The organism is Herpetosiphon llansteffanensis, assembly GCF_003205875.1.
Lineage (GTDB): Bacteria > Chloroflexota > Chloroflexia > Chloroflexales > Herpetosiphonaceae > Herpetosiphon > Herpetosiphon llansteffanensis.
On record NZ_PUBZ01000084.1, the window covers coordinates 1 to 86,324 of the forward strand.

Annotated in this window: 75 protein-coding genes, 1 tRNA gene and 1 pseudogene; 47 read left to right on the forward strand and 30 right to left on the reverse strand. The window is 51.2% G+C overall.

Annotated features, from left to right (window positions below):
• Positions 1 to 38: 38 nt before the first annotated feature.
• Positions 39 to 1,544, forward strand: coding sequence for an L-arabinose isomerase (gene araA, locus C5S61_RS27750; RefSeq protein WP_110514728.1), 1,506 nt, complete (start codon positions 39 to 41; stop codon positions 1,542 to 1,544).
• 162 nt (positions 1,545 to 1,706) lie between these two features.
• A complete protein-coding gene (locus C5S61_RS09010) occupies positions 1,707 to 2,738 on the forward strand; it encodes a LacI family DNA-binding transcriptional regulator (protein ID WP_110514729.1) in 1,032 nt (343 codons plus the stop codon).
• Here C5S61_RS09010 and C5S61_RS09015 read toward each other — a convergent pair.
• The 3 genes from C5S61_RS09015 to C5S61_RS09025 form a co-directional block, all read right to left on the reverse strand.
• The gene (locus C5S61_RS09015) at positions 2,735 to 3,250 is read right to left on the reverse strand and encodes a hypothetical protein (RefSeq protein ID WP_110514730.1); all 516 of its coding nucleotides are present in this window, start codon (positions 3,248 to 3,250) and stop codon (positions 2,735 to 2,737) included. The genes C5S61_RS09010 and C5S61_RS09015 overlap by 4 nt on opposite strands.
• An 80-nt stretch (positions 3,251 to 3,330) precedes the next feature.
• Positions 3,331 to 3,846 carry a TFIIB-type zinc ribbon-containing protein gene (locus C5S61_RS09020; protein WP_110514731.1) on the reverse strand — a complete coding sequence of 172 codons (516 nt, stop codon included), beginning with the start codon at positions 3,844 to 3,846 and terminating at the stop codon, positions 3,331 to 3,333.
• Between the two features lie 45 nt (positions 3,847 to 3,891).
• Entirely contained in the window at positions 3,892 to 5,745 is a 1,854-nt protein-coding gene (locus tag C5S61_RS09025; RefSeq protein ID WP_110514732.1) for a bifunctional homocysteine S-methyltransferase/methylenetetrahydrofolate reductase, read from the reverse strand.
• Positions 5,746 to 6,330: 585 nt separating this feature from the next.
• Here C5S61_RS09025 and C5S61_RS09030 point away from each other — a divergent pair.
• The gene (locus C5S61_RS09030) at positions 6,331 to 9,702 is read left to right on the forward strand and encodes an ATP-binding protein (protein ID WP_164689303.1); all 3,372 of its coding nucleotides are present in this window, start codon (positions 6,331 to 6,333) and stop codon (positions 9,700 to 9,702) included.
• Positions 9,703 to 9,841: 139 nt separating this feature from the next.
• On the opposite strand, the gene C5S61_RS09035 is transcribed toward C5S61_RS09030, so the two are convergent.
• Entirely contained in the window at positions 9,842 to 11,665 is a 1,824-nt protein-coding gene (locus C5S61_RS09035; protein ID WP_110514734.1) for a S8 family peptidase, read from the reverse strand.
• A gap of 239 nt (positions 11,666 to 11,904) precedes the next feature.
• On the opposite strand from C5S61_RS09035, the gene C5S61_RS09040 reads away from it, so the two are divergent.
• Positions 11,905 to 12,870: a metallophosphoesterase gene (locus C5S61_RS09040; protein ID WP_110514735.1), complete on the forward strand. Its 966-nt coding sequence runs from the start codon at positions 11,905 to 11,907 to the stop codon at positions 12,868 to 12,870.
• On the opposite strand, the gene C5S61_RS09045 is transcribed toward C5S61_RS09040, so the two are convergent.
• The 5 genes from C5S61_RS09045 to C5S61_RS09065 all read right to left on the reverse strand — a co-directional run bounded on the left by C5S61_RS09045 (position 12,867) and on the right by C5S61_RS09065 (position 18,360).
• Positions 12,867 to 13,808, reverse strand: coding sequence for a PrsW family intramembrane metalloprotease (locus C5S61_RS09045; RefSeq protein ID WP_110514736.1), 942 nt, complete (start codon positions 13,806 to 13,808; stop codon positions 12,867 to 12,869). The genes C5S61_RS09040 and C5S61_RS09045 overlap by 4 nt on opposite strands.
• A 55-nt stretch (positions 13,809 to 13,863) precedes the next feature.
• Entirely contained in the window at positions 13,864 to 15,669 is a 1,806-nt protein-coding gene (locus C5S61_RS09050; protein ID WP_110514737.1) for an aldehyde ferredoxin oxidoreductase family protein, read from the reverse strand.
• A 117-nt stretch (positions 15,670 to 15,786) separates the two neighbouring features.
• Positions 15,787 to 16,845: a dipeptide epimerase gene (locus tag C5S61_RS09055; RefSeq protein WP_110514738.1), complete on the reverse strand. Its 1,059-nt coding sequence runs from the start codon at positions 16,843 to 16,845 to the stop codon at positions 15,787 to 15,789.
• Between the two features lie 2 nt (positions 16,846 to 16,847).
• Positions 16,848 to 17,882, reverse strand: a complete 1,035-nt coding sequence (locus tag C5S61_RS09060) for a C40 family peptidase (protein ID WP_110514739.1) — start codon at positions 17,880 to 17,882, stop codon at positions 16,848 to 16,850.
• Positions 17,857 to 18,360, reverse strand: coding sequence for a GNAT family N-acetyltransferase (locus tag C5S61_RS09065; protein WP_110514740.1), 504 nt, complete (start codon positions 18,358 to 18,360; stop codon positions 17,857 to 17,859). The genes C5S61_RS09060 and C5S61_RS09065 overlap by 26 nt, the downstream gene beginning before the upstream one ends.
• A gap of 443 nt (positions 18,361 to 18,803) precedes the next feature.
• Here C5S61_RS09065 and C5S61_RS09070 point away from each other — a divergent pair, with 443 nt between their 5' ends.
• The 3 genes from C5S61_RS09070 to rsgA all read left to right on the forward strand — a co-directional run bounded on the left by C5S61_RS09070 (position 18,804) and on the right by rsgA (position 20,951).
• Complete coding sequence (locus C5S61_RS09070) at positions 18,804 to 19,019, forward strand: hypothetical protein (RefSeq protein WP_110514741.1); 216 nt, start codon at positions 18,804 to 18,806, stop codon at positions 19,017 to 19,019.
• A gap of 111 nt (positions 19,020 to 19,130) precedes the next feature.
• Positions 19,131 to 20,030, forward strand: coding sequence for an ABC transporter ATP-binding protein (locus C5S61_RS09075; protein ID WP_110514742.1), 900 nt, complete (start codon positions 19,131 to 19,133; stop codon positions 20,028 to 20,030).
• A complete protein-coding gene (gene rsgA, locus C5S61_RS09080; protein ID WP_110514743.1) occupies positions 20,031 to 20,951 on the forward strand; it encodes a ribosome small subunit-dependent GTPase A in 921 nt (306 codons plus the stop codon).
• 140 nt (positions 20,952 to 21,091) lie between these two features.
• Here the strand turns inward: rsgA and C5S61_RS09085 are convergent, their stop codons facing one another.
• A complete protein-coding gene (locus C5S61_RS09085) occupies positions 21,092 to 22,273 on the reverse strand; it encodes an AAA family ATPase (protein WP_054536261.1) in 1,182 nt (393 codons plus the stop codon).
• Between the two features lie 100 nt (positions 22,274 to 22,373).
• Positions 22,374 to 23,600 carry an SH3 domain-containing protein gene (locus tag C5S61_RS09090; RefSeq protein WP_110514744.1) on the reverse strand — a complete coding sequence of 409 codons (1,227 nt, stop codon included), beginning with the start codon at positions 23,598 to 23,600 and terminating at the stop codon, positions 22,374 to 22,376.
• Positions 23,601 to 23,752: 152 nt separating this feature from the next.
• On the opposite strand from C5S61_RS09090, the gene C5S61_RS09095 reads away from it, so the two are divergent.
• Both C5S61_RS09095 and C5S61_RS09100 read left to right on the forward strand, forming a co-directional pair.
• Entirely contained in the window at positions 23,753 to 24,376 is a 624-nt protein-coding gene (locus C5S61_RS09095) for a histidine phosphatase family protein (RefSeq protein ID WP_110514745.1), read from the forward strand.
• Positions 24,377 to 24,552: 176 nt separating this feature from the next.
• Complete coding sequence (locus C5S61_RS09100; protein WP_338066633.1) at positions 24,553 to 25,266, forward strand: peptidylprolyl isomerase; 714 nt, start codon at positions 24,553 to 24,555, stop codon at positions 25,264 to 25,266.
• Between the two features lie 3 nt (positions 25,267 to 25,269).
• Here C5S61_RS09100 and C5S61_RS09105 read toward each other — a convergent pair whose 3' ends face one another.
• The 3 genes from C5S61_RS09105 to C5S61_RS09115 form a co-directional block, all read right to left on the reverse strand.
• On the reverse strand, positions 25,270 to 25,908 hold the full coding sequence (locus tag C5S61_RS09105; RefSeq protein ID WP_110514746.1) for a carbonic anhydrase: 639 nt from the start codon (positions 25,906 to 25,908) through the stop codon (positions 25,270 to 25,272).
• Between the two features lie 117 nt (positions 25,909 to 26,025).
• On the reverse strand, positions 26,026 to 26,742 hold the full coding sequence (locus C5S61_RS09110; RefSeq protein WP_110514747.1) for a carbonic anhydrase: 717 nt from the start codon (positions 26,740 to 26,742) through the stop codon (positions 26,026 to 26,028).
• Between the two features lie 63 nt (positions 26,743 to 26,805).
• A complete protein-coding gene (locus C5S61_RS09115) occupies positions 26,806 to 27,600 on the reverse strand; it encodes an alpha/beta fold hydrolase (protein ID WP_164689304.1) in 795 nt (264 codons plus the stop codon).
• A gap of 73 nt (positions 27,601 to 27,673) precedes the next feature.
• Here C5S61_RS09115 and C5S61_RS09120 point away from each other — a divergent pair, with 73 nt between their 5' ends.
• The 8 genes from C5S61_RS09120 (at position 27,674) to C5S61_RS09155 (ending at position 32,969) form a co-directional block, all read left to right on the forward strand.
• Positions 27,674 to 27,928 (forward strand): glutaredoxin family protein, encoded by a 255-nt coding sequence (locus C5S61_RS09120; RefSeq protein WP_164689305.1) that lies wholly within the window; start codon positions 27,674 to 27,676, stop codon positions 27,926 to 27,928.
• 2 nt (positions 27,929 to 27,930) lie between these two features.
• Entirely contained in the window at positions 27,931 to 28,482 is a 552-nt protein-coding gene (locus tag C5S61_RS09125; protein WP_110514750.1) for a TlpA disulfide reductase family protein, read from the forward strand.
• Between the two features lie 41 nt (positions 28,483 to 28,523).
• Entirely contained in the window at positions 28,524 to 29,417 is an 894-nt protein-coding gene (locus tag C5S61_RS09130) for a DUF2085 domain-containing protein (protein ID WP_110514751.1), read from the forward strand.
• A 23-nt stretch (positions 29,418 to 29,440) separates the two neighbouring features.
• A complete protein-coding gene (locus tag C5S61_RS09135; RefSeq protein ID WP_110514752.1) occupies positions 29,441 to 30,295 on the forward strand; it encodes an alpha/beta fold hydrolase in 855 nt (284 codons plus the stop codon).
• Positions 30,296 to 30,362: 67 nt separating this feature from the next.
• The gene (locus C5S61_RS09140) at positions 30,363 to 31,049 is read left to right on the forward strand and encodes an AzlC family ABC transporter permease (protein ID WP_110514753.1); all 687 of its coding nucleotides are present in this window, start codon (positions 30,363 to 30,365) and stop codon (positions 31,047 to 31,049) included.
• Positions 31,046 to 31,345, forward strand: coding sequence for an AzlD domain-containing protein (locus tag C5S61_RS09145; RefSeq protein WP_110514754.1), 300 nt, complete (start codon positions 31,046 to 31,048; stop codon positions 31,343 to 31,345). The genes C5S61_RS09140 and C5S61_RS09145 overlap by 4 nt, the downstream gene beginning before the upstream one ends.
• A gap of 70 nt (positions 31,346 to 31,415) precedes the next feature.
• Positions 31,416 to 31,655 (forward strand): hypothetical protein, encoded by a 240-nt coding sequence (locus tag C5S61_RS09150; RefSeq protein ID WP_110514755.1) that lies wholly within the window; start codon positions 31,416 to 31,418, stop codon positions 31,653 to 31,655.
• A 78-nt stretch (positions 31,656 to 31,733) separates the two neighbouring features.
• Entirely contained in the window at positions 31,734 to 32,969 is a 1,236-nt protein-coding gene (locus tag C5S61_RS09155) for a HAMP domain-containing protein (RefSeq protein WP_110514756.1), read from the forward strand.
• A 276-nt stretch (positions 32,970 to 33,245) separates the two neighbouring features.
• Here C5S61_RS09155 and C5S61_RS09160 read toward each other — a convergent pair whose 3' ends face one another.
• A complete protein-coding gene (locus tag C5S61_RS09160; RefSeq protein ID WP_110514757.1) occupies positions 33,246 to 34,025 on the reverse strand; it encodes a type III pantothenate kinase in 780 nt (259 codons plus the stop codon).
• Positions 34,026 to 34,181: 156 nt separating this feature from the next.
• On the opposite strand from C5S61_RS09160, the gene C5S61_RS09165 reads away from it, so the two are divergent.
• The 3 genes from C5S61_RS09165 (at position 34,182) to C5S61_RS09175 (ending at position 38,994) form a co-directional block, all read left to right on the forward strand.
• Positions 34,182 to 35,489, forward strand: coding sequence for a nuclease-related domain-containing protein (locus C5S61_RS09165; RefSeq protein ID WP_110514758.1), 1,308 nt, complete (start codon positions 34,182 to 34,184; stop codon positions 35,487 to 35,489).
• A gap of 416 nt (positions 35,490 to 35,905) precedes the next feature.
• Positions 35,906 to 38,071, forward strand: coding sequence for an SF1B family DNA helicase RecD2 (gene recD2 / locus C5S61_RS09170; RefSeq protein ID WP_110514759.1), 2,166 nt, complete (start codon positions 35,906 to 35,908; stop codon positions 38,069 to 38,071).
• 551 nt (positions 38,072 to 38,622) lie between these two features.
• On the forward strand, positions 38,623 to 38,994 hold the full coding sequence (locus C5S61_RS09175) for a DUF983 domain-containing protein (RefSeq protein ID WP_054536244.1): 372 nt from the start codon (positions 38,623 to 38,625) through the stop codon (positions 38,992 to 38,994).
• A 50-nt stretch (positions 38,995 to 39,044) separates the two neighbouring features.
• Here C5S61_RS09175 and C5S61_RS09180 read toward each other — a convergent pair whose 3' ends face one another.
• The 3 genes from C5S61_RS09180 to C5S61_RS09190 are packed head-to-tail and all read right to left on the reverse strand — an operon-like array spanning position 39,045 to position 42,688.
• Complete coding sequence (locus C5S61_RS09180; RefSeq protein ID WP_110514760.1) at positions 39,045 to 39,869, reverse strand: endo alpha-1,4 polygalactosaminidase; 825 nt, start codon at positions 39,867 to 39,869, stop codon at positions 39,045 to 39,047.
• A 2-nt stretch (positions 39,870 to 39,871) separates the two neighbouring features.
• Entirely contained in the window at positions 39,872 to 41,917 is a 2,046-nt protein-coding gene (locus C5S61_RS09185; RefSeq protein ID WP_110514761.1) for a glycosyltransferase family 39 protein, read from the reverse strand.
• Positions 41,918 to 41,950: 33 nt separating this feature from the next.
• Positions 41,951 to 42,688, reverse strand: coding sequence for an alpha/beta hydrolase (locus C5S61_RS09190; protein WP_110514762.1), 738 nt, complete (start codon positions 42,686 to 42,688; stop codon positions 41,951 to 41,953).
• A gap of 480 nt (positions 42,689 to 43,168) precedes the next feature.
• Between C5S61_RS09190 and C5S61_RS26820 the strand changes: the two genes are divergently transcribed.
• Together C5S61_RS26820 and C5S61_RS09195 are read left to right on the forward strand one after the other, a co-directional pair.
• The gene (locus tag C5S61_RS26820) at positions 43,169 to 43,327 is read left to right on the forward strand and encodes a hypothetical protein (protein WP_164689306.1); all 159 of its coding nucleotides are present in this window, start codon (positions 43,169 to 43,171) and stop codon (positions 43,325 to 43,327) included.
• Complete coding sequence (locus tag C5S61_RS09195) at positions 43,324 to 45,204, forward strand: hypothetical protein (RefSeq protein ID WP_110514763.1); 1,881 nt, start codon at positions 43,324 to 43,326, stop codon at positions 45,202 to 45,204. The genes C5S61_RS26820 and C5S61_RS09195 overlap by 4 nt, the downstream gene beginning before the upstream one ends.
• 55 nt (positions 45,205 to 45,259) lie before the next feature.
• Here the strand turns inward: C5S61_RS09195 and C5S61_RS09200 are convergent, their stop codons facing one another.
• The 3 genes from C5S61_RS09200 to C5S61_RS09210 all read right to left on the reverse strand — a co-directional run bounded on the left by C5S61_RS09200 (position 45,260) and on the right by C5S61_RS09210 (position 48,392).
• On the reverse strand, positions 45,260 to 46,669 hold the full coding sequence (locus C5S61_RS09200; RefSeq protein WP_110514764.1) for a hypothetical protein: 1,410 nt from the start codon (positions 46,667 to 46,669) through the stop codon (positions 45,260 to 45,262).
• Between the two features lie 107 nt (positions 46,670 to 46,776).
• The gene (locus C5S61_RS09205; protein WP_110514765.1) at positions 46,777 to 47,787 is read right to left on the reverse strand and encodes a GHMP family kinase ATP-binding protein; all 1,011 of its coding nucleotides are present in this window, start codon (positions 47,785 to 47,787) and stop codon (positions 46,777 to 46,779) included.
• Positions 47,788 to 47,933: 146 nt separating this feature from the next.
• Positions 47,934 to 48,392: a DinB family protein gene (locus C5S61_RS09210; RefSeq protein ID WP_110514766.1), complete on the reverse strand. Its 459-nt coding sequence runs from the start codon at positions 48,390 to 48,392 to the stop codon at positions 47,934 to 47,936.
• 357 nt (positions 48,393 to 48,749) lie between these two features.
• On the opposite strand from C5S61_RS09210, the gene C5S61_RS09215 reads away from it, so the two are divergent.
• On the forward strand, positions 48,750 to 49,574 hold the full coding sequence (locus C5S61_RS09215; protein ID WP_110514767.1) for a hypothetical protein: 825 nt from the start codon (positions 48,750 to 48,752) through the stop codon (positions 49,572 to 49,574).
• 437 nt (positions 49,575 to 50,011) lie between these two features.
• Here C5S61_RS09215 and C5S61_RS09220 read toward each other — a convergent pair whose 3' ends face one another.
• The 3 genes from C5S61_RS09220 to C5S61_RS09230 form a co-directional block, all read right to left on the reverse strand.
• A complete protein-coding gene (locus C5S61_RS09220; protein WP_110514768.1) occupies positions 50,012 to 51,865 on the reverse strand; it encodes an ABC transporter ATP-binding protein in 1,854 nt (617 codons plus the stop codon).
• A 190-nt stretch (positions 51,866 to 52,055) separates the two neighbouring features.
• Positions 52,056 to 53,813, reverse strand: a complete 1,758-nt coding sequence (locus tag C5S61_RS09225) for an ABC transporter ATP-binding protein (protein ID WP_110514769.1) — start codon at positions 53,811 to 53,813, stop codon at positions 52,056 to 52,058.
• Between the two features lie 179 nt (positions 53,814 to 53,992).
• A complete protein-coding gene (locus C5S61_RS09230; RefSeq protein WP_110514770.1) occupies positions 53,993 to 54,562 on the reverse strand; it encodes a DinB family protein in 570 nt (189 codons plus the stop codon).
• A gap of 222 nt (positions 54,563 to 54,784) precedes the next feature.
• Here C5S61_RS09230 and C5S61_RS09235 point away from each other — a divergent pair, with 222 nt between their 5' ends.
• From C5S61_RS09235 to C5S61_RS09275, 9 genes are all read left to right on the forward strand, one after another.
• Positions 54,785 to 55,951 (forward strand): CaiB/BaiF CoA transferase family protein, encoded by a 1,167-nt coding sequence (locus tag C5S61_RS09235; RefSeq protein ID WP_110514771.1) that lies wholly within the window; start codon positions 54,785 to 54,787, stop codon positions 55,949 to 55,951.
• Between the two features lie 525 nt (positions 55,952 to 56,476).
• Positions 56,477 to 57,631 (forward strand): acyltransferase family protein, encoded by a 1,155-nt coding sequence (locus C5S61_RS09240; RefSeq protein WP_110514772.1) that lies wholly within the window; start codon positions 56,477 to 56,479, stop codon positions 57,629 to 57,631.
• 377 nt (positions 57,632 to 58,008) lie between these two features.
• Positions 58,009 to 58,761, forward strand: coding sequence for a hypothetical protein (locus tag C5S61_RS09245; protein WP_110514773.1), 753 nt, complete (start codon positions 58,009 to 58,011; stop codon positions 58,759 to 58,761).
• A 9-nt stretch (positions 58,762 to 58,770) separates the two neighbouring features.
• Positions 58,771 to 59,448, forward strand: a complete 678-nt coding sequence (locus C5S61_RS09250; protein WP_110514774.1) for an acetoacetate decarboxylase family protein — start codon at positions 58,771 to 58,773, stop codon at positions 59,446 to 59,448.
• A gap of 91 nt (positions 59,449 to 59,539) precedes the next feature.
• On the forward strand, positions 59,540 to 61,465 hold the full coding sequence (gene uvrC / locus C5S61_RS09255) for an excinuclease ABC subunit UvrC (RefSeq protein WP_110514775.1): 1,926 nt from the start codon (positions 59,540 to 59,542) through the stop codon (positions 61,463 to 61,465).
• A 465-nt stretch (positions 61,466 to 61,930) separates the two neighbouring features.
• Positions 61,931 to 62,007 (forward strand) — tRNA-Pro (locus tag C5S61_RS09260).
• Positions 62,008 to 62,086: 79 nt separating this feature from the next.
• A complete protein-coding gene (locus C5S61_RS09265; RefSeq protein ID WP_110514776.1) occupies positions 62,087 to 63,712 on the forward strand; it encodes a cellulase family glycosylhydrolase in 1,626 nt (541 codons plus the stop codon).
• On the forward strand, positions 63,709 to 65,235 hold the full coding sequence (locus C5S61_RS09270) for an O-antigen ligase family protein (RefSeq protein WP_110514777.1): 1,527 nt from the start codon (positions 63,709 to 63,711) through the stop codon (positions 65,233 to 65,235). Before C5S61_RS09265 ends, C5S61_RS09270 begins: the two co-directional genes overlap by 4 nt.
• Positions 65,236 to 65,401: 166 nt before the next feature.
• Complete coding sequence (locus C5S61_RS09275) at positions 65,402 to 66,181, forward strand: SAM-dependent methyltransferase (RefSeq protein ID WP_164689307.1); 780 nt, start codon at positions 65,402 to 65,404, stop codon at positions 66,179 to 66,181.
• Between the two features lie 393 nt (positions 66,182 to 66,574).
• Here C5S61_RS09275 and C5S61_RS09280 read toward each other — a convergent pair whose 3' ends face one another.
• Both C5S61_RS09280 and C5S61_RS09285 read right to left on the reverse strand, forming a co-directional pair.
• Positions 66,575 to 66,991 (reverse strand): cupin domain-containing protein, encoded by a 417-nt coding sequence (locus C5S61_RS09280; RefSeq protein ID WP_164689308.1) that lies wholly within the window; start codon positions 66,989 to 66,991, stop codon positions 66,575 to 66,577.
• A 12-nt stretch (positions 66,992 to 67,003) separates the two neighbouring features.
• Positions 67,004 to 68,395, reverse strand: coding sequence for a Mur ligase family protein (locus C5S61_RS09285; protein ID WP_110514780.1), 1,392 nt, complete (start codon positions 68,393 to 68,395; stop codon positions 67,004 to 67,006).
• A gap of 282 nt (positions 68,396 to 68,677) precedes the next feature.
• Here C5S61_RS09285 and C5S61_RS09290 point away from each other — a divergent pair, with 282 nt between their 5' ends.
• From C5S61_RS09290 to C5S61_RS09305, 4 genes are all read left to right on the forward strand, one after another.
• Positions 68,678 to 69,499, forward strand: a complete 822-nt coding sequence (locus tag C5S61_RS09290) for an SAM hydrolase/SAM-dependent halogenase family protein (RefSeq protein ID WP_110514781.1) — start codon at positions 68,678 to 68,680, stop codon at positions 69,497 to 69,499.
• Positions 69,500 to 69,675: 176 nt separating this feature from the next.
• Positions 69,676 to 71,601 carry an ATP-dependent helicase gene (locus tag C5S61_RS09295; RefSeq protein ID WP_110514782.1) on the forward strand — a complete coding sequence of 642 codons (1,926 nt, stop codon included), beginning with the start codon at positions 69,676 to 69,678 and terminating at the stop codon, positions 71,599 to 71,601.
• 75 nt (positions 71,602 to 71,676) lie between these two features.
• Positions 71,677 to 71,889, forward strand: a complete 213-nt coding sequence (locus tag C5S61_RS09300) for a DUF2267 domain-containing protein (RefSeq protein ID WP_110514783.1) — start codon at positions 71,677 to 71,679, stop codon at positions 71,887 to 71,889.
• 117 nt (positions 71,890 to 72,006) lie between these two features.
• Positions 72,007 to 73,092, forward strand: coding sequence for an STAS domain-containing protein (locus tag C5S61_RS09305; protein WP_110514784.1), 1,086 nt, complete (start codon positions 72,007 to 72,009; stop codon positions 73,090 to 73,092).
• On the opposite strand, the gene C5S61_RS09310 is transcribed toward C5S61_RS09305, so the two are convergent.
• The gene (locus tag C5S61_RS09310) at positions 73,089 to 74,261 is read right to left on the reverse strand and encodes a C40 family peptidase (RefSeq protein ID WP_110514785.1); all 1,173 of its coding nucleotides are present in this window, start codon (positions 74,259 to 74,261) and stop codon (positions 73,089 to 73,091) included. The genes C5S61_RS09305 and C5S61_RS09310 overlap by 4 nt on opposite strands.
• 12 nt (positions 74,262 to 74,273) lie before the next feature.
• Positions 74,274 to 74,726, reverse strand: a complete 453-nt coding sequence (locus C5S61_RS09315) for a cupin domain-containing protein (protein ID WP_110514786.1) — start codon at positions 74,724 to 74,726, stop codon at positions 74,274 to 74,276.
• 63 nt (positions 74,727 to 74,789) lie between these two features.
• Here C5S61_RS09315 and C5S61_RS09320 point away from each other — a divergent pair, with 63 nt between their 5' ends.
• From C5S61_RS09320 to C5S61_RS09355, 8 genes and pseudogenes are all read left to right on the forward strand, one after another.
• Positions 74,790 to 75,686, forward strand: coding sequence for a hypothetical protein (locus tag C5S61_RS09320; protein WP_124033413.1), 897 nt, complete (start codon positions 74,790 to 74,792; stop codon positions 75,684 to 75,686).
• 493 nt (positions 75,687 to 76,179) lie between these two features.
• The gene (locus C5S61_RS09325; RefSeq protein WP_110514788.1) at positions 76,180 to 77,502 is read left to right on the forward strand and encodes a pyridoxal phosphate-dependent aminotransferase; all 1,323 of its coding nucleotides are present in this window, start codon (positions 76,180 to 76,182) and stop codon (positions 77,500 to 77,502) included.
• Position 77,503: 1 nt separating this feature from the next.
• Positions 77,504 to 78,127, forward strand: a complete 624-nt coding sequence (locus tag C5S61_RS09330; protein WP_164689309.1) for a histidine phosphatase family protein — start codon at positions 77,504 to 77,506, stop codon at positions 78,125 to 78,127.
• A 67-nt stretch (positions 78,128 to 78,194) separates the two neighbouring features.
• Positions 78,195 to 79,334, forward strand: a complete 1,140-nt coding sequence (locus tag C5S61_RS09335) for an AAA family ATPase (protein WP_164689310.1) — start codon at positions 78,195 to 78,197, stop codon at positions 79,332 to 79,334.
• Positions 79,335 to 79,336: 2 nt separating this feature from the next.
• Positions 79,337 to 79,570 carry a hypothetical protein gene (locus tag C5S61_RS09340; protein ID WP_110514791.1) on the forward strand — a complete coding sequence of 78 codons (234 nt, stop codon included), beginning with the start codon at positions 79,337 to 79,339 and terminating at the stop codon, positions 79,568 to 79,570.
• Between the two features lie 18 nt (positions 79,571 to 79,588).
• Positions 79,589 to 80,125: pseudogene (locus C5S61_RS09345) on the forward strand (DUF3226 domain-containing protein); the annotation flags it as partial.
• 15 nt (positions 80,126 to 80,140) lie between these two features.
• Positions 80,141 to 80,890 carry a metallophosphoesterase family protein gene (locus C5S61_RS09350; protein WP_110514793.1) on the forward strand — a complete coding sequence of 250 codons (750 nt, stop codon included), beginning with the start codon at positions 80,141 to 80,143 and terminating at the stop codon, positions 80,888 to 80,890.
• Positions 80,891 to 80,911: 21 nt separating this feature from the next.
• On the forward strand, positions 80,912 to 81,445 hold the full coding sequence (locus tag C5S61_RS09355) for a hypothetical protein (protein ID WP_110514794.1): 534 nt from the start codon (positions 80,912 to 80,914) through the stop codon (positions 81,443 to 81,445).
• On the opposite strand, the gene C5S61_RS09360 is transcribed toward C5S61_RS09355, so the two are convergent.
• Positions 81,442 to 82,365, reverse strand: coding sequence for a hypothetical protein (locus C5S61_RS09360; RefSeq protein ID WP_110514795.1), 924 nt, complete (start codon positions 82,363 to 82,365; stop codon positions 81,442 to 81,444). The genes C5S61_RS09355 and C5S61_RS09360 overlap by 4 nt on opposite strands.
• Positions 82,355 to 82,942, reverse strand: a complete 588-nt coding sequence (locus C5S61_RS09365) for an RNA polymerase sigma factor (RefSeq protein WP_164689311.1) — start codon at positions 82,940 to 82,942, stop codon at positions 82,355 to 82,357. The genes C5S61_RS09360 and C5S61_RS09365 overlap by 11 nt, the downstream gene beginning before the upstream one ends.
• A gap of 320 nt (positions 82,943 to 83,262) precedes the next feature.
• On the opposite strand from C5S61_RS09365, the gene groES reads away from it, so the two are divergent.
• The 3 genes from groES (at position 83,263) to dapB (ending at position 86,157) form a co-directional block, all read left to right on the forward strand.
• Positions 83,263 to 83,565, forward strand: coding sequence for a co-chaperone GroES (groES, locus tag C5S61_RS09370; RefSeq protein WP_054536209.1), 303 nt, complete (start codon positions 83,263 to 83,265; stop codon positions 83,563 to 83,565).
• Positions 83,566 to 83,603: 38 nt separating this feature from the next.
• Complete coding sequence (gene groL, locus C5S61_RS09375) at positions 83,604 to 85,250, forward strand: chaperonin GroEL (protein ID WP_110514797.1); 1,647 nt, start codon at positions 83,604 to 83,606, stop codon at positions 85,248 to 85,250.
• Positions 85,251 to 85,353: 103 nt separating this feature from the next.
• A complete protein-coding gene (gene dapB / locus C5S61_RS09380) occupies positions 85,354 to 86,157 on the forward strand; it encodes a 4-hydroxy-tetrahydrodipicolinate reductase (RefSeq protein ID WP_110514798.1) in 804 nt (267 codons plus the stop codon).
• The last annotated feature ends 167 nt before the right edge of the window (positions 86,158 to 86,324 follow it).

Here is an 86,324-nt window from a genome sequence, read left to right on the forward strand (position 1 = left end):
CGGGATGTACACTTCTAGCTTCGTCGGCAGCGTCAGAGGTGTATAAGAGACAGCAATATGAAGTGTGGTTTATTACTGGCAGCCAACATCTATATGGCCCCGAAACGTTAGAGCAAGTTGCCAAACACTCGCAAATTATTGCCGCAGGGCTTGATCAAAGTAGTGCAATTCCGGTGCGCGTGGTGTTCAAGCCTGTGCTCAAAACACCCGACGAAATTTACAATTTGGTGCTTGAAGCCAATGCCGCCAAAAACTGTATTGGCTTGGTCGCTTGGATGCATACCTTCTCGCCAGCCAAAATGTGGATTGCAGGCCTGCGCAGTTTGCAAAAACCACTGGCCCACCTGCACACCCAATTTAATAGCGAAATTCCATGGTCGCAAATCGATATGGATTTTATGAACCTCAACCAAGCAGCCCACGGCGACCGCGAATTTGGCTTTATTGTCAGCCGCATGCGCTTGGAACGCAAAGTGATTGTTGGCCATTGGCAAGATAGCGAAGTGCACGATCGAATCGCAGCTTGGACGCGGGCCGCTGCTGCTTGGCACGATGCCCAAGGCGCACGCTTCGCTCGTTTTGGCGACAACATGCGCGAAGTTGCCGTAACCGAAGGCGATAAAGTTAATGCCCAAATGCGGCTTGGCTATAGCGTCAGCGGCTATGGTGTTGGCGATCTGGTGCGCTTTGTCAACGAAATCAGCGATGCAGACATCGATACCACCTTGCAAGAATATACCGAACACTACGAATTAGCAGCAGGCTTGCAAGCTGGCGGCGAACAGCATCAAGCCTTACGTGAAGCTGCCCGCATCGAGCTTGGCTTGCGCTATTTCCTTGAGCATGGCAATTTCAAAGGCTTTACCACCACGTTTGAGGATTTGCATGGATTGGTGCAATTGCCAGGTTTAGGCCCGCAACGCCTGATGGATCGTGGCTATGGCTTTGCTGGAGAGGGCGATTGGAAAACTGCTGCCCTAGTTCGGGCGATGAAAGTGATGAGCGCTGGACTCAGCGGCGGCACCTCGTTTATGGAAGATTACACCTATCACTTTGGCAGCAACGGCATGAAGGTGCTCGGCGCGCACATGCTCGAAATCTGCCCATCAATCGCCGCAACCAAACCACGGCTCGAGGTGCATCCCTTGGGCATTGGTGGCAAGGCCGACCCAGTGCGCATGGTGTTCGATGCCAAAACTGGGCCAGCAGTCAACGCCTCAATCGTTGAAATGGGCAATCGCTTGCGCTTGATCAATAGCGTGGTTGATGCTGTTGAAACCGACGAGCCATTGCCAAACTTGCCAGTTGCCCGCGCCTTGTGGCTTCCTCAGCCAGATCTCAAAACCGCGGCAGCTGCTTGGATCTACGCTGGTGGCGCACATCACACCGGCTTTAGCTTTGATCTGACCAGCGAACATCTTGCTGATTTTGCTGAAATTGCTGGCATGGAATACTTACAAATCGATCGCAACACCAACGTCAGCCAATTTAAGCAAGAGCTGCGCTGGAACGATCTCTACTATCACTTGGCCAAAGGTTTGTAAACCAACGCTCAGCAACCAACGCCGCAACGCTGCGCAACAATGGCACAGAATGGCCTTTTAGCAGCGTTGCAGCGTGGCCGAAGCAACGCAGGAGCAAGATCGGCTATACTAGCAGCTTGCATCCCAGCGATCTGAAATGCAGCGTGCTATTGGGAGTTCGCCATGACCATTCAACGTCAACAAAAAGTCACGATCAAAGATATTGCAAAATTGTGTAATGTTTCGACCCAAACCGTTTCGCGGGTGCTCAACAATCGGCCTGATGTTTCGCCGCAAACTCGTGAGGCGGTCGAAAAAGCCATCGCTGATATGGGCTACCAGCCAAGTGCTTTGGCGCGCAGCTTGGTACAACAACAAAGCTTCACCTTGGGAGTCATTACCGCAGGCTTGCAATATATGGGCGTGTCGCTGACGTTGAATGGCATTGCCGAGGAAAGCGAAGCCTCGAATTATGCCTTGTTGCTCAAGGAATTGCCGCGTTTTGATGTGACCAATATTGTGCCAATTATCGAGGCGCTGATGGCTCGCCATGTCGATGGCATTATCTTTGCGGCGGCGGAACTGAACGAAAATGTTGAGATTGTACAAGCCCAATTGCCAGCAACCTGCCCACCAATTGTCTTTGTCAAAAGCCAACCCAACGAGCGTTTTACCACGATTGGGATTGATAATTATGGTGGCGCGCGCCAAGCGGTCGAGCATTTACTGAGCATCGGCAAGCGCGAAATCGGCATTATCTGTGGGCCAATCGAATGGCTCGAAACCCGCCAACGCCGCAGCGGCTGGTACGATGGCTTGCTGGCGGCAGGCATCACGCCAAATCAACAACAGATTGGTATCGGCAATTGGTCGGCGGCTAGCGGCGAGCAAGCCTGTAGCGAATTGTTCAATCGCTATCCCGAGATTGATGCAGTGTTTGCTTGCAACGATCAAATGGCCTTGGGAGCCTTGCATTACGCCAGCAAACATGGCCTGCGCGTGCCCGAAGATTTGGCAATCGTGGGCTTTGATGATTTAGCCGAATCGGCCTACTTCTCGCCAGCCCTGACCACAATTCGCCAACCATTGCGCGAATTAGGCCGCTTGGCGGTGCAAACATTATTGCAATTAATCAATCCCAGCGCTGAGCATATGCCAGCCGTGATCACAACCCTGCCAACCCAGTTGATTGTACGCGAGAGCACCGTGCGCTAGGCAACTTCGCGCTGCAGCTTGGCTAACTCCCACACATGGTTGTTGCGCGGGCTATAGGTGACAACATAATAATTGCCTTCGCGGGCAACATCGCTATGCTCCATTTTTAGGTGTTGGCTGCCGATAAGCTTAAAATCGCCGTATAAATGGGTTTTGCGCCTGGTACGCACATAGCGCAGTTCGAGCAACTGATCAATCTGCACGTGGGCATTGCCACCAAGCAGATCGCGCACTCGGCTAAGCCAATAGAAGCCGACAACCGCAAGCATTAGGCCAAAAATTGGCCAAATCAAACCAGATACACCCTTGAGCGCAAAATAGAGGATTGTGGCGATACAAACCAGAAACCCAAGCGCAATGCTAAGCACAACAATCTCGCTGCGTAAGGCTTGACGTTGCTGCTTGGATAACGGGATTTGTTGGCTCAACACCAGCGGTTTGAGCTTCCGTTTACATTTAGGACATTGATTGATGGTGAGGTCAACGTTTTGACGACAACGTGGACAGTGCATGGCGATCTCCACAAAACCAACATTCGCGAGCTAAGACGCAGCAGTGGCTGGATTGATTTCCTGCAAGCAGCAAACGTAAATCAAGCACGTTCACGGCTAAGCGGCGCTAATCCCCACACAGTTTTACTTTTTGGGCTATAGGTCACGCTGTAATAATTGCCTTCAATCGCCAAATCAAAGTGCTCTTTGCTCAATTGAAGTTTGCCGAGTGTGCCAAAATCGCCATAATAGTGCTTGCCCGAGCGATCGCTATATTCCCGCAGCAACTCCAATTGAGCAATGTGAACCGTCACAGAACCACTTACCAGATCGCGGATAAGTTTAAGCACATATATACCAGTGATCGCCAGCATTAGGGCAACGCCAAGCCAAGTCCACAATGGCACAGGCTTAATTGCCAAACTCAAACTTGCAAGCAGCACCACAACCAGCAATAAGCCAGCGCTTGGCAGCAAGATTTTATTCAGCAAAGAGTGGCGTTGCGGCGAGGATAAAGGGAGTTTTTGGCTGAATAGCAGCGGCTTAAGTGTTTGTTGGCAGTTGGGGCATTGATTGATATGCAGAGCAACAGTTTGGTGACAACGTGGGCAATGCATGGCGATCTCCACAAAACTAGAATTCGCCATGCATTACGGATAAACCTAGGCGTTGGTTGCTTTGAGGACTTCGAGCACTTCAGCTGCCATTTCGTAGCGCCCAAACGATGGCATGATATATACCCCTTGGATGCGATCGTAGGCAGCGGTCAGAATTTCTTGCGAAACTTGGACCCCAATCGCCCGCCCATTCGAGCCAGCGTGCTTCATACGCTCCAGTACCTCGTTGGGCAGCGTAATGCCTGGCACTTCGTTATGTAAAAATGAGGCATGGCGATAGCTCTGAACTGGCATCAAACCCAGCAGAATTGGAATCGGCAGCGGGCCAAGTTTATCGAGAAAGCGATCAAGTTCTGCTGCATCGTAGGAGATTTGGGTCATGGCGTAGTGCGCGCCAGCAGCCACTTTTTGATGCAAGCGATCAATTTCCCAATCTGGGTCTTCGGCGTTGATATTGAGTGCTACGCCAATTAAGAAGTTGGTTGGCGTGCCAATATCGTTACCAGCGGTATCAACGCCGCTGTTCATGCCAGCAATCACCTTGACCAAGCCAATCGTATCGACATCGAACACGCCTGAGGTGCCAGGATACGCGCCGAACGATGGTGGATCGCCTTTCAAGGCCAAGATGTTGCGTACACCCAAGGCATGAGCGCCAAGCAAATCGCTTTGCAAGCCCATCAATGAGCGATCGCGAGTCGTAAAGTGCAGAATTGTTTCCATGCCCACTTGTTGCTGAATCAAGTTGCACATTGGCAAAGCACTCATACGCACGCGCGCCATCGGGCTATCAGCAACATTAATAAAATTCACGCCTGCAGCCTGCATTTGGCGTGCGCCTTCGAGGCAGCGCCGTGGATTATGACCTTTGGGTGGGTCGATTTCAACGCTGGTAACAAACGCGCCATCGGCCAACATGCGGCCAAGTTGGGTGGTTTCGGCGCTTTTGCTAGGCAATTGCACACTTGGCGCTTCATCATCAACAATTGTAATATTGAGCGTGCTGGCTGGATTCAGATCCTGTAAGGCAGCATGCATGCTGTTAATATGCTGCGGCGTAGTACCACAACAGCCCCCAACAATCTGCACATTTAATTCTTCGACCATGCGCCGCGCGTAATCGGCCATATATTCTGGCGACGAAGGATAAAATACGCGGTTATGGCGCTCGGTTGGCCAGCCAGCGTTTGGTTGGGCCGAAATTGGAATCGTGGCGTTGACGGCGCGCATGCTTTGCACAACCCGAAACACCCGTTGCGGGCCAACCGAACAATTGACCCCAACCACAGCCACGCCTAGCTCGCCAAGTTTGCGCACAACTTCTTCAGGGGTGTTGCCAAGCACCGTGCGACCATCTTCGGCAAAGGTCATTTGGGCCACGATAGGCAAATCGCCAACCTGCTTGGCCGCCTTGACCGCAATCACCATCTCGCGCAAATCGCTAAATGTCTCAAACATCAACAGATCAGCGCCTTGCTCCAACAACGTGCCAATTTGTTCGGCAAACGCTTCGTGGGCTGCTTGTTCGGTTAAGGGGCCGTAGGGTTGTAATAACACGCCTAGCGGGCCAACTGCGCCAGCAATCAAGGTGTTGGTACCAGCAATTTCGCGGGCTTCGCGGGCCAATTTCATACCGCGATGATTAATTTGGCGGACTTTATCAGCAAGGCCAAACGGCTCTAATTTAAAGCGATTTGCGCCATAAGTATTGGTTTCAATAATATCGGCCCCAGCCTCAATATAGCTCTGATGAATTTCACGCACGACATCTGGCTGGGTCAGATTCAAGGCATCGAAGCACTCGTCAAAATCATTGCCGCGATTATACAATTGAGTGCCCATCGCGCCATCACAAAGCAAGGCTCGTTGCCCTAGTTGTTCAAGAAATGGATTCGCCATAGCCTTAGTTCCTTGTCCATTGGTAAAGTTGTTGTCGCACGATCGCCGTTGATCGCCAGTAACTATAGCATATTGCTTAACATTTGCTGGTTTGGAAGTAGGGATCGGGGGCTAGGGATCGGGGATTGGTATCTGTGCACTACCAACCCATTCCATTCCCATCGCTATTCACCTACAGCCGTTATCCTCTATCAATTAAGCTTCCTTCGCGATATTCGCGGTTCCGATCCCCGATCCCCAGCCCCTGACCCCAGCTTTTTTGGCACAAATGCCACGAATTGCACGAATGAGCATGTTTTAGCCACAGATTGGCACAGATTATTATGATTAGGTTCTTGTGTTCCCATAGCCAACAGCCAATAGCCATGGTTCCTCTGCACCGCTGCGTTAAATTTCTGATCCACGAATTGCCCGAACAATGTTCCGATAGCCAATAGCCTAGAGCCTGATCCCTTTTCTGACTTTTGACTTTTGACTTCTGACTTCATCCTATGTTCTATGCTCTTTGCTCGATGTTCTTTTTTCTGCTGGCCGATTTTTTGCTATAGGCTATCTTATCGTTTCGCATGGAGCACCAAGCGGTTTATGACAGTTCAAACAACTACGTGCTGCTCAACCTGCAACTTTGCCGAAAATCCGCCAAGTGCGCGTTTTTGCGGCAATTGTGCCAGCCCTTTGCCGCTGCACTGTTTTAGTTGTGGCGCGGCCAATCCACCAGGTTTTCGCTTTTGCGGCACCTGTGCTACTGCCTTAATCGAATATATTCCTGCCGCCACAACCCGCCGCGTAGTAACAATTTTATTTGCCGATGTGTGTAACTACACCAACCTGACCAATCGCCTGGGCGCTGAGCATATGTATAGTTTGCTCGACCCGTGCTTGCGTCGGTTAGGCGAAACGGTGCGCCGCTTTGAAGGCACCATCGATAAATTTACCGGTGATGGCTTGATGGCGGTTTTTGGCATGCCCGTGGCACTCGAAGCGCACGCCGCCCAAGCAGCCTACGCAGCCTTGGCGATGTTCGAAGAATTGGCGGCCTACAACGAAACGATTGCCCACGCTGGCGTTCAATTTCAAATTCGGGTTGGCTTGGCCAGCGGCGAGGTGATTGCCGGTTTGCTTGGCTCCGACCGTTATAGCGATTTAACCGTCATTGGTGGCCCAGTAAACTTGGCGGCGCGGTTACAACAAGTGACCGATGCTGGCACGATTATGGTTGATGGCGATTTAGCCCAAAATTTGCAACAGAATTTTGTCTTTAGCGAGCAACATACGGTTTCACTCAAAGGCTTTGAGCAACCTATCTCAGCGGCGATGCTTGCAGGCAAGCAATTATCGCAAACAGTGATTGATGGAAGCTTCGCGCTGCCCTTGATTGGCCGCGATGCAGAATTACACAATCTGATCGGGGCGACTGAGCTGTTGCACAACGGTATGGGCGGGGTTATTGGCCTGACTGGCAGGGCTGGCGTAGGCAAAACCCGCCTGACTGGCGAAATTATTCAACATTTGCACAGCCGCGATGTTAAAGTCTTGGTCAACGATTGTAGCAGCGCCACGCGCATTGTGCCCTATAGCGCTTTTTTGGGCTTGATTCGCCAATTATTTCAAATTGATCATGCCGATTCTGCCGCCACCATGCATCATAAAATTCAATTGATGATTCATGAGTTGGGCAACATGCCGCTCGATTTGATGCCCTATATCGAATATTTGCTCTCGCTCGATTTTATCGATCAAAGTTTGGCTGAACGGGTGCAGCACCTTGATGCGGCGCAATTAAAACGCCATGTGTTTTTGGCAATTCGCGAATTATTGGTTGCTTGTACGCGTCAACAATCAATGGCGATTGTGATCGACGATGTGCAATGGGCTGATGATTTGTCACTGGAACTGTTGGAGTTTATTGCCGAAACCTTCGATGCTTCATCGCTCTTGCTGTATATGGTCGCTCGCGACGACGAAACCCCGCAAATTCGCCAAACCTTCAATCGCATTTTGGCTCAGGCCCGTCAGCGTGGCTTGGTGCTTGAGCTTAATTCGCTCAGCCCAGAAGCAGCCGAAGCCTTGATTAAGCAAATTCTGCCCCAAGCCTCAGCAGTGATGATTGACCATTTGGTGCGCCAAGCAGATGGTGTGCCCTTTTACTTGGAAGAATTAGCCCGCCATGCCTTGCACGCTGGCCTCGATATTCAAGCCCAAAGCAGCGATAGCCTACAAACTCCCTCAATGCCGCTTTCATTGCAAGCGTTGATGCGTTCGCGCTATGATCGCTTGCCGAATGATTTAGCGCTGAGCTTGGCGATTGCCTCGGTGATTGGCCGCCGCTTTAGCCAGCAATTACTTAGTCAACTACGGCCAGAACAGCCGATTAGCGAGCATCTCCAGCAATTGCAACAACGTGGGTTTGTGCAGCCAGTCGCCAATCATCACGACGATTGGTCATTTAGCCATTTGCTCTTACAAGAAACGATTTATGCCAGCCTGCTGCAACAGCAACGCTATAGCTTGCATGGCGAAGTAGCGCAAGCGATCGAAACGCAAGCTGACGAGCATCCAGAGTTGTATATCGATGCCTTGGCTTATCACTTTAGCCATTCGCAATTGACCCACAAAGCCTTGGAATATTTGCTGTTGGCTGCCCAACGTGCTGCCAGTCGCTTTGCCAATGATGATGCACTGCGTTTGTATGATCAAGCCTTGCCATTGCTCAGCGCACTTGAGCCACCCATTCCAGAGCATGGCACAAACCTGTTTCACGGACGTGGCGACATTTTAAGCTTTGTTGGGCGCTACGATGAAGCACGGCTGGCCTATCAACAAGCGCTTGGCATGATTCAGCCTGCGCCAGACAATGAAGCAACCCATGCCACAATTTTGCGCCAACTTGCAGCAACCTACGAAAAGCAGGGCAACTACGACGAAGCGATGCAGCATTTGGAGCAAGCCCGCTTGGTCTTGGCCGATGGCGCATTGCTTGATCACGCCCGCATCGATTGTGATGCAGGCTGGATTGCTTTCCATCGTGGCCATTTGGAGCAAGCAGAGCGTTTGCTCAACAATGCCCTAACTATCAGCGAGCTTAATAACCACCACGGCTTGCAAGCCTTAGCAGCCAATCGGCTAGCGGGCATTTTTTGGCAGCGCGGCAATCTCAAAGGCGCGCAAGCCTTGGTCAACCAAAGTTTGGCGGTTAGCCGCTATCTTGGCGATTTGCCAGCCATGAGTCGGGCACTCAATAACCTTGGGGTAATTGCGATGGAACTTGCCGATTGGCATGCAGCCGCCAATTACTACGAGCAAAGCCTCGAAACAACCCAAGCAATTGGCGATTTGAATGGCCAAATTCTGGCAATTAACAACCGTTCGCATTGTATGCTAATGCTTGGCTCGCTCAACGATGCCTTGCGCTTCTCGCAGATGGCCTATCGTTTGGCCCGCCAAATTGGCGCAAAGCTGCACATGGCGACAGCTCTAATTCAACAAGGCACGATTTCGTTTTATGTGCAAGATTATCAACGAGCACGCGGCTATTATTTGCAAGCAGAAAAATTATATTGCGAGCTTCACCACTACGATCCCAAGCGGGTGATTATTGCAGAAATGCTTGGGCGAATTGCCTTTGTCGAGGGTCGGCGCGCCTGCGCCAACCGTATGACCAAGCGCGCAATTCGCTTGGCCAACCAGCTTGATGAGCCGCAATCGCTCTTCCGCAGCCAAGTGTTGCAAATCTATTTGCAAGCCTACAACGGCCAACGTCGCCAAGCCAGCGAGGCAATTGATCAATTGCTGCAACTCTCGATCAACAATAATTATTTGTTGGCGCTAGGTTTGACGATCGGCGCAACCATCAAACGTCTGAATGGCGATTATACGGTGGCGCTGGCGCATCAGGAGCGAGCCGAAATTTTATTTGAGCAGATGAACACCCCAACGATGCTCCGCGAGTATGTTTAAGCCCAACTCAACCGCAAAAACCTATGCTTAAATAGAAAACAGCGCTGGCTTGTAATCACAAACCAGCGCTGCTTATTGCGCTATGCCAAAACGTGGAAGTATTGCTACTCCCACGCTTCCCGCTCGAAATGGTTGAAATTTAGTCGCTAACGAGGCTCCCTGCATTGATGTTCGTATTAATACTGCCTGCATCGGCGTTATTGCCAGCCCAGGTGCTGTAGCTGCCAGCCCAAGTACTGTAACTACCGGCCCAAGTACTGTAACTACCGGCCCAGGTGCTATAACTGCCAGCCCACGTGCTGTAGCTACCGGCCCAGGTGCTATAACTACCGGCCCACGTGAGATAACTGCCAGCCCAGGTGCTATAGCTACCAGCCCAGGTGCTATAGCTCGTGGCAAGGGTTGAGCTATAAGCTGTGGTGCTATCGCTAAATGTATTGCTGGTTGAATCGTATTCGGTCGTACCTTGATAGTGGTTAGTGCTATCGTCAGGATTACTGCTCACAATCAAGTCGGTCGTGAGATCCATGCCTGCATTGGCGCTGCCAGTATTGCTACCATCGACCACGGCGGTTGGAATAACCTTGCCAGCACCTTGTTGCCACATGCTATAGGCTGCTTGACCGTTATCCAAGGTCGCGATTTGAGCAGTGCCAGTCAAGCGCGCTTTGATTTGGTTGTTGGTTAGGGTTGGTTCATCTTGCAACAAGAGCGCTACAATGCCACTGACCTCGGCGGCGGCCATCGATGTACCGCTCAAGGCATAATAATTGAGTTGGTGTGAAGTCTTAATATCGGCCCATTGCAGTTGGGCACGTTCGCTCACCAAGCCAGCAGCACCAGAATTAGCAAGCACACTATCGGCTGGTAATGGAGCAATGACCCGTGAGCCAGCAATCACCACATCGGGCTTAACAAAGCGGCTTTCGGTTGGCCCAGCAGATGAATAGGCTGCAATCGTATCGCTGCTGTTATCGTTATAAATCGCAGGCCGAATTGCCCCAACGCTGACGATATAGGGCACGTTGGCAGGAGCCATAATTGTGGCTGGATTTGAACCGGTGTTGCCTGCTGCTGCAACCACGGTAATCCCTTCGTTCCAAGCATGCATCACTGCTTGATTCATCGGGTCGTACCAGTAGGGCGATACAACCTCTGCTTGCAACGAAAGATTTAATACGCGAATGTTGTATTGGTCAGCATTTTCAATTACCCAATCAATCGCTGCAATAATTGTGCTATACGATGCTTTCCCTTGCGAATCTAAGGCACGGACAACCACATAATTTGCGCCTGGGGCAATCCCAACCTTGGCAGTGCCATAGCCCGCTGGCAAGGCGCGATTATCAGCCAAGGTAGCAAAAACGTGAGTTCCATGGCCATAGGGGTCGCTGCTATTGGTAATTTGGCTACTTGCCAACATATCTTTATACACTAAAAAACGGCTGCCTTGGCTATAGCGGGCGGTCGTGTTATTGATCCGTTGCCAACGCTCAGGCCGTTCGATGCCAGGCAAGCCTGAATCGATTACCGCGACCGTTACGCCACGGCCATCGATGCCACGCCGTTGCAATGCATCGGCACCGGTCACGATTGAAGGGTATTGCAACGCGGGTGGTGTTTTACCCTTAGGGCCAGCCATTACAACTTGTGTTTGCTCAACCGTGGTTTGGGCCGAGGCCTCAACCGTTTGATCGGCAAAAACGCGCAAGCCTTGCGCTTGAAGTTGTTCGATTTGGGTTGTGGATAAATGAGCCACACTAGTTTCAAAACGGCTAAATTGGCGTTGGATTGTGCCACCAACTGCCTGAATTGCGCTGGTTTGTTGGCTGAGCGAGCCACCCTGCACTAACACTTGTTGGGTCGCTGGCGCAGGCTGGGCGATGCCCAGCAAACTGACAACGAGGATTAGGGCTAGCACGAGCCGACCTTGCAATAATCCTCTACGATGTTCTCTATCCATAGCGCCTCCAAATTTGGCATGATTGTGGTGTTTCGAGCGGTTGCTGTTGGTATATCATAGGTTATGCCACTAATTGGATTAACGCATGGCCATTAGTCCTAGGTTAGTCCTACCGCTAGGGTGAGATCGCCAAGCAGTGTAGTAGCTTTCATCGCAGATTAAGCTAGCTGTGCTATATATTCAGCAGCGTGCCACAGCTCTCGCCAATCCACCGACACGCCTACAAGGAAATTTATTTGATGATTGATGATCGTTTTGCGGCATTAGAGGCCGTGCCACGCGGCAGCAAAGATATTGCCAATGTTTCGCATCTGGTTTATTCACGCCGCTGGCAATATCTGGCTGGGGTTTTGGGCATGCTTGGTTTGGGCAGCGCCAGCACACTGCTCACCAATCAACCACCACGCTGGGCCAAACCAATACTTGGCGGCTTGTTGGCCACAGGTGTAGCCGCAGCAGGGCTTGGCGTGGCCAACATTTGGCGCTTGGCCGTCGAACGCCATACGTTGCGCTTGCCGCATTGGCCAAGCACCCTGAATGGCTTCAAAGTTGCCCAACTCAGCGATTTGCACCTCGGGCCGAATTACAGCCAGCGGGTGCTACGCCAAGCGCTAGCCAGCATCAAGCAATGGCAGCCAGATATTTTGTTATTAACTGGCGATTTTGTGAATCGGCCAAGTGATGTTGGCACCTTGGAGCGCATGCTAACTGGCATCAACGTGCCGTTAGGCGTGTATGCCTGCCTTGGCAACCACGATTACTGGGACGATCCGCAGCTGATTGCGCGCACGCTCAACAAGGTTGGAGTCGATGTGCTGCTCAATCAACATCGGGTGGTGCATTGGCGCGAGCACGCGATTGTCATTGCAGGAGTAACCGACCCATGGCAGGCTGACGCAGATTTGGAATTGGCGTTGCAGCATGCACCTGCGGCTCCGATTATCTTGCTCGCGCATGGGCCTGATTTTGCCGACACAGCCGCCCAACACAAGGTTGCCTTGCAACTTTCAGGGCATGCGCACGCTGGCCATATCAATGCACCATGGTTGGGGCCGCTGGTTGTGCCGCGTTGGGGTGAAAAATACCCACACGGTCGCTTTATGATCGACCAGCGTGGGTTGTATGTTAGTCGGGGTTTGGCAGGCTTGCCAATTCGCTTTGGCGCAACGCCTGAAGTTAGCTTATTAACCTTGGTTAGCGCCTAATAATCTTCGTGAACCTCTAAAATACGGCGGCGCAAGGGGTATAAATCGGCTGGTCGGCAATGCACATCGCCAATCCGCAATTGATATTTCAAAAACGCCAATTCGGTCAACAAGTGATGGCGAGTACGCACGAGTTGCAGTGCTCGCCAGCCGCCGCGAAACAAAGCATGCCATTGGCTTTGCACCCGTCGCCTGCTTGAACGCACCGTTTGATAGGTTGCTTGATCGATAAATCCACAATGAATTTCCTCGATCAACTCCAGATCAATCCAATAGCGTTCTTTGCGCCAAGCAATAACCGCCACCAGCACCACAATCAGCACACCACCACTACTAATCAACCACGCAATCAATACGCCAGGAAAGCGATAGCTAATCGTCATGTTGTGCAGTGCGTGAAACACAACTGCCAAAACAAGGCTCAGTGGCTGCATCACAATCACCACCCAACGGCGGCGTTCGTAGCGAATCATGCCCAAAGCCACGCCAATAATGCTGGTGTAGAAGGCATGGTTAAAGCCAAAAAGCACCACACGCAGCCAAAGTAATGAAGTGATCGAGCCGCCACGGCTGGCAAAATAAATCGCATTTTCGGTCATGGCAAAGCCAAAGCCAATTAATGCGCCATAAATAATGCCATCGAGCACGCCATCGAACTCATAGCGAAAGAACATATAGATGCCAAACAGTGCCAAGGCTTTGAGTGGTTCTTCGACCAAGGGTGCATACCAAACCGGTTGGCTCCCACGGTCAAAGCCCAAGGTAGAAGCAGTATTGGGCAATTCTGCCAACAGCGCGAGGGCGACGGCAGGCACCGCACCCCAGACAAACACTGCTAACAACAGCGGCCATGGCTCTTTTTCATAGCGATCAAGCCACCATAAAAAGGTCACGTACAGCAGCGTTGGCAATACCGTCAGAATAATTGCAAGCCACATTGATTTTCTCGTTGATTGATTGCGGCGCTTCGCTTGGCCATCAATACGGTATGACCTATTCCGTCACCCATGGTCGGGTATCGGGTTCGGGAATACTTAGCTCAGCGAGACGGGCATTTGTGGGAATCCCATCACTGTCCCATCCATGAAGAGCATAATATTTCGTTAGCAGTGTGTCAAGAGTGGGAATTTGATTGGCGGCGATTCCGCTGGTTAATGGTTGTTGTTGCCAGCGCGCGCTGAGTTCGTCGTGATGGCCCCATTGCAAGGCCAACAAACGCTCAACCGTAATAATGCGCTCGCCAACTTTGGCCAAATCGGTAGCTGAAACCTGCTTGCCAATATCGGCACTGAGAATCGTCGCTAGTTCTTTGGGGGTCATTTGGTAGGCCAAGCTGGCCAAACGCCGACAAACTCCGGCGCTATCGAGGCCAGCCACAAAGCGTTCATGCCAAATCAAGCGCTCTGGCTTGCCATTGACGACGCTTGGTTGATGGTCGTCGCTGCCTTTGAGCCATTGGGGAATCGTATCAAGCCACTCGTACCAAGGCATCGCGCCCCGGGCATCGCCGCCAATTGGGCTGGTTGCCAAATGCAAAGCCCAGCCTTGAGCCGCGCGTGGGTCGAGCGGGCTAAGCGGCAAATTATTGGCCAACGGGGCAAATTGCTCGCTGCCATAAAAGACTTGGCTCATCTCGTACACGCCCAACGAGAGCAAGCCTCCGATGCCTTGTTTGGTGGCAATCGCATCAATCGCTGCTAAAATAGCTTCCTCATCGCCCCATTGCAAATCGTATTGGCGAGTCAATTCGCGCTGACGACATTCCATCAAAAAGCCAATCGCATTCGCGGTTGCATTCGGATCAAGCCCATAGCGCAAACAACGCTGGTTGGCTTCAATAATTGCGGCGGGAGTTTGCAAGCCACAGCGCGCGCCAAAACTCACAATTGCTTCTAGCTCGGGCCGTGGTTGGTTGGTGGTGGCAAAATCGTGGTAGCACGGCAGCGGGCAGCGTGGGCAGCCACGATCATAAATCTCGCCAGCATAATCGCCAGTTGTTGGCATGACGCTTGGCTCGGGATCTTGGCCGTTGCGCCCAGTAATCGCCCCATGATGCGCCGCTAAATCAATGTAGTAGCTCGAACCATAATCACGAATCGCCGCTGCCAGTGGGTCGCGGCCAATCCGCTCGGTAATTGGCTTAAACGCTGAGAGGAAAGTGGCGGTATCAGCAGGCTTGACCATACGCGTGCCACGCACCACAATTGCCTTAAGCCGTTTGAGCGCCATCACCATGCCGGTGCCAGCTGGCTCGGCCATATAGCGCCCTTCGGCAACCAAGGCAGCATAGGGCAACATCTTTTCGCCAGCTTGGCCAAGGGTCAAAACCCGTGCATCAGCGCCATGCTCAGCCATCAGGGCATCGTTAATTTGTTGGGTATCAAGGCCATTGAGGTGATTGGCGGGGTAAAGCTCTGCTTGGCCATTATCGATGACGGCGTAGAGCCAAGCAGTTGCCTGACCAACAACCCAAATTGCATCGAAGCCAGCCCGTTTGAGCGCCGCGCCCCAATCACCAACCGCCCAACTATGAATCAAATTGCCAGTTAGGGGAGAACGAGTGGTCGCGACAAAGCCGCCAGTAGCGTAGGCCGGAGTGCCAGCCAACACCCCAGGAGCCAGTAACAAAGGATTATCAGGAGAGCGAACTGCTGTATCGGGGGGAACAAAATGATACATCAAGCCCGCTGTCAGCCCACGTCCACCCAAATATAGCTCGCGTATTGGCGATGGGATGTCAAACGTGGAAGTACTGGCTGTGTCGAGGTTAATGCGTAACGCACGCCCGATAAACGCCATGCGTGGTCTCCTTCCGAAGCTACTACGATGCGTATTGTACAGTAGGTACACAAGTCTAGCAACGCATACCCTGTACTATTGCCAACTCGCTAGCGCTACTGGCCTAAAAGCGCTTCTCTAGGCGCTGTCGGCTGTATGCTGGCGTGTTTCAAGCCGAGCAGCATTGAGCGCTGGCCAATCGATTTGCACGCCTAAGCCTGGCGCTGTGGCTGGCAAAATCTTGGCGGTTTCAAAATGAAGCCCAGTTGCTAGATCATTGGCAATCAACAACGGCCCATCAAGGTCAACTAAATCAACCAAACCTGCCAAGGCACAGGCCGCCGAAACCCCAATGCTGGATTCAATCATACAGCCAAGCATAATCTGCAAGCCATGGGCGCGGGCGGTGGCAATCGCTGCTTGTGCGCCGACAATGCCGCCAGTTTTCATCAGCTTGAGGTTCACGCCATCAACCACACTGGCCCAGCGGGCCACATCAGCAGCGGTTTTAATTGGCTCATCGGCAAAAATTGGCACGCCATACTTGGCAGCTTTGAGCTGAGCATAGCCATCAACATCATCAACTGCCAACGGTTGCTCAACCAACTCAACGCCCAACTCTGCCAAAGCCGGAATCAATTTAGCAGCCGTTTCGCGGCTCCAACCAGCATTGGCATCAACCCGCAAGCGGCTATTCGGGGCTGCTTCGCGAATAACTACCACGCTGGCCAAATCGGCAGGCCCGCCCAATTTCACCTTGAGAATGGGATAATGCGCCACAGCCAAGGCTTGTTGGCGCAAGGCTGCGGCCTCTTCAATTGGCAACGTGACCGAGGTTTGGGGTAACTCCAAGCCATTCAAACCCAATAGGTGGCGCAACGGCACGCCAAGTTGCTGGCCCAAGCGGTCGTGTAAGGCCAAATCGACGGCAGCGCGGGCAGCCCGACTCTCAAAATCAAGCTTGCCCAAAAGCCAGCTAATTGCCGCTGGATCATAGCTGCTGGTGATTGTGGCGCGATAGCGTTCGAGCCAAGCCTGAATTTTGGCCGCAGTTTCGCCATGATACGCTACAGCAGCAGCTTCGCCCCAACCATCATCCAAATTCAACAGCACATTATGGCGCGTCGTGCTAGCACCGTGGGCAATCCGAAAGGTGTTGCGTAAACGAAGTTCAACCGGATACAGTGCCCATTCCATGGCTATTGCTCCTCACGAATCCGCCGCATAACGACCAAACCAGGGTTGCCTTGAGCCTGATAAACTTGTTGATGCACTTCATCAATCCGATCGAGCGAGATGCTCCAATTGCGTTGATTGGCATGAATCATCCACTCGTTGTCAAGCGCAATCGAGACGTGGTTAATTCGCTCGTGGCGATAATCTTCGATGTTGCGCAACACGCCCCAAAACAGCAAATCGCCAGCGCCAACCTGTTCCCGCGTGATCAAATGGCCAATTTGCGATTGCTGATCTGCATCACGCGGCAATTGCACGCCCAGCCAACGATAGGCCGCCTGCGCCAAGCCCGAGCAATCGAAGCCAAAACTGGTTGTGCCACCCCAAAGATAGGGCACGCCGATTAATTGGCGAATCGCCCGCAGCATATCGTCGATTCCAGCTTGATCAATCGAGAAATCATCGACGGGAGTTAATGAATCAGCTTCGAGCCAGCCAGGCACGCCAGCAGGGGTGCTTATAAAGGCTTTACCATCGCGAAATTCATCAATTTTAAGCCTGATGCCCCATGGCAACAAGCCAATTTGCTCGCCTTCTAAGCCTAACAATGGCAACCAGCGGCTGGTAATAACGTGGGTGGCGGCGTTGCGATAATCGCTAGGCTGATCGTGGAGCACAACGCCGTTGCGATGCACCCAACCAAGATAGCCATCGCTGGTGATGACGTTTAACCATTGTTGATCATGGGCGATCACCTCTAAGCCTTCGCCAAAACTGGCCTCGGTAACCAATTCTGAATCGCGGGTAGCTTGCCAGCGCACATCCAAAACGCCAAACCCAACTGTTGCAAAGCCGTGCTCTGGCTGCTCGCGCAGCACAATCAACTCATCGCGCACATTCGGCAACAACGCCAGAAGCGCCGCATGCTGGCTCCGATCCAACACCCGACCACGGAGCACCGTGCCATTGTCTTCTTCGACGTGGGCAGCTAAAATCGTCATACGGCGACGATCAAATTGGGCTGCATACTGATCAATCGTGGTTTGAAGTGGATGCATCGTTCACGTCCTCTGCTAGCATGAAACCGTGATTGGTAAAAAAGTGGGCCTGTGAACTATTGGCGAGCACGCGTACTTGAACCTGTGGATAGCGCGCTTGAGCTAAGGCATTGAGGGCTGCGCTGAGCAAGGCTTGCTCAAATTGTTGCTGCTGAAAGGCCTGATCAACCGCCAGCTGGAGAATTTCGACCGTATTGGCCTGTTTGACCACGACAATTGCGCCCAGCAAACCGCTGCGAGTTTCGATCACAAATGAGCAGGCATCGAGTAAGCGGCCATACTCGCCTTGTAAAACGGCAAAGGCCCAATCGATGGTGGCCGAGAGCGTTGGCGTAGGCTCGTTGGGCAGCGGCAGGCCAGCGGCATGCACTAGGCGACCCAAATCGACCCCATCATCGGTGCTTAAGTAGCGTAAAGGGTATGGGGCATCAAGCACGCCAAGCCGAGTTGCCATGTGTAAGGTTTGCCAGTGATCCATGGGGTATCCTTTGAGATCGCGATTAAGGCTATGCTACCATATTTTTGGGTAATCCGAACGATTGCTAGCTCCCCCAAGAGTCCTAGTTCGATAATCCGCCTAAAGACTGAGAGATCGCTACTTGACGGCCTGCAAGCGGCTATGCTATTCTAGGCCTGTTCGAAATCAATTCTGCTATTTTCTTAGATGGAGGCTGCATGATGATCAACTTGATCAACAATCCAGTGCGCACTGCAAGTGATGCAGGCACCCATGCGCCCATCTACCTCGTGCTTCTCTCCTAAAGCGATACGCTAATAAGCACCGAGGGCCGTGGGCGTGATTCTAACAACGCTCACGGCTCTTGTTTTCTGCGGCTGTGGACCTGCCTTTCTATGATGGGCCGTGAGCATTCTTTCAAGCAAGATACTCATGGTCTATTACGTTTGTTTAGGAGGCTCCTAGTGTTAATGCTCGACCGCGATGGAACCGTCCTGTGTGTAGAAAAGCCCAAGCCCAAAACCAACGCCATGAAACGGGCGTATGCTGAGTTGCCCCACGAGCCTGATCAAGATCAAACCAGCCGCATTGGCCGTTTGGTCGACTTGGCCTTCGATCAACTTGGCTTCCGGCGCTTGGAGCTGCATGTCAGCGACGACCACGCCAGCAAGCGTCGATAATCCTGCTCAACGAAGAGCGAGTGTTGATCGATCCCATCTATCGCATATCATGGAATTGCTAGCAGCCCTAGCAGTTGACCGGTTCGTGCAACCATTGGATGGAGTACAACAATGCAGCAAGCACCTGCTTTAGTGGTGGCAAATATCTATAAACAATTCGGCACGAGTGAAGTCAAACATTGGCTCACTCGTCGCCCACGTCCCAACCCGAAGCCTCCGGTGGTTGCGGTTGATCATATCAGCCTCGATGTGGCCGAAGGCGAAATTTTTGGCTTGCTCGGGGCCAATGGTTCAGGCAAATCAACCTTGATTCGCTTGATCTCAACGTTGCTAATTCCCGATTCTGGCCAGATTCAGGTGTTTGGCCTCGATGTACGCACCGATGAGAAAGCAGTCAAGCGCTTAATCAATCGGGTTAGTGTTGAGGCTGCGTTTTTTAAGAAGTTGAGCGCCTTAGAAAACTTAATGTACGCCGCCCGTTTGTATGATCTCAAGCCAGCCTATGCCCGCAGCGAATCGGTACGCATTTTGGCAGCGCTGGGCTTGAAAGAAAAACGCTTATATGAGCCGCTAGAAAATATGTCACGCGGCATGCAGCAAAAAGTTGCCATCGCCCGTGGCCTGCTCACCAAACCACGGCTTTTGCTGCTCGATGAACCAACCACCGGACTTGATCCCCGTTCGCGCTCGGATGTGCAGCGCTTTGTGCGCCGTTTACGCGATGAATCCAACACAACCGTCTTTTTGACGACCCACGATATGGACGAAGCTGATCGGCTTTGCGACCGCATTGCCATTATCGATGCTGGCAAAATTGTGGCCTTGGATACGCCGCAAGGGCTTAAAACCAGCATTGGCCAGCAAATCGGCAAGCCCAACGCTACTATGGAAGACGTTTTTATGACCCTGACAGGCCGCTCGTTGGCCGACGAAGATTTTATGGACGAAGACACCGATTATATGGAGCACAACCATGACCAAACCACTGACCAAAGCATTGAAGGAGCGTGAATGAACGGAACAATCATGCGGGCCCAAAGTGGCTTTTTTTGGGTACAACTCGACGAAACCGGCGAAACGTTGCGCTGCACCCTGCGCGGACGGCTCAAAAAAACCAAACAATATAGCGACCTCGCAACGCTCGGCGATTATGTGCGCATCACCCAAACGATGCCTGGCGAAGGCGCTGTCGAAGAGATTTATCCACGGCGCAGCAAGCTCGCGCGAACCGCAATCAAAGGTGCCCGCTTTGAACAAGTGATTGTCGCCAACCTCGATATTGTGCTAATCACCTTTGCCGTAGCGCACCCAGAGCCACATGTGCGCATGATCGATCGCTTTTTGGTGATTGCCGAGGCCAACAACCTCGATGTAGCGATCATCGCCAATAAATGCGATTTAGCGAGCGAGAGCAAACAAGAGGTTTTCAACATTTACGAGCAAATTGGCTACCCGGTGTTTTATACCAGCGTCGCCACTGGCCAAGGCATCGGGCAAGTTCAAGAAGCAATTCATAATAAAATTTCGGCCTTTACTGGCCCTTCAGGCGTTGGTAAATCGAGTTTGCTCAATGCCATTCAGCCAGGCCTAAATTTGCGCACTGGCGATGTGAGCGATGCAGTCAATAAAGGCCAGCACACCACCGTAGCTGGCGAATTGGTGCCCTTGCACGCTGGCGGCTTCGTGGCCGATACGCCTGGGATTCGTGAGCTTGGCTTGTATCAAATGGAGCCAGACGAACTCGAATGGTGCTTCCGCGAATTCCGCCCCTTTATCGACCAATGCGGATTCAGCGATTGCACGCATACCCACGAGCCAGAATGCGCAGTGTTGACAGCGGTTGAGACTGGCCAAATCAGCGTAGCCCGCCATAAAAGTTATGTCAAACTGCGTGACCAAACCGCTGAACAAAGCGCCAGCCAACGCTTTTAAGTTCCCTCACCCCCCAGCCCCCTCTCCCACGAAAACGCGGGCGAGGGGGAGCTTCGTTTTCATCTCAAATCATGCACAAACCTCAAAACAAAAAGCCCCTCTCCCGCATTGAGTGGGAGAGGGGTGGGGGTGAAGGAACGCTAGCGCCGATTGTTATTTTCGGTCGAGCGGGCAATCGACGGGCCTGGAGTGTGGGATGGTGGCCCAGCGACTTCGCGGACTGATGGTGGTGCTTGCTGCTGTTGTGCTGCATAATCGGCGGCAAATGCTGCCAAGGTCGCATCAGGCTCGTAGAAGAAATCAAGGTTATTGCCATCTTTGGCTTCTTCTTCTGAGACCACGATTTGAACTTTCGCGCCATTTGGAATCCCGCCCGAGGCCAGCAAATCGGCCAATGGGGCATCGATGTCCTTCATCAAGCGCGAGCGCAATGGGCGAGCACCAAAACGGGGGTCGAAACCACGGCGCAAAATATAATCGCGTGCTTCCTCGTTGAGGCTAATCTCCACGCCATGGCGGCGATATTGATCATTCGATTCAGCAACCATGCGATCGAGCACTTGGCGCAAGGTATCGCTGCTCAATGGGCGGAAGGCGATAATTTCATCGATCCGATTGATCCATTCAGGGCTAAACACCTTTTGCAACGATTCAAAGCCGATTTGATAAATTTGTTGGCCGGTTGATTCGACGACGCGATTGGGGGTGCGGAAGCCAATCGTGCGTTGCGAGACATAATTTGCCATTTCCTGAGCGCCAACATTCGTAGTCATAATAACAATAGCGCGTTGGAACGAAACTTTGCGCCCACCGTTGAGCAAGGTAATCTCGCCATCTTCCATAATTTGCAACAACAAATTCCACAGCTCGGATGTTGCTTTTTCAATTTCGTCAAACAAGATCACAGCATTTTCTTGCTCGATCAAATCGGGGTCGAGCAATGGCTTCTGATCGCGTCCGACGTAGGAGGGAGGAGCGCCAAGCAAGGCTGAAACTTCGTGGCCTTGGCTAAACAGCGAACAATCGAGCTTGAGGAACCCACCACCCTGCGGATGCAAAAATGCAGCTAAGCGCTTGGCGCATTCACTTTTACCAACGCCAGTTGGCCCCAGAAAAAGCAAGGTTGCTCGTGGGCGTTGCTGGCTGCCAGCGCTAAACCCAAAGCGGGCGCGATTCAAGGCCCGAATTAAGCTTTCGATCGCCCGATTTTGGCCAAAGACACTGCTGCGTAATTCTTGTTCAACTGCATCGAGTGGGTTTTTATCACCGCGCACCGCTCGTTGCATGGAACCGCTGATCGGTGTTTTTTGCTGTTCATCCATACGTTTAACCTCCAAGACAGATACGGCAACCATGGCAAAACCCGTGAGACTATTGTATCCCACGGGTTTTTGTTGAGTCAAGGATGCTTAGTCCTGTTTTTTATGGTGCTACAGGGATGGTATTTAATACCGCAGGGTTGATAGTCAAGATCTGACCAGCGACCCATCCTTCGGTACCATCGGGAAGCTTGACTTTGAACCAAGCGCTATCGCTGCTACGGCCAGTCAAGGTTAGGTTGATGCCAGCATCGACTGTAGTAACAACGTCAGCGCCAGGTGCTGAGCGCACATTGCCACCATTGAAGGTTACGGCAAATGGTGCATCGCCACTGACTGGGGTAATTTTGTTAACCTCGCTAGCTGGCAAATCGATGGTACTGCTATTGAGCCAGCCCGATTGGCCGCTTTGGCTAATTGCCACCAAGTACCAAACTTCGCCGTTGACTGGCATTTTGACCACGATCCGCGCAATTTCGCCAGAGGTCACGTTGCCACGTTGGTTGGCTGGGCCATACGGCGTGGTGTAAATAATGCCTGGGCGGCTAATCACAACATTATCCAATGGCACTGGCACGCCACCAGCAGCGGCAGTTGGTTGCACCGGCGGGGTAACTTGGGTTACTGGCGTAGCACCATCAGCAGGCGTTGGCACAACAGTGCCGGAAACTGGCTCGGTTGATTCAACCGTTGGCGTAACATCGACCGGAGTTACAGCAGCATCGCCCAAGAAGCGATCGAGGGCATCGCCCTTGATTTCAATTGGTTCGTTGGCTGTGGCCAAAACCGCACCTTCAGCGTTGGCAACCGTCACTTGGACGGTATATTCTGATGATTTGCGGCCATCTTCGTGGTCTTCGATTTCGGGAATGGTCAAACGAGCTTTACCAGCGGCCACGGTTGAGGTCATGGCTGCGGTATCAAAAAACTCAAATGGGCGGCCATCTTCCAATAAGATCGCTCCCACTTGGCTATTATCAGGGGCATCTGTGCTAATGTTGATTTGAGCCGTTAATTTGCCATCGCTTACGATCATGCTGGCGCGCTCAATGTCGAGGGTGGTTTGCGCAACAGGCGTTGGCGTAACTTCTGGGTCGCCACCTTGGCTGATCACGCCATAGGCCACAGCGCCAAGCACCAAGAGCAGCACAAGGCCAACCAAAATCATCCCAAGCCCACCACCTTTTTTGGGTTCTTCGGGGGTTGGCAAGGAGGTATAGTCAGTTGGAACGTAGTCAGCAGGCAACGAAAGTTGATCGGGGACTTTTTTGCGCCGTAACTGCCAAACAGTCGTTGGCTGAGAACGTGGTGTTAAGGCAACTTGAGACATTCGGCTCGCCTCCCCCACGAAGTGTGGGTTACTAAAAAATGCAAAGTTATCGCTTTAGGGCGTATTATAGCGAGGAGAGATTGATTTGACAACGAAGCCAAGTTTTGGCTTTGATACAATAGCCTAGCATTAGTGTCAAGCGAGGTCGTCTTATGCGGTTGATCGTGGTTCGTCATGGTGAAACAGCCTGGAATGCTGAACGTCGTTATCAAGGCCATTTGCCCATTCCCTTGAATCAGCGTGGACGCGAACAAGCTTTACGCGCCGGTCAACGGCTTGCCAAACTAACAATTGATCAGCTTTATGCCAGCGATATTGCCCGAGCTTGGGAAACTGCCAGCATCATTGGCGAACACATTGGGCTGGCTCCGCAAGCCTTGAGCGATTTACGCGAGATTAACGATGGTGATTGGGCTGGCCACACGCCAGAAGAATTGCACGATCTGTTTCCTGATCATATGCAATTAATCAAACTCAACCCCGACAGTACTCAACGGCTCAATGGCGAATCGTATGCAGAGTTGCAGCGGCGCATGGCCAATGCCTTCGATCACTTCGTAGCCAATCATCGCGGCCAAACCGTGGTCGCAGTTTCGCATGGCGGGGCGATTCGGGCATTGGTGTGCCACCTGTTGGCAGCACCATTGCGCCATTTTGGCCGATTATGGCTCGATAACGGTGCATTCGTCGAAATTGTAGCCCACGGCGATGAATGGCGCGTTTTGCGGGTCAACGATGCCGCCCACCTCGACGGGGTGTTTGCCAAAGGCGAGTAGATAAGGATGAAGGATGAGGGATGAGGGATGAAAGAACATAGAGCATAGAGGGTGATTTGAAACAAAAGCCCATAGCCAAAAGCCTATAGCCTATTTCGTGTTCTTTGCTCTTTGTTCTCACTCCCGTGCTATAATCCCACGGTGAATTTTTTATGTCCTGTGAGGAGTATCAATTAATGCGCCGAACAACCACGATTGCGCTTTTAGCGCTTGTCTTAGCCGCCTGTGGTTCTGCCCAATCAACCGCAATGCCAACGCTCGAGCCACGCCCGACCAGCGCGCCAACCGCCGAAGTTGCACCAACCGAGGCCAGCAGCACAGGTCGTGCAACCTCTGGGCCAACCGCCGAGAGCAACACGAACCCAGGTTCATCCAAGCAATATACCAGCGAACCAGCAATGACGATTGATGTGAATAAGCAATACATCGCCACGCTCAAAACCCAAAAAGGCGATATTGTGATTGAACTCAATGCTAAAAATGCGCCACGCACGGTCAATAACTTTGTGTTTTTGGCCCGCGAAGGCTTCTACGATAACGTGACCTTCCACCGCGTGATTCCTGGCTTTATGGCGCAAGGTGGCGACCCAACCGGCACCGGTATGGGCGGCCCAGGCTATGAGTTTATCAACGAATACGAAGATAAAACCAGCAATTTGCTGTTCGATAAGCCAGGGGTTTTGGCAATGGCGAACGCTGGCCCAAATACCAATGGCTCACAATTTTTCATCACCTTGGCTCCAGCGTTGCACTTGACCCCCGATGCCTATACGATCTTCGGCCAAGTTACCGCTGGCCAAGATGTGGTTGATCAAATCACGCCACGCGACCCCGGCATGGGCGGCGCACCTGGCGATGCAATTTTGACCGTCACAATCGAAGAAAAATAGGGTTCAAACATGTGGCGTAGTCAGTAATTCGACTGCGCCACTCACCAAACTATAGTAAGCTCCCACAATCCGCAGTAAACCAGCGTGCTCACGTTGGGCCAATAATGGAATCTGCTGCAACTCCGCCACCGTATGCAGCACATTTGCCCGAATCGCCGCATCCAAACGATTCGGATCATGAATATCAATTTCAGCAACCGCTGGGCGCAGATGATCAACTAACACAGCAATCCGATCGGGCGCAGTTTGCTGCTGATCAAGCATATTGATTGTTGCTTTGACCGCCCCACAATGCTCATGGCCAAGCACCACCAGCAACGGAATTTCCAGCACATCAGCGCCAAATTCGATGCTGCCAACCGTCACTTCATCAATTGCATGGCCTGCCGTGCGAATCACCAACAAATCGCCAAAGCCACAATCAAACAACAATTCGGGAATCACCCGCGAATCGATGCAGCCGAGGATCATGGCAAACGGATGTTGGGCTTGGGTCAATTGTTGGCGGTAGAGGCTATCGTGATGAGGATCGAGGGGATGGTTGGCAACAAAGCGGGCGTTGCCAGCAAGCAAAAAGGCCAGCGCCGCCGCCGCATCAACGGTTAATGTTTGCAGATCTGGTAAAACAACAGGTGGAGCCATAGGAAAACCCTTCCTTGTATGCAAAGCACCATTGCTATCAGCATAGCAAGCCTTGGCTCCAACACTGTTGTGGTTCCGCTACCCAAGAGACGTATCTAAAGACCAATAATTGGAGGTCTAGAAAAACTCGACGATGCCACTATCAAGGCTATAGTAGCCACCGATAATGCGTACTTTGCCCGCAGCTTCAAGCTCGGCCAACAACGGTGCTGCTTTGAGGGCGGCAACGGTTAACTTGGTATTTTCGCGCACCACTGCATCGAGCAAATCACTTGGTTCTTGCTCTGTAGCGGTAACTGCATCATACGCTGGCCGAATATGCTCTACAATCGAAACAATTTGGTCGGGGGCTGGCGTGTTACTTTCGATCGATTCGATCGTTGCATTGACTGCCCCACATTTTTCATGGCCCAATACCAGCACCAGTGGCGTGCCCAACTCGGCAACCCCAAACTCGATGCTGCCAATTTCAACCGCATCAATCACGTGGCCCGCCGTGCGTACCACCAACAAGTCGCCAATGCCACGGTCGAACACCACTTCTGGCCCAACCCGTGAATCGACGCAGCCAACAATCGTGGCAAACGGTTTTTGGCCTTTGGCCGTCGTGTTGCGTCGATTGGCATCTTGGTTGGGGTCAATCGTGCGACTGGTCACAAAACGGGCATTGCCATCTTTGAGCAGTTGCAATGCACTATCGGCGTTAAATTCAACTGGCTCGGTTGTTGCAGCAGGCGTAAGCGTTTCTTCGGCCCCACAACCAGCCAACATCCCAAACGTCACAATGCCAGCGGCTCCTAAAAATTGGCGGCGCGATAGTTTGCCCAAATCCATGAGCGCAACTCCTTAGATAGCTATAATCGGATTTGTTGATTATAGATCTAAGCAAATTGCCAATCAAGCATTATGGGCTTGCTCCAAAAAGGCCCGAATTGCGCCATAGGCAATTTCTGGTTGCTCCAGCACACTCATATGCCCAGCATCGGGAATCGTCACCAAACTGGCGTTTGGCAAGGCATTGACCATCGCATGGGCATCGTGGGGCGTGGTAATCTGATCGTCGTTGCCAACAATCACAAAACTTGGCATCGCCATCGTCGAAAGATATTGGGTTGAGTCGGGGCGACTGGCCATCGCATGGGCGGCGTTGGCAATCGTTTTAGGATTGGTCGTGAGCATCATGCTGTTGAGCCGTTCAAGCAAACGCTGATCTTCGGCGTTGGCAGAACTGAGCAATTTGGGCAACATTTGAGCGGCAATCGGTGCCGCACCTTCGCGGAGAGCGGTCTCAGCGGTTTTAAGCCGATTTTGCTTGGCTTCATAATTGTCGGATGTGGCTTTGGTATCAATCAAAACCATTGCCCACAAGCGTTCTGGATAGCGGCGGGCCAAATTCAAGGCAATATAGCCACCCATTGATAAACCCAGCACCGCAGCACGATCGATACCTAAGCGATCTAATAATTCGATCAAATCGTTGGCCTGATCGTCGAGCGTCCAACTATCGCTGCCACTTGATTCGCCAAAGCCGCGCAGGTCGGGGCTAAGTACCCGATAGCGGCTCGCTAAGGCCATGCGCGCTTCATCCCACATCGAGCGGTTGAACGGGAAGCCGTGAATACACAGCACAACCTCGCCATCACCAGTATCATCGTACATCAAACTACGACCACGAACGTCAATCGGGGGCATGAGCAAGCTCCTTCCAAAACAATACACTCGTTGATCGTGGACGCGGTACAATAGCATGCTAGGAGGGTCAATTATGGATTGGCAGCTTTATATGCGTCCAGGGTGTCATTTATGCGACGAAGCCGAGCATTGGCTAGAAGCACTAGCCCACGAGTTTCAGGCTCGGCTGGTCTGTATCAATATTCTCGATGAGATAACGGTGTATGAGCGTTATAAGTATAAGATACCTGTGCTGCAAATTGCAGCCCAATCTTGGTACTATCCGTTTAATGAGACCCAAATTCGTACGTCACTTCACTCACAACCTAGCCCAAATCAAGGAGTTTAACCATGCTAGGCCGTTTAGCCTCATTTGGATTAATTTTATGCTTGCTGGCTGCATGTGCCAGTCAAACCAACTCCACAGCACAAAGCCTGCCAGCCGCAGATGTAAGCCTCGCCCAAAATTTGAGTTTGGCCGCAGGCACGGTGCAAATTGGCGAGCAAATTCCTGAGCTGAGCTATGAGCAAGCAGGCAAAAAAGTCGCGCTCAGCGATTTTCGCGGCAAAGTCGTGGTGCTCAATTTTTGGCAAACGACCTGCGTGCCATGCCGCACCGAAATGCCCGATTTCGAGGCCATCGCCCGCGAACGCCAAGATGTGGTCTTTATTGGTGTGAACAAAGATGAAAATGCCGAGGTTGTGCAGCGTTTTGCCAGCGAAGTTGGGGTAAGCTATGTATTGCCACTCGATCGCGATGGCAGCATTAGCAAAGCCTTTAATGTTAACTATCTGCCCACAACCTACTTTATCGATCGCAATGGGCTGGTGCAAAAAATCCATGTCGGAGCCATCAGCCGCTCGCAAGCCAATAAGCTGATCAGCGATTTTGGGCAACCCTAAGCGCTGAAACCAACCCCCAAGTAGCAGGAGTAAGCCCGATCATGAATGAACGTGATCTCAATCGTTTAGTGCTTGAAAAGGCCAAGCAACAAGTTGAAGCCCACAAAGCCGAGCGCGAAGTCATTGTGCAAGAGGCACGCAAACCCAAGCCACTGCCAGAGCGCGACGAACGCCCAGCCTTATGGGGCTTGCTTGGGGTCTTGTTGACCTTAACCATCGCTGGCCTCTTTTTAATTCCTGGCGGATTCACCGAAAAACTCAGTTGGGTGGTGCATGGCGTTTGCTCTAAGGAACATACGCTTAGCCTTGGCGGCACGATGATGCCGCTCTGTCAGCGCAATACTGGCTTATATAGCGGTTTCTTGGCAACAATCATTACGCTGGTTGCTATGGGCCGTGGCCGCGCCGCCAAATTGCCACCATTGGCGATTGGCATTGTGCTAATTCTGAGCGTCGGCTGGATGGGCAGCGATGGCTTTAACTCGCTGCTGCTTGATATTGGCAACTACAATCTCTACACGCCGCAGCCAATCTTGCGGATTCTCTCTGGCTTGGCGATGGGCATTAGCATGGGCACGATGATCCTCTTTGCCTTCAACATCAGCGTGCGAGCCAACGCCCGTACCGACCAACGCATTATAGGTGGTTGGCGCGATTACGCGATTTTGGTGGCGGTGGCGGTTTGTTTGTTTGTGCTGACCCAACTAGCCTCGCCGTTTATCGCCTATCCATTGGCAATCTTCAGCACGGTGGGCATTCTCAGCGTGATGTTTATCGTCAATATTATGATCATTGCGATGATTACCCGTAGCGAAAATACGGTTGTGCGCTTGACCCAACTGGCGCGCCCAGCCATGGTTGCCTGTGTGATGACGGCAATCGAATTTGGCTTATTGGCGTGGCTACGGATCATCATGGAACGCTCAGTGGCTTAGTAAATTTTTGGAGGTATTTTGGCATGCCACAGGCTGCAATTAATGGCATTACGCTTAATTATGAAGTCGCTGGAAACGGTTCACCACTCCTGTTAATTATGGGTTTGGGCGGCACGCTCGATGGCTGGCGCAAAGAATTGCCATTCTTAACTGATCATTTTCAAGTAATTTATTATGATAATCGTGGGGTCGGCCAAACCACTGCCCCAACCGATTTCACTGCCTATAGCATGGAGCATTTTGCTGCCGATGCGATTGGCTTGCTTGATCATCTTGGCATCGAGCGCGCGCATGTTTGGGGCGTTTCAATGGGCGGCATGATTGCCCAACATGTGGCGCTCAATTACCCTGAACGGGTGCAAGGCTTGGTCTTGGGCTGCACGCTCTCGCATTACACCAACGACCCAAGCAACATTCCAACCTTGCCAACTGAGTTTCACGCCGAAGCCAGCAACCTTGCTCCAGAGGCTTGGGTGTTGGAATTGATGCTCAGTGGAACCCAAAAAAGCGCGCAGCAAGTGATGCAAGATAGCGTGCGCTTTAATTTTGCTCCGGCTTTTGTGGCCGCCCACCCCGACGTAATCGAGGAATATATCGAGCTTGGAATGCGCAATCATGGCCCGGCGCATGGCTTTATGGGCCAATGGAGCGCGATTATGAATCACAGCACGATCGAGCGCCTGCCCAAGCTTCAGCACCCAACGCTGGTGCAACATGGCGATGCCGATGCCTTGGTGCCGATTGGCAACGGGCGATTGCTGGCATATTTGCTGCCTAATGCAGAATTCCAGTTAATTCCTGGGAGTGGTCATTGCTATTTCATCGAGCAACCAGAACTAGCGAGCCAAGGAGTTACGGCGTTCTTGCAAAGTCTCTAAGCGTTTAGGCGATTGGTGAGCAGGCTGGTCCCACAGCCTGCTTCTTTTTTTAGCTGAGGAACCCTGCATGCAGCCAAAGTACCGAGCATGGTTGGCCGGAGCCAAAGCCGAGCTTCCAATTATTATGGGCGGAATTCCGTTTGGAATTATTTATGGGGTAACTGCATTAAAACTTGGCTTATCGCCATGGTTCATCCAAGCCATGTCAACGATTGTGTTTGGTGGCTCCTCGCAGATGATCATCGCCCAAATGTTTGGCTCATTCGCACCGAATTTGGCGATTATCCTCACCTCAACCGTGGTTAATTTGCGCCACGCCTTGTATAGCGCTTCGCTTGCGCCCTATGTGCAACCACTCAATCGCTGGTGGAAGGTGCTGTTGGCCTATTTGCTCACCGACGAGGCCTACGCGGTGGCAATTACCAACTATCAAGAACGCAACGACCCTGAACATGGCCATTGGTTCTTTTTTGGGGCAGGCTTTATGCTCTGGATCTCATGGCAAATCAGCACCGCAATTGGCATTTTGGTTGGCAGCCAACTACCGCCTATGCCAGTTTTGGATATTGCCGCAGCGCTGACGTTCATTGGAATTCTGATTCCAATTCTGCGCGATAAAGCGCTGATTGCAGCGGCGGTAACTGGAGCGAGCGTGGCAGTGCTTGCATCCAGCTTGCCCTACAAACTCGATTTAATGGCAGCGGCAGTTGTGGGCATTGGGGTTGGCTTAGCGGTTGAAGGGAAGCGCGCATGAGTCTGTGGCTCACGATTGTGGTGATTGGCTTGATCACCTTTGCTATTCGCTATTCGTTCATTGGGCTGGTGAATAACGCCGACTTTCCAGCGATCGTTCAGCGCGGCCTGCGCTTTGTGCCAGCGGCAGTGTTGGCGGCAATTATTGCCAGCGATTTAGCCATCAGCAATAAACAAATTGATCTGATTAATTCTAAAATGGCTGCTGGGGCAATTGCGATCATTGTGGCCTGGTATAGCCGTCAAGTAATACCGACCCTAGTTGCTGGATTTATCGTGTTTTTGCTACTCAATTAGTTGCAGGTCGGGCAGTTCTCCCGTAGAATAGAGAGGCAGCATCCTTGATCGACAAAGGAGACGACACACTATGCAGCTGATTGGCAATCTGGGCATTTTAGGCTTTGGCTTAGCGCATCTTGTGCTTGGAGCCGTTTTGTTAGCGACAGGCTATCGCACCCTCACCAAGGAAATTATTCCACGCTTAATTGAAGCCCGACCAAGCATCGGCGCGCGCGTAGGAGCAGTTTTGGGTGGAGTCGGTTGGACAGTCGCCGTTGCGCTGTTTTGCTTCCTGGTTGCGGGGCGGGCTGCCCAAATGGTGTTATAAGCCATTTTTGCAACGCTCAACGAATCAACAACAGCATAATCGCATTGATCGTATCAACACTATTTACACTGAGGCATTATGCGTTCATCGATTCGTCAACGTTTTGGCTTGGGCCTGATCATTCTGGTGATTGTGGTGGGCAGTGCTAATCTCATTGCGCGCTGGTCACTCGGCAAGTATCGAACTGATGTCGAGTCGCTGATCGATCAAACGATTCCGCAGCTCGATTCATTGCTGCGTTTGCAAACTAGTGCCCAAGGCGTTACCCAAAATACGCTAGCCTTTTTACAAACCAACGATGATCAATATTTGCTCTCGCGCACTGGCTGGGTGCGTGAAACTGAACGCCTAATTGGCGTGATGGATGGCTTAACTGGCGACACCAACCAGCCAACCCAAGAATCGTATGTTGCGTTGCGCCGCTCGGTGCAATCAATTATCGAAGATACGCAACTCTTTATCGACAAAGCTGCAACAGACGATCCCCGCGTCATCGAACGCCGCTTCGACCAAGTGCGCGATTTGAATTTATCCTTCGATACCCGCTTCAAGGCCTACCGCGATTTAGTAACTGATGAGGGCATTCAACGCCGCGCCAATATCTCCAACAATCCCTTGCGTTATATGAATGTGCTTGGGGTGATTGCCGTTTTAGCGCTGATCGGGCTGATGGCCTTATTCCAATATATGGTCTTCAAGCCAATTCGCGCATTGCAACAAACCGCCCAAACTGTGGCCGCTGGCAATTATCAGCAACGTGCCGAGGTCAAGCGCCTCGATGAAATTGGCGATGTGGTGGTGGCCTTCAACCATTTGCTCGATAGTATCAACAACGAGCAGCAAGCACTGCGCAATCAGGTTGAACGAGTCGACCAAGCCCGCAACGAGGCCGAAACTGCCCGCAGCGATGCAGCTGCCCAACTCGAAACGATTCAAAATCAACGGGCAATTATTCGCTCGATGAGTGTGCCAATTTTGCCTGTTGGCAAGCGCATGTTGGTTGTGCCATTGATTGGCGAACTCGGCCCACAACGGCTTAAAACCTTGCAAACCAACGTGCTTGGCTGCATCTCGACCGACCGACCACGCTGGATCATTATCGATGTTACGGGCGTACCAGTGATCGACAATTTGGTCAGTCAAGCCTTCTCAGAGCTGATCGATAGCGTACGACTGTTGGGTAGCGAGCCAATGTTGGTTGGCATTCGGCCAGAGGTTGCCCAAGCCCTCGTTTCCACCGGCATGAATTTCAATAGTTTGGTGGTTGAGGCTACGCTGCAAGCAGGCATCGCCTATGCCGAACGCCATAGCTAGAAATTTAACTTCCCTCACCCCCCAACCCCCTCTCCCACTGGACGCGGGCGAGGGGGAGCACTCGTTTTTCACCACATATCATGCAAAAAACTCCGCCATGAAAGCCCCTCGCCCGCGCCACGGGAGAGGGGTTGGTGTAAGGGAATCTTAAAACCGACCCTTGGAAGCTAGCCCCTCTCCCACTGGACGCGAGCGATGGGGAGCACTCGTTTTTCACCACAAATCATGCAAAACCCCGCGCCACGTGGCACGGGGTTGGGGTGAGGGCATCCACAGTTATTGGCGATTCATGGCGTGAATCATCTTGAGGCCTTCGTGGGTCAGCCATGGGTCAACATGATCGATCACATGGGTTTCGCTGGCGATAATATCAGCAATTACTTCTGCTTGGCCGCCAGTTGCTACCACCGTGCCACGCGCACCCAACTCCTGCCACATACGCGTGATCAAGCCTTCAACCAAGCCAGCATAGCCCAAAACGATCCCAGATTGCATATAGTGCGAGGTATTTTTGCCAATCACTCGCGGCGGGCGGGCTAATTCAACGTGATAAAGCTTGGCCGCAGCCCGAAACAGCGCATCAGCAGAGATGCCAATGCCTGGCGCGATTGCTCCGCCAATATAATCGCCTTCAGCAGAAATCACATCAAACGCCGTTGCCGTGCCAAAAGCAATCGCAATCACTGGCCCGCCGTAGCGGCGAAATGCGGCGACCGAGTTAGCAACCCGATCAGCGCCAAGTTCGCGCGGGGTATCAATCAACAGGCGCATGCCAGTTTTGATGCCTGGGCCAATGACCACTGGCTCAACATTCAAATAGGTGCGGCTCAATTCGCTAAACACACTAGTTAATGGCGGCACAACGCACGAAATTGCGCAACCCTCAATCTGATTAATCGAGATGCCACGCAATTCAAACAAACTGCGCACCAGAACTGCATATTCATCGGTTAATTTTTGGCGTTGGGTTGATAACCGCCAATGCGCCACCATCTGATCGCCATCCCATGCGGCGATTTTGCTATTCGTATTGCCAATATCAATCGTAATTAACATGTTGCGTTTTCCACATCAGCGTGAATCAAAAATCCAATCCATTATTGCATACTTTTGCTTTTTCAACTATTTTTAACAATTCGTCAATGCACGCAGCAGCGAAACAATGATAATATAAGCACAGAATTAGCTCTTTTTTGGCTAGGGAGCGTACCCGTGGCCGTTCAAGTTTGGATTGGCGAAAAGCCCGAACACCCCAATGAGCGCAAAGCAATTATTGCCTTAGCCAACGGTCTCGACCGTTTGGAAGGCCTATACGTCATGCTGGCGAATTTTAGCGTCGGTGGCCATACCATTGACCTTGTGGTGTTGAAGAACGATGCAGTCTTTATTGTTGAAATGAAGCACTGCGATGGCAAGGTTTATGGTTCGGTCAATGGCCGCTGGAAGGTTGTCAGTAGCTCAGGTTCGGTCAAATGGCTCAATCAAGGCCGCAAAAATCCCTACAATCAAGTGATTGCCTATTACTATGCGGTGCGTAATTTCTTGCACGACCATCAGCACGAGATTATGTCGGAGCAAAAGGCAAGCCAAACCGATTTTCGGGCTTGCAAACGCCTGATCGTCATCTCGCCAATTTTGGAGCCTGGCTCAGAAATTCATCTCGATTGGCGGGTGAACGTCAAAGGCCTAGATGAGTTACCAACCCACTTGGTCACTGAGCGCACCGACGAAATTAGCTTCACCGACGAGGAAATGCTCAAGATTCCGCGCTTGCTGAATTGCTCGATCTGGGAAGAAGTGAATCAATTGGTTGCTGGGGTCATGCCAGCATGGGATGATACGCCATCTGATCCACCACCGCCAGTCGTCGCGCCAGAGCCAATTGTTGTGCCAGAGCCAGTTATCGAGCCAGCATTGCCCAAAACCTGGCAACAACGAGTGCGCGATAGTTCGCTGCGCACGCGCTTCAATGTTTTAGGTTGGGCGGTCATCTCGCTGCTGTTGATTTTGGTGCTGGTGCAGGGCCGCAACATTACCATTATCTCAAATGCGCCAACGCCTGAGATCTATGGCACAATTCCGGTTCCGGCGGCTTCGCCAACACCAAGCGGCTGTATCACTACCTTTGGCCAGACCATTCGCAAAGCCCGCGATCCCGTTTCCTATCAATGGTATACGATCGATAGTCGCGCCAGCGAAGAGGCGTATGTGGCAGTAACCCTTGATCGGGTGCAATTTTGCGCCGATCAGATTGTGCTGCATTGGAGTGTGCGCAACACCACCCCGGGCATCGTGCAATTGGGCCTGACGAATAATAATATTGCGGTCAGCGATACCAGCGGCATTGTCTATCGTTTGCGCGAAGAACGCCAAACCATTCGCGTGCGCAACGGCAAAATGAGCACTGGCACGGCAACGATTCCACGCTCAGTCAATTCAAATGCCAATACGTTGACCATCGAATTGCTCAGCGAGCCATTTGGTGGCCAATTGTGGACGGTGCAAGTACCCAAGAAGTAAGAACATAGAACATAGAGCATAGAACATAAGATTTAGAGATTGGTTGTTGGGGATCGGGGATCGGTTTCTTAACGAAGAGGCGCAGAGAAATCTTGGCTATAGGCTATAGGCTTTGGGCTTTGGGAACAACAATCTGAGGCGAAAACCTTAACCTTCGTGTCCTTCGCGCCCTTCGCGGTTCCCGTTCTTCGTGTCCTTCGTGTCCTTCGTGGATCAAATGCTTAACGCAAAGGCGCAGAGAAACCTTGGCTACAGGCTATTGGGAACAACAATCTGAATAATCTGTGTAATCTGTGGCTAAAAGAAGCATTCGTGAAATTCGTGGAATTCGTGGCTAAAAACTTAACCTTCGCGCTCTTCGTGTTCTTCGCGGTTTCAACTTTTTGACTTTTGCTTTTTGACCTTTGACTTTAACTATGGCACAACTAACTGGCAACTTAGAACGCATCACCTATCGCTCGGAAGAAACGGGTTATACCGTGGCGCGTTTAAAAGCGCAAGGTCAGCGCAGCGTGATTACGATTGTTGGGCGCTTACCCGATGTGCAAGTGGGCGAAAGCTTACAGCTCGAAGGCGAATGGACTGAGCATCGCACTCACGGGCGACAATTTGAGGTCAGCAGCTATCAGACCACCCGCCCAACTGGCAACGAAAGCATTGTGCGCTACTTGGCTTCTGGCTTGTTGCCTGGCATCGGCCCAGTCAATGCCCAACGCATCGCCGATACCTTTGGCGATGCGACCCTCGATATTCTCGACCAAAACCCCGAACGATTGCGCGAAGTCAAAGGCTTGGGCACAAAGAAAATTGCTGCAATTATCGCCGCGTGGCAGGAGCAACGCTCAATCAAAGCCTTGTTGGAGCTAGGTCAAGCAGTTGGCCTGACCACAGGCCTAGCCTTGCGTATTTTCCGCCATTACGGCGAGCAGGCCAGCCAGATCGTGCAATACGACCCCTATCGCCTAGCCTTGGAGATTGAGGGCATTGGCTTTCCAACTGCCGACCAAATTGCCCAAGCCTTGGGCGTAGCCCGCGACGCGCCAAGTCGGGTGATTGCTGGCTTGCGCTACACGCTTGGCACGGTTGCCAACAGCGAAGGCCATTGCGCCCTACCCCAAGCAGCCTTGATTGAACAAGCTCAAGCCATTTTGGAATTGCCGCGAAGCCTGATTGCCGAGCAATTGGTGCTTGCAACTGAAGCGGTCTTGTTGGTGCTCGATGGCGATTTGGTCTATTTGCCAGCCTATTATCATGCCGAAACTGAGTTGGCCGCCAACCTACGGCGCTTGCAACAATTGCCCAGCGCAATTCAACTGCGGTTCAAGCAGCAAAGCGATGCAATTATTATGCGCCAGTTGCATAATGCTAATTTCGATTTGAGCCAACGCCAAGCGGAAGCAGTGTTGGCTGTGTTGCGCTCAAAAGTGGTGTTGCTGACTGGTGGGCCTGGCACTGGCAAAACGACAACCGTGCAAGCGATTTTGGCTTTGTTGCAACAGGTTGGTTTGCGCACGATTTTGGCCGCGCCAACTGGCCGTGCTGCTCGCCGCCTCAGCGAAACAACCAATAATCCAGCTGCCACGCTACACCGCACCTTGGAATATGCTGGTGGCGCTGGCAACGACCGCTGGGGTCGCAACGAGCACAATCCCTTAGCCGCCGATTTGGTGGTAATTGACGAAACCTCGATGCTCGATATTTTGTTGGCGCATCATGTGGTTAAGGCCTTGGCTCCAACCACTCATTTGCTTTTGGTTGGCGACCCCGATCAATTGCCAGCGGTTGGGGCTGGCGCGGTGCTGCGCGATTTATTGGCCAGCAACAGCATCACCACTGTGCATTTGGATACGATTTTTCGTCAAGCAGCTGATAGCCAGATCATCACTAATGCCCATGCGATCAACCAAGGCCAACTGCCAAGCGTCAATCGCGGTGATTTCTATTGGTTTCCACGTAGCAACCCTGCCGAATGTAGCGCCATGATCGTTGATTTGTTGACAACCCGCATTCCACGCCAATTCCCCCAATTCGATCCCTTGCGCGATATTCAGGTTTTGGCGGCAACCCATCGCGGCGCTGCGGGCGTGCTCGAACTCAATAGCCAACTGCAAGCTGCGCTCAATCCGGCCAAGCCAAATCTACAAGAAGCAACCCTTGCAGGAACCCTCTTTCGCGAAGGCGATCGGGTGATTCAGACGCGCAATAACTACGATCTCGATGTGAGCAACGGCGATTTGGGGCTGATTCAAACAATCGACCATGATGAACGCACCGTCAACGTCTATTTTGATGATACGCGCACGGTGGTTTATCAATGGAATGAATTTGATGAAGTGGCCTTGGCTTATGCGATTAGCGTGCATAAAGCCCAAGGCTCGGAATATCCGGTGGTGATTGTGCCAATGTTGCGCTACTACAATGTGCTGCTCAATCGCCCATTGCTATATACGGCCATTACCCGCGCCCGCCAATTAGTAATTTTGACTGGCGATTGGCAAGCGGTCGAATTTGCCATCGCCCAGCGCCGCAGCGTCCAACGTATCACTGGGCTGATGCAGCGGGTTACAGAGCATAGAGCATAGCGAAAGGATGAAGGATGAGGGATGAAGGCAAGAAAGAGCATAGAGCATAGAACATAGAACATAGAGCATAAAGTTAAAAGGCAGAAGTCAAAAGTCAATAATCAAAATAATCTGTGGAATCTGTGGCAAAAAAAATCAATCTTCGTGTTCTTCGCGCTCTTCGCGGTTTCAACCTTCGTGTAATTCGTGGCTAAGAAGAACCAAATCAAAATAATCTGTGGAATCTGTGGCGGAAAAAATCAATCTTCGCGCTCTTCGTGCAATTCGTGGCTAAGAAGAACCAAATCAAAATAATCTGTGGAATCTGTGGCGGAAAAAAATCAATCTTCGCGCTCTTCGTGCTCTTCGCGGTTTCAACCTTCGTGCTCTTCGTGGATCAACTCAGCTCTAAACTCGATAGACAAAGCTCAAGAATCACGTATGCTAAAGCAGATCAGCCGATTTAGGCCCTGTTTTTAGGTTTTTGCTCGCAGTTTGAGGCGTATAATGCCCTTAATCTGGAGTTTTGTAGTGGACGATGTGCCAGCGTTGTCACATCAGTAAGGAATGGTATGGGAAACTTTCTTTTAGCAATGCTGCGTGGCTTTATTGGGCGTTGCCCGTTGTGCGGCAAGGGTAAGCTCTTTCGCAGTTATTACGATATTCACCCAAATTGTAGCGTTTGCGGCGTTGGCTACGAAGCCACGGGCAACCAAAGCACTGGCGCAATGGGCATCAACATTGTGCTCACCATCTTTTTGGGCTTTATCGGCGGCATTTTCTTGGTGATTTATGCCAGCGACCAGTTGATGATGGGCTTATTGGCCTTGCTGGTAGTGATGTCGATTTTTCATATTATCTTCTATCGCTTTGCCCGTGGCCTGTGGCTGGGCCTGATGGTGGCAACCGGCGACCTTGAAACCGGCAAAGACGAACGCGGCTAAAATAAAATGCTGAGGGATGAATGTTGAATGTTCATCCCTCACGCTTGCTACTATTCGCAGCCGACGCGATAGGCATCAAGCTCACGATGCTTGAGCATGGCGTTAATCCCCAATTGGCGGGCTTGCGGGCAAAATTGGCTGGTTTGAGCACCTGTATCAGTGTATTCAATGGCAAAAACTGGCTTGCCAGCAGCAATAAATGGGCTTAATTCGCCACACCAACCTTGATCAAAACAATCCTCGGTTAATGCCCAATCGTAGTAAGCAAGCAATTCACTTACCTGCTCGGAATCGTTTTTGAGGCCAATCGATAAGCCTCGGCTATGCGCTTCGTTGGCCAGCCAGCGATTGTAGGCCAATTGATCGTTGGCGGTCAGGGTAAAGCCGGTTGGGTTTTGGTAGCCATTGATATTATCTGGCTCGATGCCATCAAAACCTTTGCTTTTGCATTCGTCCATACGAGCGCGCATAATCGGTGCAAGCAGCTCGATTTGACGAATATCAAGCCATTTTTCACCTGGCCAACCTTCGTAATCGTTGCCCAACACACTGCTTGGAAAATCAGCGGCATCTGCTCGCCAATCTTCCCATGCGCCAACATTGATATAGCACACAACTTTGCGGCCTTGGCTATGCAATTGGCTCACGGTTGCGCTACTCGTATCAAACAAATCCAAATCATACACAGTTACGGCATGAGAAAGATCAAGCGGCATGCCACTAAATTGCAGTTGCATGGTCGAATTGACCGCTGGTTGCCACCATGCATTGCGCTGGGCAATTGGCACGAATGCTCGTTGGCTCAGTGGCCGTGCGAAAAGCACCGAGACCAAAATTACTGCTAAACCAAGCCCAATTAACCAAAATCGCCGCATCGTTACCTCACTACTTCGACCCAATCGAGCACAATTCCAAGCTGACGTTGGTCGCTCGCTGGTTGCCATGGTTGGGCCAACATTTCAATTTGCCGTTCATGCTGGCTGGCAGCAAGCGGTATATGCAGCACTCGCCACTCAGCGCCAAGGCTATCAACGTGCACACATTGGGCCGCCGCAACACAAATTTGCAGCTTAGCCGCTGGCGCATCGATAGGCCGTGGATTAGACAAACGTAAGCGTAGCATTGTTGCTTTACCAGCTGGCAAACGAAGTTTGGCCTTGGCTGTCGACCAGCGGGCAGTGCTGTCGGCCAATATTTCAGCTGGATAAAAGCCGTCAATTAAGCCAACATCCACGCCAGCGCCCACGTCAATCCAATCCTCAGCTGGCCGATCGGCTGCCTGCCACGCTGTCGCCAACAAGCTGCTGCTATCAACATATTGATTGGCCCATGCTTGGCTGGCAGCAGTTTGATCGCCGCGTTTAAGCAAATAGTGGCCTAAACGATAGTGGGCCAAGGGATAATCGTGATTATGATTGGTTGCGGCAATATAGGCTTCGAGTGCTGCATCTGGCTGGCCAAATTGATCTTTGATTGCGGCAAACGCCAACCAACTATCAGCTGAGGGCAAGATGCTAAGAGCCTTTAAACTAGCAGCTTCTGCTTGGGGCAAATCGCCAGCAGCAAGCGCTTGATCTGCTTGCCAATGCCACCAACCACGGCGGACTTGTTGTTGCAGCAACTGCCATGGCGAATGATCAAGAATCACCCAACCAATGAGGAGCCCAAGCGCAGTTGCAGCCAAGCGCTGCCAGATTGGCGTATTGATGCGTAGCTTTGCCAAGCAAAATGCTGCATAAATCAGCATCATTGGCCAGAAAAATTGGCGATACCGCGCCTCGCCATGGGTAAACATCGTGCTGCCAACGATATAACCAACCCACAGCAACCCCAACCACCAACGAGCATCCCGCTGGGCACGCGCAAAGCCCCACAGCGCTAACACTACGCAAGCGATATACCAAACATCATCGAACATCAAAGCTACAATCAAATAGGGCAAGGCCACATCGCTATAATAATTGGCTTGCAAAAAGCGATCTTCAATCGGCTTGATGCGCCACAGGTAGACCGTGTTTGTCCATGGCTTGCGGGCCAAAATACTCGGATCGGTCGCCAACAACTCGCGGCCACGGGCCGAAGCATAATCGGCGCGCTCAGCAGGATTCGGAATGGCAGCAAGGATGGTGTTGATTTCGCTTAGCTCAATTGGCGGCTCGCTGAAGGCCCAGAGATTATAGGCAAAGCCCGTTTCAACCGTGATCAGGCGACCGTAGGCCAGCCAATTGCGCAGCGACCATGGTGCAATCACCGCGCAGGTGACCAAGCCCAAGGCCAAGCCATGTTGTACACTGCGCCAACCCCGCCAATTCCACCACATCCAGCCAAGCAGCACGGGCAAAAAGGCCAATGGCAACGAGCGAGTCAATATTGTTAGGCCAATTGTCAAGCCTGCGAGCAAGGCAAAGCGCAATTGCTTGGTGCGCTGCCAGCGCACCATCAGCAACAAACTGCTGGCCCACAGCACATTCCACAGCGTTTCGCTCATCCATAAATTGGCAAAGGTGGCGAAGGTCAGCAAACCGCTTGCCAAGCCAACTGTCCAAAGGCCAACTTTTTCGGCTTGGGCCTGATCGCCAGCCCATTCACGCCCAAGCAACCATAGCAACCACACGTGTACTAGGCTCAGCCCGATATTAAACAAGAGGGCAATTTGGGGATCGTTATTACTCAGCCAGAGGGTTGCAGCCAGATACAGCGGGTACAGCGGCGCACGCAGCCATGGATACGAATCGTAAAAACGCCAACCATTGCCTGCCAACAGATCGCGGGCTACCGCAAGATATTCAACTTCGTCATTGGCTGGTTGGTGGCTTGGCAAGAACCATAACGCCAAACGCACCGCCGCCGCCCCAACCAGCAAAAGAATTAATATGAGTCGATAGCGACTGGTTGTCGGCCACCAACGAAAACGCTTATCCATGCAATCAGCCAACCTATTCAAGATCGTGCAGCATTATTGATCAAGTTGTTGGAGTACGTCTAGAGCAGCGTGCACGGTTTGTTTGTGCTGCTCTGTATGGTCGATTGTGGCTGGCAGATCGCCTGCTTGCTCGCCATACCAACCAAATTGGGCATGATTGCCGCCCTGAATTTCGACCCACTTGGTCGTGGCGGGCATCAATGGACGAGCTGCTTCAATATCAGCCAAGGTTGCCAAGCCATCATTGCTGGCATAAATCATGGCACTCGCAAGCTGCCGATCAGCCAAATTGTTCGAGGCGGTGGGGTAAGCAGCCAAAAGAATCAGGCCATCGATGGCCTCGCCATGCTCATAGCTATATTTCGCAGCCATCGCTCCGCCCAACGAATGCCCACCAATCGCCCAATGTTCAATTTGGGGATAGGCTGCAAGCACCGCATCGGCGCGGTTGGAGCCAAAAATCGCCATATTCAACGGCATTGGCACAATCACCACCAAATAGCCTGCTTGGGCCAATTCGTGGGCCATTGGCGCATAGGCGGCGGCTTCAACCCGCGCCCCAGGGTAAAACACAAAGCCCGTGCGCGGCGCAGTGGTTGGCTCAAAAATCAGCCAATCGCCCTGCGTAACCGTAACCTTTTGATCAGACACCAACGCCGCAGTCGCGGTGGGCATTGGTTCTGCGGCCATGCTTGCCCAAAACACAAAGCCAAGCACAAACAGCACAATGATCATCAGCAAGCCAAAGGCAATCCGTTTAACAATTCTCATGGCAATGTCTCCTGAATGCGATTCAGTTTTATTCTACGCGCAATCAAGGCCCGAGGATGAGAGCAAAGAACATCGAGCATAGAGCATAGAACATCGAGCATAGATGTAATGGTTTATTGGATTAACAACGGTTTGATCCCCTCACCCCAACCCCTCTCCCGTGCGCGGGCGAGGGGCTTTAACCCGCTCGTTCTACGCACTGCGTCGAGGAAAACGCGGGTGCTCCCCTCGCCCGCGTTCAGTGGGATCGGAGCTGGGGGTGAGGGCATGCTCTTCGTCGCCAATCCAATGAACCAGTACACATAGAGCCTAGAACAGAGTTGGTGTTGGCTTGATTCCGCATCCAATCAGCGGTTGTATGGTATAATAGCCGTTACCGCATCGCCAAGATGGGGTCATAACCATTTGCGCCTACTGTAATGACTCTTTATTAGAACCATGCCCTAGCACATTGGGGCTTGGTGGAGAACACAGACCGATATGCCAATTGATGTTAAATCAATTCGACTCGGTGAAACTGGCTTGGAACGTCTGATCCAATGGTTGCGGACATCCAACCAGCCTCAAACGTTAGAAGCGATCACCGCGAAATATGTCGAAATTTTGCGCTCGCTGGTGGTTGAGGAGGAAGGGCGATGAGTAGTCCAACCAATGCACCGGCTCAACCAACATGGAATGGTAGCAGCGAGCAGCAAACGCTGGCTGAGCGTGCCTTCCATGTGATGATGCTGCAAAGTGCCTTTTTTCCCGAAAATGTTCCGGTTCGCCAAACGGTAGCCAATCTTGCCGCGTTTATCGCGAGCCAAGATGGGGTTGATGCAAGTGCTTTAGAAGCCAGCATCATCGCCGCCCTTGAAGCCAATAGCCAAATTTTTCGGCGCATTGACGAGGGCGAGCACGTGGTGTATGCCACGACCCGCCTCGGCTATTACACCGAGCCCCAAATCGATACACGCCATAGCTTTGCCAAACGGCTGCACGAGCCAGAAAATCCCTTGCCAATCGATGATTTGAGCGTGGTGATTACCCGTACCCGCCCAGCTTTAACCACGATTGAGCCAGTGTTTATCTCGGATTATTGGCAGCAACGCTCGCCAACAACGGGCGAAGAAGGCGAAATTATCAATCCCGTCACGCCCGCCTTGGCTAGCACCAATGATGACGTTGATGTGGATGAAACCTTCGAAGAAGCTGTTGCGCCTGTTGAAGTTGCGCCAGCCACAGTTGCTCCAACAATTGTGGTCGAAAAGCCAGCTCCGGCGGTGGTTGCCAACTCAACCTCGTTGGTGCTGCCAAACGGCGAGGCGCTTGATTTTGCCCAATCGGTCGAAGCAATTTTGGCCGATCATAGCAGCACCATCCAAGCAGCCTTATCGCAAGCAATCGATAATGACCCATTGCGCCGCATTGTGGCCTTTGGTGATGAATATTTTGCTGAAGAAAATATCCCAACCCTCAGCAAAGGCGATTTGCGCCGCATCCGCGAGTATATCGTGGAGCAAGGCGAGCCAATGCCCGATACGTCAATTTTGAGCGATGTGTACTATCGAAATCCCCGCGATAACGATTATGTAACCTTCCGCTTTGCCTTGAACTATCGGCTAAATCGCGAAAAAGATTTCGAGTTTGTTGGGGTGCAAGGCGCACGCTTGTGGAGCGCCAAAGGCTTGCCAGCAGTTGGCACCAAACGCTTGAAAACCAGCGAGCTTGGTCAGTTCTATAGCTTCCTCGAAGAAACTCCCCAATTCGATGATAGCTTGAGCCAAACCAGCGCCGATGATATTAAGCAAAATCGCCAACTCAGCCGCTTCTTGAGCTTCTTCGAATGGGAATACGGCGTATTGCCCTACGATGCAGCTCTGAAGGCGTTGTTGCCGCAACCATTGTTGCCCGAACAACGCACGGCCATTTTGCGGATCGAATCGCCACAGCACTATAGTTTCTACTTGGCTGAATTGCGCTACCCAACCGCCAACCGCGGTGGCTGGTTGCATGGCCTCGAAGACTTCTTCAAGGAACATTTGGTGCCTGGGGCCTTGATTACGCTTTCGGCAACCGATGACCCAAGTGTTTGGACGCTGCAATACGAAGAAACTAGCGGCGCTGAAGTGAAGTTGTTGCAACAAGACGATAAAAAAGGCCGTTATGCCTTCGTTAAGCACAATTTCTACTGCGATGCTGATAACGATTTGATTGCCAGCCAAGAACGCTTGCCGCGACTCAAAAACATGAAGGTCTTGACTTCGGGCGAACGCCGCCGCTTAGCCACAACCGCTGGCTATGTGTTGGAGCAAGTTGGCCAACCACGCCCAGGCGATCGCGCTGGCTTCGAGCTAAGCATCGATGACCTGTTCTTGGGAGTCAACGTCCAACGGCCAGCAACTCGCAGCTATTTGCTGGGCGAATTGGCCGAAGAGCAAGATTTCCTCGTCGAGGAAGCGGCAGTCATTTACTTCCCGCCACCAGAAGACGAAACCAGCGTTGAAACCAAGAACTTCGACGCTGACGACGAATAAACACACAAAAACGGCTGAGGCAACCACCTCAGCCGTTTTTGCTTTTAGCCGCTTGCTACTTAATCGCCGCTGGAATGAAAACCTTAGTTGGTGAGGCAAGCACGATCAGCGCAGGCCGAAACACATGCACAGTCCCAGTGCCCGCATAACGTCGGCCATTAAACGCAAAGCTATGCACACCTTGCGAGAGCAAAGCTAAGCCTTGGCTATTGAGCACACGATCAGTGCCATCGCCACTATCAGGATAGACATTCAGCCAGCGATCAGTATTGCTCAAACCAATGCCATCAATGCTGAAGCGAAACAAACCTTCCCATGCAGCAGCAGTTGGAGCGTTTAATCCTGCTGAGGCATTGCCATCCATAAACACCACCCCATTACCAGTTAACATCGAACATGAAACCAAAGGCGAAAATGTATCTACTGCACTACTCCAGCTGCCAGCCCCACCTTGACCACAGCGTAGTGCAGTAACCGCTCCTGCTGGAAAGTAAATGATACTCAACGAAGGATTAAAGAGATTGACCGTGCCAGTGCCGCTGCTGCGCCCTGCCAAGAACTTAAACGAATGCGTGCCACTGGTAACTGGCATGAGCTGACTGGTCGCAACTGATTCATCAGTCCCATCGCCAGTATCGCTCTCAATGTTTGCCCAGCGATAGCTGCCGGCGACATTGGACGTATCAATCGCAAGCCGCGTTTCTACTTCGTAGGCTTGATCGATAAACGAAGCAGAGGCATTGGCGTTCATATAAACATGGCCAGCTTGGGGTAAATTCAAGCTACAACTGTTAATTTCGCTCAACGTCTCGCTGCTGGTTGTCCAGTTGCCATTGAGATTGGCGTTACAGGCTTTGATCGGGCTTGAATTTGGAAAATAGAGCACGCTCAGAATTGGGTTATAAAGATTGACAGTACCGATTGCTGAGAAGCGCGCGCCAAGAAAATAGAAGGTGTGGGTTCCCGCCGTAACCCCAACAATCTTGGAAACCGCCATGTTTTTGTCGGTGCCATCGCTGCTATCGGTATAGATATTGACCCAGCGATCAGTACCAGGATCGCCGCTGGTGCTATCGGCTCCTAGCCGAAAAAGGGCTTCATAACTGCTGCTCTGGCTAGCAATGCCCAACGAAGCAGAAGCAGCCAGATAAACAAAACCAGGCTCAGAGAAGGTCAAACTACAACTAACAATCGGAATCAACGCAGCTGAGGTTGTCGTCCAATTGGCAATCCCACTGCCACATTGGGCAGCGCTACCGCTGGCTAAAGCGCCATAAATATCCGGGGTTTCCGAGCTTTTGGGGTTTGTGTGCTTGGTCGTGGTTACGCCCAATGGATCATGGGCTGGCGGATTGAATTGATTCTTATTGGGAATCGATTGTGGTTCTTGGGCTTGGATACTGATTGGGAGGAGCACTAGAGCCAAAAGACCGACCGCCGAACACCAACGTCGTACATGCTGCATACATTCCTCCTACTGAACGAAGCGAAGTTCAAAAGATAAAGAGGATCAAGCTTTTATTTGATTAAAGCCCAAGCAACACGCATCCATCGTCGCTTGGGCTTTAATTATTAATCGTCTTCTTCGACGCTCCAAGCATGCACGCCTTGCTTGGTAAATGAGAACGGGCGCACGGTCACACCAGCTTCAATCAACGCCGCTTCAAGTTGCAGCCGCTTGCTGAATGGCACGCAGAAGCACATAAAGCCACCGCCACCAGCACCAGACAATTTGCCACCCCACGCACCTTGGCGCAAGGCAAGATCGTAAATTTCGTTGACAATCGGTGGCGCAATATGCGGCGAAAAGGCTTTTTTAATTTCCCAAGCGTGGTGCAGCAGTTTGCCAAATTCTTTGATTTGGCCACGGCGCAAAAGCTTCGCGCCTTCGTCGACCATGGCTTTGGTTTCATCGTGCAGCCGCAAGGTTTCGCCTTCGGTCACGCGCCGCACTTGGTCTTGCACCAAGTTGTGGGTCAGCAGCTTGCGATCGCGCACATAGCCAATAATCAAGCACGATTCTAATTCCAACAAGGCATCTTCGTTGGTTGCCACGCGCTCAATGATGACCTGCGGGCCGCCAAAGTGCTGCACTGCCATACCGCCAAACACCGCCGTATATTGATCTTGGCGACCGCCTGGAATCCCCAAATCAACCCGTTCGATCCGATAGGCCAATTCGGCCATTTCATAGGCATCGAGCTTGAGGTTATAGGCAGTGTCAAGCAATTTGAGCATGCTCACCACCAAGGCCGATGATGAACCTAAGCCTGAGCCTGGTGGTACATCGCTGAACATGGTAATTTCAACGCCGCTGATCTCAGGGTGAGCATCGATGACCGCTTGGGGCAACGAGAGCTTGCCAGACCATTCGCGCCCAGTCATCGCCCGACTGACCGCACTCAAATCGAGTGAGCGAATCGTGATGCCAGGCTGATCGGTGGTCTTGAGCATACAGCGCACATATTTATCAATCGTACAATTGAGCACCTTGCCGCCATGTTCTTCTGCATAGGGGCTAACATCAGTGCCCCCGCCAAAGAAACCAATCCGCATTGGTGCTTTCGCTTTAAATAATTTCACGGATACTCCTTGAGCCATGCCAGACGCACGCGGCATAGCGATGAGGGTTGGTTGGCACAACAAAACGCCATCGCAGGCAATGGCGCTTTATGGTAGCAGATTTTAGCAATCTGCATGTTTTTGGCGCGCGGCTTCACACTAGCAGGTTAGCGCAAGCGTTTGGCCTCTTTATCGGCGTGCGAATAGAGATATTGCAGCCATGTACGGGCATTGAGCGGGCCAAAATCATTGTGTTCAACCACATCGCTGCTTGGTTGTTCGAGGGCAAAGCGTTTGGCCAAGGCAATCGTTTCTTGGCGAGTGGCCTTGAAATCGGCCAGCAACTGCGGCCATGAGCGATCTTCTGCTGGCGCATAGGCCTCGTATTCATCGCGATTAAATGGCTCGCCAAAACAGACCTTGAGCCGCTGCACGCCCCAACGTTCGATGCCAATGATATGCCGCAGCTGCTGGCGATTTTCGGGCAGATCGCTGGCGTTATTCGTGCGCTGTTCAATCGCCGCACCGCTTTCGGTCAAAAGCTTCTCATAATCGCCATAGGTACGGTTTTTGGCTGGCCGAATGAAAGCAAAATGGGCAATGAGCTTGAGAATCAGATTTCGCATACTACCTCGCAAATTAGCTTAGAGGGTAATAGTAGCTTAAATTAGGGATGAGGGCACAAGTCAAAAAAGAACATAGAACAAAGAACATAGAACATAGGTATTGGGGATCAGGCTCATGGCTCATGGCTATGGGCTATGGGAACAATAATCAAGCGAATCTGTGGCAATCTGTGGCAAAAAAACTCAGCCTTCGTGTTCTTCGTGGATCAAAAAGCAATTCTCGTTCGCTTCGTGGTTCGCTATAAGTTCATTCTCAGCCAATTATCATTGCTTCGGCTTGGGTCTACGATTTAGGCTAGTAGCATGCTCAATCGCCAACCTTATCCCCTTCATTGAGCACTGTAGAGAGGGTTTACCATGCCATATCGGTTGCTCATTGGATTGTTGATCGTCGCGCTGGCAGCGATCAGTTGTGGACGAACTCAGTTGACCATGAATGAGCGCAAAGCCCAATCCTCGGGTGGCGCAGCAGATGTTATAAGCATCACCAAAGCGGCGGTAGTAGCATTTTGTAGCAGTGCAGCAACAGCGATTCAATTAAGCCCAGCGAAAACCGCAACCAGCGCCGCCATGGCAACCCAATATCAAATCGATCAAATTGCCGCGTTTAATAACAAAGAGCAGCAGTTCTTTGCTGATGAAACTCAGTGGGCATGGGATCTAGCAACCGTGTATGCTGGGGGCGAATTGCCAACATCGAGCATTATTTCAACGCTTTCACCTCGCCAAAGTGTATTTGAAACAAATATGGCATTAGGCTATAGCCCAACTCCAGAACCGCTTCCGGTCGAAGGACAAGTTTTCGAATGCAACCATGGCTCAGATACAATTCGTGGCAACTGTTGGATTGTAAATGACACTGCGAAGCATATTTATTACTATCTTTTTACGGGAGCGCTCAGTGAAGAACCGGATCAAGGGATTCTGTTTGTCTATGCCTCTGGCCCTTCATTAACAATCGAAGAACTACGGAGGCAGGAATATCATACTGAGCAACCGCTAGGACTTATTATGGTTGAATCAGCAGCATGGCCATTGGTGTATTTGAAAAATCGGGCAGTCCCACCGCAACGCTTCATCTTCAACCTTGAAACCCGCCAATGGCTTGATAGCGATGCTGGCGACCTACCAACCCAGCCAGCCAAAATCACGCCAGTAGCATCTACCCCAACCAGCAAGTAGCCCAAGGATGAAGGATGAAGGATAAAGGATGAAATTTAACGCAGCGGCGCAAAGATGAAGGATGAAGGATGAGGGATGAAGGATGAAGGATGAAGGATGAAGGATGAAGTCATTCCCCCTTCGCGATCTTCGTGATCTTCGCGGTTCCCGTGCTTCGTGTCCTTCGTGCTCTTCGTGGATCAATTAACGCAGCAACGCAGAGGAACCATGGCTTGAGGCTATGGGCTATCGGAACGATTTTGAGTATTCCCAGAATTTAGACCCAATAGCCAAAAGCCTGTAGCCTATAGCCAACTTAACCTTCGTGGCCTTCGTGCTCTTCGCGGTTCCCGTTCTTCGTGTCCTTCGTGCGCTTCGTGGATAAATAAAGGACGCTGAGAAGCGAAATTCTCTAGCGTCCCCTATGTTCTATGTTCTATGTTCTATGTTCTATGCTCTTACTCGCCAATCGTGCCGTTACCTTTGCTCCATTGCATGGTGTAAAGGTTGTAGTAGCGGCCTTTGCGGGCGAGCAACTCAGCATGCGTACCCATTTCGCTAATTTGGCCACGATCAAGCACCACAATTTTGTTGGCGCTGGTGATTGTGCTCAAACGGTGGGCAATCACAAAGCTGGTTCGGCCACGCATCAGCGTATCCAAAGCGGCCTGAATTTGGCGCTCGGTTGTGGTATCAACGCTGCTCGTCGCTTCATCCAAAATCAGCAAGCGTGGGTCGGCCAACAAAGCACGGGCAAATGAGAGAATTTGGCGTTGGCCAACACTCAAGTTCACGCCGTTTTCGCCAACATCGGTGTTGTAGCCTTCGGGCATGCGCTCGATAAATTCGTGTGCGCCAACCGCTTTGGCAGCAGCAATCACCGCCTCATCACTGGCATCCAAGCGGCCATAGCGAATATTATCGCTAATGCTGCCACCAAAAAGGAAGGTATCTTGCAATACAATTCCCAATTGTTGGCGCAAGCTGGCTTGGGTTACTTCGCGAATATCATGGCCATCGACCAACACCGCTCCATCGGTTACATCGAAGAAACGCCCAAGCAAACGAATGATCGTGCTTTTGCCAGCGCCAGTTTCGCCAACCAAGGCAATTGTTTCGCCAGGCTGGGCTTCGAGGGTCACATCACGCAACACTGGCTCGCCATCAGCATAGCCAAACGACACATGGTCAAACATCACATGGCCGCGCACTGCTGGCAAGGTTTTGGCATTCGGCGCGTCAAGCATATCTGGCTCGGTATCGAGCAAGGCAAACATGCGCTCCGATGAGGCCATGGTCGATTGAAAGGTGTTGTAGCGTTGCGCCAATTCCAAAATTGGGTCGAAGAAACGGCTGACATACAAGACAAACGCCACCAAAACCCCAGGCGTTAGCTCATCGCCCACCACTAACCAACCACCAACGCCCACGACCAAGGCCGTTGCTAACGAACCCATAAAATCGACAGCAGGGAAGAAGGTTGCTGCCAAGCGCGCGGCGCTGGTGTTAGCATTGAAATACGAGCGATTGAGATCGTCGAAGTGCTCGCCGTTGGCCTCTTCGCGTACAAAACTCTTGGTCACGCGAATCCCTGAGATCGATTCGTTCAAATAGCCGTTGATCAAGGCGATTCGTTCGCGGGTTGAGCGATAGGCATGGCGCACCCGCACCCGCCAGTAGTTGGTCACAATGACCATAATTGGCAATACGGCGAAGGTTACCAGCGCCAATTTCCAATTGAGCCAAAGCATGGCGATTGTGATGCCTACCAACGAGAAGGTTGCACGGGTTAGCCCAGTAATCGACCAGGTAACAAAATCTTGCAACACATCAACATCGGAGATTAGGCGGCTCATCAAGCGGCCTACGCTGTAGCGATTGTAGAAATTGAGCGATAACCGTTGCAAATGGCGAAACAGCGCCGAACGAACATCGGCAACCACGCCTGTGCCCACAACTGCCAGCAAGTGAATCCGTGAGCGGTTGGAAAGCCATTCGCCCAACGAAACTACCGCAAAAATAATCGTCCACGTATAAAGCGAATTGAGCGATTTGGCCTTGATGCCCACGTCAATTGCTTGGCCAATGACCCATGGCGAAACCACCGACAGCACCGTGCCAATAATCATCAACCCAATTGCGGCAGTCATGGTGCGTTTGTAGGGCACGATAAAGGCCAATAAACGGCGCATCAAACGCGGATCGTAAGCCTTGCCCAAGCTGTTTTCATCGTCCTTGGGCAATAAATCGGCGACCTTTTTTTCTATTTCATCATCGCGCTTGCGCGACGGCGCTAAAGCTTTGGTTGTCATGAAAAACCTCTTTGCTACGTATTAAGGATGAGGGATGAAGGATGAAAATCCTAGCTCATTACCCATCTTTGCTAAGTATGAAGAATGAGGGATGAAGGATGAAGGTATTCATCCAACGACACATCCAAATTTTTATTCGACAAGGAAACGTCAAATTACTCGGCTTATTTCATAATTCATAATTCATCCCTCATACTTCCAAAAGGCTTTCCTCTTGATCTTTGAGTTGCAGATCGTAGATGGTGCGATAGAGGCCAGGTTGGACCAATAAGCCTTCGTGCGTGCCATGTTGCACCACTTTGCCAGCATCGAGCACCAAAATTTGGTCGGCATTTTTGAGCGTTAACAAGCGTTGGGCAATCACAAAGGTCGTGCGCCCTTGCATCAATTGGTCAAGCGCTTGTTGAATTAGGTGCTCGGTTTCGGTATCCACGCTCGATGTCGAATCGTCCAAAATCAAAATCCGTGGGTTGAGCAACAAGGCCCGGGCAATTGCGATACGCTGGCGTTGACCACCAGAGAGCGTCACGCCACGCTCGCCAACTTTGGTTTGGTAGCCTTCGCTGAAATTGAGAATAAAATCGTGGGCGCGTGCTGCTTTGGCGGCGGTAATCACCTCTTCGTCGCTAGCATCGGGTCGCCCGTAGCGAATGTTATCGGCAATGCTTGAGCTGAATAAGAATGAATCTTGCAGCACAATCCCAATTTGTTCGCGCAAACTCTTAATTGCCAAATCGCGCACATCGTGACCATCAACCACCACCCGACCCTCAATTGGGTCGTAGAAGCGGGGAATTAGATTGGTGATTGTGCTTTTGCCAGAGCCAGTTGGCCCCATCAATGCGATTACTTGGCCCGGCTTGGCCTCGAACGAAACATCGTGCAAGGTTGGGCGGCCACCTTCGCGATAGGCAAACGACACATGCTCAAACTTGACGTGGCCTTGTACATGTTCCAAGCTCTGGGCAGCGGTTTTATCGGCCAATTCATCGTAGGTATCGATAATTTCAAACACGCGAGCCGAGCTGGCAACCGCTGTCGCCGCCAAGTTGACCGTAAAGCCCAAGCGTTGTACGGGGTTGTTCAACAGCAGCACATAGCTGATCATGGCGAATAACGAGCCAACCGTAATCGTGCCATCGATCGCTTGTGGGCCACCAATCCAGAGCAAGATAATCACGCTGATGGCGACCAAAAAGTTGAAAAAGGGCCAGCTATTGCCCCAAATCCGAATCACGGCAAAACGGCGGTTATACCACTCGCCATTATCGCGATCAAATTTTTCTAGTTCATATGGCTCGCGGGCAAAGGCTTTGACCACGCGAATGCCAGTCAGGCTTTCTTGCATCATGGTCGAGAGCTTGCCCATTTGCTCTTGAATTTTGGTAAACAATGGCTCGACGGTGTTGCCAAAGCGAATTGTGGCATACAACAGCACTGGCAACGGCAAAAGTGCCAAGCCAGTCAAGGTTAAATCTTCAACAATCATGGCCACGATAATGCCGAAAAGTAAGAGCATGGTCGAGCTAAGTTCGAGTAGGCCAACCCCGACAAAGCGCTCAGTTTCGGTAATATCGCTGGTCGCACGACTCATCAAATCGCCGGTTTGCGAGCGATCGTGAAACGAAAATGGCAACCGTTGAATCGCATCGTAAAAACGATTGCGTAAATCGTAGGCCACCCGAAAGCTCAGCCATTCGCCATAATAGCGTTGGGCAAAGCCGAAAATAACCCGCACCACCGCCACGCCCAAAATAATCAGCGCAGTGATTAGCAAGGCCCGACTTGAGCCGCTGGCAATCCCTTCATCAATCGCTTGTTTGAGCAATTGGGGAATTGCAATGTTTAAGCCGACCGCCAACAGGGTTGAGCCATAGGCATAGAACACTTGCATAGGGTACGGTCTTAAGTGGGCCAGTAACCGTCGATACTGATCTAGATGCTTCACGCATGCCTCCTTTGTGTTGGTTATCCCGAACCAGCAGACTATATAGTATATGCTAAAATGTGCATAACAATATCCGACTTTGGTCGCATGATTATGTTCCAAAGGGTCATGTCAGGGGTTAAACAGCAAGGACACATCAGCTTAATTGCGATGTGTCCTGCGTGCTTTGTTGGGGTTATTTAGCTGCGGGCGGCTTTGGCTTGGCGCATGGTTTCGTGAAACTGCTCAACGTGATCGTTGGTATGTTTCAGGCCAAGGAAATAGCGGCCATGAGCGTTGAGCGGCCCCCACGCGTCGTACAGCACTTTGCTAATTTCAAGGTGCGGCTGGTCGGGCCAGGCATCGAGCATACTGAGGCACATGCGGCGGCTTTCTTCCAGTCGTTGGCGGGCTTGCTCAACGGTTTGCAAATCGCGCCATGGCATTTCATAGCGCAAGCGTTCGTTGGGCAAAATGCCCGAAGCCATGGCCAAAGCGGTCAAGGCTGCTTCTTCGTTGCCAGCGGTGATATGGCAAATCAAATGCCCAAAAGTCCAAGCCATATCCCGTTCTTCCTCGGAAGCCCCAGGATCGTTCGCCTTGGGATCGGCTGGGACAAAAACAATGTCAGCGTCAACAGCATCAGTCAATAAACTTAGCAGATCGCCAATCATCTCATCGGTTGCATCCCAAAGATCTTGCTTGCTAAGGCTGGCCCCAAGCTCGCCCAAGGTTTGTGTACCGTCCTTCAATGGCCCAAAATCGATCATAACACACCACTCCTATCCAGAGTTGAAACAGTATTAAGTGTACCCCAGCTTTCTCGCAAATTGATACCCTGTTTATTGATGATTTTTGGATAGGCCTAGCCGATAGCGAACCCAAGCCAAGTGCTAGCCCTACATTTGCTCAAAATAATGGCTCATTGTATCGTTGGGCTGAATAATTCGCCCAAGGAAGTTGATGCTTCCTCTAGTTAATGGTACTGCTCAATGCTGAGTTCTCCGCTCGAAGGCCTACTGGTGCTCGACCTTTCACGAGTGCTGGCAGGCCCATATTGCACCATGATTCTTGGCGATCTTGGGGCCGATATAATCAAAGTCGAAGCACCGCAAGGCGATGATACTCGGCGTTGGGGGCCGCCCTTTGTTGCTGGCGAAAGCGCCTATTATTTGGCGGTCAATCGCAATAAACGCTCGTTGGTTGCCGACCTTAAAACCGCCGCCGATGCTGCATTGATTCGCACCATTGCCAGCCACGCAGATGTCTTGGTCGAGAATTTTCGCCCAGGCACACTCGAACGGTTTGGCTTGAGCTTAGCCAGTTTGCGCGCACAAAATCCCCGTTTGATCACGCTGACCATTAGCGGAATGGGCGCAACTGGCCCTGAATCGGAGCTACCAGGCTACGATTTTATTGTGCAAGCAACCGCAGGCTTGATGAGCATCACTGGGCCTGCCACTGGCGAGGCCAGCAAAGTTGGGGTGGCAGTTGTCGATTTAACCACCGGAATGTTGGCAAGCAACGCCATTTTGGCAGCCTTGTATGCCCGCGAACGAACAGGGCTTGGCCAACATATTGATATTTCTCTGTTGGAATCGCAGGTAGCTTGGCTGGCAAATATTGGCAGCGCCTACTTGATCACAGGCGAGGAGCCAACGCGCTATGGCAATGCGCACCCGACAATCGTGCCCTACCAAAGCTTTGAGGCCAGCGATGGCGCGTTTGCGCTGGCAGTTGGCAACGACCGCCAATGGCAAGGGTTGTGCGCTGTTTTAGAACAACCAGCTTGGGCAGATGACCCACGTTTTAGCACCAACCCGCAGCGGGTTCAACACCGCAGCGAATTGGTAGCGTTGCTGAATCAACATTTTGGCCAAAAACCAAGCGCCGAGTGGGTTGCGCTCATTCAAGCAGCAGGGATTCCGGTTGGCGCTGTGCGCAGTATTGGCCAAGTTTTGAACGATCCGCAGGTATTGGCGCGCGAGATGGTGGTAAGCGTTGAGCACCCAACCATTGGCGATTTAAAACTGTTGGGTATACCCTTTAAATTCTCAGCAACTCCCGCAAGTATCCGTTTGGCCCCCCCATTACTAGGCCAACATACCCACGAAATTCACCAGCAGTTCGAACCAAAAGTACTATCAGAACCACAGTAATTTAATTGCAACGATGTTATGAGTCTGCTAAAGTGGCAAGAAACAGGTGCTTGTGCTCCTGGAGCTTGCTACACCTGCCTTTCCGTACACGCTTGAGATTGAGTTACTCACGCTTAAACATAATTATTAAATATTATTAATTATCACATGTTTGAAGCAAACAAGCATTATTGATCAAGCCAATTAATCGTCATTGCAGCCAAATTTAGCACTGTTGCTATGCTTTAATGCTTGGATTTGCCCAAACGTTGATTAACATGCTCAATATAATTTGAGCAGTAATAGTGTAAGCAAGCAGCTTTATTTTTGATAATAAAGTTGCCTTTTTATTGATCATAGCTTGTTGATAATTTGATTAAACTCTACTATACTGGTTCGTATCATCGCAACCTGTGATCTTTACCCACCTATTTCAGCGAGCTTGAAATCAGGAGTATTGTTGCAACCCTGTGGCAGTAATTCTGAGTAAACTGTTTTTAACCGTGGGGATACAACAAGGCTGGCGAATTTTGCTGAGGAGGACTTATGGAATATCTTAGGCAGCGCTTTGAGCTAGCCCGTGGCCTAGCAGGCACCAATCTGCGCTCCATGGAAGGCTTGCGCGGAATTGCAGTTTTTCTGGTGTTTTTAGTTCATTTTCGCAGTTCCATTCAAGCGTGGTTGTTCAATGATAGCCCAACCGCAATTATTAATAATGCCTTTGGCATGGTTGGTAATACGGGTGTAGATTTATTTTTCGTGCTCAGTGGCTATTTAATCTATGCCTCGTTGATGAAACGCCAGCAAGCCTATTTTAGCTTTATTGGGCGGCGTATTCGGCGCATTTATCCAACATTTTTTATTATCTTCATGGTTTATCTTGGGTTATCGATTATTTTCCCTGCTGAAAGTAAAATTCCTAGTGGTATTGCTGCTGCAACGCTCTATTTCATTCAAAACTTACTCTTTTTGCCTGGAATGCTGCCAATTGAGCCAATGATTACGGTGGCATGGTCGCTTAGCTACGAAGTTTTTTACTACCTGATTATGCCATTGCTCGTGCTAGCAATTGGCTTGCGCGCCAAAACGCCCCAATGGCGCATCGGCTTCTTCAGCATCGTTGGGGTCATCTTGACCGCCGTCTGTATTATTTGGCAAGGCCCGTTGAAGCTCGCAATGTTTATTGCTGGCATTTTGCTGCACGAAGTACTGGAATCGAAGCGCGATTATACGCCAACGGCGTGGCTTGGCTTGCTTGGCTTATTGATTGGCACTTGCGCACCATTACTCCCGCTCAGCGGCATGATTGGCAATGCGATTCGCTTTAGCCTGATTTTCAGCGGCTTTTTGATCGTATGCTGGCATTGTTTTAGTCGGTCTGAATCATGGCTCAAACAAGCGCTTTCGTGGACTCCCTTGCGCTGGCTGGGCAATATGAGCTATTCCTACTATTTGGTTCATGGTTTAGGTTTGCATGCAGGCTTTATGCTGTTGCACAAATTTATGCCCGCCACGCCAACTGGTGGCTGGTTCTTTTGGTTGATCTTGCCGCTGATGTTTGGGGTAACGCTGGTCAGCGGAGCGCTGTTGTTTGTTTTAGTTGAACATCCAATGTCGTTGAAAAGCGCAAGCAAACCTGTGGTCGTTGAGGAAGCTCGCGAACCTGAAGTGCGGCCAGCTCTCAATACAGACGCTGCGTAGTACAAACTACCAAAGCCCTTTTCATATTGCTGAAAAGGGCTTTTTTATTGTTTTCCAGCCGCCACATGCCCTTCAAGTTTTGATCCACGAAGAGCACAAAGAGCACGAAGGGCTGAAACCACGAAGCGCGCGAAGAACACGAAAGGGGACGTGGCTATTGGCTTTTGGATTTTGGCTATGGCCGATCCCCTGAACTCTGACCCCTGGCCCTGAATCTTGAATCCTCGCTCCCGATCCCCGATCCCCAACAACCAATCCCCAACTTCTCTGTTCTATGCTCTATGTTCTTTGTTCTATGCTCTTCATCCTTCATAATTCATCCTTCATCCCTTCCTTAATGTGGTAGCATACAGATAGTTTAGTGGGGGATTGCAACTGTGCGATTTGTACGTGCTCGACTCACAACCTTCGACGACCCGCATTATCGGGCGTTTGTTGAACAAATAACGATTGCTCGTGAGAACCAGCGGGCAACGCGGCCACCGCGCCAGCGTGATTTGTTTGGCGGTGAGGCCGAACAATTGCTGCGCGAATGGCTCACAGCGCAGGGTCAAGCGCTTTCCGAGCGCCGAATTCTCGAATACGACGAGCGGAGTGGCCGCCAAACGATTCGTAAATATCGTGAAATTGATGCCTTGGTTGAGGTTGGGCGCAGCGTGCATGTATTTGAGGTCAAGGCCAGCCGTTCGGCGCATACCATTCGCAAAGCAGCGACCCAGCTCCACGACATTCGCGCAGCTCTGCAATTAATTATTCCCCGGGTCTACACCACCTTGTTATTGGTCGATACTGGCATTCCTGATGCAGAGGCCGTCAAAGCGTTGATGCGTAGCCCCGATGCACCACACACACCACCACCAACCATCGCTGATATTATTGGCGATCAAAGTCGCTTCCACCTGATCGAACATCCTGAACAAGCCCAACAATGGCCGGATCAGATTAGCATTCGGCGCTTTAGCCTTGATCAATTAATTGCCATGGCTGGCGATCGCCCATTGCATCTCGATTGGGATCTCGATGAAGAAGAGGAAGCGCCCAGCCCGCCGCCGATCAAGCGCCAAACTGTGGCCGATGATCCTGATGATGATACCGATAATCCATTTGCTGCGCTGCTTGGCGCATTATGAGGTATAACTGTGTCCGCCCTCTACGATTCGACGGTCGAAGCCGACCGTATTGCTGCCACAACCAGCTATCCGCCAGCACCATGGGTCATGCAAGGGACATGGGTTTGGTGTGTGCATCCAGTCAAACGTAGCGCTGTCGCCGATTTGCTGCCAGCGCCGCTTAAGCCGCTCTGGCTGCCAGCAGGCCGCAGTTTGGGGTTTTCGTTAGTTGGTCAATATGGCACAGGCTCGACCTTGCACTATGGCGAGGCTGCCTGTGGCTTGGTGCTCAAGCTTGGCCCACGTCCCGCGATTTGGATTCACGGCCTCGTCGTCGATTTGGATGAATCGGTGGCTGGCGGACGCAACATTTGGCACTTGCCCAAAGAATTAGCCCGCATTTCATGGACGAATCCTAGCCGCGACCGCATTAGTGCCGATCAACAAGGCCGCTTGCTACTGAGCTTCGAAGGCATTCCCAAAAAAATCAATGGCTTTAATGTGGGCCTGAATTTCGATGTGCTGGTTGTGCACAAACAAGAACTGTATCGAATTCCAGCGCGTTTTGCTGGCACAGTCGGCATCACCCGTAAAATTCGGCCCTTCTTTCCGGCGAGTGGCGCATGGGCCAAATTTGGCGTTTCAGGCTATTCGATCTCTGGCTTAGGCAATGGCCGTGGCGATTTTGGCGAATTGCTGAAGGTATAAATTTTTAGGCGTGAGCCGACTGGCAGAGCAGGCTAGTCGGCTTTTAACATGGTCAGCAAAGATGCGGTATAATTAGCACAGAGGTGCGAAAATGCCAGATTTATCCCATACCAATATTGCCAATCATGCGCTGTTTGAAGAGCGCTTGCGCAACTTGCCGCTTGCCCCGGGCGTGTATATTTATCGCGATCAAGCCAATACGATCATTTACGTGGGCAAATCCAAAAGCCTGCGCGATCGGGTGCGCTCGTATTTTGGTGCGCCACGCGGTCTGACCAGCAAAACCCGCCGTTTGGTGCAAAATATCGCCGATTTTGAATTTATTACCACCGACACCGAGCTAGAAGCCTTGCTTTTAGAAATGAATCTCATTAAAAAGCATCGGCCACGCTACAACGTGTTGCTCAAAGATGATAAAAGTTATCCATATATCAAAATTACCAAGGAAGAATGGCCACGAGTGCTACGTGTGCGCAAAGTGCTCGAAGATGGTGGAATTTATTTTGGGCCATTTGCAAAAGCCAGCAGCGTTTATGCAACAATTGAATTATTGAATAAATTATTTGCTTTTCGCTTATGTAACGATGATATGTTTAAAAAGCACCAGCGGCTAAACCGCGCTTGTATGTATTATGATATTAAACGCTGTCTTGGGCCATGTGCCAATAACTGCACCAGCGAAGAATATAGCACGGCAATTAATCAAGTACGTTTATTTTTAAGCGGCAAACCCGAAGCGATTCTGCGCGATCTCAAAGTAAAAATGAACCAAGCTGCCGAAGATTTGCAATTCGAGCGCGCGGCCTATGTGCGCGACCAAATCAAAGCAGTTGAGCGGGTGATGGAGCGCCAAAAGGTGCTCAATACTGCTGCCAGCGACCAAGATGTGATTGCCTTTGCCCGTGATGAAGGCAAAGCGGTAGTCCAAGTTTTCTATATTCGCGGCGGCAAACTGATTGGTTCGGAGCCGTTTACCCTGCAAGGCACTGAAGAAGAACAGCCAGAAGCCTTGATGAGTTCATTTTTAACCCAATTTTATGATGCAGCTGCCGATATTCCACCCAATATTCTGCTGCCCGATTATCCCGAAGAAACCCAAATTATCGAGCAATGGCTCGAAAGCAAGGGCGGGCACAAGGTCAGTTTGCAAGTGCCACGGCGCGGCGATAAGAAAGATTTGGTTGATTTGGCAGCACGCAACGCCAGCCAAACCCTCGATCAACTGCGATTGCAATGGCTGAATGCAGAACAACGAGCGACAGCTGGATTAAGCCAATTGCGCGATGTCTTAAATTTGGCCGAATTGCCGCAACGCATCGAATGCTACGACATTTCCAATACTCAAGGCACCAATTCGGTGGGCAGTATGGTAGTGTTCGAGCAGGGCGAGCCAGCCAAAAAGCACTATCGCCGCTTCAAAATCAAAACCGTCGAAGGCGCAAACGATGTGGCCTCGCTCAGCGAAGTGCTGCAACGGCGCTTTGCCCGCGCCGATGATACGGGCCAAAGCGATGATTCAGAGCCAGCAGAGCAACCAAGCGCCGAGCCAGCGAGCAACGACGAAACCTGGACAGTCCTGCCTGATCTGATTTTGATCGACGGTGGGATTGGCCAAGTCAATGCAGCCGCCAAAACCTTAGCAGCAGCAGGCTTCGAGCATATTCCGGTGGTTGGCTTGGTCAAGGGTGATACCAAAGGCCACTTGCCGTTTGGCTTGGTCAAGCCCGGTCAGCGCGTGCCCATCGCCTTTGCCCAAAACGATCCTGGCTTGCATCTTGTGCAGCGCATCGACGAAGAAGCCCACCGGTTTGCGATTAGCTATCACCGCAAATTGCGCACCAAAGGCATGCTGCGCTCGACGATGGAAGATATTCCAGGCATCGGCCCCAAACGCAAAAAAGCTTTGATCAACGCTTTTGGCTCGCTCGATGGCATTCGTAACGCCAGCATCGAGGAGCTAGCCGCCGTGCCCGGCATGACCCGCAAAGCCGCCGAGGAGATCAAAGGACTGTTATAGAAGGATGAAGGATGAGGGATGAAGGCAAAAATCAAAAGTCAGAAGTCAAAATTTAACGCGGAGTCGTAGAGAACCAAAGGATGAAGGATGAGGGATGAAGAACAGAGAGCATAGAGCATAGAACATATGGCTATGGGCTATCGGCTTTGGGCTTTGGTCGAGTAGGCAAATAATCACAATAATCTGTGCAATCTGTGGCTAAAAACTCATCCTTCGTGCAATTCGTGGAATTCGTGGCAAAAAAAATACTCATTCGTGCTCTTCGTGTCCTTCGTGGATCAAAAACTTAACCTTCGCGATCTTGGCGGTTGCAACCCTTCGTGGATCAAAACCAGTGCCCAATGGAGATCCTATGTTCTATGCTCTCTGTTCTATGTTCTCGCTGACCAGCGTAACAATTTTGCAACAAAAACATCAACGCAGCTTTGACAACTGCAAGGCCATGGTGTATCATCTTAGCATTGTCGGGGCGTGGCTCAGCCCGGTAGAGCACAGCGTTCGGGACGCTGAGGTCGGAGGTTCGAATCCTCTCGCCCCGACCACCAATCACCGTTTTGGCGGTGATTTTTTGTTTTTAGGCTTTTGACAAGCCTGCAACGCTGGTTGATAATGGCCTGCGCTATGCAACGAAGCACATTTTTTCGATTCCAACCACTCCTCTGGCTTCTGATCGTTGGGGTTTGCGCAGGCAGCCTCGCCGCTTGGTCGTGGCTTGAAAATGAGCAATGGCGCGGCGTAAGTACGCACGTCGATCAGCCGATTGCTTGGGCCAACGTACCGCAAGGCGGCGTAAATTTGCCCAGTTTGCACCTCGAAGCGCCTGAGGTGATTTCGCGCACCCTCGATACGGCCAAAGCTGCTGGCTTTTATTGGCTACGCGTTCAGTTTCCGTGGGAAGATATTGAGATTCACGCCAAAAACGATTTTCGCGATTATCGCCACGATTACAATGGCGATGGAACGGTCGACCAAAACGATGCAATCTCAGCTTGGACGAAATACGATGGGATTGTAGCCGCAGCTCAAGCCCGCAATTTGCAACTGATCGTGCGGCTTGACCGCCCGCCAAGTTGGGCACGCCAAAACTTGCCCATGGAGAGTTTTCGCGTCGCCAAACGTGAGCAAGACCCAGGCTCAACCGGCCCGCCCGACAATTACGCCGATTATGGCGATTATGTGACTGCTGTCGTTGAGCGCTATCGTGGCAAAGTACGCTTTTTTCAGATTTGGAACGAGCCAAATTATGGCCACGAATGGAATTGGGCCGACCCCAATCCAAATGAATTTATCGAATTATTGAAACTTGGCTATACCCGCGCCAAAGCAGTCAACCCCGATGCAATCATTATTTTTCCGAGCCTTACGCCTGCTGATGGCTTCGATTGGCAAGCCAAGAACGATCTCGAATTTTTGGCCCAAATCTACGAGCGTGGCGGAGCTGCTTATTTTGATATTTTCAGTGCGCAGGGCTATGGCCTTGGCCAGCCAGCAACCGAAAATCGCTATGTGCGCCCAGTGCTCAACGCCGATGGTTCATTGAAGCGCGATAAACTCTGGCAACGCCCGCTCGATTCGCGCACCGATGTGACGCGGGTGGTGTTGCTGCGCGAAGTGATGGAGCGCTACGGCGACGAGCATAAAGCGGTTTGGATTAGCGAATTCGGCTGGAACAGCTCACCAGTGGCGACCCAATATGGCGCGCCGGTTAGCGAAGAACAAAAAGCCCAATATCTAGTTGAATACTTGCACCGAGCACGCCAAGAATGGCCATGGCTTGGCGCGATGAATATTTGGTTTTTGCGGCCCGGGGTTGGCTTTTCGCCCGAAGATCCAACCATTCATTTTGCCTTGCTCAAGAGCGATTGGACTGAACTGCCAGCCTATAGCGCCGTTCAATCATATCTGACTCAAGCGCCGCAATTGGGGATTGGTCGCTATCAGCCAACCGATTTGCTCTGGCAAAACAGCGCTGCGTATGTGGCAAATTGGTGGGGCGAACGGCTGAGCGTCGAAAGTACAGGCCCAATTGAGCTAGAAGTTGATGGCCAAGTGCTTCCAACCCAATCCTTTGAGGGCGACCTAGGCCAGCATCAACTGCGGATTCGGGGCGATTGGCAAACGCTCACGATTAGTCGCCAACGGGCTTGGTGGTGGCTTTGGGCCAGCATCCCGTTTGGGCTTTGGCTCGGCTTGTTGCTAGCATTGAAGCGTTTTTGGAGCGTCCTAGTACGAAAGAGACCTGTATGATGCTTGCACGTTGGCGTTGGCATCCATTGGCAACTGTCGGGGTTAGCGGCATCATGGCGTTAGCAATTTTGGCCTTGTATCGACCAAAACGTTTTGCGCCCTTGATTGGTATTGATGAAGCGGCTGCGCATAATTTGCTGTTTGCGCTAGCGTTGCTGGCGCTTTTTGCGGCGCTTGCTTGGCTCCGGCCCGAAATTGGCTTGGCTGGCGTGGCCGCAACAATTCCCTTCAACTATCGCTCGCGCGGCTTTTGGGACGGCGACTTTCCGTTTATCAATGGCAAATATTTTCCCTTGCACGAACTGCTATTGCTGGTTGTTTTAGGCGTAACTGCGCTCGATCTTGGCTGGCGCTTGCTGCGCGGGCGCACGGCATGGCGAGTTTGGTGGCGCGAACATTGGCGAATGTTGTTGCTGCCCTTGGCGTGGCTGCTAATTGCCACCTTTGCTGCAACCTTGGCCGTGCCTGAAGGCCAAGCAGAGGCATGGCGCGAATGGCGCTGGATGATCGTCGAGCCATTGCTGTTGTATGGCTTGATTCTGTATTGGCAACCGCGCTATCCCGTGCGGCGCTGGCTGCTTTGGGGTTTACTTGCTGGCAGCGCAATCGTGGCAGTGATTGGCATTTTGCAATGGCGCGACCTCGATTGGACTCCGATTGATGGCACGGGCATGTGTTTTAGCGATTTGATCGTTGATTCTGGCGGCACCAAACGCACCTCATCGGTCTATTGCCACCCCAACAATTTGGCACTCTGGATGGATCGCGCAAGTATGTTGGCGATTGTGGCTGCTGCTTGGGCCTTGTGGCAATTCTGGCGCAAGCGCACTTGGCAAACTGCTGGTTGGTCGCTACTTTATCTTGGGGCCAGCAGTTTATTGGTGCTCAGCCTGATGCTGACATACTCCAAGGGTGCACGTTTTGCGGTGGCGTTGGTGCTGATTGGCCTGAGTTGCTTGCCACGGCGTTGGTGGCTGCCGCTGATTACCAGCGTGGTGCTTGGCGGTTTGTTGCTCTATTCGTCGTTGAGCGGGCCAGAGCGCCTGAGCGTGACTGGCGATTCAAGCTCTGCACGCTTGAGCATCTGGCGTTCAGCAACAGCCATGATTGCCGACCATCCAATTTTGGGCATTGGGCTTGATCAATTTTATTTCTATTTCAACCCCCAATATAATCGTGGCTATATTGAGCCAGCGCTTGCCAACGACCTTGCAGAGCGCAACACAGCCCATCCGCATAACTTGCTGCTCGATGTATGGTTGCGGGTTGGGATTGCAGGCTTAATCGTTTTTGCTAGTTTGGCGTGGCGCAGCTTGCGGCGCACGTGGCAAATTTGGCATAGCGATCAGCCTGAACGCTGGTTGGCACTCGCAGCGATTGCAGCCTTAGGAGCAGGCTGGTTGCATGGCGGGGTTGATCAAGGCTATTTCTCCAGCGATATTGCCATGGTCACATGGCTTGCGCTGGGCATGATCGATAGTTTTGGGATGCAGCAAGCGGATGTGGCCAAAATAGTACAATAATTCTATTGAAAAGCGCTGCATTACGCGCTAGGATTCATTTAATATTTTAATATTTATGCTACGCTCCGACTGCTAGCGCGATAATGACAGCGGATTATTAATTGGCGCAGCAGCGTAGCAAAGCGTAAGCTGGTTGTAACACGCTGTAGGTTGAGGAGTGCTGGCCGTGGAATTTGATCCATCGCAACCGAATGCTGGCCGAATTTACGATTATTTGTTGGGTGGTAGCCACAACTTTGCGGTTGATCGGGCAGCTGCCGAACGCTTGGTGCAGATGATTCCAACGATTGAAAATGGTGCTCGCTTAAATCGTTGGTTTTTGGATATTGCGATCAATCGCTTGGCTGATGCGGGCTTTACCCGCTATCTTGATTTGGCCAGCGGCTTGCCAACCCAAGGCTACATTCACGAAATTCGCCCCGATGCCTTGGTGTTGTACAACGATTATGATCAGGCCACTGTAGCCTATGCCCGCGAAATTATCGGCAACAATCCGCGAGTCATTTATCACCATGCCGATATTGCCGAGCTTGAGCCTATTTTGGCCCAAGCCGATCAACATTTTGCTGGTGAGCGCAAGGTGGCAATGTGCATTATTGGGGTTTCGTATTTTTTAGCTGATCAGGTGTTGCGCCAAACATTGCAACGCTTGTACGAATGGTGTAGTCCTGGCTCGCAACTCGCCATCTCGTGGCTGACGCTACCAGCAAACCCCAACCCCAAATTGCAAGAATTATTGGCCCGCTATCAAGCAATGGGCAGCCCAATTTATCCCCGTACCGTTGAACAACTCAAGCAATTTATCGCGCCATGGACGCTGCTTGAGCCAGGCTTTCAACGGCTCTCAGAATGGAACGAAATTGATGGCACGTGGGTGATCGAGGGCGACCGCCAAGCAGACGACGATCAAAGCGATATGTATGGCACGTTTATGATTAAAGGCTGAGTGAGAGCATAGAGCATAGGGGGCAGGCTATAGGCTTTTGGCTTTGGGCTATGGGAAAATTGATTGAAATCCAGCAGATCATAGCCTAGAGCTGTAATGGAACATCACGTTAACTACGGCTTGATCCCCTCACCCCAACCCCTCTCCCGTGCGCGGGCGAGGGGGCCTTCATGCTGTGGTTTTGCACCAATTCTTCGGCAAAACGACGGCTCCCCCTCGCCCGCGTTCAGTGGGAGAGGGGCTGGGGGTGAGGGCATGCTCCTCGTTGCCAATCCAATGAACCAATAGATCTAGGCTATTGGCTTTTGGTTTTTGGCTGGCGGGGATTGGTCGGAAGCTCTCATAGCCTAGAGCCTAGAGCCAAAAGCCACATCCCCTTCGTGGTTAGAAACCCTACATTCGCAACCCATCCAAATCTGGGCGCAGCACGACGCTTTCTTGCTCATTGGGGTCGGTGCGCGCAATAATCGCCACTGCTTCTTCGGCATATGGGTTGAAGGGAAAATGCGGCATGCCAGCGGGAATATACACATATTCGCCAGCATGAACGACCGCATGACGCTCCAATTGATGGCCATAGTACATTTCGACCGTGCCGCTCAGCATATAAATTGCGGTTTCGTGGCTTTCGTGGTGATGTGCTTTGGCTCGTGCGCCAGCAGGCATACGCAGCATATGCATACACAGCGCCTGCGAGCCTGCGGTTTCGGCGGCAATGCCAGCAAAATAGTTAAGCCCTTGTTTGCCAGCAAAAGCACTTTGTTCATTGGGCCGAATAATCACGCAATCGGCTTGTTCAGACATCCGCATTTCCCCCAGCTATTAGCTTTCCCAAAATGGCTTGAGCACACCACGATCAACCAAGACCTCGCGCATTTCGAGCATGGCCGTATAGGTTGGCAGCATCGTCAAAGTTGTATCGTTGGCAATTGCCGCATCAAAAGCTTGCGCCAAATCTGGCTCGACATGAATTTGGTGCTGGTCAATCCCAGCATATTTCAGTCGATTTGCCATATCTGCCGCCCGCGTACCGCTCACCACAATTCGTTGCGTATGGCCAGCCAAAGCCTCAAAATCTGCATCCCAAAGCCATGAAACGTCGGTGCCATCAGCAATTTTATCGTTAATCGCAATCATCAGGTTGAGCGGCGCTTGGCTCCCGCTGGTAATCATACGCACGGTTTCGCTTGCACCAATCGGATTTTTGATCAAGGCCATCAACACCTGTTTTTGCTGATATTCAAAGCGTTCGATGCGGCCAAAGGCGGCGCTAAATTGCTCCAAGGCAGCGCGAATAATTGGCAACGGAACATCCAAGGCACTCGTTGCGGCAATCGCAGCCAAGGCATTGAGCGCATTGTAGAGCCCAGGCAAAGGCAAGTTTAATTCGAGGGCTTGCTGGCCGTGGGGTTGATTCAAGACGACGCGCAAGGTACTGCCGCGCGTACCATCAAGCTCCAATTGGCGCAGCACAATTTGCGGCTCTGGTCGATGGTGGCCGCAGGCAGGGCAATGATAGCGCCCGATATGGCCATAGTAGGCAGGATCATAGCTATAGGGCTGGCCACAACGGCGACAGAAAATCGAATCGGCTGCATGGCGCAGCGCATCGTTGCCATGGCGCGTATCTTCGAGGCCATAAAAAAGCACCTTGGCTTGCAAGCCCGTTGCCAAATCGGCAATTGCCGGATCATCGGCGTTCAACACAACGGTGCTGGTGCTCGGCAGAGTGGCGAGGACTTTTTGCCACTTGGCGGCCAGCGTATCAACCTCGCCATAGCGATCAAGCTGATCGCGAAAAAGATTGAGCAACAATACAACTCGGGGTTGGGTTTCGGCGATTGCTGCTGGCAAATGCGCCTCGTCAACCTCGAACAAGGCCCGTTGATATTGCGGCGCGCCCCAAATGCCCAGATCGAGGGTGGCAGCGGTTAGCCCAGTGATCAAATTGGCCCCAGCTCGATTATGTAAGGCTGGTTGGCCTTGTTGGCTACAAATTGCTGCAATCATGCGGCTGGTCGTGGTTTTGCCGTTGGTGCCAGAAATGAGCATCACGCCGCCATTGAGCCGCTTCGCCTGATGCCGCAATACATCGGGCGCAACTCGGCGCGCGATTCGGCCAGGTAAATTCGTGCCGCCGCCAAAGCCAAATTGGCGGCTTGCCCATTGCGCTAACTGCGCAACACTTAATGCAACATGCTCACGTAGTGTCATGATTATCCTCAGTCACAACCAGCCCATACTTTCTGCAGAGTAGGATAGCATAAAAGTCAAAAGTCAGAAGTCAAAAGTCAGAAGGGTATTGGAACCACGAAGCACGCGAAGATCGCGAAGTTAAGTTTTTGATCCACGAAGGACACGAAGGGCACGAAGATGGCTTCATCCTTCATCCTTCATCCCTCATCCTTCATCCTTTCTTTTGCCTTTCGCTACGCATTCTCGTATACTAAACGGCGTTAACAACAATTGACCTACGCAAACTATAGGCGGGAGTTTATGCAACCGAATGGAATCTTAACCCTAACTACCGATTTTGGCAGTGTTGATGCGTATAGCGCTGTGCTTAAAGGAGTGATTCTCTCGGTTAATCCGCAGGCTACGTTGATCGATGTGACGCATGAAATTGATGCGCAGCGGATTGCCCAAGCAGCCTATTTATTGCACACAGGCTATCGTTACTTTCCCGATGGCACTGTCCACTTGGTAATTGTTGATCCAGGGGTGGGCGGCGATCGCAAGGCCGTGGCGTTGTGTTCGCCACGTTGGGCCTTTGTGGCTCCCGATAACGGGGTGCTTTCGTATGTGTGGAAAGACCTTGTGGCGGAATTTGGCCGCGAGCAATTAAAATTGATCGAGCTGAGCGATAAGCGCTGGTGGTTACCCAAAGTGAGCGCAACCTTCCATGGTCGCGATATTTTCGCCCCAGTTGCTGCGCACCTTTCAAAAGGTTTGAAAGCTGAAGAACTTGGCAATCCATTAGCTGAATTGGTCGAATTGCCGCTAGCCGAGCCACGCCATCGCCTTGATGATGCATGGGAAGGCCGAATTATTCATGTTGATAATTTTGGCAATTGTATTACCAACATTACCCGCGATTTTATTGCCCAACACGGTAGCATCGAGCAAGTCGAAATCGGCATTCTCGATCAGCAAATTGGCCGAATTTGCCGCACCTACGCCGATAGCGAATGGGGCATGGTGATGGCGCTCTTCGGCTCCAGCGAACGGCTCGAATTGGCGGTGCGCAACGGCAATGCCGCCCGCATGCTCGGCGTTGGCATCGGCGATAGCCTGCGGATACGCTTTATACAAGGATGAAGGATGAGGGATGAAGGATGAAACAAGGTAATCAATTACTCCGCCTTCATCCTTCATCCTTCCTAAAAACACTATGTTTGATACTCTCAATAGCGAAAGATGAGGGATGAGGGATGAGGAGTGAAACAAGGTAATCAACTATTCATCCTTCATCCTTCATCCTTCCTAAAAACACTATGTTTGATACTCTCAATAGCGAACAACGGGCGGCGGTCATGGCGCAGCTGGGGCCAGTTTTGGTCAAGGCTGGCGCGGGCAGCGGTAAAACCCGCGTCCTAACCTACCGCATCGCCTATCTGATCGAACAGGGCGCTAGCTCCGATTCGATTGTTTCGGTAACATTTACCAACAAAGCGGCCAGCGAGCTGCGCACCCGTTTGCGCGATTTGCTGGGCAAGCGTAGCCGTGGCCTCACCGCCGGAACCTTTCACGCCATCTGTGGCAAATTGCTGCGCCAACATATTACTGGGCGCATTCGCAACTACACCGCCAACTTTACAATCTATGCTGGCGATGAGCAGTTGCAACTCGTGCAGCAAGCCATGGATAGCTACACCGGTCGCATGCCGCATGATCTTGAAGCGCCGCAGGTGCTCAATCTGATTTCGCGCTTCAAAAGCCGCATGCAGCCGCCAACCCTCGCTCGCCAGATGGCCAACGATCCGCTGAGCCAGTATGCAGCGGCAATTTATCGCACCTATCAACGTCAGCTTGAGCGCTCAAATGCCGTCGATTTCGACGATATGATTGTGATGACTTACAAGCTGCTGTTCGAACATCACGATGTGCTCGATGAAGTGCAATCGCGCTGGGCGCATGTGTTGGTAGACGAATATCAAGATACTGATTCTGCTCAATATGCCTTGCTTGAGTTGCTTTCGCGGCCTGTTGGCAAGCGTCCGCGCTCATTATTTGCGGTCGGCGATGCCCAACAATCGATCTATGGCTTTCGCAACGCCGACTACACCATTATCAATCGCTTTACCCGCGATTTTCCCGAAGCGCAAGTTGTTGAGTTGCTGACCAATTATCGCTCGCGCCAAGAAATTCTTGATGCAGCCTATGCCGTAATGCGCCATTCGGTGGCCGTGCCAGCGCTCACTTTGAAAGCAGCTCGCCGCTCGCCGCCAGTGCCAGCCTTGGTAATCAACGAAGCAGCCGATGATCGCGCCGAGGCCGATGCCATCGCCAAATCAATTGGCAGTTTGCTCAGCACAGGCCGCCGCAGCAAAGATATTGCGATTCTCTATCGCTCGCGGCATATGAGCCGTGGGCTGGAAACCGCGTTGCGCCAAGCACGGATTCCCTATTCGCTCAAAGGTCAAGCAGGCTTTTACGATCGGCGGGTAATCCGCGATGCCTTGGCATTTTTGCGCATCATTGCCAATCCCAGCGATAGCCTGAGCATGAACCGAATTATCAACGTGCCAGCGCGGGGAATTGGCGCAAGCACAATTGCCCACCTCACCAGCAAAGCTGCGGCCTTGGGCTTACCGCTTGGCGAAGCGATTTTGAAGCGCGAGGCTTGGGCAGGACTCAGCGATCGCGCGAGCCAAGCAGTTAGCGATTGGGCGCGCAAAATCTATCGTTGGCGCAAATTGGCCAGCGGAACCTACCCACCAGAGGGCTTGCTACAAACCGTATTGCAAGAAAGCGGCTACCAAGCCATGATCGAAAAGGATTGGAAAGATCCTGATCGGAGCGATGCCCTCGCTCACTTAGAAGAGTTGCGGGTGGCAGCTGGCGAACATACCAACCTAGCTGCGTTTTTGCAAGAAATTGCCTTGCTGACCAATGTCGAGGATAAAGATGAGCGCGATGCGGTGCAATTGCTGACGATTCATGGAGCCAAAGGCTTGGAATGGCCAATTGTCTATGTGGCTGGTTTAGAAGAAGGCACGCTGCCCCACGAACGCTCATTAGTGGAGGCAGGCGGCGTTGAAGAAGAACGGCGCTTGTGTTATGTCGCCTTGACGCGGGCAGGCGAACAATTGTACCTTTCGCATGCCAAAAAACGTCAGCGCAACACCCGCAATCCATCGCGTTTTCTTGATGATATTCTCGTCTATGGCCGCGAACGAGCCAAAGCCAAGGCTTTCTAACCATTCGTTAACGTTTAGGTAAACTTTTGAGCCTACACTCTGATTGTTAGGATTTTTGCAGCGTAGGAGTGACCAATGAAAGAATTAATTGCCCAACTTGTCCAAAAGGCCAACTTAAGCGAAGAACAAGCCAACAAGGCGGTTGAAGTGGTCAAAGGCTTTTTGGGCGACAAATTGCCAGAAGGTTTGCGCGGTCAAGTTGAAAGTTTCCTGACTGGCGAAAACGTCATGGATGTTGCCGACAAAGCCAAGGGCTTACTCGGCGGGTTGTTTGGCAACAAAGAATAATTTCAGTCACGAACCAATCGATGCAAGGCAGCCAAGCTTGGCTGCCTTTTTGTTATGTCTGCAACTGGCCAAAATTTGATACAATAGCACTACTGTGTTGCTAAAGGAACTGAATCTATGCAAAGCATTCGCACCGTTGATCCCGATCAACAGCCTGATCACCTGCGTTTAGGCCGTTATTTGGGATTAACTGCCATCGCGATTTATGTAGGATTATTGATTGGCGCGACGCTCACCGTGATCATTCCCGATGCGTCGGATTTCATCATGCAATCAAAAATTCCGCTAAGTGGCTTTGCAGTGATTGTGCAAGGCTTATTTTTTATTGCTGGGCGATTTTTTGCTCGGCGTAATCACATTAAGCCAAGTATATATCTGATGATCATTGGTTGTACAGTTTTGCCAATGATTATTACCTTTTTCAACCCAATCGAATGGCCGCTCAGTGTTTTATATGTGTTTTTGATGTTGATTATTGCTGTGCAATTTGTCAATAGCCATCATCTCAAACAAATTAGCATTGTAGCTTGGATTTCGGTTATCATTGTGACTTTCTTGGGTTTTATCTTCAATGATCAATATAATTACCCAAAAATTAACGTCTTGTTGATTATGATCACCTCGGGAACGCCGATTGTGACCATGATTATCTCATTATTATTTAGCTTTCATCGACGCTTGAATTTGACCGTGCGCGAGGTGAAACGGATTAATTATTCGCTGGAAGAATCACGAGCTTCGTTAGAGCAACAAGTTGGCCAGCGCACAGAGCAATTGCAACACACGCTGGTCGAATTACAACAACGGAATCAAGAACAAGCGGCTTATGTTAGCCAAATTGAGCAACAACGCCAAACAATTCGCGAACTCAGCGTGCCAGTGTTGCCTGTCAGCGGCGATACGCTGGTGTTGCCAATTGTCGGGACGCTTGATAACGAGCGGTTGCGCGATTTACAGGTGATTGCACTGGGCGAAATTCAACAGCGCCGCGCCCAACGCTTATTGCTCGATGTGACGGGGCTTTCATGGTTTGATAACGATGTGGCAACTGGTTTATTGCGTTTGGTTGATTCGGCGCAATTGCTGGGAGCCAAGGTGGCCTTGATTGGCGTGCGGCCTGAAGTTGCCCAAGCTTTGGTCAACTTGGGCATTGTGTTTGAGCATGTGGCCATCTATCGCGATTTGCAATCGGCCATGCACTAGGGAAATGGCCGAATTGCCCCCACGAAGCGGCTATTCCAATAGCTATTCGATAAATCGGAAACGCGAATACCCAAATTTTCGGAGAGCGCCTGAATCACGTTGCCATTGCCAGCGTAAATGCCAACGTGGCTCACGCCTTTTTTATAGGTATTTTTGAAAAAGACAATATCGCCGGGCACTAAATCGTGTTGGCTGGTGATTTTTTGGCCATAGCCACCAGTCCATTGTTCAGCAGCACTATGCGGCATATCAATGCCCAATTTGCCATAGACATACAACACCAAGCCTGAGCAATCGAAGCCGCCGCGCGGAGTCTCGCCACCCCAAACATAGGGATAGCCAACGTATTTGCTGGCCAAGCGCACGGCCTCTAGCGCGTTAGGCGACGCACTTAAGGTTGGCACACGGCGCAAAATATAGTCATCTGCTTGTAAAAGCTCAGCCGAAACCCAGCCCTCAGTACCATTGTTGGTGCGTACATTAAACCAGCCAGCCCGTTGTTGCAGCAAATTAACCTGGCCTTGCTCAGCGCCCAAAGTTGTGATGATATCTGAGCCAGTTTGCGGCGCAACCCGCACATTCGCTCGTTCGACATTCAGTTCGGCCAATAAAGCAGGATTGGGGTCGGCGTGCTCAGCGATTTGGGGCAACGCTTGCGCCGAGCTAGCCAACGCCACATAACTATCATCAACCCAGCCCAAAGCCCGTTGCGGCGTGACCACTTGCAGCCAGCCCTCAAAGCGGCCAACCACGGTTAGCGGCGTTGTATTGGGCAAAATCGCCATGGGCAAATAATCGACGCTTGGGCCATCGCGCAAATTCAATTCGTCGCTTGCAACCAAGCCTGCAATCGTGGTTGTAAAAACCGTATCGGCAGAAATTGGCGCAGCCAACAAACTACTGGTTAATGGCAAGGTTTCGGGAATAGCCAAGGCTTGAGCTTCGAGTTCAGGATTCAAAACCGGCGCTTGCCAATCGGCAGGAATCGGCTCATCGAGGGTTGCGCCAACCCTGACTATTTGCGGCGTTGCAGTTGGCGAAATTGCGGCGGGCGAGGTTGCGGGAAACGTCCACCAAAGCAGCAAAGGCACAGTTAACCCAGCGCCAAGCAACCAGCCAGCGATCTGCAATCGCCGCCGATCCCGCGCTAGGATTGGCAATTGGGGCATATTGATGAATCCTTATTCTTCAAAAATAATCCCATAAGCCTGATTCAACTGCGATAAGGCAGCAGCAGGCAGTGGCAAACCAAATTGTTGAATGGCATCGCTGAAATCATGGAAATAGTATTCGAAACCAGCCGGAGCCGCAACTATTAATGCAACACAGGGACTGGTTCCAAGGGTGCGAAAGGCATGACGCACACCCATCGGCAGATCAATCGTGGCTCCCGCCTTGGCAACGATCGTCTCGCCATTGATCGAAAACTCGAAAATTCCAGCTTGAATAATAAAGGTTTTATCTTCGCGGGTATGCATATGGTGCATAACGCCGCTTCCAGGCAAGCTGGTATATTCGACTAAAGAAAACGCGCCATCGGTATCCGAGCCAGTAAGCTTGACCGCAACTTGGCTGTGCGGGGCATGTGCGATCGGACATTCCAAGAGCATGGTATGATCGGCAAGCTGTGACATAGGCAACCTCCGCTGATTATGATCATTATAGGCGATGGTTTTCGCCCTGACTATGGAGCTTTTATGGGATTTGAAACTAATACTATTCGCTTCCTTTTGGAAGCCCGAAGTACTGGTGTCCAGTTTAAACAGAGTTTAACCCTAGGCCGACAGGGGATGCACCTTGGGGTGTACGATTTACAAAAAGTTTTTGCCGAAGTGGGTGAGACGCTACCGCTGATTGTGGCCCAAACACTCACCCGCGATGCTGTTGATGGCGAACCGCTTTTTGCCGAACCACTGCTGCATTACCTTGGGGCCAGCAGCGCCGATTCAATCGATTTTTCCGATTATGAATCAGCGTCGATTTTGCACGATCTGAATCAGCCAATTCCCGCCGAATTGCATGGCCGATTTAGCAGTGTGATTGATGGTGGCACGCTTGAACATATCTTCAATCTGCCAATCGCGCTGCAAAATAGCTTAAATATGGTTGCTGAAGGTGGCCATTTTCTGGCGATTACGCCGTGCAACAATATGGCTGGGCATGGCTTTTATCAATTTTCGCCAGAGTTATTTTGGCGCATTCTGACCCCTGAAAATGGCTATCAGCTTGAAAAAATGTACGTTTTCGAGATGTATCCGCATGCGCCTTGGTATCGGGTACACGACCCCAAGGCAGTTGGTGGGCGGGTTACGTTGCAAAATCGCCGTCCAGCCTTTTTATTGGTTCAAGCCAAACGGATCAGCGCTACACCAATCGAACGCCTCAAAGTGCAACAAAGCGATTATGTGAGTGTTTGGCAGGCTGGTACAGGCTCACGCCGACCGTCCTTGGTTAGCCGCCTCACGACACCGCTTCGTCGCCGCTTACCAACCAGCCTCAAAATGGGCTTGCGCGCAATCAGTTTTCGGATCAAAGATGGCTTGGCACTGTTGCGCTCGCCGTATCGGGCCAATTATTACGATCGGTATAAGTAAGGGGTCGGAAGATAGAACATAGAACATAGAACATAGAACATAGAACATAGAAGCTGGGTATGAGGATCAGGGATCAGGCTTTTGGCTTTTGGCTTTTGGGAAATCAATCTGAATAATCTGTGGCAATCTGTGGCGAAATAAAAATAGTTCTTCGCGTCCTTCGCGGTTTCAATTCGTTAACGCAGAGGCGCAGAGGAACCATGGCTCTAGGCTCTGGGCTATGGGCTTTTGGGAAATCAATCTGAATAATCTGTGGCAATCTGTGGCAAAAAAATAGTTCTTCGTGCTATTCGCGTCCTTCGTGGTTTCTGAACTTCGTGCTCTTCGTGGATCAATCCGATAGCCCATAGCCCACGTCGAACAATCGACGATTTGTCCTACAGTGGTTCATCAAGTTGTCGCTGATTGTACCCGTGGCACATCTGCTATACTTAGGGACGCGAAATCGTCCCGCAAGCCAAACTGTTCCTCCCAAACATCGAGGAGTGTAGCAATGACACTGATTGAAACGGTTGATGCAGCTGAATATTTCGAGCCAACATCAACTGAACTGAGCAGCCAATCGATCTCCGCAATGGCGCGTGGCATGGTTGGTTCTGAAATTTTGCGAATTGCCGGTAATGTCCGCACGTTGCAAGCCCAAGGCCGCACAGTCTGTAATTTCACCGTCGGTGATTTTGCGCCTTCACAGTTTCCAATTCCTGAAGCGTTGCGCGATGCAGCGATTGAATCGTATAGCGCTGGCCGCACCAACTACCCGCCAGCAGAAGGTGTGTTAGCATTGCGCAAAGCAGTGCTTGCCCACTACGAAAAACGGTTGGGTCTGCGCTATCCACTGGAAAGCATTCAGATCATTTCTGGCGCTCGCCCCGGCCTCTACGCCGCCTATGGTGTATTGATCGATCCCGGCGAAACGGTGATTTACCCAGTGCCATCGTGGAACAACAATCACTATGCCTATTTGTGTGGTGCAAAGGCGCTTGAGGTTCCAACTCGCCCAGAAGATGGCTTTTTGCCAACCGCTGCCTTGCTTCAACCATTCATCCAAGAAGCGCGCCTGATCTCGATTAACTCGCCGCTCAACCCAGCTGGCACCATGATTTCGCCAGAGGAATTGCGCAAAATTAGCGAATTGATTGTGAATGAAAATATCCGCCGCAAAGAGCTTGGCTTGCGTTTGCTCTATTTGGTCTACGATCAAATTTATTGGGAATTGCAGCTTGGCGATATTCGCCACGTTACGCCAGTCGAAGTTATGCCCGAAATGTCAGCCTACACGATTTTCATCGATGGCATCTCAAAATCGTGGTCGGCGACTGGCTTGCGGGTTGGCTGGGTTGTAGCACCGCCACACATTACCGACCGGATCAAAGCGTTCTTGAATCACGTTGGCGCGTGGGCTCCCCACCCAGAGCAAGAAGCCACCGCCCATATTTTGAATTCGGTTGAGGTGCTCGACGATTTCTATACCACTATGCATAATGAAGTTCGTGCCCGACTGAATTTGATCTACAACGCAGTGCAAGAAATGAAGGCTGCGGGCTTGCCAGTTGATGCGATTGCACCGCAAGGCGCAATTTATCTTTCAACCCAATTCGATTTGGTTGGCAAGAGCCTCGATGGCGTGCCGATTACCAGCAACGCCCAAATTGGCGATATTTTGCTGGAGCAAGCAGGTGTGGCTTTGGTGCCATTCCAAGCCTTCGGCCTGCGCCAAGAAACTGGCTGGATGCGGCTCTCGGTTGGCGCGGTTTCAATCGCCGATGTCGAGCAATGTATCCCGCGGATGCGGGCAATCTTGGAGCGCGTCAAGTAATATGGCCGATCCACGTGGCCTGCGTTTGCTGCTAGCCCGTCATGGTGCGACCGCTTGGAATGAAGCGGGACGCTACCAAGGTCGTGCTGATGAAGGGCTCAGCGAGCGCGGCCACGCTCAAGCATTGCAGCTTGGGCAGTGGCTCAGCGCTGAAACTCCAGAAATTGTGCTTCACAGTGGCGCACGCCGCACAGCCGAAACGCTGGCACGTGCGCTGCCCACTATTCAAGCTAATAGCGATCCTCGTTGGCGCGAAATTGATCATGGTGAATGGGAAGGCTTGACCTATCGCCAAGTTTTAGATCAAAATCCTGCCCAAGCCCGCGCGCATTGGGCCGACCCATTGAATATTCCCGCCCCCCACGGCGAAACCCTCTTAGCTGTCGCCGAACGGGTTCAAGCAGCCACCAATGATTTAATTGAGCACTATGCTGGACGTTGTGTCCTGCTGGTTGCTCATGCCACTAGCCTACAAGTATTGTGCTGCCAATTATTTCAGACTCCCCTCACACTTTATTGGCAATGGAAATTCGACCTTGGCAGCCTTTCGTGCCTTGAACTCTACCAAAGTGGCACGATCATCAATTGGCTCAATCGCGGCTACACCCGCCCCGCCAGCTGCTAGCCCTCAATAGACGCATAACATCCACTATGGTATGATCGCCACGGTATATTGCCAAAACGAGGGCTTTATGATGGCTGAACTACAACTAAACTCATTGATAATTCAGAATTTTCGAGGTTTCGAGAATTTTCAGATTAACCAACTTGGGCGCGTAAACCTGATCGTTGGTAAGAATAATATCGGCAAAACCTCACTTTTAGAAGCAATCTGGCTCTATGCCAATCGTGGTTCAAGTGCAACCATTTACGAGATTTTGAAAGATCGTGATGAGCATCGGGTTTTTAATTTGAATGCTGATACCGAACAAACCCAACAAGAAATTCTTGCAATCAAAAATTTGTTTTATCAGCGCCATGATTTTACCGACCAAACCCAAACGATACGAATTGGCAATACTACCGAGAATTACTTACAACTTCAGGCTCGTTGGTATCAAGTTGAAATAAATGATGCTGAACATTTCGTGCCAAAACCAATCAAATATGCAGATCTTGATTTTAGCAATGAACCATTTTTTGGTGTCGAAGCATTAATGCATAAAAAAGACCAGACTATTCAGAGAATTAGACGCTACCCAAGTTATAGTCTATCAAATAACCAAGCATGGATTGAAGTTCCATGGAATTTTATTCGCTCTCATTTAGTTGATCGTTATCAAATTAGTGTATGGCGTAATATCTCATTAATCGATGGTCTAGAAAATTATATTATCGAAGGATTAAAAATTATTGATTCATCAATTGAAGCCATGAATATGGTCAACATTGAAGAAAATAAAAGTATAAATCGAACACCAAATATTTCATTAATCCCAATTCCAGTCGTTAGAATGCAAGGCGAAACTAAATTTATCCCGTTGCGCAGCTTAGGCGATGGTTTAAACCGAATTTTGATTTTAATTTTGGCAATGGTCAATGCTAAAAATGGTTTTGTGTTAATTGATGAAATCGAGAATGGTCTACATTATTCAATTTATCCAGATGTTTGGAAATTGATTTTCAAACTTGCTGAAACCCTCAATGTTCAAGTATTTGCGACAACTCATAGCAAAGAATGCTTGAATGCCTTTAATAAAAATAATAAATATCAGACGGCTCAATCAGGGCGATTAATTCGCTTGGGTCGTAAAAAAGGCAAAATCATTGCAACCGAATATAATCAAAAAGATATGCAAGTTATCCTCGAACGTGATATTGAGGTGCGCTAACGATGGCCCAGATCAATTTAATCTTAGTGGAAGGTAGCAACGATAAATTTATCTTGATTGAACTAATCAAACGTAAACTTAGTTCAACCATTAATAATCCAGCGCGTGATGATACTGATAAAGCATTAATTATTAAACATAACGATACTCGCTTACGGACAGAACAATCTGGTAGTAAAAAGGAAGTTGTTTACGATTTAGAATTTATATTCAGTGGATCAAATGATAGCCAGTAACAAACCCAAGACAAAAATGCAATTATCGAAGAATTACGGGTTCGTTTGATGCAAAAAGATGATGAAAATGCTGATATTGTGATTGAATTAATTCTTGATGCCGATAACGATGCGCAAAAAACCTATACTGACATACATAAGATATTAAGTAAAGCATATACTGATGTAGTATTAACACTCCCTACCGAGGGTTTAGTATTGAAAGCAGTTGATCAACCAAGCATCGGCGTATGGATTATGCCAAATAACCGCGATCAAGGCACAATTGAAGATTTTTTTATCAGCTTGATTCGGCCTGATGATGCTCTCTGGCAAGAAGTTCAGCACACAATTAGCGCTGTGCGCAAAAAAGCCGCATTAAAACCGCTGATGTTTACTGAAAAAGATCTACGCAAGGCCCAAATATTCACATGGCTGGCTTGGCAGAAAAATCCAGTCGTCCAAATGAGCAAAGCCATAGAGCGCAATCACCCTGCCTTAGATTTAGATTGTGAACCTGTTGAATTATTTATACATTGGATCAAACGTTTATTCGATTTACCTGATTCAGCTTAATTTGGAGATGTGCATATGCCACGCTGGGCACTCTTGGCGGATGTTCACGGTAATCGTTTGGCCTTAGCGGCAGTATTGGATGATCTCACACGCCGCAATGTTGATCGGGTAATCAACCTTGGCGATAGTGTGTACAGCGTGCTCCAGCCACGTTGGTGTGCCGAACAACTGGCGCAAATCGCCAGCATCTCAATTAGCGGCAACCAAGATCGCATCTTGTTCGAAGAAGTTCAAACAGCGCAACAAAACCTCAGTTATCGCTTTGTACAGGCCGATTTAGGCCCCAACGAGCGAGCGTGGCTTGCCAACCAACCAGCAACGGCGATTGTTGATGATATGTTTTGCTGCCATGGCACGCCAAGCAGCGATACCACCTATTTGTTGGAGCATGTTACGCCGCATGGTGTGCAGTTGCAGCCAGAGGCAATGATTCTGGCTGCAATTCAAGGTGTGAGCCAATCGCTGATCGTCTGTGGCCATAGCCATATCGCGCGCACGGTGCAGCTCGCCAACGGCCAATTAATCGTCAATCCAGGTAGTGTTGGCATTCCCGCGTATAATGATGACCTACCGTACCCTCACGTTATGCAAGCAGGCTGCCCGCATGCACGCTATGCCATCGTCGAACGCAATGCCCACGGCTGGCAGGTTGAGCAGTATGCGATTGGCTATGCGTGGCAAGATGCTGCTCTTACAGCACAGCACAACGGGCGCGAAAATCTAGCCCGCTGGCTGGCAACAGGCAGGGCGCAGCTTGATGATTAATTGCTGAAAGGATCGCTCGCTTTGACGCTTGATCAATGGTTTTATCTGGCAGCATTTGGCTTGGGTTTGCTAATTATCATCATCACCAAGGCTCGCCGCCAAGCGCTCTGGCCCTCGCTCGAACACATGCAACGCTCGTCGCGCTGGTTGTTTATTCAGCCATTGGTGTTGGCAAGTTGGCTGATTACCGCAGCAGGCATTGGCTTCCTTGCGCGTGGCGCTGGAGTAAATTGGTGGCTCAGCGGCCTGATTGCGCTGGCTGGTGGCTTGGCAGTGGGTTTATTGCTCTATCGCATGCTTATCGAGCGTCGAATTGTGCAGCAGGCTGGTTCCGCCGCCAGCAAAGTTGGGCCAATTGGCCAGCTAGGCGTAGTGGTCGAAGCGCTGCCAGCAGAAGGTTTTGGGGTGGTTGCCTATGAACATCAACAAGGCGCGGCCCGCATCAATGCCCGAGCAATCGGTGGCCGAGCAATTGAGGCAGGCTGCGCCGTAATGATTGTCGAAGTTAACGATCAAGGCGCAACGGTGCTACGCCTAGAATCGCTCGAAAACTAGCCATAGATGCAATATGGCGTGGACTGCTCGATGATTGGGCTGCCAGCGGGAGCCGTGTAGGTTTGCCATTCAGCAGGCAGCGCATTCAATTCAACCGTTTCATCAACCACGAATTGCACCAAGGTTTCGGTGGTTATGCCTTCGTAGGTCTGGCTGCTGGTAAATTTCCAAATCTGGCCGGTATTGGCATCGATCCAGGCTTTACCAATAGTGCTGCCAAGATCGACAATGGTGAGCTGACGACCATCAAGTTCTTCAGTGCCAATAATCGTGGCATTGGGAAAATTACTGTTTGAGCCAAAAGCTCCGTCGCCCACCCATTGTTCCAAGCTCAACGAACATTCATCGAATGGCGCTTTGACTGAGGTATTGTCGTGGGCGTTGTAATTCCAGAAGTAGTTTTCATCGACAAGCGTTGGCCCCATTTGATAGCCGACTGGCTGGCCATTTAATGATTGGCGGGCTGGCTGATAGAGCAATATATGCGATTGGCCTTGGGCTAGCCAAATTTCATCGCGATAATGTTCGCCAATTTGGCCGTCGCTGCGCGTGGTTGAAATGTCAATCGCAATGTGGCGAGCCTTGCCATTGGGCACAATTGGCTGGCTAGCAAAGGTTTCTGCTCGTTGAATCAACTCGGCGGCTGAAACGCTGCTGGTTGGCTGATTGAGGCCAAATATCAAGCCCAAACCAACCGCTACACTACAGGCAGCCATGGCCAAAGCCCGCGCTGGGCGACGTTGAAAGAATGTTTGCATGATACTTCCTCGCTTTACTGGTGGCTGGAGTCCAGCCTGAATTCGTTGCATCGTTGCTTGTGATGGGCTAAACCGTTGGGCTTGCCCGCTAAGTTGTTGGCCAAGTAGTGCGTCGTTTTCTAGCTCAGCCAACGCACGCTCAAGATCGAAATTATTGGTCATCGGCGAGCCTCCGTTTGAGTTGTTCAAGCGCGCGATAGGCGGCCATTTTGACCGCAGCCTCACGTTTGCCGACAATCTGGGCAATCGTTGCATAGGGCAGTTGGGCAAAAAAGCGCAGTTGAAGCAACTCTTGCTGTTCTGGGGTTAGTTGGGCCACTGCTTGCTGCAACAAGCTTTGTTGTTCCAGCGCGAGCATGGCCAATTCGGGCGATAATTGCTGGCTGGCTAGCTGATCTGATAAGTGGGTTTGCTGTTGGCTGCGTTGGCCGCGCCGATAAAAATCAGCTAGGCAGCGGCGCACAATCGTAAACAACCAGCCGACGAATGAGCCATTGGGCTTGAATTGAGCAAGGCTTTGCCAAGTGCGCTCGAATGCCAGCGCGGCCACTTCTTCTGCATCGTGGTGCTGCTGCAAACGAGCCACAAGAAAGCGATAAACCGGCGTGATATAGCGTTGGTACAAGCGTACAAAGGCCTCATGATCGCCCGCCACTGCCAATGCCACATCACGATGATCCTCCAGTGTTTGCTGATCGAATGGTGTACGTTCAGCAACCAAGCGATGAATCAATGCCATATCGTCAGCCTCCTTGGGTGTGTGAATCGCCATGGCCTTGCGCTTAATACATCGTTGGTGATGCTCAAAAAGTAACAGGCTTGTTCAAACGAGCATGCTTGCCACGATTTTACTCAATTCTAACAATCGCTTAACGCAGCTAAATTAGGCTAGCAGCACGATTTTTACCCTTCAGAATGGGCTAAATCGATTTAGCACTCTCATAGCAAGAGTGATAAGCCAAGCCTTGACAAGCTTAACAGAACGACATACACTAACACTCGGATTTAGCACTCATCACAGTAGATTGCTAAATGGTCAACTAAGGAGGACACATTATCATGTCTGATTTCCGGATTCGCCCCTTGGCCGATCGTGTGGTGATCAAGCCTCAAGCCAAAGAAGAAAAAACCAAGAGCGGCTTGTTCCTACCCGACACAGCGAGCAAAGAAAAACCTCAAGAAGGCATCGTTGTGGCTGTTGGTGAAGGCAAGTTGGATGATAACGGCAAGCGTGTGCCAGTTGCAGTGCAAGTTGGCGATAGCGTGTTGTTTGCCAAGTATGCTGGCACCGAGATCAAGTTGGACGACGAAGATTATTTGATTTTGGCTGAAAAAGATATTTTGGCCGTCGTTCAAGGCTAAGGCTAATTCGCGACGCTTCTTAGGAGGATTATTTAACAATGGCAAAGCAAGTTGCTTTTAATGAAGATGCCCGCCGCGCCCTCAAACGTGGCGTGGATGTGGTTGCAGATGCAGTTAAAACGACCTTGGGCCCACGCGGTCGCAACGTCGCTATCGATAAAAAATTCGGCTCACCAACCGTAACCCACGACGGCGTTACTGTTGCCAAAGAAATCGAATTGAAAGACCCATTTGAAAACATGGGCGCACGCTTGTTGGTTGAAGCTGCAACCAAAACCAACGACGTTGCTGGTGACGGTACCACCACCGCTACCGTTTTGGCCCAAGCAATTGTCCACGAAGGCTTGCGCCAAGTGGCTGCTGGCGCTAACTCGATGATGATCAAGCGTGGCTTGGATAAAGGCACCGCCGTCTTGTTGCAAGCAATCCGCGATTTGGCCAAGCCAGTCAACGATCGCACCGACATCTCAAGCGTTGCTACCATCTCAGCTGCCGATTCGTCAATTGGCGATTTGATTGCAGAAGTGATGGACAAAGTTGGCAAAGACGGTGTTATCACCGTTGAAGAAGGCAAAGGCTTGGGCTACGAAACCGAATATACCGAAGGTATGCAATTCGATCGTGGCTACATCTCAGCCTACTTCGTCACCAACAGCGACCGCATGGAATCAGATTTGGAAGACCCCTACATTTTGATCACCGACAAGAAGATCAGCTCGATCCAAGAAATCTTGCCAGTGCTCGAAAAGGTCTTGCAATTCACCAAGAACTTCGTAATTATCGCTGAAGACATCGATGGCGAAGCCTTGCCAACCCTCGTGTTGAACAAATTGCGCGGCACGATCAACGTGTTGGCAATCAAAGCTCCTGGCTTCGGCGATCGCCGCAAAGCTATGTTGCAAGACATCGCCATCCTCACCGGTGGTACGGTTATCAGCGAAGAAATTGGCCGCAAGCTTGACAGCGCCACGGTCGAAGATTTGGGCCGCGCTCGCCGCGTGATTGCCAACAAAGACGAAACCACGGTTATCGAAGGCCGCGGCGACGAAGAAGCAATCAAGGCTCGGATCGAACAAATTCGTGCTCAAATTGAAACCACCACCAGCGATTTCGATCGCGAAAAACTGCAAGAACGCTTGGCCAAATTGGCCGGTGGCGTAGCAGTGCTCAAGGTTGGTGCTGCAACCGAGCCAGAATTGAAAGAACGCAAGCATCGCGTCGAAGATGCGCTCTCAACCGCTCGTGCAGCAGTTGAAGAAGGTATCGTGCCTGGTGGCGGGATTGCCTTGTTGAGCGTATTGCCAGCGTTGGATAGCGTTGAGCCAGCGAACCAAGACGAAAAAGCTGCAATCTTGATCTTGCGCCGCGCCTTGGAAGAACCAATTCGCCAATTGGCTCGCAATGCCGGTGAAGATGGTGCCGTAATTATCGACACCGTACGCCGCTTGCAAAAAGATCAAGCCGACTCAACCCTTGGCTACAACGTCATCACTGGCGAATATGGCTCAATGGTTGAAATGGGTATCATCGACCCAGCCAAGGTAACCCGTTCGGCCTTGCAAAATGCCGTCTCGATTGCCTCGATGATCTTGACCACCGATGCCTTGGTCGCCGATATTCCTGAAAAGGATGCAGCCCCAGCTCCTGGTGGCGGTATGGGTGGCATGGGCGGCATGGATTTCTAATCTAGCCCAATCGGCAACGCAAAACCCCTGTTGTTCAACTGAACAGCAGGGGTTTTCATTTAACTTGTATGATTAATCATATCAATTCAACAGGAGATTGCTTATGTCAATTCGTGTATGTTTAGCAGGCGCAACCGGTTGGGCTGGTTCGGCGCTGGCCCAAGGCCTTGCCAAAACTAGTGATTTGAGCTTGGTAGCAGCGGTTTCACGCAGCCATGCAGGCCAACAATTGGGGGCTGTGTTGGATCAGCCTACGCTGGAATGTCCAGTGTTTGCCACCGCCAGCGAGGCGCTGAGCCAGCCCTGCGATGTGTTTGTCGAATACACCAAGCCAGCAGTGGCACTTGATAACGTGTTGCAAGCCTTGGCTCACGGCGCGCATGTGGTGATCGGCACATCGGGGCTTGATGATGCAGCCTATGCCATGATCAATGAAGCGGCGTTGAAAGCTCAGCGTGGCGTGTTAGCGGTTGGCAATTTTGCGCTCACCGTGGTGCTCTTGCAAAAATTTGCCTCGATTGCAGCCCGCTACATTGCGCATAGCGAGATTATTGATTATGCCAGCGACAAGAAAATCGATGCTCCAAGCGGCACAGCGCGAGAACTGGCCTTGCGCTTGGGCCAAGTGCGCGATTCAGCGCTAACGGTGCCAATCGAAGATACAGTAGGCGAGCAAGCGACCCGTGGAGCACGCATGGCTGAGCAACAAGTGCATTCGGTGCGCTTGCCAGGCTACGTTATTAGCATTGAGGCCATTTTTGGCATGCCCGACCAAAAGCTGATTTTGCGCCATGAGGCAGGTAATGGCGCAGAGCCATATGTTGATGGCGCGTTATTAGCGATTCGCAACGTTAATACCTTTGTGGGCTTGAAGCGCGGTTTAGAGCATGTGCTCGATTTAGATTAAACAAAAAGAAGACTCCGTTGGAAAACCAACGGAGTCTATCTGGAATGGTACGCATCCCCCTACGTTCCCACAGCGGGTGCTGCAGTAGCCTCGGTGTGTGTCGCGTTCACGGCCTGGTTCGGGATGGAGCAGCGTGGGGCACAACCACCTCGACACGTACCAAATTG

Bases quoted from the DNA above. Each gene is read 5' to 3' on its own strand.
- C5S61_RS09010 (WP_110514729.1), top strand. From the start codon at position 1,707: ATGACCATTCAACGTCAACAAAAAGTCACGATCAAAGATATTGCAAAA.
- C5S61_RS09015 (WP_110514730.1), bottom strand. From the start codon at position 3,250: ATGCACTGTCCACGTTGTCGTCAAAACGTTGACCTCACCATCAATCAA.
- C5S61_RS09020 (WP_110514731.1), bottom strand. From the start codon at position 3,846: ATGCATTGCCCACGTTGTCACCAAACTGTTGCTCTGCATATCAATCAA.
- C5S61_RS09025 (WP_110514732.1), bottom strand. From the start codon at position 5,745: ATGGCGAATCCATTTCTTGAACAACTAGGGCAACGAGCCTTGCTTTGT.
- C5S61_RS09030 (WP_164689303.1), top strand. From the start codon at position 6,331: ATGACAGTTCAAACAACTACGTGCTGCTCAACCTGCAACTTTGCCGAA.
- C5S61_RS09035 (WP_110514734.1), bottom strand. From the start codon at position 11,665: ATGGATAGAGAACATCGTAGAGGATTATTGCAAGGTCGGCTCGTGCTA.
- C5S61_RS09040 (WP_110514735.1), top strand. From the start codon at position 11,905: ATGATTGATGATCGTTTTGCGGCATTAGAGGCCGTGCCACGCGGCAGC.
- C5S61_RS09045 (WP_110514736.1), bottom strand. From the start codon at position 13,808: ATGTGGCTTGCAATTATTCTGACGGTATTGCCAACGCTGCTGTACGTG.
- C5S61_RS09050 (WP_110514737.1), bottom strand. From the start codon at position 15,669: ATGGCGTTTATCGGGCGTGCGTTACGCATTAACCTCGACACAGCCAGT.
- C5S61_RS09055 (WP_110514738.1), bottom strand. From the start codon at position 16,845: ATGGAATGGGCACTGTATCCGGTTGAACTTCGTTTACGCAACACCTTT.
- C5S61_RS09060 (WP_110514739.1), bottom strand. From the start codon at position 17,882: ATGCATCCACTTCAAACCACGATTGATCAGTATGCAGCCCAATTTGAT.
- C5S61_RS09065 (WP_110514740.1), bottom strand. From the start codon at position 18,360: ATGGATCACTGGCAAACCTTACACATGGCAACTCGGCTTGGCGTGCTT.
- C5S61_RS09075 (WP_110514742.1), top strand. From the start codon at position 19,131: ATGCAGCAAGCACCTGCTTTAGTGGTGGCAAATATCTATAAACAATTC.
- rsgA (WP_110514743.1), top strand. From the start codon at position 20,031: ATGAACGGAACAATCATGCGGGCCCAAAGTGGCTTTTTTTGGGTACAA.
- C5S61_RS09085 (WP_054536261.1), bottom strand. From the start codon at position 22,273: ATGGATGAACAGCAAAAAACACCGATCAGCGGTTCCATGCAACGAGCG.
- C5S61_RS09090 (WP_110514744.1), bottom strand. From the start codon at position 23,600: ATGTCTCAAGTTGCCTTAACACCACGTTCTCAGCCAACGACTGTTTGG.
- C5S61_RS09095 (WP_110514745.1), top strand. From the start codon at position 23,753: ATGCGGTTGATCGTGGTTCGTCATGGTGAAACAGCCTGGAATGCTGAA.
- C5S61_RS09100 (WP_338066633.1), top strand. From the start codon at position 24,553: ATGCGCCGAACAACCACGATTGCGCTTTTAGCGCTTGTCTTAGCCGCC.
- C5S61_RS09105 (WP_110514746.1), bottom strand. From the start codon at position 25,908: ATGGCTCCACCTGTTGTTTTACCAGATCTGCAAACATTAACCGTTGAT.
- C5S61_RS09110 (WP_110514747.1), bottom strand. From the start codon at position 26,742: ATGGATTTGGGCAAACTATCGCGCCGCCAATTTTTAGGAGCCGCTGGC.
- C5S61_RS09115 (WP_164689304.1), bottom strand. From the start codon at position 27,600: ATGCCCCCGATTGACGTTCGTGGTCGTAGTTTGATGTACGATGATACT.
- C5S61_RS09120 (WP_164689305.1), top strand. From the start codon at position 27,674: ATGGATTGGCAGCTTTATATGCGTCCAGGGTGTCATTTATGCGACGAA.
- C5S61_RS09125 (WP_110514750.1), top strand. From the start codon at position 27,931: ATGCTAGGCCGTTTAGCCTCATTTGGATTAATTTTATGCTTGCTGGCT.
- C5S61_RS09130 (WP_110514751.1), top strand. From the start codon at position 28,524: ATGAATGAACGTGATCTCAATCGTTTAGTGCTTGAAAAGGCCAAGCAA.
- C5S61_RS09135 (WP_110514752.1), top strand. From the start codon at position 29,441: ATGCCACAGGCTGCAATTAATGGCATTACGCTTAATTATGAAGTCGCT.
- C5S61_RS09140 (WP_110514753.1), top strand. From the start codon at position 30,363: ATGCAGCCAAAGTACCGAGCATGGTTGGCCGGAGCCAAAGCCGAGCTT.
- C5S61_RS09145 (WP_110514754.1), top strand. From the start codon at position 31,046: ATGAGTCTGTGGCTCACGATTGTGGTGATTGGCTTGATCACCTTTGCT.
- C5S61_RS09150 (WP_110514755.1), top strand. From the start codon at position 31,416: ATGCAGCTGATTGGCAATCTGGGCATTTTAGGCTTTGGCTTAGCGCAT.
- C5S61_RS09155 (WP_110514756.1), top strand. From the start codon at position 31,734: ATGCGTTCATCGATTCGTCAACGTTTTGGCTTGGGCCTGATCATTCTG.
- C5S61_RS09160 (WP_110514757.1), bottom strand. From the start codon at position 34,025: ATGTTAATTACGATTGATATTGGCAATACGAATAGCAAAATCGCCGCA.
- recD2 (WP_110514759.1), top strand. From the start codon at position 35,906: ATGGCACAACTAACTGGCAACTTAGAACGCATCACCTATCGCTCGGAA.
- C5S61_RS09175 (WP_054536244.1), top strand. From the start codon at position 38,623: ATGGGAAACTTTCTTTTAGCAATGCTGCGTGGCTTTATTGGGCGTTGC.
- C5S61_RS09180 (WP_110514760.1), bottom strand. From the start codon at position 39,869: ATGCGGCGATTTTGGTTAATTGGGCTTGGTTTAGCAGTAATTTTGGTC.
- C5S61_RS09185 (WP_110514761.1), bottom strand. From the start codon at position 41,917: ATGGATAAGCGTTTTCGTTGGTGGCCGACAACCAGTCGCTATCGACTC.
- C5S61_RS09190 (WP_110514762.1), bottom strand. From the start codon at position 42,688: ATGAGAATTGTTAAACGGATTGCCTTTGGCTTGCTGATGATCATTGTG.
- C5S61_RS26820 (WP_164689306.1), top strand. From the start codon at position 43,169: ATGCCAATTGATGTTAAATCAATTCGACTCGGTGAAACTGGCTTGGAA.
- C5S61_RS09195 (WP_110514763.1), top strand. From the start codon at position 43,324: ATGAGTAGTCCAACCAATGCACCGGCTCAACCAACATGGAATGGTAGC.
- C5S61_RS09200 (WP_110514764.1), bottom strand. From the start codon at position 46,669: ATGCAGCATGTACGACGTTGGTGTTCGGCGGTCGGTCTTTTGGCTCTA.
- C5S61_RS09210 (WP_110514766.1), bottom strand. From the start codon at position 48,392: ATGCGAAATCTGATTCTCAAGCTCATTGCCCATTTTGCTTTCATTCGG.
- C5S61_RS09215 (WP_110514767.1), top strand. From the start codon at position 48,750: ATGCCATATCGGTTGCTCATTGGATTGTTGATCGTCGCGCTGGCAGCG.
- C5S61_RS09220 (WP_110514768.1), bottom strand. From the start codon at position 51,865: ATGACAACCAAAGCTTTAGCGCCGTCGCGCAAGCGCGATGATGAAATA.
- C5S61_RS09230 (WP_110514770.1), bottom strand. From the start codon at position 54,562: ATGATCGATTTTGGGCCATTGAAGGACGGTACACAAACCTTGGGCGAG.
- C5S61_RS09235 (WP_110514771.1), top strand. From the start codon at position 54,785: ATGCTGAGTTCTCCGCTCGAAGGCCTACTGGTGCTCGACCTTTCACGA.
- C5S61_RS09240 (WP_110514772.1), top strand. From the start codon at position 56,477: ATGGAATATCTTAGGCAGCGCTTTGAGCTAGCCCGTGGCCTAGCAGGC.
- uvrC (WP_110514775.1), top strand. From the start codon at position 59,540: ATGCCAGATTTATCCCATACCAATATTGCCAATCATGCGCTGTTTGAA.
- C5S61_RS09265 (WP_110514776.1), top strand. From the start codon at position 62,087: ATGCAACGAAGCACATTTTTTCGATTCCAACCACTCCTCTGGCTTCTG.
- C5S61_RS09270 (WP_110514777.1), top strand. From the start codon at position 63,709: ATGATGCTTGCACGTTGGCGTTGGCATCCATTGGCAACTGTCGGGGTT.
- C5S61_RS09280 (WP_164689308.1), bottom strand. From the start codon at position 66,991: ATGCGGATGTCTGAACAAGCCGATTGCGTGATTATTCGGCCCAATGAA.
- C5S61_RS09285 (WP_110514780.1), bottom strand. From the start codon at position 68,395: ATGACACTACGTGAGCATGTTGCATTAAGTGTTGCGCAGTTAGCGCAA.
- C5S61_RS09290 (WP_110514781.1), top strand. From the start codon at position 68,678: ATGCAACCGAATGGAATCTTAACCCTAACTACCGATTTTGGCAGTGTT.
- C5S61_RS09295 (WP_110514782.1), top strand. From the start codon at position 69,676: ATGTTTGATACTCTCAATAGCGAACAACGGGCGGCGGTCATGGCGCAG.
- C5S61_RS09300 (WP_110514783.1), top strand. From the start codon at position 71,677: ATGAAAGAATTAATTGCCCAACTTGTCCAAAAGGCCAACTTAAGCGAA.
- C5S61_RS09305 (WP_110514784.1), top strand. From the start codon at position 72,007: ATGCAAAGCATTCGCACCGTTGATCCCGATCAACAGCCTGATCACCTG.
- C5S61_RS09310 (WP_110514785.1), bottom strand. From the start codon at position 74,261: ATGCCCCAATTGCCAATCCTAGCGCGGGATCGGCGGCGATTGCAGATC.
- C5S61_RS09315 (WP_110514786.1), bottom strand. From the start codon at position 74,726: ATGTCACAGCTTGCCGATCATACCATGCTCTTGGAATGTCCGATCGCA.
- C5S61_RS09320 (WP_124033413.1), top strand. From the start codon at position 74,790: ATGGGATTTGAAACTAATACTATTCGCTTCCTTTTGGAAGCCCGAAGT.
- C5S61_RS09325 (WP_110514788.1), top strand. From the start codon at position 76,180: ATGACACTGATTGAAACGGTTGATGCAGCTGAATATTTCGAGCCAACA.
- C5S61_RS09330 (WP_164689309.1), top strand. From the start codon at position 77,504: ATGGCCGATCCACGTGGCCTGCGTTTGCTGCTAGCCCGTCATGGTGCG.
- C5S61_RS09335 (WP_164689310.1), top strand. From the start codon at position 78,195: ATGATGGCTGAACTACAACTAAACTCATTGATAATTCAGAATTTTCGA.
- C5S61_RS09340 (WP_110514791.1), top strand. From the start codon at position 79,337: ATGGCCCAGATCAATTTAATCTTAGTGGAAGGTAGCAACGATAAATTT.
- C5S61_RS09350 (WP_110514793.1), top strand. From the start codon at position 80,141: ATGCCACGCTGGGCACTCTTGGCGGATGTTCACGGTAATCGTTTGGCC.
- C5S61_RS09360 (WP_110514795.1), bottom strand. From the start codon at position 82,365: ATGACCAATAATTTCGATCTTGAGCGTGCGTTGGCTGAGCTAGAAAAC.
- C5S61_RS09365 (WP_164689311.1), bottom strand. From the start codon at position 82,942: ATGGCATTGATTCATCGCTTGGTTGCTGAACGTACACCATTCGATCAG.
- groES (WP_054536209.1), top strand. From the start codon at position 83,263: ATGTCTGATTTCCGGATTCGCCCCTTGGCCGATCGTGTGGTGATCAAG.
- groL (WP_110514797.1), top strand. From the start codon at position 83,604: ATGGCAAAGCAAGTTGCTTTTAATGAAGATGCCCGCCGCGCCCTCAAA.
- dapB (WP_110514798.1), top strand. From the start codon at position 85,354: ATGTCAATTCGTGTATGTTTAGCAGGCGCAACCGGTTGGGCTGGTTCG.